Origin of the sequence: Pseudomonas sp. X4 (assembly GCF_040784925.1) — a bacterium.
Taxonomy (GTDB): Bacteria; Pseudomonadota; Gammaproteobacteria; order Pseudomonadales; family Pseudomonadaceae; genus Aquipseudomonas; species Aquipseudomonas putida_Z.
Window position 1 is genome coordinate 5,212,181 of record NZ_CP160798.1, and the last position, 113,530, is coordinate 5,325,710.

At 64.2% G+C, this 113,530-nt stretch carries 100 protein-coding genes and 1 riboswitch (2 of these 101 cut by a window edge); of the genes, 63 read left to right on the forward strand and 37 right to left on the reverse strand.

Annotated features, from left to right (window positions below; translation table 11 throughout):
* Positions 1–1,184: the 3' portion of an acyl-CoA dehydrogenase C-terminal domain-containing protein gene (locus ABX298_RS23160; RefSeq protein ID WP_286101835.1), read on the forward strand. Its footprint begins 595 nt before the window's first position; only the last 1,184 of its 1,779 coding nucleotides appear in the window; the start codon falls outside the window, past its left edge; its stop codon occupies positions 1,182–1,184.
* 11 nt (positions 1,185–1,195) lie between these two features.
* Positions 1,196–2,836, forward strand: a complete 1,641-nt coding sequence (locus ABX298_RS23165; RefSeq protein ID WP_367393701.1) for a fatty acid--CoA ligase — start codon at positions 1,196–1,198, stop codon at positions 2,834–2,836.
* 485 nt (positions 2,837–3,321) lie between these two features.
* On the opposite strand, the gene galE is transcribed toward ABX298_RS23165, so the two are convergent.
* The 3 genes from galE to ABX298_RS23180 form a co-directional block, all read right to left on the reverse strand.
* Positions 3,322–4,296 (reverse strand): UDP-glucose 4-epimerase GalE, encoded by a 975-nt coding sequence (gene galE, locus ABX298_RS23170; protein ID WP_367393702.1) that lies wholly within the window; start codon positions 4,294–4,296, stop codon positions 3,322–3,324.
* 79 nt (positions 4,297–4,375) lie between these two features.
* Positions 4,376–6,991, reverse strand: coding sequence for a glycosyl hydrolase family 5 (locus tag ABX298_RS23175; protein WP_367393703.1), 2,616 nt, complete (start codon positions 6,989–6,991; stop codon positions 4,376–4,378).
* A 5-nt stretch (positions 6,992–6,996) separates the two neighbouring features.
* Positions 6,997–8,523, reverse strand: coding sequence for an O-antigen ligase family protein (locus tag ABX298_RS23180; protein ID WP_367393704.1), 1,527 nt, complete (start codon positions 8,521–8,523; stop codon positions 6,997–6,999).
* A 373-nt stretch (positions 8,524–8,896) separates the two neighbouring features.
* On the opposite strand from ABX298_RS23180, the gene ABX298_RS23185 reads away from it, so the two are divergent.
* The 9 genes from ABX298_RS23185 (at position 8,897) to ABX298_RS23225 (ending at position 18,825) form a co-directional block, all read left to right on the forward strand.
* A complete protein-coding gene (locus tag ABX298_RS23185; protein ID WP_075045156.1) occupies positions 8,897–10,363 on the forward strand; it encodes an FAD-dependent oxidoreductase in 1,467 nt (488 codons plus the stop codon).
* A gap of 55 nt (positions 10,364–10,418) precedes the next feature.
* Positions 10,419–11,375, forward strand: coding sequence for a glycosyltransferase family 2 protein (locus ABX298_RS23190; RefSeq protein WP_075045157.1), 957 nt, complete (start codon positions 10,419–10,421; stop codon positions 11,373–11,375).
* A gap of 8 nt (positions 11,376–11,383) precedes the next feature.
* On the forward strand, positions 11,384–11,908 hold the full coding sequence (locus tag ABX298_RS23195) for a serine O-acetyltransferase (RefSeq protein ID WP_075045158.1): 525 nt from the start codon (positions 11,384–11,386) through the stop codon (positions 11,906–11,908).
* 5 nt (positions 11,909–11,913) lie between these two features.
* Positions 11,914–12,888, forward strand: a complete 975-nt coding sequence (locus ABX298_RS23200) for a glycosyltransferase (RefSeq protein WP_075045159.1) — start codon at positions 11,914–11,916, stop codon at positions 12,886–12,888.
* 154 nt (positions 12,889–13,042) lie between these two features.
* Entirely contained in the window at positions 13,043–14,047 is a 1,005-nt protein-coding gene (locus tag ABX298_RS23205; protein ID WP_367393705.1) for a VirK/YbjX family protein, read from the forward strand.
* 60 nt (positions 14,048–14,107) lie between these two features.
* Positions 14,108–15,310, forward strand: a complete 1,203-nt coding sequence (locus ABX298_RS23210) for a glycosyltransferase (RefSeq protein ID WP_317409713.1) — start codon at positions 14,108–14,110, stop codon at positions 15,308–15,310.
* Positions 15,307–16,494: a glycosyltransferase family 2 protein gene (locus ABX298_RS23215; RefSeq protein ID WP_317409712.1), complete on the forward strand. Its 1,188-nt coding sequence runs from the start codon at positions 15,307–15,309 to the stop codon at positions 16,492–16,494. The genes ABX298_RS23210 and ABX298_RS23215 overlap by 4 nt, the downstream gene beginning before the upstream one ends.
* Positions 16,494–17,246, forward strand: a complete 753-nt coding sequence (locus ABX298_RS23220) for a WecB/TagA/CpsF family glycosyltransferase (RefSeq protein ID WP_317409711.1) — start codon at positions 16,494–16,496, stop codon at positions 17,244–17,246. Before ABX298_RS23215 ends, ABX298_RS23220 begins: the two co-directional genes overlap by 1 nt.
* A gap of 157 nt (positions 17,247–17,403) precedes the next feature.
* Positions 17,404–18,825 carry an undecaprenyl-phosphate glucose phosphotransferase gene (locus tag ABX298_RS23225; RefSeq protein ID WP_367393706.1) on the forward strand — a complete coding sequence of 474 codons (1,422 nt, stop codon included), beginning with the start codon at positions 17,404–17,406 and terminating at the stop codon, positions 18,823–18,825.
* A 181-nt stretch (positions 18,826–19,006) separates the two neighbouring features.
* On the opposite strand, the gene ABX298_RS23230 is transcribed toward ABX298_RS23225, so the two are convergent.
* Positions 19,007–19,948 (reverse strand): LysR substrate-binding domain-containing protein, encoded by a 942-nt coding sequence (locus ABX298_RS23230; protein ID WP_367394486.1) that lies wholly within the window; start codon positions 19,946–19,948, stop codon positions 19,007–19,009.
* 146 nt (positions 19,949–20,094) lie between these two features.
* Between ABX298_RS23230 and ABX298_RS23235 the strand changes: the two genes are divergently transcribed.
* Positions 20,095–21,471, forward strand: coding sequence for an L-serine ammonia-lyase (locus ABX298_RS23235; RefSeq protein ID WP_075045165.1), 1,377 nt, complete (start codon positions 20,095–20,097; stop codon positions 21,469–21,471).
* A gap of 158 nt (positions 21,472–21,629) precedes the next feature.
* Here ABX298_RS23235 and ABX298_RS23240 read toward each other — a convergent pair whose 3' ends face one another.
* The gene (locus ABX298_RS23240) at positions 21,630–22,307 is read right to left on the reverse strand and encodes a DUF3313 domain-containing protein (protein WP_025339019.1); all 678 of its coding nucleotides are present in this window, start codon (positions 22,305–22,307) and stop codon (positions 21,630–21,632) included.
* A 270-nt stretch (positions 22,308–22,577) separates the two neighbouring features.
* Between ABX298_RS23240 and ABX298_RS23245 the strand changes: the two genes are divergently transcribed.
* The gene (locus ABX298_RS23245; protein ID WP_003260255.1) at positions 22,578–22,883 is read left to right on the forward strand and encodes a DNA-binding transcriptional regulator; all 306 of its coding nucleotides are present in this window, start codon (positions 22,578–22,580) and stop codon (positions 22,881–22,883) included.
* Between the two features lie 103 nt (positions 22,884–22,986).
* Here the strand turns inward: ABX298_RS23245 and ABX298_RS23250 are convergent, their stop codons facing one another.
* The 3 genes from ABX298_RS23250 to ABX298_RS23260 all read right to left on the reverse strand — a co-directional run bounded on the left by ABX298_RS23250 (position 22,987) and on the right by ABX298_RS23260 (position 26,882).
* Positions 22,987–24,282: an FAD-binding oxidoreductase gene (locus ABX298_RS23250; protein ID WP_317409709.1), complete on the reverse strand. Its 1,296-nt coding sequence runs from the start codon at positions 24,280–24,282 to the stop codon at positions 22,987–22,989.
* Positions 24,283–24,295: 13 nt separating this feature from the next.
* Complete coding sequence (locus tag ABX298_RS23255; RefSeq protein ID WP_367393707.1) at positions 24,296–25,384, reverse strand: polyamine ABC transporter substrate-binding protein; 1,089 nt, start codon at positions 25,382–25,384, stop codon at positions 24,296–24,298.
* A 139-nt stretch (positions 25,385–25,523) separates the two neighbouring features.
* On the reverse strand, positions 25,524–26,882 hold the full coding sequence (locus tag ABX298_RS23260; RefSeq protein WP_025339022.1) for a glutamine synthetase family protein: 1,359 nt from the start codon (positions 26,880–26,882) through the stop codon (positions 25,524–25,526).
* 183 nt (positions 26,883–27,065) lie between these two features.
* Between ABX298_RS23260 and ABX298_RS23265 the strand changes: the two genes are divergently transcribed.
* On the forward strand, positions 27,066–27,965 hold the full coding sequence (locus tag ABX298_RS23265; RefSeq protein ID WP_367393708.1) for a helix-turn-helix domain-containing protein: 900 nt from the start codon (positions 27,066–27,068) through the stop codon (positions 27,963–27,965).
* A 164-nt stretch (positions 27,966–28,129) separates the two neighbouring features.
* Entirely contained in the window at positions 28,130–30,040 is a 1,911-nt protein-coding gene (locus tag ABX298_RS23270; protein ID WP_367393709.1) for an AAA family ATPase, read from the forward strand.
* A 123-nt stretch (positions 30,041–30,163) separates the two neighbouring features.
* On the opposite strand, the gene ABX298_RS23275 is transcribed toward ABX298_RS23270, so the two are convergent.
* A complete protein-coding gene (locus ABX298_RS23275; RefSeq protein ID WP_039613622.1) occupies positions 30,164–31,549 on the reverse strand; it encodes an aldehyde dehydrogenase family protein in 1,386 nt (461 codons plus the stop codon).
* Between the two features lie 107 nt (positions 31,550–31,656).
* On the opposite strand from ABX298_RS23275, the gene ABX298_RS23280 reads away from it, so the two are divergent.
* The 4 genes from ABX298_RS23280 (at position 31,657) to ABX298_RS23295 (ending at position 34,612) form a co-directional block, all read left to right on the forward strand.
* Positions 31,657–32,523: a LysR substrate-binding domain-containing protein gene (locus ABX298_RS23280; RefSeq protein WP_013972688.1), complete on the forward strand. Its 867-nt coding sequence runs from the start codon at positions 31,657–31,659 to the stop codon at positions 32,521–32,523.
* A 125-nt stretch (positions 32,524–32,648) separates the two neighbouring features.
* Positions 32,649–33,092 carry a hypothetical protein gene (locus tag ABX298_RS23285; RefSeq protein WP_025339026.1) on the forward strand — a complete coding sequence of 148 codons (444 nt, stop codon included), beginning with the start codon at positions 32,649–32,651 and terminating at the stop codon, positions 33,090–33,092.
* A 54-nt stretch (positions 33,093–33,146) separates the two neighbouring features.
* Positions 33,147–33,893 carry a phytanoyl-CoA dioxygenase family protein gene (locus tag ABX298_RS23290; protein WP_025339027.1) on the forward strand — a complete coding sequence of 249 codons (747 nt, stop codon included), beginning with the start codon at positions 33,147–33,149 and terminating at the stop codon, positions 33,891–33,893.
* Between the two features lie 197 nt (positions 33,894–34,090).
* Complete coding sequence (locus tag ABX298_RS23295; protein WP_046614221.1) at positions 34,091–34,612, forward strand: acyloxyacyl hydrolase; 522 nt, start codon at positions 34,091–34,093, stop codon at positions 34,610–34,612.
* Positions 34,613–34,780: 168 nt separating this feature from the next.
* Here ABX298_RS23295 and ABX298_RS23300 read toward each other — a convergent pair whose 3' ends face one another.
* On the reverse strand, positions 34,781–36,904 hold the full coding sequence (locus tag ABX298_RS23300; RefSeq protein ID WP_367393710.1) for a TonB-dependent siderophore receptor: 2,124 nt from the start codon (positions 36,902–36,904) through the stop codon (positions 34,781–34,783).
* Positions 36,905–37,147: 243 nt separating this feature from the next.
* Entirely contained in the window at positions 37,148–38,038 is an 891-nt protein-coding gene (locus tag ABX298_RS23305; protein ID WP_025339029.1) for a universal stress protein, read from the reverse strand.
* A gap of 146 nt (positions 38,039–38,184) precedes the next feature.
* Here ABX298_RS23305 and hisN point away from each other — a divergent pair, with 146 nt between their 5' ends.
* Positions 38,185–38,976, forward strand: coding sequence for a histidinol-phosphatase (gene hisN / locus ABX298_RS23310; protein ID WP_367393711.1), 792 nt, complete (start codon positions 38,185–38,187; stop codon positions 38,974–38,976).
* 233 nt (positions 38,977–39,209) lie between these two features.
* Positions 39,210–39,941: a hypothetical protein gene (locus ABX298_RS23315; protein ID WP_025339031.1), complete on the forward strand. Its 732-nt coding sequence runs from the start codon at positions 39,210–39,212 to the stop codon at positions 39,939–39,941.
* 139 nt (positions 39,942–40,080) lie between these two features.
* Here the strand turns inward: ABX298_RS23315 and ABX298_RS23320 are convergent, their stop codons facing one another.
* On the reverse strand, positions 40,081–41,061 hold the full coding sequence (locus ABX298_RS23320) for a LysR family transcriptional regulator (RefSeq protein WP_367393712.1): 981 nt from the start codon (positions 41,059–41,061) through the stop codon (positions 40,081–40,083).
* 416 nt (positions 41,062–41,477) lie between these two features.
* Here ABX298_RS23320 and ABX298_RS23325 point away from each other — a divergent pair, with 416 nt between their 5' ends.
* The 17 genes from ABX298_RS23325 to ABX298_RS23405 all read left to right on the forward strand — a co-directional run bounded on the left by ABX298_RS23325 (position 41,478) and on the right by ABX298_RS23405 (position 60,430).
* Positions 41,478–42,638: a glycine betaine/L-proline ABC transporter ATP-binding protein gene (locus ABX298_RS23325; protein WP_286101843.1), complete on the forward strand. Its 1,161-nt coding sequence runs from the start codon at positions 41,478–41,480 to the stop codon at positions 42,636–42,638.
* 19 nt (positions 42,639–42,657) lie between these two features.
* The gene (proW, locus tag ABX298_RS23330) at positions 42,658–43,611 is read left to right on the forward strand and encodes a glycine betaine/L-proline ABC transporter permease ProW (protein ID WP_025339034.1); all 954 of its coding nucleotides are present in this window, start codon (positions 42,658–42,660) and stop codon (positions 43,609–43,611) included.
* A 70-nt stretch (positions 43,612–43,681) separates the two neighbouring features.
* Entirely contained in the window at positions 43,682–44,710 is a 1,029-nt protein-coding gene (gene proX / locus ABX298_RS23335) for a glycine betaine/L-proline ABC transporter substrate-binding protein ProX (protein ID WP_085664793.1), read from the forward strand.
* A gap of 141 nt (positions 44,711–44,851) precedes the next feature.
* Positions 44,852–45,907 carry a GlxA family transcriptional regulator gene (locus ABX298_RS23340; protein ID WP_367393713.1) on the forward strand — a complete coding sequence of 352 codons (1,056 nt, stop codon included), beginning with the start codon at positions 44,852–44,854 and terminating at the stop codon, positions 45,905–45,907.
* Between the two features lie 361 nt (positions 45,908–46,268).
* Positions 46,269–47,225 carry an AraC family transcriptional regulator gene (locus ABX298_RS23345; protein ID WP_075045177.1) on the forward strand — a complete coding sequence of 319 codons (957 nt, stop codon included), beginning with the start codon at positions 46,269–46,271 and terminating at the stop codon, positions 47,223–47,225.
* Between the two features lie 159 nt (positions 47,226–47,384).
* On the forward strand, positions 47,385–48,743 hold the full coding sequence (benA, locus tag ABX298_RS23350) for a benzoate 1,2-dioxygenase large subunit (protein WP_046614216.1): 1,359 nt from the start codon (positions 47,385–47,387) through the stop codon (positions 48,741–48,743).
* On the forward strand, positions 48,740–49,225 hold the full coding sequence (gene benB / locus ABX298_RS23355) for a benzoate 1,2-dioxygenase small subunit (protein WP_004374327.1): 486 nt from the start codon (positions 48,740–48,742) through the stop codon (positions 49,223–49,225). The genes benA and benB overlap by 4 nt, the downstream gene beginning before the upstream one ends.
* 72 nt (positions 49,226–49,297) lie before the next feature.
* Positions 49,298–50,308 carry a benzoate 1,2-dioxygenase electron transfer component BenC gene (gene benC, locus ABX298_RS23360; RefSeq protein WP_286101845.1) on the forward strand — a complete coding sequence of 337 codons (1,011 nt, stop codon included), beginning with the start codon at positions 49,298–49,300 and terminating at the stop codon, positions 50,306–50,308.
* Positions 50,309–50,453: 145 nt separating this feature from the next.
* Complete coding sequence (locus ABX298_RS23365) at positions 50,454–51,215, forward strand: 1,6-dihydroxycyclohexa-2,4-diene-1-carboxylate dehydrogenase (RefSeq protein ID WP_075045179.1); 762 nt, start codon at positions 50,454–50,456, stop codon at positions 51,213–51,215.
* 58 nt (positions 51,216–51,273) lie between these two features.
* The gene (locus ABX298_RS23370; protein ID WP_075045180.1) at positions 51,274–52,602 is read left to right on the forward strand and encodes an aromatic acid/H+ symport family MFS transporter; all 1,329 of its coding nucleotides are present in this window, start codon (positions 51,274–51,276) and stop codon (positions 52,600–52,602) included.
* A 30-nt stretch (positions 52,603–52,632) separates the two neighbouring features.
* Positions 52,633–53,547, forward strand: a complete 915-nt coding sequence (catA, locus tag ABX298_RS23375) for a catechol 1,2-dioxygenase (protein ID WP_367393714.1) — start codon at positions 52,633–52,635, stop codon at positions 53,545–53,547.
* Between the two features lie 283 nt (positions 53,548–53,830).
* Complete coding sequence (locus tag ABX298_RS23380; RefSeq protein ID WP_367393715.1) at positions 53,831–55,030, forward strand: benzoate/H(+) symporter BenE family transporter; 1,200 nt, start codon at positions 53,831–53,833, stop codon at positions 55,028–55,030.
* A gap of 54 nt (positions 55,031–55,084) precedes the next feature.
* Positions 55,085–56,335 (forward strand): OprD family porin, encoded by a 1,251-nt coding sequence (locus ABX298_RS23385; protein ID WP_075045183.1) that lies wholly within the window; start codon positions 55,085–55,087, stop codon positions 56,333–56,335.
* A 252-nt stretch (positions 56,336–56,587) separates the two neighbouring features.
* A complete protein-coding gene (locus ABX298_RS23390) occupies positions 56,588–57,664 on the forward strand; it encodes a metal-dependent hydrolase (RefSeq protein WP_367393716.1) in 1,077 nt (358 codons plus the stop codon).
* Between the two features lie 3 nt (positions 57,665–57,667).
* Positions 57,668–58,360, forward strand: a complete 693-nt coding sequence (locus ABX298_RS23395) for a TraX family protein (RefSeq protein WP_367393717.1) — start codon at positions 57,668–57,670, stop codon at positions 58,358–58,360.
* A gap of 77 nt (positions 58,361–58,437) precedes the next feature.
* Positions 58,438–59,349 (forward strand): LysR family transcriptional regulator, encoded by a 912-nt coding sequence (locus ABX298_RS23400; protein WP_075045186.1) that lies wholly within the window; start codon positions 58,438–58,440, stop codon positions 59,347–59,349.
* 100 nt (positions 59,350–59,449) lie between these two features.
* Positions 59,450–60,430 (forward strand): LLM class flavin-dependent oxidoreductase, encoded by a 981-nt coding sequence (locus ABX298_RS23405; protein ID WP_075045187.1) that lies wholly within the window; start codon positions 59,450–59,452, stop codon positions 60,428–60,430.
* Positions 60,431–60,576: 146 nt separating this feature from the next.
* Here the strand turns inward: ABX298_RS23405 and ABX298_RS23410 are convergent, their stop codons facing one another.
* The 4 genes from ABX298_RS23410 to ABX298_RS23425 all read right to left on the reverse strand — a co-directional run bounded on the left by ABX298_RS23410 (position 60,577) and on the right by ABX298_RS23425 (position 66,038).
* Positions 60,577–61,674: an alkene reductase gene (locus ABX298_RS23410; protein WP_286101850.1), complete on the reverse strand. Its 1,098-nt coding sequence runs from the start codon at positions 61,672–61,674 to the stop codon at positions 60,577–60,579.
* A gap of 235 nt (positions 61,675–61,909) precedes the next feature.
* Entirely contained in the window at positions 61,910–62,920 is a 1,011-nt protein-coding gene (locus ABX298_RS23415) for an aldo/keto reductase (RefSeq protein ID WP_025339051.1), read from the reverse strand.
* A 71-nt stretch (positions 62,921–62,991) separates the two neighbouring features.
* Positions 62,992–64,512, reverse strand: coding sequence for an FAD-dependent oxidoreductase (locus tag ABX298_RS23420; protein WP_286919265.1), 1,521 nt, complete (start codon positions 64,510–64,512; stop codon positions 62,992–62,994).
* Positions 64,513–64,709: 197 nt separating this feature from the next.
* Positions 64,710–66,038 (reverse strand): MFS transporter, encoded by a 1,329-nt coding sequence (locus ABX298_RS23425; RefSeq protein WP_367393718.1) that lies wholly within the window; start codon positions 66,036–66,038, stop codon positions 64,710–64,712.
* Between the two features lie 163 nt (positions 66,039–66,201).
* Between ABX298_RS23425 and ABX298_RS23430 the strand changes: the two genes are divergently transcribed.
* The 3 genes from ABX298_RS23430 (at position 66,202) to ABX298_RS23440 (ending at position 69,744) form a co-directional block, all read left to right on the forward strand.
* Complete coding sequence (locus ABX298_RS23430) at positions 66,202–67,299, forward strand: sugar diacid recognition domain-containing protein (RefSeq protein ID WP_085720220.1); 1,098 nt, start codon at positions 66,202–66,204, stop codon at positions 67,297–67,299.
* Between the two features lie 222 nt (positions 67,300–67,521).
* A complete protein-coding gene (locus ABX298_RS23435) occupies positions 67,522–68,661 on the forward strand; it encodes a glycerate kinase (RefSeq protein WP_367393719.1) in 1,140 nt (379 codons plus the stop codon).
* 165 nt (positions 68,662–68,826) lie between these two features.
* Positions 68,827–69,744: an SMP-30/gluconolactonase/LRE family protein gene (locus ABX298_RS23440; RefSeq protein ID WP_223998139.1), complete on the forward strand. Its 918-nt coding sequence runs from the start codon at positions 68,827–68,829 to the stop codon at positions 69,742–69,744.
* Here the strand turns inward: ABX298_RS23440 and ABX298_RS23445 are convergent.
* From ABX298_RS23445 to ABX298_RS23460, 4 genes are all read right to left on the reverse strand, one after another.
* A complete protein-coding gene (locus ABX298_RS23445) occupies positions 69,734–70,684 on the reverse strand; it encodes a site-specific integrase (protein ID WP_085720213.1) in 951 nt (316 codons plus the stop codon). The two genes, ABX298_RS23440 and ABX298_RS23445, sit on opposite strands and share 11 nt — an antisense overlap.
* A gap of 214 nt (positions 70,685–70,898) precedes the next feature.
* Positions 70,899–73,223: a putative bifunctional diguanylate cyclase/phosphodiesterase gene (locus tag ABX298_RS23450; RefSeq protein ID WP_367393720.1), complete on the reverse strand. Its 2,325-nt coding sequence runs from the start codon at positions 73,221–73,223 to the stop codon at positions 70,899–70,901.
* Positions 73,224–73,305: 82 nt separating this feature from the next.
* Positions 73,306–74,289, reverse strand: a complete 984-nt coding sequence (locus ABX298_RS23455; protein WP_286919261.1) for an SCO family protein — start codon at positions 74,287–74,289, stop codon at positions 73,306–73,308.
* A gap of 156 nt (positions 74,290–74,445) precedes the next feature.
* Positions 74,446–77,838 carry a multicopper oxidase domain-containing protein gene (locus ABX298_RS23460; RefSeq protein WP_367393721.1) on the reverse strand — a complete coding sequence of 1,131 codons (3,393 nt, stop codon included), beginning with the start codon at positions 77,836–77,838 and terminating at the stop codon, positions 74,446–74,448.
* A 241-nt stretch (positions 77,839–78,079) separates the two neighbouring features.
* Positions 78,080–78,194, forward strand: a riboswitch (TPP riboswitch).
* A gap of 78 nt (positions 78,195–78,272) precedes the next feature.
* Here ABX298_RS23460 and ABX298_RS23465 point away from each other — a divergent pair.
* The 4 genes from ABX298_RS23465 to ABX298_RS23480 all read left to right on the forward strand — a co-directional run bounded on the left by ABX298_RS23465 (position 78,273) and on the right by ABX298_RS23480 (position 82,220).
* Positions 78,273–78,920 carry a TenA family protein gene (locus ABX298_RS23465; RefSeq protein WP_286099827.1) on the forward strand — a complete coding sequence of 216 codons (648 nt, stop codon included), beginning with the start codon at positions 78,273–78,275 and terminating at the stop codon, positions 78,918–78,920.
* Complete coding sequence (tenA, locus tag ABX298_RS23470) at positions 78,917–79,579, forward strand: thiaminase II (protein WP_367394487.1); 663 nt, start codon at positions 78,917–78,919, stop codon at positions 79,577–79,579. Before ABX298_RS23465 ends, tenA begins: the two co-directional genes overlap by 4 nt.
* Positions 79,580–79,757: 178 nt before the next feature.
* A complete protein-coding gene (gene codA / locus ABX298_RS23475) occupies positions 79,758–80,999 on the forward strand; it encodes a cytosine deaminase (RefSeq protein WP_317409691.1) in 1,242 nt (413 codons plus the stop codon).
* Between the two features lie 228 nt (positions 81,000–81,227).
* Positions 81,228–82,220: a DNA-binding protein gene (locus ABX298_RS23480; RefSeq protein WP_286099830.1), complete on the forward strand. Its 993-nt coding sequence runs from the start codon at positions 81,228–81,230 to the stop codon at positions 82,218–82,220.
* Positions 82,221–82,395: 175 nt separating this feature from the next.
* Here the strand turns inward: ABX298_RS23480 and ABX298_RS23485 are convergent, their stop codons facing one another.
* Complete coding sequence (locus tag ABX298_RS23485; protein ID WP_075045200.1) at positions 82,396–82,647, reverse strand: hypothetical protein; 252 nt, start codon at positions 82,645–82,647, stop codon at positions 82,396–82,398.
* Positions 82,648–82,655: 8 nt separating this feature from the next.
* On the reverse strand, positions 82,656–83,156 hold the full coding sequence (locus ABX298_RS23490; RefSeq protein WP_367393722.1) for a DUF4142 domain-containing protein: 501 nt from the start codon (positions 83,154–83,156) through the stop codon (positions 82,656–82,658).
* 152 nt (positions 83,157–83,308) lie between these two features.
* Here ABX298_RS23490 and ABX298_RS23495 point away from each other — a divergent pair, with 152 nt between their 5' ends.
* Positions 83,309–84,877, forward strand: coding sequence for a sensor domain-containing diguanylate cyclase (locus tag ABX298_RS23495; RefSeq protein ID WP_286099831.1), 1,569 nt, complete (start codon positions 83,309–83,311; stop codon positions 84,875–84,877).
* Positions 84,878–85,009: 132 nt separating this feature from the next.
* Here the strand turns inward: ABX298_RS23495 and ABX298_RS23500 are convergent, their stop codons facing one another.
* Positions 85,010–85,519, reverse strand: a complete 510-nt coding sequence (locus ABX298_RS23500; RefSeq protein WP_367393723.1) for a GNAT family N-acetyltransferase — start codon at positions 85,517–85,519, stop codon at positions 85,010–85,012.
* Between the two features lie 17 nt (positions 85,520–85,536).
* On the reverse strand, positions 85,537–86,250 hold the full coding sequence (locus ABX298_RS23505; RefSeq protein ID WP_013972648.1) for an MgtC/SapB family protein: 714 nt from the start codon (positions 86,248–86,250) through the stop codon (positions 85,537–85,539).
* Between the two features lie 397 nt (positions 86,251–86,647).
* On the opposite strand from ABX298_RS23505, the gene ABX298_RS23510 reads away from it, so the two are divergent.
* Positions 86,648–87,115, forward strand: a complete 468-nt coding sequence (locus tag ABX298_RS23510; RefSeq protein WP_085589635.1) for a sterol desaturase family protein — start codon at positions 86,648–86,650, stop codon at positions 87,113–87,115.
* A gap of 118 nt (positions 87,116–87,233) precedes the next feature.
* On the opposite strand, the gene ABX298_RS23515 is transcribed toward ABX298_RS23510, so the two are convergent.
* The gene (locus ABX298_RS23515; protein WP_025339072.1) at positions 87,234–88,127 is read right to left on the reverse strand and encodes a bile acid:sodium symporter family protein; all 894 of its coding nucleotides are present in this window, start codon (positions 88,125–88,127) and stop codon (positions 87,234–87,236) included.
* A 184-nt stretch (positions 88,128–88,311) separates the two neighbouring features.
* Between ABX298_RS23515 and ABX298_RS23520 the strand changes: the two genes are divergently transcribed.
* From ABX298_RS23520 to ABX298_RS23575, 12 genes are all read left to right on the forward strand, one after another.
* The gene (locus ABX298_RS23520; protein WP_025339073.1) at positions 88,312–89,175 is read left to right on the forward strand and encodes a Dyp-type peroxidase; all 864 of its coding nucleotides are present in this window, start codon (positions 88,312–88,314) and stop codon (positions 89,173–89,175) included.
* An 89-nt stretch (positions 89,176–89,264) separates the two neighbouring features.
* The gene (locus tag ABX298_RS23525; RefSeq protein WP_075045207.1) at positions 89,265–90,173 is read left to right on the forward strand and encodes an aldo/keto reductase; all 909 of its coding nucleotides are present in this window, start codon (positions 89,265–89,267) and stop codon (positions 90,171–90,173) included.
* Between the two features lie 4 nt (positions 90,174–90,177).
* Positions 90,178–91,461, forward strand: coding sequence for an NTP/NDP exchange transporter (locus ABX298_RS23530; protein ID WP_075045208.1), 1,284 nt, complete (start codon positions 90,178–90,180; stop codon positions 91,459–91,461).
* Positions 91,462–91,609: 148 nt separating this feature from the next.
* On the forward strand, positions 91,610–91,786 hold the full coding sequence (locus ABX298_RS23535) for a general stress protein (protein WP_003259933.1): 177 nt from the start codon (positions 91,610–91,612) through the stop codon (positions 91,784–91,786).
* A 60-nt stretch (positions 91,787–91,846) separates the two neighbouring features.
* Positions 91,847–92,044: a hypothetical protein gene (locus ABX298_RS23540; protein WP_003259932.1), complete on the forward strand. Its 198-nt coding sequence runs from the start codon at positions 91,847–91,849 to the stop codon at positions 92,042–92,044.
* A 21-nt stretch (positions 92,045–92,065) separates the two neighbouring features.
* Positions 92,066–93,400 (forward strand): iron-containing redox enzyme family protein, encoded by a 1,335-nt coding sequence (locus ABX298_RS23545; RefSeq protein ID WP_075045209.1) that lies wholly within the window; start codon positions 92,066–92,068, stop codon positions 93,398–93,400.
* Entirely contained in the window at positions 93,400–94,353 is a 954-nt protein-coding gene (locus tag ABX298_RS23550) for a class I SAM-dependent methyltransferase (protein ID WP_084785180.1), read from the forward strand. The genes ABX298_RS23545 and ABX298_RS23550 overlap by 1 nt, the downstream gene beginning before the upstream one ends.
* Before the next feature lie 6 nt (positions 94,354–94,359).
* Entirely contained in the window at positions 94,360–95,466 is a 1,107-nt protein-coding gene (locus ABX298_RS23555) for a carboxylate-amine ligase (protein WP_075045210.1), read from the forward strand.
* A 56-nt stretch (positions 95,467–95,522) separates the two neighbouring features.
* A complete protein-coding gene (locus ABX298_RS23560) occupies positions 95,523–96,110 on the forward strand; it encodes a nucleosidase (protein WP_084785181.1) in 588 nt (195 codons plus the stop codon).
* A 489-nt stretch (positions 96,111–96,599) separates the two neighbouring features.
* The gene (locus tag ABX298_RS23565; RefSeq protein WP_367393724.1) at positions 96,600–97,103 is read left to right on the forward strand and encodes a hypothetical protein; all 504 of its coding nucleotides are present in this window, start codon (positions 96,600–96,602) and stop codon (positions 97,101–97,103) included.
* Between the two features lie 441 nt (positions 97,104–97,544).
* Complete coding sequence (locus ABX298_RS23570; protein WP_075045213.1) at positions 97,545–98,450, forward strand: SDR family oxidoreductase; 906 nt, start codon at positions 97,545–97,547, stop codon at positions 98,448–98,450.
* Between the two features lie 72 nt (positions 98,451–98,522).
* Complete coding sequence (locus ABX298_RS23575) at positions 98,523–99,344, forward strand: Ku protein (protein WP_075045214.1); 822 nt, start codon at positions 98,523–98,525, stop codon at positions 99,342–99,344.
* 158 nt (positions 99,345–99,502) lie between these two features.
* Here ABX298_RS23575 and ABX298_RS23580 read toward each other — a convergent pair.
* The 6 genes from ABX298_RS23580 to ligD form a co-directional block, all read right to left on the reverse strand.
* A protein-coding gene (locus tag ABX298_RS23580) for an IS3 family transposase (RefSeq protein WP_237140941.1) occupies positions 99,503–100,854 on the reverse strand; the annotation gives its coding sequence in 2 pieces (ribosomal slippage) (positions 99,503–100,377 and positions 100,377–100,854; 1,353 coding nt in all).
* A 121-nt stretch (positions 100,855–100,975) separates the two neighbouring features.
* Entirely contained in the window at positions 100,976–101,635 is a 660-nt protein-coding gene (locus ABX298_RS23585) for a glycosyltransferase family 2 protein (RefSeq protein WP_367393725.1), read from the reverse strand.
* Positions 101,632–102,231: a bifunctional 2-polyprenyl-6-hydroxyphenol methylase/3-demethylubiquinol 3-O-methyltransferase UbiG gene (locus ABX298_RS23590; RefSeq protein ID WP_025339086.1), complete on the reverse strand. Its 600-nt coding sequence runs from the start codon at positions 102,229–102,231 to the stop codon at positions 101,632–101,634. The genes ABX298_RS23585 and ABX298_RS23590 overlap by 4 nt, the downstream gene beginning before the upstream one ends.
* An 11-nt stretch (positions 102,232–102,242) precedes the next feature.
* The gene (locus ABX298_RS23595) at positions 102,243–102,998 is read right to left on the reverse strand and encodes a PIG-L deacetylase family protein (protein ID WP_367393726.1); all 756 of its coding nucleotides are present in this window, start codon (positions 102,996–102,998) and stop codon (positions 102,243–102,245) included.
* Positions 102,995–104,038 (reverse strand): acyl-CoA dehydrogenase family protein, encoded by a 1,044-nt coding sequence (locus ABX298_RS23600; protein WP_075045218.1) that lies wholly within the window; start codon positions 104,036–104,038, stop codon positions 102,995–102,997. The genes ABX298_RS23595 and ABX298_RS23600 overlap by 4 nt, the downstream gene beginning before the upstream one ends.
* 54 nt (positions 104,039–104,092) lie before the next feature.
* Entirely contained in the window at positions 104,093–106,585 is a 2,493-nt protein-coding gene (gene ligD, locus ABX298_RS23605; protein WP_367393727.1) for a DNA ligase D, read from the reverse strand.
* 128 nt (positions 106,586–106,713) lie between these two features.
* Between ligD and ABX298_RS23610 the strand changes: the two genes are divergently transcribed.
* A complete protein-coding gene (locus tag ABX298_RS23610) occupies positions 106,714–107,178 on the forward strand; it encodes a phosphotransferase system, HPr-related protein (RefSeq protein ID WP_084785182.1) in 465 nt (154 codons plus the stop codon).
* Positions 107,175–107,399 carry a metallothionein gene (locus tag ABX298_RS23615; RefSeq protein ID WP_025339091.1) on the forward strand — a complete coding sequence of 75 codons (225 nt, stop codon included), beginning with the start codon at positions 107,175–107,177 and terminating at the stop codon, positions 107,397–107,399. Before ABX298_RS23610 ends, ABX298_RS23615 begins: the two co-directional genes overlap by 4 nt.
* A gap of 333 nt (positions 107,400–107,732) precedes the next feature.
* Here the strand turns inward: ABX298_RS23615 and ABX298_RS23620 are convergent, their stop codons facing one another.
* Genes ABX298_RS23620 through ABX298_RS23640 form a run of 5 tightly spaced genes read right to left on the reverse strand, consistent with a single transcriptional unit; the run spans position 107,733 to position 112,041 of the window.
* Complete coding sequence (locus tag ABX298_RS23620; protein WP_137163914.1) at positions 107,733–108,161, reverse strand: hypothetical protein; 429 nt, start codon at positions 108,159–108,161, stop codon at positions 107,733–107,735.
* A gap of 34 nt (positions 108,162–108,195) precedes the next feature.
* Positions 108,196–109,143: a lysylphosphatidylglycerol synthase domain-containing protein gene (locus ABX298_RS23625; protein WP_025339093.1), complete on the reverse strand. Its 948-nt coding sequence runs from the start codon at positions 109,141–109,143 to the stop codon at positions 108,196–108,198.
* Positions 109,143–110,345, reverse strand: a complete 1,203-nt coding sequence (gene clsB / locus ABX298_RS23630) for a cardiolipin synthase ClsB (RefSeq protein WP_075045223.1) — start codon at positions 110,343–110,345, stop codon at positions 109,143–109,145. Before clsB ends, ABX298_RS23625 begins: the two co-directional genes overlap by 1 nt.
* Positions 110,342–111,127, reverse strand: coding sequence for an endonuclease/exonuclease/phosphatase family protein (locus tag ABX298_RS23635; RefSeq protein ID WP_085692591.1), 786 nt, complete (start codon positions 111,125–111,127; stop codon positions 110,342–110,344). Before ABX298_RS23635 ends, clsB begins: the two co-directional genes overlap by 4 nt.
* The gene (locus ABX298_RS23640) at positions 111,124–112,041 is read right to left on the reverse strand and encodes a DUF72 domain-containing protein (protein WP_084785183.1); all 918 of its coding nucleotides are present in this window, start codon (positions 112,039–112,041) and stop codon (positions 111,124–111,126) included. Before ABX298_RS23640 ends, ABX298_RS23635 begins: the two co-directional genes overlap by 4 nt.
* A 166-nt stretch (positions 112,042–112,207) precedes the next feature.
* Here ABX298_RS23640 and ABX298_RS23645 point away from each other — a divergent pair, with 166 nt between their 5' ends.
* Together ABX298_RS23645 and ABX298_RS23650 are read left to right on the forward strand one after the other, a co-directional pair.
* The gene (locus ABX298_RS23645) at positions 112,208–112,582 is read left to right on the forward strand and encodes a low affinity iron permease family protein (protein WP_025339097.1); all 375 of its coding nucleotides are present in this window, start codon (positions 112,208–112,210) and stop codon (positions 112,580–112,582) included.
* A 22-nt stretch (positions 112,583–112,604) separates the two neighbouring features.
* Entirely contained in the window at positions 112,605–113,156 is a 552-nt protein-coding gene (locus ABX298_RS23650) for an ATP-dependent Clp protease proteolytic subunit (RefSeq protein ID WP_084785184.1), read from the forward strand.
* A gap of 108 nt (positions 113,157–113,264) precedes the next feature.
* Here ABX298_RS23650 and ABX298_RS23655 read toward each other — a convergent pair whose 3' ends face one another.
* A protein-coding gene (locus tag ABX298_RS23655; protein WP_075045227.1) for an NUDIX hydrolase crosses the window boundary here: on the reverse strand, positions 113,265–113,530 show its 3' portion. It continues 133 nt past the right edge of the window; the window shows 266 of its 399 coding nt (coding positions 134–399); its start codon lies beyond the right edge, outside the window; its stop codon occupies positions 113,265–113,267.

Sequence of the window (113,530 nt, forward strand, 5' to 3'; positions counted from 1 at the left end):
TCACTGGCGGTGAGCAGGACCTGACCGAGAACATCATCCACCTGGTGCTGGCGCGGCTGCCGGATGCGCCCGCCGGGCCCAAGGGCATCTCGCTGTTCCTGGTGCCCAAGGTGCTGGTTGACGCCGACGGCGTGCTGGGCGAGGCCAATACGGTGAGTTGCGGGTCGATCGAGCACAAGATGGGCATCAAGGCCTCGGCCACCTGTGTGATGAACTTCGACGGTGCAATCGGCTACCTGGTCGGCGAGCCGAACAAGGGCCTCAACGCGATGTTCACCATGATGAACTACGAGCGCCTTGGCGTAGGTATCCAGGGCTTGGCCCTGGGCGAACGCTCCTACCAGGGCGCCATCGCCTACGCCCGTGATCGCCAGCAGGGCCGTGCGCCGACCGGTGCCGAAGCGCCGGGGCAAGGTGCTGACCCGATCGTCGTCCACCCGGACGTGCGGCGTATGCTGCTGACCATGAAAGCGCTGAACGAAGGCGGGCGGGCCTTCTCTACCTATGTGGCACTGCAGCTGGACCTGGCCAAATACAGCGAGGCCCCGGTCGCACGCGCCCAGGCCGAGGCCAGGGTGGCGTTGCTCACACCGGTGGCCAAGGCCTTCCTCACCGACATGGGGCTGGAAACCACCGTGCACGGGCAGCAGGTGCTGGGCGGCCATGGCTATATCCGCGAGTGGGGCCAGGAGCAGTTGATCCGCGACTGCCGTATCACCCAGATCTACGAAGGCACCAACGGCATCCAGGCCCTCGACCTGGTGGGGCGCAAACTGTTTGCCGATGGCGGCCAGGCCTATCGCAGCGTGTCCGACGAAATTACCGCCTTTGCCGAGACGCTGCCCGCGGCGTGCGCCGAGTTCGGCGCGCCGCTGCTGGCTGCCGTGCGCAACCTCGACGAGCTGACCGCCTGGGTGCTCGACCGCGCCCAGGGCAACCCGCGCGAGCTTGGCGCGGCGGCGGTGGAGTACCTGCAGGTGTTTGGCTACACCTTCTACGCCTACCTGTGGGCACGCATGGCCGTGGTATGCCAGTGTCATGCGGCCCCCGAGCCGTTCCACCTGAGCAAGCTGGGCACCGCGCGGTTCTACTTTGCCCGCCTGCTGCCACGCATTCATTCGCTGAGCGCCAGCGTCAGGGCCGGTAGCGACAGCCTGTACCTGCTCGAGGCCGGGCAACTGTGAAGGCCGCCGACATGATCACCACTCGCGTCATGCCCGCGGCCGAGCAGGCCTACGCCTATCCGCTGCTGATCAAGCGCCTGTTGCTGTCGGGCGTGCGCTACCAGCCCAACCAGGAAATCGTCTACGCCGACAAGCTGCGCTACACCTACACCACGCTGCTCGGACGCATTCAGCGGCTGGCCAATGTGCTGACCGCCGCCGGGGTCAAGCCTGGCGACACCGTGGCCTTGCTCGACTGGGACAGCCACCGGGCGCTGGAGTGCTTCTTTGCCGTGCCGATGCTGGGTGCGGTGCTGCACACGGTGAACGTACGGCTGTCCACCGAGCAGGTGCGCTACACCATGAACCATGCCGAGGACCGCCTGGTCCTGGTACATGACGATTTCCTGCCGTTGATGGCGCAATTGCGCGATGACTTGCCGACGGTGGAGGGTTTCATTCGCCTCGGCGAAGGCGACCCCGCAACGCAAGATGTGCCGCTGCTGGGTGAGTACGAAGCACTGCTGGCGGCTGCCGAGCCGCAATTCGACTTCGCCGATTTCGACGAGCACTCACTGGCCACGCTGTTCTACACCAGCGGTACCACCGGCAACCCCAAGGGCGTGTACTTCAGCCACCGGCAACTGGTGCTGCATACCCTGGTCGAGCAGGGCACCCTGGCTGCCTGCGGCGAGGTGCCGCTACTGCGCAGCGGCGACGTGTACATGCCCATCACGCCGATGTTCCACGTGCATGCCTGGGGCGTGCCCTATGTGGCCACGGCGCTGGGTATCAAGCAGGTCTACCCCGGGCGCTACGAGCCCAACCGCCTGGTGCGGCTGTACCGTGACGAGGGCGTGACGTTCTCTCATTGCGTGCCCACGGTGCTGCAGATGATGCTCGACAGCGAAGAAGGGCGCCGCGCCGACCTGACCGGTTGGAAGATGCTGCTGGGCGGCAGCGCCCTGACCCTGGGCCTGGCGCAGCGTGCCAGCGAGCGCGGCATCAGCGTGCATTGTGGCTACGGCATGTCGGAAAGCTGCCCGCTGCTCAGCATCACCCACCTGAGCGCCGAGCTGCTGGCACTGCCCATGGCGCAACAGCTGCCGCTGCGTATCGATGCCGGCGTGCCGATTGCCCTGGTGGACCTGCGCATCGTCGACGCTGAAGGCATTGATGTGCCCCGTGACGGCGAAAGCCTGGGTGAAATCGTGGTGCGTGCACCGTGGCTGACCCAGGGCTACCTGCATGAACCGGAGCAGGGTGCCGCGTTGTGGCTGGGGGGCTGGATGCATACCGGCGACCTGGCCTGCATCGACCCGGCGGGTGTGGTGCGTATTCGTGACCGGATCAAGGATGTGATCAAGACCGGAGGCGAGTGGGTCAGCTCGGTGGCGCTGGAAAACCTGATCAGCCAGCACCCGGCTGTTGCATCGGTGGCGGTGATCGGCATCCCGGACCCGCAGTGGGGTGAGCAACCGTTGGCCTTGGTAGTCTGTTGTGACGGCATGCAGTTCGACCAGGCGGGATTGGCCGGGCATCTGCAGCCGTATGTTGACAGCGGGCACCTGAACAAATGGGCGATACCACGGCAGTTGCGTTGCGTGGACGAGATCCCCAAGACCAGCGTTGGCAAGATCGACAAGAAGCGGATCCGGCAGGCAGTTCTCTGAATGCTGGCAGGACCGGCTGATGGGCACTTGTGGGAGCCGGCACCGCGGTGGATGGCACCGGCTGCGCCGGTGTTCGCGGCGCGCCCGCTCCTACAGGTACGGCGCATTCCTTCAGCTGATGGGGTCCCTGTGGGAGCGGGTTCACCCGCGAAGCAGGCGACGCGGTGGATGGCACCGGCTGTGCCGGTGTTCGCGGGCGCGCCCGCTCCTACAGGTACAGCGCATTCCTTCAGCTGATGGGGTGCTTGTGGGAGCGGGCATGCTCTCGAAGCAGGCGACGCGGTGGGTGGCACCGGCTGCGCCGGTGTTCGCGGGCGCGCCCGCTCCCACAGGTACAGCGCATTCCTTCGGCTGGTGGGGTCCTTGTGGGAGCGGGCATGCCCGCGAAGCAGGCGACGCGGTGGGTGGCACCGGCTAGGCCGGTGTTCGCGGGCATGCCCACAGGTAGGGCGCATTCCTTCAGCTGGGTAGCGAGCCCCACAATCTCAGCTTTGGCGCTGAGCCCAGGGGTACTGCAACTCCCACTGCCACGCATGCCGCACAATCGATTCCAGTGTGGCAAACTCCGGCCGCCAGCCGAGCATGCGCATGGCCTTGCCGGCATCCGCCACCAACCGGGGCGGGTCGCCCGGGCGGCGGGGGGCATCAAGGGTGCGGATCTGTCGGCCGGTCACCGCCCGGGCCGTATCGATCACCTGCTGCACCGAAAAGCCCAGCCCATTGCCCAGGTTGAACGCGGTTCGCTCGCCACCCGCCAGCAGGTAATGCACCGCCAGCGCATGGGCCGCCGCCAGGTCGGCCACATGTACATAGTCGCGTATGCAGGTACCATCCGGCGTGTCGTAGTCGCGGCCAAATACCGTTACCGCATCACGCCGGCCCGAAGCGGCCTGCAGAATCAACGGAATCAGATGGGTTTCCGGGTCATGGCGCTCTCCCAGCTGGCCTTGCGGGTCTGCGCCGGCTGCGTTGAAGTAACGCAGGCATACCGACTTCAAGCCGTAGGCCCGGTCGAAGTCCTCGAGAATCTGCTCGACCATCCATTTGCTCAACCCGTACGGGTTGATCGGCCCCTTGGCATGCGTTTCGTCGATCGGCACGTACTGCGGGTTGCCGTAAACGGCTGCGCTGGAAGAAAACACTAGGTGTCTGATACCGGCATTCACCATGGCCTGCAGGAGGGAAAGGGTGGCCGAGACATTGTTCTGGTAATACTTGCCGGGCACGCTGACTGACTCGCCCACCTGGATGAACGAGGCAAAGTGGAACACGGCGTCGAAACGGCAAACCCCGAACAGCACATCCAGGGCGGGTTCGTCGGCGATGTCCAGTTTCACCCACTGGACGCCGGGGCCGGGCGATACCAGGTCCGCCACCACCACCTCATGGCCCGCACCGAGCAAGTGCTTGACCATGTGCGAGCCAATGTAGCCTGCGCCACCGACAACCAGAAACTTCATCCATGCCTCCCGGACTCTGCTGTTGTACAGCCGCGCTTTTCAGCTACAGGTCTGTGGTGAGGGTAGATGGCCATATACCCTATTTCAAGAACAGCCAGTTGGACATGTACTTGCCGTCGAACGTGATGCTGTAGTGCCCATCCTGGTAAGCCATCGGCAACGGTTTCAACTGTGCCTGCGCGTCCCGGGCGAACAGTTTCAGGCCAGAAGGCGCCTTGATGCTCAAGGTGCCGGCAAGCGGCTCGACGTTGAACGGCGTCTTGTAATCGGCCTTGGGCACGGCACGGGTACCCAGCGACAGCAGCAGTTCGCGTGACTGGCCCAGGGGCTTGCCGTCCAGGCTTTGCACCACGACGCTGGCATACGGCGTTCGTGCTTGCACCTGGATGGCGCCCAGGCTGATCGAGCGACCTCCCAGCCAGCCGGTGGCAGCCTGGGTCAGCGGTGAGTCGATGGTATAGACGCCCTGTTGCCAGTTGCGCTTGAGCTCGCCCGTGTCGCTGAGCGCTTGCGTGGCGTCGGCTGGCAGCAAGGACTGCCCCGGGTCCCGCAGTACCTGCGCACCGGCAGGGATGGCGGCGGGCTTCAGCCAGGGCAACTCCGGCGTCTGTGGCAGGGCGATCTGCAGTCGGCCCTTTTCCATGGCCGTGCGCAGCAGCGCTGAAGTGCGCGGGGTGATCTCCTGGTTATACAGGGTGGCGGGCGTCGGCGCGAACACATAACGGGTAGTGGCCGGCTTCACGTCCGCGCGGCGATAGAGCAGGGCGGCAGCGGGCAGGGTGGCGATCATCGCCGGGTCGTTGTACGCGTGCCAGTTGTCCGCCGTGCGCCAGCCTGGGTTGAAGGCCTGCTGGCTGTAGGCGTACTGCAGCATGGCGTCCCAGCCCTGGTGGGCGGCGGTGCCGGCCACGTACAGCGGCAGCGAGTGGCGGTCGGGCAGCGGGAAGGGTTCGGCGTTCCACTCGGAGACGGTCAGCGGCTTGCCGACTACCTGGGCGGCGGCGAGCCAGTCGATCATGCCGTCGCTGGTCAACGGGTTCTTCTCCAGTTGGCCATTGGCACCGTAGGCATGGGCATCGATGACATCGCCTGCGGTCAGTGCCGGCAGCGCGCTCAGGCCATTGCCGCCCCAGGTACTGGTGGTGGCAATCGGTACTTTCACGCCGAGGCCGCGCAGGTGGCTGATCATGTCGGCGTTGAAGCGCTGTTCCAGGTCGTTGAGAAACAGCTTCGAAGGGCCATGCTCCCAGGCGCGCCAGGTGAGGTCGGTGGGCAGGTCGTATTGTTTGGCGAAGGCTTTGGCCGCTTCCATGTAGCGCTCGCTGTGGTGCGGCACATTCTTGTTCGGCATCAGGGCGTTGCCATAATGCTGGGTGAGGTCGTTCTCATTGGTGAGCAATACGGCAGCGATGGCCGGGTCGTCCTTGTAGGCCAGGCCGGTGTATTCGTTCACATGGGTCAGGTACTGCTCGGCAAAGCGTTTCATCGCTTGTTGGATACTGCGGTTCACATAGGCGTAACCCTTCAGGTCGACGTGGTTCTCGCCCTTGGCCAGTTCCTTGAAGTCATCGATGTTGTCATTGACGGTAAGCGCCCGCTGCACGTGCAGGTCCAGCCAGATGTAGATGCCCTCGTCCTTGAGCACCTTGATCCACAGGTCCAGCTTGCGCAGCGATTCGGCACTGAGCTGCTGGGTATCGCGCACCAGGGTGCCGTCGCCAAACACGTTCGGGCTGACCCAGGGCGAGTCGTGGTGGTGCAAACGCACCAGGTTGAAACCCAGTGCCGACAGGCGTTTGGCCTGTTGGCGGATTTCTTCGTCGGGGCTCTTGAATAGCGAGTAGGCGGACAGGTTGGTGCCCCAGAAGCGCACCGGGGTGTTGTTTTCGAACATCAATTGCTCGCCAACGGCCTTGACGAAGCCATGCTTGCCGGCAGGCTTTTCCGCGGCGTTGAGGAATGACAGGTCCACTGGCGAGGTGCGCCAGTCCAGTTGGTCGTCGGGCCAACCGGCGGGGTCGGCCAGGCCGAAGCGTTCGCTGGGGGTGGGTCCCAGGTCGATGTCGCCAGTGATGTCCAGCACCGCCTTGATCTGCTGCCGACCGGCGTTGATCGGGTCGCTGTAGATGAATGCACGCAGTTCGGACGGGTTGCCGCGCTCGAAATACACCTTGGTCAGCGGCGGGTCGAAGCGCATTTCGATGCGCCGGCCCTGGTCAGCCTTGCCCCACGACCAGCCACGGTTGCCGGGCAGCAGCTGCGGGGCGCCCATCTCGCCAGCAATTTGCGCAGGGTCGAACTCGAACACCATGCCGCCGCCCATCACCCCGGCCTGGCGGCTGTGGGCGTCGAGGTCGAAGGCCCAGCTCAGGGTTTGCGCCTGCTCCTTGCGGATATCCGCCGTGAGGTCGAAGTCCAGCTCCTTGTTCTTGCCCTGCAGCGTGTAATGGTAGGGGCCTTTGACCTTGAACGTGGTGGAGAAACCGGTCCAGCTCCAGTTGGCTGCCCAGAAGTCGAACTTGGCTTTCATCACCGGCCCACCGCCGCGGGTCACCATGGGCAGGCCGTTCTGTTCATCGACACTGACTTGCCACGCCGATGCCCAGCCGGTGAGCGGCAGCAAGGCCAGGCCGGCAATGGCCGAAACACGCAGCAGGGTTTGAAAACCCCGGCTGCGCAGGGGGAACAGGCTCATAAGTGTCACCTTGGTTGAAGGCCGGGGTCGGCCAGCGCGATGGCCTGGCTGTTGTGCAGCCTGCGGACCATCTGGATGTAGGCCACGCCCAGCCCGGCGACAGTCCAGTACACCACCGGGATGAAGGTGATGCTGCTGACGGTGAAGATGATCACCAGGATGCCGATCAGTGTCGCCAGCAATGCCCGGCCGAGCTGGCGTTGTTCGTCGTCCTTGTCGGGGAAACTGCGCATGGCCTTGCGGATACCGTGCAGTACGGCGGCGAAGAACGCCACGAACAGGCCAAGCCCGACCAGCCCTACCCGCAGCGCCAGGTTGATGTAGGTGTTGACGATGTCGATGATGCCTTCACCCTGGATCATCGATTGCATTTCCGGGGTGTTGCGGAAGTCGAACGAGCCGAACAGCGGGTTGCGCTGGATGACGATCCACGAGTTGTCCATCAGCCTTGCGCGGTAGGTGATGTTCTCTTTATCGAGGTTGCCAATGAACGGCAGCATGTCCAGTACCTTGTCGCCACCGGGCACGATGGTCAGCAAGGGCAGGGCCAGCACGCCGGCCGCGGCGAGCAGCGCCAGGCGCCTGACCGCACCTTTGCCCAGGGCGATGAACACCACCACGATGACCACGGCGCCGATCCACGGGCCACGGGACAGTGGCGCGAACAGCCCGGCGGCCAGCAGCAGGGCGCCCAGCGCCCGCTGCAGGGGGCGGCGCACGTAACCCTGGACGAACAGGAACAGGCCGATGGCCACGCTCATCACATAGCCCAGGGCAATCGCCTGCCCGGTGGTGACGCTGGCGCGCAGCGAACCGCCACGGCTCAGGTAGCCGGACATGCTCCACGGCACACCCATGGCGTCGACCAGGGCGCTGTACAGCAGCCAGTGGCGCACGTACTCGGCCACGCCGATCAGGGCCAGGACGAAGGAGGCAAGCACGAAGGCCAGCAGGGTGTCCTTGAAGTCGCTGATCTGGCGCAGGCCACGGCTGGCCACGTAATACGGCAGTAGCACGTCGACATACAGGTACAGCGTCTGGCGCAGGGTGTCGGTCAGGGTGGTTTCGCGCAGGTACAGCACGCTCATCAGCAGCAGGCCGGCCGCCAACAGCCTGTCGGGCCAGGTGCGGCCGAAGCGCAGGGTGTCGCCTTGCCGGCACAGGGCCAGTGCCGCCGGCAGCAGCACGCACAGGGTCAGCAGGCGGATATGGTTGAGGTCGACCAGGTAATTGACCACGCCAAACCCGGGCACCTGTACCGAAGCCGGCGGGACCAGGAACAGCAGCATGTAGAACAGCGCCATGGGGTTGTGTTCGCGGCGCCCGGCGATGTACAGGATGACGGCGCCAGCACCCAGGTACAGCCAGAAGCTGTGCGAGAAGAAGGCCAGCAGGGTAAGCAGGAACCACAGGTTGCGCCGGCGTTTGAAGTCGCTGAGCGGGATCAGGTCGGTGGCAGGCCGCCGCGCCAGCAGGAAGACCACGCTCGCCAGAAACAGGATGACGATCAACGCACGAAAATGTTCAGGCATTGGCTATGTGCACCTTTGCGTCGGTGGGCAACGGCTAGCATCGTGGCTGATTGAAACTATAGTGACCTTTTAGCCAATCGGTCAGAGATCGACGCCATGCCGTCGATTGTGACGCTGGCCCCGGGGACTGGCGGTAATGCGGCTTGTCGGGTAAATCTTTCAAAGGTGCAGGTCACTGTGTCATGGGGAAGCTTACTTTTTGTACTGCGCAAACGGGTCGTAGAGGATTTCTTCAGAGTTGCGTGTTGCTGGGGGTTGGTGGTTTGGTGTTCGCTGCTACGCCCGCCGCCGCCAGCCAACCTGCCGGCAGGCCCGGGTTCGTGGTGATCAACGGCTGGGTATTGCCGTCTCGCTACTTCCGGAACGAACACCCATGATCAAGGATTATCAGCAGCAGAAGGCCCTGCGCGACAGTTACGATGTCTGCATCATCGGTGCCGGCCCCGCGGGCATCACTCTGGGGCTGCGCCTGGCTGCAGCCGGCTGGAGCGTACTGCTTGCCGAAGGTGGCGGGCGTGAATATTCGGCGAACTCGCAAGCCTTGTACGCCTGTGCATCCACTGGCCTGGAGCTGTACGCCGGGGAAGCCCGCCTGCGTTATCTGGGCGGCACCTCCAACCATTGGGCCGGCCGTTGCCGGCCGTTCAGCCCCTCGGATTTCGCCGTTCCCCCTATTGGCGACCTGCCTGGCTGGCCCATTCCCTATTCGGAGATAGCAGGCTACCTGCCTGCTGCCATGGATATCGTCGACCTGCCGCCCGGGTCGGATTTTCACGCGTTGAATGCTGGCCTCGACGGCGGAGAATTCGAGCCAGACCGCTTTCTGCTCAGCCCGCCCACGCGTTTTGCGCAAAAGTACGGCACGGCCCTGGAACAGACCCAAGGCCTGGACGTGTTCATCAACTGCAATTGCGTGAACCTGGAGTTCGACCAGGCCTCCGGCCACCTGGCCGCAGTCGTACTGTCCGATTACGCGTGCAATCGCCAGCGCCTGGTTGCGAGAAACTTCGTGCTGGCCACCGGTGCCATCGAGAATGCCCGGCAACTGCTCAACAGCGAGTCGTTGCTGGCGGCGGGGGTCGTGAGCAAGGACGGGCTGGTCGGCCGGTGTTTCATGGAGCATCTGAATATTGACCTTGGCACTTTCATCCTCAAGTCGGGGCTGGCCCCCGAGCCGCGCGAGTACTACACCACCGATGCCTTCGTTGACGAATACAAGGCAGGTAAAGGCAATGTCAGGGCCGCCTTGCTGGCCGATGTACAAACCTATGGTCGTACTGCCGAGGTGAAGCATTTTCTGGAGAACCTGGCCTGCGACATGGGGGTCGCCAGCAAGATCGCCTTCGTGACCAAGTTCAGTTGCCCCGGTGACGGTGTCATCAGCACCATGATCGAGCAGTTCCCCAACCTGCGCAGCCGCATTTCGCTGCTGGACGAGAGGGACGCACTGGGCGTGGCCAAGGTCAATGTCAACTGGGCCCTGAGCGCTGATGACCGGCACACCATCAAGTGCATTGGCAGCGAACTGGCCAAGCAGTGGGCGGACATGAACCTGGGGTTCATCAAGCTCAATGACTTCGTTTATGACACCTCGATACCGCTGAAGCTGTCGCCACATGCCCACCACATGGGTACCACGCGCATGGCGTCGTCGGCGCAGTTCGGTGTTGTCGATACCAACTGCAGGGTGTTCGGTACCGAAAACCTTTACATCGCCGGCAGCAGCATCTTTGCCACGGGCGGTGCCTCCAACCCGACCATGCCGCTGCTGCAGTTTGCGGTACGCCTGGCCGACCACCTCGATGCCAGGATGAGCGCGGCCAGGGAAGCCGTGGTGTGACGAATGTTGTGCTGATGCTGCAAAGGCGCGGGGACTTCTTCGAGGGATGGCAACAATGGCTAGCAAACCTGTGGACGTCATGGTGGTCAACTTCAACACGGCCAGGTTGCTGCAGCCGATGTTCGATGCGCTGCGCCGGGCCGACAGCGAACGGCTGGCCAGCTACCTGGTGGTGGACAATGCCTCGGTCGATGACTCGCTGCAGCGCATGGCCGAGGTGTGCCCGCAGGCGCTGCTGCTGAGCAACAGGCAGAACGTGGGGTTCGGCCGAGCCAACAACCAGCTGCTGGCGCACCTGAAGGGCAAGTACGCCTTGCTGCTGAACACCGATGCTTTCGTCGCCGCCGACTCCCTGCAGAAAACCCTCGACTACATGGAAGCCCACCCGGAGTGCGGGGTGCTGGGGGTGCGCCTGGAGGGCCGCGACGGCGACCTGCAGCCCAGTTGCCGCTACTTCCCCACACCGCTCAACGTGTTCGTCGGGCGTACCGGGCTGGGGCGCTTGTTCCCCGGCCTGAAGATGGTCGACGAAATGAACTGGGACCACGCTTCGGTCCGCGAGTGCGACTGGCTGCCTGGCTGCTTCTACCTGGTGCGCCGCGAAGTGCTCGACCAGGTGGGCCTGTTCGACCCGCGCTACTTTCTTTATTACGAAGAGGTCGACCACTGCAAGCGGGTGAAGGCGGCCGGCTGGAAGGTGGTGTTCTACCCGCATACCACGGTGGTGCACATCGGTGGGGAAAGCTCCAGATCGGTGGCCGAACTTGAGGCGGCCAGCCGGCAGATTTCGTCATACCAGATCGAAAGCGAGCTGCTGTACTTCCGCAAGCATCACGGGCTGGCGGGCCTGGCCCTGCACATGCTGCTGGTCACCTTGGGCGACCTGGTGCTGGCACTCAAGGCGCTGTTGAAACGACGCGGCCGGGGCGCGATACAGGCCTGCTGGCGTCACTGCCGGGCGACCTGGTCTCTGTTGTTGAAGACCCGGTACGCCAGCCAACCGACAAGGTAGGTGGAGCCATGTTCGAGAATATTCGTGCCGACCTGCGTGCCCACGGTGGCGACTGGGGCGCCCAGGGCTTCTGGGTACTGCTGGTGTACCGCTTCGGCCGCTGGCGCTATGGGGTGCGCCCGGCACTGCTGCGCAAGCTGTTTTCGCTCATCTACAAGGTCCTGTTCAAGTTCGTGCAGATCATCACGGGTGTGGAGTTGCCGTGCGAGGTGGTGATCGGCCGCAACTTCGTCATCGACCATTTCGGCGGCATCGTCATCAGCGGCTATGCCCGCTTTGGCGATGACTGCCGCATCCGCAATGGGGTGGTGGTGGGCCTGAAGAACGTCGACGAGCCGATTGCACCGGTGTTCGGCAACAACGTCGATATCGGCACCGGGGCCAAGGTGCTGGGTAGCATCCGTATCGGCAACGACGTGATCATTGGCGCCAATGCCGTTGTGCTGGTGGATGTGCCGGACAATTCGCTGGCGGTTGGGGTGCCGGCCATCATCAAGGCCAGGCAACCGGCCGCCACGGCGCCCGTCGAGTGAGGCCCATGGCGAGCGGGATCGGTGTGGTGGTGATTGGCCGCAACGAAGGCCAGCGCCTGGAGCGCTGCCTGCGTTCGCTGCAGGGGACGGACAAGGTCATGTACGTCGATTCGGGCTCCACCGATGGTTCACCGCACTTGGCCCGCAGCTTGGGGGTAGAGGTACTGGCGCTGGACCTGGGCACCCCGTTTACTGCCGCGCGCGCCCGTAACGAAGGCTTTTTCGCCTTGCAGCGGCGGCTGCCGTCGATGCAACTGGTGCAGTTCGTCGATGGCGATTGCGAGGTGGATAGCGGCTGGCTGCCCGCGGCGCAGGCGTTTCTCGACGACCATCCCGACGTGGCAGTGGTGTGTGGCCGCCGTCGCGAGCGCTTCCCGCAGCGGTCGGTGTACAACCTGTTGTGCGACCTGGAGTGGGACACCCCCATCGGCGAGGCCAAGGCCTGCGGTGGCGATGCCCTGATGCGGGTAGATGCGTTCGCCGCGGTCGGCGGCTTTCGCCCCGAGCTGATCGCCGGAGAAGAACCCGAACTGTGCGTGCGCCTGCGGGCAAAGGGCTGGAAAGTCTGGCGCCTGGACGCCGAGATGACCCTGCACGACGCCGCCATGACCCGTTTCAGCCAATGGTGGCGGCGTAGCCTGCGTGCTGGCCACGCCTATGCCGAAGGGGCCTACCTGCATGGTCAGCCGCCCGAGCGGCACTGGCTACGCGAATCGCGCCGGGCCTGGCTGTGGGGCCTGGGCATTCCCGTGGTGACCGTGCTGGCCTGCCTGCTGCTGGGCGGCTGGAGCCTGCTGTTGCTGCTGGTCTACCCGCTGCAGGCCGTACGCCTGGCCCGGCGTGGTGGCAAGTCGGTGCGGGAGAACTGGCTACAGGCGGTGTTCCTGGTATTGGGCAAGTTCCCGGAAATGCTCGGGCAACTGAAGTTCTTGCGCCACCGCATCGCGGCCGGCAAATCGACGTTGATCGAGTACAAGTGACGAGGAGTCCGCTTACCCTGTGGGAGCGGCTTTAGCCGCGAAGAATCCAACGCGGTGCATGACACCGGCTGCGCCGGTGTTCGCGGCTAAAGCCGCTCCTACATGGCTCCTGCTAATTCAATAAGTTACGTGCAGCTCTATGAGAAAGAGGCCCATGATGCTCGGCACGATCGTGAAAAGCGTGTTTACCTTGCACCCCGGCTACTCGTTGCGGGCGCTGAACAACAAGCGCAAGTTGACGCTGCAGATTGCCAGGCAATGGCCTGAGCTGAATGCGTTCCTGCGGCGCATGACGGCGACGCTGGGCCCGCAAGGTTTGCAGCGGCTGGGGGTGGATTGCATCGGTGTCGTGCAGTGGCCTTACCTCAGCAAATGCTGGGAAGCCCCGCAGCGCCTGGAGGTGCTGGCTTCGCACTTCGAAGTGCTTGCCGGGCAGTTTCCGGCGCTGTTGCTGCTGGGGCGGGACGAAAGCCTGACGCTGTGCGAGCTGTCCAGCCATTCGCCGGGCTGCCGCCTGGTGCTGGACCGGCCGATCTGGTTCAAGCGCGAAGGCGAGTTGGTATTGAACCTGTTCCAGGGCGACCTGCGCGTGGCATCCCTGGCGTTCAGCCTGTGCCGCAGCCAGGGCGAGCTTTGCCTGTTCATCGGTGCCGTGCAGGGCATCCACAAGGGTGTCGACAGCGAAACCTCATTGGCCATTTACCGCGACCTGACCAAGGACTTCGAAGGGTTGCGCCCGCGCAGCCTGCTGCTCGAGGCATTGAAGTGCCTGGCCAGGACCCTGGGCGTGGCGCACCTGTATGCCGTCAGTGACGCCTGCCGCCACCATCGGCACGCGTATTTCGGCAACGACAAAGGCCAGGACATGGCGGCCAATTATGACGTGATCTGGCTGGAGCACGGCGCTACTGCGTCGAACCATGCGGATTTCTTCGCCCTCCCGCTGGCCGCGGTACAGCGGGCGGAACAGGACATCCCGGCGAAGAAGCGGGCGATGTACCGCCGCCGCCAGGCGTTGCTCGACGATGTTTTCACCCGCTTGCAGGCCAGGTTGCCAGGCAGCGGTCACAACCTTGGACTACAAGGGAAACAGGAGGATGCACCTGACGAGGTGGCATCGGCGGGGCGCCGGCCGCCGGTAATCGACAGCCTGAAGTAACGGCCGGCCCTGCCACGGCAGGCCTGAAGGTTCATTACGCGGGTCTTGATCTGGATTCCTATGCGCATTGCTTATTTCATTAACCAGTACCCGAAGGTCAGCCACAGTTTCATCCGCCGCGAGATCCTGGCGCTGGAGCGCCAGGGGGTAGAGGTGCAGCGTATTGCCCTGCGCGGGTGGGACGCCGAGTTGCAGGATGCCGAGGACTCGAGCGAACAGGCCAGGACCCGCTATGTGCTGCAACGTGGCATCAAGGGCTTGCTGGCACCGTCCTGGCAAGTGCTGCGTGCACAGCCGCGCCGGTTCTTCCAGGCGCTTTGGCTGGCCATGCGCCTTGGCCTGCGGGCCGACCGCGCCTGGCCCTACCACCTGGTCTACCTGGCCGAGGCCTGCCAGGTGCTGCAGTGGTTGCAGGCTGGCGAGGCAAAACATGTGCATGCGCATTTCGGCACCAATTCCACCGAGGTGGTGATGCTGGCCAACGTGCTGGGCGGGCCAGCCTACAGCTTTACCGTGCACGGGCCGGAAGAGTTCGACAAACCGCAGTTCCTGCACATGGGCGAGAAGGTGCGGCGTGCCGCATTTGTCGCGGCGGTCAGCTCGTACGGGCGCAGCCAGTTGTTTCGCTGGGTGGCACACGACCACTGGGCCAAGGTGAAGGTGGTGCATTGCGGCCTCGAGCGCAGCTTCCATGAGGTGGCGCCGGTCGGCGTGCCCACGGCGCCACGCCTGGTGTGCGTCGGCCGCCTGTGCGAACAGAAAGGCCAGCTGCTGTTGCTCGAGGCCGCGCGGGTACTGGCCGCCCGGTCGGTCGCCTTCGAGCTGGTGCTGGCCGGCGACGGTGAAATGCGTGGGCAGATCGAGGCGTTGATTGCCCGGCACGGCTTGCAGCAGCAGGTGCGCATCACCGGCTGGCTCAGCAGCGCACAGGTGCGCGAGGAAATCCTTGCGGCGCGTGCACTGGTGCTGCCCAGCTTTGCCGAGGGGTTGCCGGTGGTGATCATGGAAGCCATGGCCTTGCGCCGGCCAGTGCTGACCACCTATGTGGCAGGCATTCCCGAGCTGGTGCGGCCGGGCGAGAACGGCTGGTTGTTCCCTGCCGGCGCCGTGGACGAGCTGGCGGCGGCCATGGCCGACTGCCTGGCGCAACCTGCCGAAGCGCTGCAGCGCATGGGCGAGGCAGCCCGCCAGCGTGTGCTGCAACGGCATGACATCGATACCGAAGCGGCCAGGCTGGCCAGCTATTTCAAGGCATCCGCATGATGAATGTATTGGCTTGGTTACTGGGCACGCTGGCGGCCATCGCCTTGTTGCCGGTGCTGCTGCTGTTGGTGCAGGTGCTGATGGCTTGCCTGCCAGCGCGCGCGCAGCCGTTGGGCAACAACGCTCGTCCGCAGGTGGCCGTGCTGGTGCCAGCCCATGACGAGGCTTCGCTGATCGGTGCCACGCTGGCGAGCATTGCCCCGCAGTTGCGGCCTGGCGACCGCTTGCTGGTGGTGGCGGACAACTGCACTGACGACACTGCGCAACTGGCGCGCGAGGCCGGTGCCGAAGTGGTGGAGCGCCGCGATGCGCGGTTGCGCGGCAAAGGCTACGCCCTGGACTTTGGCGTGCGCCACCTGGCCAGCCAGCCGCCCGAGGTGGTGATCGTGGTGGATGCCGACTGCCAGGTGGGCGAGGGGGCGATCGAGCACCTGGCACGGCGCTACCGCGAGGTCGCTCGCCCGGTGCAGGCGCTGTACCTGATGCACGCACCGGCAGGGGCCGGGCTGGCAGTGCAGGTTGCCGAGTTCGCCTGGCGGGTCAAGAACCTGGTGCGCCCGCGTGGTTGGGCACGGTTGGGCCTGCCTTGCCAGTTGATGGGCGCCGGCATGGCGTTCGGCTGGCGTGACCTGGCCTTGATCGACCTGGCCAACGGGCATCTGGTGGAGGATGTGAAACTGGGTCTGGACCTGTGCCAGCAGGGCAAGCCGCCAGTGTTCTGCCCCGAGGCCGTGGTCAGCAGCCGGTTCCCTGCCAGCCAGCAAGGCCTGGGTAGCCAGCGCACCCGCTGGGAGCATGGGCACCTGAGCCTGATGCTGGCCGATGCGCCCAGGCGTGCGCTAGCCGCAGTCACCCAGCGTAACGGCAGCTTGCTGGCCATGACCCTGGACCTGCTGGTGCCGCCCCTGGCGTTGCTGGTGCTGAGCCTGCTCGGGCTCAACCTGGTGGCCTGGCTGGCGTACCTGCTGTTCGGCCTGGCGGCACCTGCCTGGATCGCCCTTTGCGCGTTTGCATTGCTCGGCCTTGCCGTCGCACTGGCCTGGGCGCGCTTCTGTCGCGAATTGATCCCGTTTTCCGTGCTGCTGTACGCGCCGTTTTACGCCGCAAGAAAGGCCCCGTTGTATCTGCGGTTCCTGATCAAGCGCCAGGTTGAATGGGTACGTTCAAAACGGGATGAAGGCTGATGGCTGAGTGGCAGAAACGCTGGAGCACCCTCGTCGGCAAGCTCGAAGTGGTGGCGGATGCCACTGCCGCGCAGCGCCTGCTGGACAGGCTGAGCGCCCCGGAAGCCGCGACCGTGCTGGGCTTCGTCAATGCCCATGCAATGAACCTGGTGGTTCACGATGGCGCCTGCCACCAGGCATTGTCGGTGGCCGACGTGCTGCTGCGCGACGGGTCCGGCATGGCGATCCTGTATCGCCGGCTGGGGCTTGAACCGGGGCTCAACATGAATGGTACCGACTTCATTCCTCGGCTCCTGGCTGCCTACCGTGGGCGGCGGGTCGCGTTCTGGGGCACCCGGCAACCTTACCTGGACCAGGCCGTGCAGCGCAGCGCAGCTATGTTCGGGGTGGTGCCGGTGTCGGTCCACGATGGCTTTGCCAGCGTCGATACCTACCTGCAACTGGCCAGGGAGCAACAACCGGAGCTGATCGTGCTGGGCATGGGCATGCCCAGGCAGGAGGTTGTGGCGGCAAGGCTGGCAGCAACTGGCGGGCCGCGCCTGATCGTGTGCGGCGGCGCGATCCTGGACTTTCTCGGCGGCAAGGTCAGCCGGGCGCCCGAGTGGCTGCGGCGGTTGGGCGGGGAGTGGCTGTACCGGCTGTTGCGCGAGCCGAAGCGTTTGTTCATGCGTTATGTGGTGGGCAACCCGTTGTTCCTGCTGCGTACGTTGCTGTACCGCCGCGACGGAGGGGCGGCCAGACACCCCGTATGAGCGGCACAATCCGCGCACACTGATGGCGGGTGGCTGCTACAGTGAGATCAATGGGTTGGGGCTGCAGGATTTCGCTTCACGGGCTTTGCATGAGCCGTTGTCAAGTCTTGCTGGTTTGTGGAATGCACTTGCTGCACGCAAATTGATGAGGTCTGAAATGGTTCTAGAGCCCAGAAGCAGTCGGTCCTTGTTGCAGAGAAGAAGCAGCGTAAGTAACGCCATTCAGGCCGGCCTAGATGGGATTGCAGTCACCGGTATCGCCTGGTACCTGATTTACGACAAGTTTGGCTACATCACCTCCGATTACGTGATCATGCTGCTGTTGCTGGTGGGGGCCTTGGCAGTCATCTACGATCACTATGCGATATACCGTACCAACGTTGGCCTTTCCATCAAGGCTTTCCGGCTGTTCAAGGCTTGGTCGGTAACCTTTTGCTTTCTGGTAGTCATGGCTTTCCTGGCCAAACAGAGCGAAACCTATTCGCGGCTGCTGGTCGTGCAGTTGTTCATCATTGGCTACATCGCCCAGTTGTTCCTGCACTTTGCCGTGCGCGAATTGCAAAAGCGCTTCACCGCCCATGCCCGCCTGGACAACGCCCTGATCATTGGCGCCGGTGACCTGGCCAACTTCCTGTACCAGAAAATCAGCAACAACCCCTGGTTCGGTGAGCGTGTGCTGGGTTGCGTGCTGATCGACAGCGCCGATGAGCCCGGGCGCGAAAGCGCCGACGGCAAGCAGCGCATGCCGGTACTCGGGCATGTTGCCGAGCTTGACGATATCGTGGCTCGCCACGGCATCCGCACGGTGTACCTGGTGACCCCACTGGGTGGTTCCGAGGTCATCAATGATGTGTATTTCAAGTTGCTCGACAAGTGCATTGCGGTGAACTGGGTGCCGGATATCTTCTCGTTGCGCCTGATCAACCACAGCGTGCGGGAAATTGCCGGCATTCCCGTGCTGACCTTGTCGGAAACACCGCTGACGGGCATGAGCCTGTTCCTGAAGAACCTCGAGGACAGGGTGTTGGCGGCGCTGATCCTGCTGCTGGCATCGCCGGTGTTGCTGGCCGTTGCGCTGGCCATCAAGCTCGATAGCCGCGGCCCGGTGTTCTTCCGCCAGGAACGCACCGGCTGGACCGGGGAAGCGTTCCGCATCTGGAAGTTCAGGAGCATGCATGTCCATCAGCCGGAAGATGGCGTGGTGAAGCAGGCGCAGAGGAACGACCCGAGGCTGACCCGGGTCGGCGCCTTCATCCGCCGCACCAGCCTGGATGAACTGCCGCAGTTGTTCAATGTGCTGACCGGGGAGATGTCGCTCGTAGGGCCGCGGCCGCATGCCTTGCAGCATGACACGCTGTATTCACAGGACATCGTCGACTACTTTGCCCGCCACAATATCAAGCCTGGCATGACCGGCCTGGCGCAGGTGCGTGGGTTCAGGGGCGAGACCAGGGATATCGAGCAGATGATCCAGCGGGTGGACTCGGACATCGAGTACATCAACAACTGGTCGCTGTGGCTGGATTTCGTGATTCTGGTGCGCACGTTGAATGCGTTTACCGGCAAGCAGGCCTACTGACGCACAAATCTCGCAAGCGCTCCGCGCACCCTGTGGGAGCGGGTTTACCCGCGAAGAATCCAACGCGGTGCATGGCACCGGCTGTGCCGGTGTTCGCGGCTAAAGCCGCTCCCACAGGGTCCCTGCTAATTCAATGAGTCACTCGTAATTCCATGAAAGTGTGCAAGCGCTCTTGGCCGCCCTAGTCCTTGTTCAACGGGTGCAACTCCCTGAACCCCCGCGCTTCCTCCACCAGCCAGTCATGCACCGCCCGCGCTCCCGGCTGGTTCAGCCCGCCCGGCGGGTAATGCACCACATAGCGCTTGTGGTTGGCGATCGGCACCCCGAACGGCACGATCAGCGCGCCGCGCTCCAGTTCGTCGTTGAGCAGCGTGCGCCGGGCAATCGCCACGCCAATGCCGGCAATCGCCGCCTCGATGGTCAGGTGGTTGCGGTTGAAGGTATGCCCGCGCCGCACATCCAGGCCGGCGGCGCCGATGCCCTCCAGGTAGAACTCCCATTCGGCATATTCCGAACTGCCGCGCCAGGCCGTGATGTCGTGCAGCAGCGGGTAGTGCGGAAGGTCTGCCGGCCCGTGCAGCGGCGGGCGCCCGCGTAGCAAGGCGGGGGAGCACACGGGGAAGATCTGCTCGTCCAGCAGCGGCGTCGAGAGCATGCCGGGGTAGCTGCCATCGTTCAGGTCGATGGCCAGGTCGAAATCGCCCGGGGTCAACGCCTGGGCACTGTCTTCGGCCACCAGGCGCAGTTCGATGTCCGGGTAGCGTTGTTGAAAGCGCGGCAGGCGAGGCGTGAGCCACTTGGCCAGGAACGACGGGATCGAGCGCAGGCGCAAGGTGCCGCGGATTTCCCCCGCGTCCAGGCGCAGCAGTTCGGCTTCGATGCTGCCGTAGGCCTCGGTCACGGTCTGCGCCAGGCGTTGCCCTTCGGCGCTCAGTTCCACACCGCGCGCCCGGCGCAGGAACAGCCGATAGCCCAGGCGTTCCTCCAGCTGGCGCATCTGTTGGCTGACGGCGCCCGGGGTGATGTGCAGCTCTTCGGCACAGCGGGTGAAGGACAAGTGCCGGGCCGCACAGGCGAACACGTGTAGCCAGACGAACGTCTGGCCGTTGAGTTGTCGTCGCATCATTTAGTACCACTAAAGCCTTGCTTAGGAAGTTTCGTTGGTCATCCATGAGCCAGCGCGGCAGTATCGCGCAAAATCGCAATACCGCTCAATTTCTCCAGATAACCGTGCTGCGGCTTCATACCCGGGCACGGTCAGGCATTAGCATGGCTATCAGTGTTTTCGACCTTTTCAAAATCGGCATCGGGCCGTCCAGTTCCCACACCGTCGGCCCGATGCGGGCGGCGGCTACCTTTGCCCAGGCCCTGCGCGAACAGGGGCTGCTGGCCCGGGCAAGCCGGGTCGAGGTGCGGCTGTACGGGTCGCTGTCGGCCACCGGGGTTGGTCATGCCACCGATCGCGCCTGCCTGCTCGGCCTGATGGGGCAGTGGCCGGACCGTATCGACCCGGCCACCATCGAGTCGCGCATTGGCCAGGTGATGCAGGAGCACTGCCTGATGCTCGATGGCAGCCACCCGGTGGCGTTCGAGTACAGCTGCGACATGCTGCTGCTCGACGAGAACCTGCCGTACCACCCCAATGCCATGAGGCTGGAAGCCATGGACGGGCAGGGCAGCCTGTTACGCCAGACCTACTATTCGGTGGGCGGTGGCTTTATCGTCGAGCAAGCCGAGATCGATGCGCCAGCCGTCGAAGCGAATGCGGTGGTGCTGCCGTACGAGTTCGACAGTGCCGCGCAGTTGCTGGCCTTGTGCAAGGCCCATGGCTTGAGCGTGGCGCAGTTGATGATGGCCAACGAATGTGCCTGGCGCCCGGAGGCCGAGGTACGCGAGGGCTTGCTGCGGATTTGGGGCGCCATGCGTGAATGCGTCGACAACGGCCTGCGCAACGAAGGCATCCTGCCGGGCGGGTTGCACGTCAAGCGCCGTGCGGCGCGGCTGCATCGCAGCCTGCAGGAACTGGGCAAGCCCAACGTGATCGGTTCCACCCTCAGCGCCATGGAATGGGTCAACCTGTTCGCTCTGGCGGTGAATGAAGAGAACGCCGCCGGCGGGCGCATGGTCACGGCGCCTACCAATGGTGCGGCTGGCATCATTCCGGCGGTGCTGCACTACTACATGAAGTTCAACCCGGGCGCGTGCGACGCGGACGTGGTGGACTTCCTGCTGGCGGCAGCGGCGGTCGGCATCCTGTGCAAGAAGAACGCGTCGATTTCCGGGGCTGAGGTTGGTTGCCAGGGCGAGGTGGGCTCGGCCTGTTCGATGGCCGCTGCCGGCCTGGCCCAGGTGCTGGGCGCTACGCCGCCGCAATTGGAAAATGCCGCCGAGATTGCCCTGGAACACAACCTTGGGCTGACCTGCGACCCGGTTGGCGGCTTGGTGCAGGTGCCGTGCATCGAGCGCAACGCGATTGCTGCGGTAAAAGCGATCAACGCCGTGCAGATGGCGTTGCGGGGGGATGGCGAGCACTTCATCTCGCTCGACCGGGTGATCCGCACCATGCGTGATACCGGGGCGGACATGCATGCCAACTACAAGGAGACCTCGCGCGGCGGCCTGGCCGTTGCCTTCGTCGAATGCTGAGTCACCGCAGCGGTCAGCGCGGTCTTGCGGGAGCGGCCTTGTGTCGCGAAAGGGCTGCGAAGCAGCCCCATTCATGCGCCTGAGCTGAGATCCCGGGGCCGCTCTGCGGCCCTTTCGCGACACAAGGCCGCTCCCACAGGTTCCGTGTCCGGTCGGTATCAGCGGGCTTTCTGCTTCGCTTCCAGGAAGCTCGCACGCATGTCCTTGGCCCAGCCATCCAGCACCGGCTTGACGTCATTCAGGGTCAGCTGCGTGGTCTTGTTCTCCAGATCCTGCCCCGTGCCCTTGCGCACGACCTGGGCCAGCACTTTCTGGCTGGCACCATCGAGGAACGCAGCTTCCACGCCAACATCCACCTCCTGGTCACGGCCGCCCATGGCGGTGTTCACACCGGCTGAAATCAGCGCGATAGGGATGACCTCATAGGGCTTGAGGCCCTCGTTGCTGGTGGACACCGCAGTAATGGCCGGGCGCACCACGATCACGCCCGGGCCGGGGCCCTTGGCCAGCGGTACCACGCTGCCCATTTCACGGCGCAGCGCTTCGTTGAAGTAGCGGGTGATTTCCTGCAGCGTCTGCGCCGAGATGACCGCCGTCGGCTGCGGCCTGGGGTAGAACTGGCTGGGCTCGATGAACACCTGGCTGTACTGGTTGACGTTGACCTTGGGGTCGATCCAGCGCATCACCGGGTCGCCCGACGGGCTCTTGGTTTCCTGCAGCCGGCTGTAATCCTTGAGGAAGCCGGAGTAGTCCTTTGGGTCCACGCGATTGCTGGAGCAGGCGGCCATGGTAAGCAGTGCGGCGCACAACAGGGTGATGCGGGGCAATGATTTCATGATGAAGATGCATCCATGATAGGTCGGCCAGAACAACGCTAGCAGGTGCGCGACAGTTGGCCAGTGGGCTGGTTCAATCTGTAGTGGGAATTGGCTGCGGTAATGTTCCCAGGCGCGCAAATTCCTACAGTGTCTTGGGACCTCGCTGGCTATTCAGTTTCTGCCGCCCTTGGAAAACTATGCCCGTTAAGGAGCAGGAGTGCTGCGATTCGCGGGCAAAGTCTTTCTGGGTTTGCTCTGCCGGGCGTTGCAGGCGGGTGGAGGTATGTTGTGAGCAGCAAACTGATTGAATCGTTACGCGAGGACCTTGTCGCTCTGCACGAGGCCGGAGCGATCGGCAAGGTCACGCTTCGGGATTACGAAGCGCTATGCCCTGCACCGGTGCGAGATTTCAGCGCACTGGACATACGCCGTTTGCGCGAGGCACTCAACTTCAGTCAGCCGGTCTTTGCGATGCATTTGCACACGAGTGCATCGACAGTGCGCAAATGGGAGCAGGGCGAGACACGCCCATCGGGACCGGCTTTGAAGCTGCTGAATATCATTAAAAACAAAGGGTTACAGGTTCTTCTTTGAGTCCTTTGTCTGATTTTTTGAAAGTCCTTTAAAAACAGTGAATTACGGATTTTTTTGAAAATTTTCCTTTAACTTCCGATTCGCAGGCAAGCCTGCTGCCACGTCAACCCAACACCTCCCGCAATCGATACCACAACATCCCCAGCGCCAGCAGCGGCGAGCGCAGTGCCTTGCCGCCGGGGAAGGTCAGGTGTGGCACGGCGCTGAACACGTCCAGCCCCTGGCTGTGGCCGAGGGCGATGCTTTCGGCCAGCAGTTTCGCCGTCCAGTGCGTCACGTTCAGCCCATGCCCGGAATAGCCCTGGGCGTAGTAAACGTTGGGGTGCTGGCTGAGGCGCCCGACCTGGGGGAAGCGGTTGGCGGTGATGCCGATCATGCCGCCCCACTGGTAGTCGATACGCACGTTGGCCAGCTGCGGGAACACCTTCAGCACCTTGGGCCGCATGTAGGCGGCGATGTCCTTGGGGTCGCGGCCGGAATAGTGGCAGGCGCCGCCGAACAGCAGGCGCCGGTCTGCCGTCAGGCGGTAGTAGTCCAGGCCGACTTTCTGGTCGCACAGCGCCATGTTCTGCGGGATCAGGCTGCTGGCAAGTGACTCGGGCAATGGCTCGGTAGCCACCACGTAGCTGCCGGCCGGCAGCACCTTGCCGCTCAGGCGTGGTTCCAGTTCATCGAGGTGGGCGTTGCAGCCCAGCACCAGGCTGCTTGCCCGCACCTTGCCACGGGCCGTGTGCAGGGTCACGCGGGGGCCGTGCTCGATGCGCAGCACCGGGCTCTGCTCGAAGATGCGTACGCCCAGGCCGTGGGCAGCGCGGGCTTCGCCCTGGACCAGGTCAAGCGGGTGCAGGTGGCCCGAGCCCATGTCTACCAGGCCGCCGGCGTACTGGTCGCTGGCGACGATTTCATGCAGCTGGTCGGCACTGACCAGGCGGGTTTCAGGGCGATAACCGAGTGCGGCCAGGTCGTCCTGTTCGTCCTTGAATGCGGCGAACTGCGCTGGGGTGTTGGCCAGTTCGCAGAAGCCCCAGCGCAGGTCGCAGGCAATGCCGTACCGGGCGATGCGGCTGGCCACCAGCGCTACCGAATCGATGCCGGCCTGTTTCAGGTAGTGCACGCCGTCCTGGCCGACATGCCGGGCAAAGCCGCTGACGTCATGGCCGATGCCGCGAATCAGCTGGCCGCCGTTGCGGCCGCTGGCGCCCCAGCCGATGCGCCGGGCTTCAAGCAGCACCACCGAGAGCCCGCGTTCGACCAGTTCCAGGGCTGTATTGACCCCGGTCAGCCCGCCGCCGACCACGCACACATCGGCGGTCAGTTCGCCGTCCAGGCTGGGATAGGGCGCTGCATCGCGTGCCGTGGCGGCATAGTACGAAGCGGTGTGTTGGGTAGTGAAAGACATGGGCGTTCTCGACTCAGCGGTTGGACTTGATCTTGCTCCAGGAACGGGTCATGACGCGCATGATCTTCGGGCTCGGCGTGCTGGAGATGTACAGCTTGTCCAGCACATCCTGGGGTGGGTAGATCTCGGGGTTTTTCACCAGTGACGCGTCCATGTAGGCCTGGGCATCGGGGTTGGCGTTGGCATATCCGACCGTGGCGCTGACCTTGGCGATCACTTTGGGGTCGAGCAGGTAGTTGATGAACGCCAGGGCCTGTTCGGGGTTGTTGGCGTCCTTGGGGATGGCCAGCAGGTCGAACCACAGGTTGCTGCCTTCCTTGGGAATGCTGTAGGCGACTTTCACGCCGTTTTTCGCCTCCACGGCGCGGTTGGCGGCCTGGAACACGTCGCCGGAGTAGCCGAAGGCCACGCAGACATCGCCATTGGCCAGGTCGGAAACGTACTTGGAGGAGTGGAAGTAGGTGATATAGGGGCGCAGTTCGAGCAGGCGGGCTTCCGCCTTGGCGTAGTCGGCCGGTTTTTCGCTGCGCGGGTCCATGCCCAGGTAGTTGAGCACGGCCGGGAACAGTTCGTCGGGCGAGTCCATGAACGCCACGCCGCACTGCTTGAGCTTTTTCAGGTTCTCGGGCTCGAACAGCACCGCCCATGAATCGATATGGTCGACGCCCAGGGCCGCCTTGACCTTGTCGATGTTGTAGCCGATGCCGTTGGTACCCCACAGGTAGGGTACGGCGTACTGGTTGCCCGGGTCGTTCTGTTCAAGCTGCTTGAGCAGCTTGGGGTCCAGGTGCTGCCAGTTGGGCAGCTTGCTGCGGTCCAGTGGCAGGAAGGCACCGGCCTGTGCCTGGCGTGCAAGGAAGTGGTTGGATGGCACCACCACGTCATAGCCGGTGCGCCCGGCCAGCAGCTTGCCTTCCAGGGTTTCGTTGGAGTCGAACACGTCATAGACCACCTTGATCCCGCTGCTGGCCTGGAAGTCGGCCACGGTGGTGTCGCCGATGTAGTCGGTCCAGTTGTACACGCTGACCGAGGGAGTCGCCTGGGTGGTGGTGGCGAACAGCAGGGCGAATGCGGCGGGGATCAGGGTTTGCAGATGACGCATGGGGACACCTCGTTGGTCTTGTTCTTGGAGTTCGGTGCAGGGGCTCGTGCCCTGTGGGAGCGGGTTTACCCGCGAATACGTCGTTGAATGCACCACAGCATTCGCGGGTAAACCCGCTCCCACAGGTACCGCGAAAATGTCAGACACTCAGCATCAGGAATTCACGCTCCCACGAGCTGATCACGCGCTTGTAGTTCTCATGCTCGGCACGCTTGACCGCCACGTACCCCTGGACGAACTGCTTGCCCAGGTACTGCTGCACGGTCTCGCAGTCTTCCATGTGCTGCAGGGCGTCCTCGATGGTGATCGGCAGGCGCAGGTTGCGCCGCTCGTAGGCACGGCCCTGCACCGGGGCGCTGGGCTCGATGCGCTCGACCATGCCCAGGTAGCCGCACAGCAGGCTGGCGGCGATGGCCAGGTACGGGTTGGCATCGGCGCCCGGCAGGCGGTTTTCCACGCGCATCGCCTCGGGGCTGGAGGTGGGCACGCGCAGACCGGCGGTGCGGTTTTCTTCACCCCACTCGACGTTCACCGGTGCCGAGGTGTCCGGCAGGAAGCGTCGGAACGAGTTGACGTTGGGCGCGAACATCGGCAGCAGCTTGGGGATGTACTTCTGCAAACCGCCGATGTGGTACAGGAACAGCTGGCTCATGCTGCCGTCTTCATTGGCGAAGATCGGCTTGCCGGTGGCGATGTCGACCACGCTCTGGTGCAGGTGCATGGCACTGCCGGGCTCGTCGGTGATCGGCTTGGCCATGAAGGTGGCGGCCACGTTGTGCTTGAGCGCGGCTTCACGCATGGTGCGCTTGAACACGGTGATCTGGTCGGCCAGGTCCAGGGCGTCGCCGTGGCGGAAGTTGATCTCCATCTGCGCCGGGCCGTCTTCATGGATCAGCGTGTCCAGGTCCAGGCCCTGGATCTCGCACCAGTCGTAGACGTCTTCGAACAGCGGGTCGAATTCGTTGGCGGCATCGATCGAGAACGACTGGCGGCCGCTTTCGGCACGGCCGGAACGCCCCAGCGGCACTTGCAGTGGCAGGTCCGGGTCTTCGCAGCGCTGGGTCAGGTAGAACTCCATCTCCGGTGCCACGATCGGCTGCCAGCCTTTGTCGGCATACAGCTTGAGCACTTTCTTCAGCACGTTGCGCGGCGACAGCTCGATGGGGTTGCCTTGCTTGTCGAAGGTGTCGTGGATCACGATCGCGGTCGGCTCGATCGCCCACGGGATCTGGTACACGGCGCTCGGGTCTGGGCGGCAGACCATGTCGATGTCGGCGGCATCGAGCAGGTTGTAGTAGATGTCATCGTCAACGTAGTCGCCGGTGACCGTCTGCAGCAGCACGCTCTCGGGCAGGCGCATGCCACGCTCGTGGAGAAACTTGGCGGTGGGCGCGATCTTGCCGCGGGCGATGCCGGTCAGGTCGCTGATCACGCATTCGACTTCGGTGATCCGGTGTTCTTTCAGCCAGGTGGACAGCTGATCGAAGGGGGCGTTCATACAGACCTCTTGGTTGGGTTTTAGTGTGGGAGCAGGCGTGCCAGCGTAAACCGTTCTACGGTTTCGAAGGCGTCCCGCTTCCCAGGTGACGCGCTGGAGACTATCTTGGTCGCAGCCCGCATGGCTGATCTATCCACTTTCTCCGGCAATGAATGCACCAAAAGAGTGCAACTAGGACCGAGCGTGACAACCGCCAATGCCCTGCAAGTCCAGGCTTTCCACACCACCGACGTGACCGAACAAGTACGTGCCACCCCTGGCTGGCAGCAGCAGTACCGGCAGATGTCGCCCGGGCATTTCAGTGGAGAGCTGCGTTGCCTGGGGCTGGACGGGGTGGAGGTATACGAGGAGCGGCTGAACACCCGGGTGGAGCAGTTTTTCCGCGCGCCCAGCGGTTCGCTGGCGTTCTGCTTCGACCGCAGCGAGAACAGCCTGTACCTGCTGAACGAGCAGAGCCGCAACATCTGGATCACGCCGGAGAACTACCAGGAAGTGGCGGTCGTGTTCGACCAGGCCTTCCTGGCCCGCCATGGGCTGGACCCGCAGCGCCTGGAAGGGTTGTTCATGGTGCCGCTGGGCAGCGGCCAGAACGCGCTGTTCGGCAGCTGGCTGAGCGCGACGCTGACCCGCCTGGGCCAGGCGGATTGCCCGCTGCAGGGGCAGGCCCTGGCGGAGCAGCTGCTGGAGGACTGCCTGTTCATCCTCGACAACGCCTGCCAGCGCCTGCAGGGCGTGGCGTTGGGCCGGCGTGACGAGGAACGGACGATCATGCGCCGGGTGAGCGAGCGGGCGGCCGACTGCCCGGAGGAGACGCTGAACCTGGTGGAGCTGGCGGATGTTGCCGGGGTTTCCTTGCGTCAGTTGCAGCAAGCCTTCAAGGCGTATACCGGCATGCCGCCGGCGCACTGGTTGCGCCTGCGCCGGCTGAACGGTGCGCGGCGCGATCTGCTGCATGGCGGTGAAGTGACCGTGGCCGAGGTGGCAATGCGTTGGTCGTTCTGGCATTTGGGAAGGTTTTCAGAGAGTTACCGACAGTTGTTCAAGGAGTTTCCCAGCGAGACCTTGAAGCGGGGCAGGGGCTGAATCTGGTGGTGAAGCTGCTCCCACAGGATCACCTCAGTGCTAGGCGTTGTGAGGTCCCTGTGGGAGCGGGTTCACCCGCGAAGAGGCCGGCCCAGGCAATACACAACCCAGCATTCCACAGCGAAAATTGCTATCGTGCCGCCCTGATTCCACCCGAGGTGCCGATGTTCTACCTGCCTTTGCCCAGCGACCAGGCCGACCGCCTCGCCAGCGAGCCCACCACCGACTTCTTCACCACCGCCAGCGTCCTCGACGCCGCCGCCGTGCTGTTCGTGCAGAACCTGCCGCGCCAGCCCGCCACCGCCTCGGCGGATGCGCAGGAACGCCGCTTTGCCGAAATAGTGCGCATTGCCAACGAGGTCGAAAGCGCCGCGCCGGGGCGCTTCCAGGGCCAGGTGGCGCAGCACTTCGATCGCGAAGCCTTCGCCATGGGCCTGGGCATGCTGGGCGAAAACGGTATCGCACTGCTGTCGACCGAGGTGGAATACCAGGCCGACGAGCTGCTGGACGCCGAGGGCCAGTGGAACTTCCAGTTCGCCGACAGCTACCGCCAGCGGGCTACTCCGCTGCACCCGGTGGACCTGCCGTCACTGGCCAGCGACCTGATGCTCAGCGACCAACAGAACCGCCTGCTGCGCGAATTCCTCAGTGGTATCGATGAGTCGGTGGCGGTTCAGGGCTTTGCCGGCACCGGCAAAACCTTCCTGATTCACCAGTTCGCCCGCCTGCTCGAGCCGCAGCGTACGCTGTTGCTGGCCTTGACCGAAGGCCAGCTGCGCGCCCTGCAGGCGCGGGTCAAGGACGCCGCCGCCTACACCGCGCTGACCTTCGGCCAGCTGGCCGACGAGCTGCTCAACCGCGACCTCACCAGCAACGGCTGGCGCCTGCGCGACCCGTATCGCACCAAGCTTTCGTGGCGCCCGCAGGATGCGCAGGTGGTACGTTGGCTGGCCATTCCCGACATCGGCCCGCTCGCCGCGCGCGATGTGGTTGCCTTGTGCATCCGCGCGGTACGCACGTTCTGCCACAGCGCCGACACCCAGCTGCAGTTGCACCACCTGCCCTGGGCCGGGCCGGGGACCACGCCACTGGACCAGGAAGTGTTGCTGGAAAAGGCACGGCTGTACTGGCAGGAGCTGATTCGCCCGTCGGCACGGGAAATCCAGTTGCCGGTGCGCGACTACCACCGGGTCAAACTGCTGTCGCTGACTGGTTATGTGATCGACAGCCGCTACACCCATGTCATCGTCGACGAGGCCCACGAGCTGTCGGCACCGATGCTTGCCGTGCTCGACCGCAGCCCGCAGTCGATCATTGCCCTGGGTGACGAGCTGCAGAACCTCAACGGCCTCAGCGCGCACCATGGCGGCTTTATCCGCCAGCGTTACATCGACCACTCGCTGCGGGCCGGCCCGGCGATGGACAACGTGCTCAACCCGTTGATCCAGGCCCACCCGGCGGCGATCCAGGCAGCCTTCAGCGGCAGCGCCGAGCATTACACCCGGGTCAGCTTCTTCGATGCGGTAACGGTGCCGGAACAGCCCACGGCGTTGATCGTCGACGATGAATGGGGCCTGTTTGGCTGGTTCCAGCGCCTGACCCACCAGGGTGTGCCGTTCGTGCTGCTGAAAAGCGCGCGCAAGGACTTCGAGCTGTTCGTCGAAGACTGCATCGAGCTGTACCGCCATGGCACCCGGCCGCGTCACCCGATGCTGTTCCGCTATGCCAGCTGGCAGGCGCTGGAGCAGGACAAGGGTGATGACAAGGCGTTCGTCGCCGTGGCCAACATGCTGCGCAAGGGCTACACGCCAGAGCACTTTGCCAGGGCCAAGAGCCGTTACCGCTGGGACAAGGCGCCCAAGCTGTTCCTGGGGCGGGTGCGGGATGTGAAGAACATGGAGTTCGCCCGGGTGATGGTGTCGCCGGAGCTGATGGTGGTGCCGCAGGTGGCGGGGAACCGCAATGAACGGGCGCGGATGCTGGCGGGGTTGTATACCGCCTGTTCGCGGGCGCGGCATGAACTGATCGTGCCGGGGGGGATGCTGGACTGGGTCAAGGACCAGGTTCGGGATTGAGATTATCGGGGCCGCTGTGCGGCCCTTTCGCGACACAAGGCCGCTCCCACAGGGGAAACGCAATTTCCTGTGGGAGCGGCCTTGTGTCGCGAAAGGGCTGCAAAGCAGCCCCAGGGTCATGAATCAGTTACGGTCCAGCCACACAGTCTGGGCATTGGTGAACTCACGCACCCCAAAGTGCGACAGCTCACGCCCGAAGCCGCTCTTCTTCACCCCGCCAAACGCCACGCGGGGGTCGGAAGCGCAATAGCCGTTGATGAACACGCCGCCGGTATCCAGCGCCGCGGTCATGCGCTCGGCCAGCGCGTAGTCGGCGGTGTAGATGGTCGAGGCCAGGCCGAACTCGCTGTCGTTGGCCAGCTCCACCGCATGCTCCGCATCACGTGCGCTGATGATCGCCGCCACCGGCCCGAACAGCTCCTGCTTGAACGCAGTCATCTGCGGGGTGACGTTGGCGAACACGGTCGGCGCGTAGAAGTTGGCAACGCCATCGACCTTGTGGCCGCCCAGCAGCAGGGTGGCGCCTTCGGCGATGGTCGCCTGGACCTGGCCATCCAGCTCGTCGCGCAGGTCGTAACGGGCCATCGGGCCGATGTAGGTACCTTCTTCCAGCGGGTTGCCGACCTTCAGCTCGCGAGTGGCCTCGACGAACTTGCGGGTGAATTCGTCAACGATGCTTTCCTCGACGATCAGGCGCTTGGCCGCAGCGCAGACCTGGCCGGTGTTCTGGTAACGGCCGATCACGGCTGCTTTCACGGCGGCATCCAGGTCGGCGTCGGCCAGCACGATGAACGGGTCGGAACCGCCCAGCTCCAGCACGCACTTCTTCAGCGCCGCGCCGGCTTGCGCACCAATCGCCATGCCGGCACGCACGCTGCCGGTCAGGGTCACGGCGGCGATGCGTGGGTCGTTGATGGCGCGGGTGACGCCGTCCGGGGTCACGTTCAGCACTTCGAACACGCCTTCCGGCAGGCCGGCATCCTTGAACAGCTCGCCCAGCAGGTAGGCGCTGCCCATCACGTTCGGCGCGTGCTTGAGTACGTAGGTGTTGCCGGCCAGGATCGCCGGCACGGCGCCGCGCAGTACCTGCCAGACCGGGAAGTTCCATGGCATCACGGCCAGGATCGGGCCCAGCGGGCGGTATTCGATGCGGGCTTTCTCGACCTGGGTCGGCTCGGCGGCGAGCATGGCCGGGCCATGTTCGGCGTACCAGCGGCACAGGCCGACGCACTTGCTGACTTCACCACGGGCCTGGGCGACAGGCTTGCCGATTTCGCGGCTGATCATTTGCGCGAAGGCTTCGGCCTTGGTTTCGAGGGTGCTGGCCAGGGCAAGCAGGTACTCGCTGCGCTGACCCAGCGACACCTGGCGCCACTGGCGGTAGCCAACCTTGGCGCGTTGCAGCGCCGCTTCCAGTGCGGCGTCGGTGTCGAACGGGTAGGCGCCGATCTGCTCGCCGCTATACGGGTCGAGGGAGATGGCGTGGGTCAGGCTGCTGATCGCGCTCATGGCGGGACACTCTCGTTGTTGTTGAACCGTGACGCCAGACTAGTGGGCTATGGCTTTAATGAAAACTGAATAATAATGAGCGAAACATTCACGTTTGGAGAAAGGCTGTGGACCTGGTGCAACTGGAGATCTTCAAGGCCGTGGCAGAGCAGGGCAGCATCAGTGCCGCCGCGCAGCATATCCATAGGGTGCCGTCGAACCTGACCACGCGTATCAAGCAACTGGAGGAGGACCTGGGCGTGGAGCTGTTCATCCGCGAGAAGAGCCGCCTGCGCCTGTCCCCCGCAGGCTGGAACTTCCTCGAATACACCCGGCGCATTCTCGACCTGGTGCACGAGGCGCGGTTGACCGTGGCCGGTGAAGACCCGCAGGGCACCTTCGCCCTGGGGTCGCTGGAAAGCACGGCCGCGGTGCGCATTCCGGCCTTGCTGGCGGCCTACAACCAGCGTTACCCCAAGGTCGACCTGGACCTGTCCACCGGGCCTTCCGGGACCATGCTCGAAGGCGTGTTGTCTGGCCGCCTGGTGGCAGCGTTCGTCGACGGGCCGGTGCTGCACCCGACGCTGGAAGGCATGCCGGTGTTCGAGGAAGAAATGATGGTCATCGCGCCGCTCAACCACGCCCCGGTAACCCGCGCCCAGGACGTCAACGGCGAAAGCATCTACGCCTTCCGCGCCAACTGTTCGTATCGCCACCACTTCGAGAACTGGTTCGTGCAGGACCAGGCAGTGCCGGGCAAGATCCACGAAATGGAGTCGTACCACGGCATGCTGGCCTGCGTCAGCGCCGGCGCCGGCCTGGCCATGATGCCGCGCAGCATGCTCGACAACATGCCCGGTTGCAGCACCGTCAGTGCCTGGCCGATGTCGGAGGATTTCCGTTACCTGAAAACCTGGCTGGTGTGGCGCCGGGGCACGGTATCGCGCAGTTTGAGCATGTTCGTGAAACTGCTCGAGGAAGGGCGCGCAACCTGATGTTCCAGCACAATATTCACACCATTGATGCGAATTTCATCAAGACGACCATGCATCAGCACGAACGCCGTTACGCCCGAAGGATCAGATAATAGGTAAGCCATCCTCGAAAGGAGGGTCGTACCATGCGTAACCATCACTATGCCCTCGGCGCGGCGCTGCTGATCACCCTGGCGCTGCCATGGACCCTGGCGGCCGCCGCCGACCTCAATGCCCCCATCGACATGCAGGCCGTGCAACTGCAACAGCAGGAGCAGAACGGCGTCCGCTACCTGCAAGGCGGCATCGGCCAGGATGAAGCCAACGCCCTGCGCAAGACCCCGGGCTATGACCTGCACGTGGAACTCTCCACCGGCCCGGAAGGCAAGTTCCAGAGCGGTGCCACCGTCGACATCCAGAATGCACAGGGCCAGCCCGTGCTCAGCCTTACGGATGCCGGGCCGCTGCTGTATGTGCAGTTGCCTCCCGGCAAATACAAAGTGACTGGCAACGCCCAAGGTGAGACGGTGCAGCAATTGGTGACCGTGAATGGCAAGACCCCCGCGACCGTGAACCTGAACTGGCGTTGATGGAAAAACGGGCAGGAGTACGGATGTGCTCCTGCCTGAAAGGAGCGCATCGCCATGAGCCTGGACCTTCAGCTGGAGATGTTGGACGAGCGGGGCTATGTGTTGCTCCCCGGTGTGCTCGAACCCTTGCGTATCGCCTTGTTGCGCTGCGCCATTGATGACCTGCAGCCCATCCACTGGGATTACCAAGGGCTGCTGGAACACTACAAGTGCGTGTTCAACCGCAACCCGTTGTGGTTGCCCTTTCTCGACCTGCCGCCGCTGATTGCCCTGGCCGAAGCGGCACTGGGCGCCGACTGCCATGTGATCGGCCAGACCGCCTGGCGCAGCCACCCGGGCTACCCTGGCGTGGCCCTGCACCTGGACCATCTGCCCATGCAGTTGCCCGACTGGCTCAGCGAGCGCGGCGACTTCACCCAACCCCCGCAGATCCTGACTGCGCAGCTGTACCTGAGCGATATCGACCATCACATCGGGCCTACCTGGATTGTGCCCGGCAGCCACCGCGCGGCGCGGCCACCACAGGCTGGCGAGCAACACTGGCAGGGCCGTGAGGCCCAGCCGGTGCTGTGCAAGGCAGGGGACGCGCTGGTTTTTCGCAGCGATGTCTGGCACAGCGGCGGTGCCAACTGCACCCAGTCACGCGAGCGCGACATGCTGCAAGTGCACTATGGCCGGCGCATGGTCGCGCAGAAGTTTTCGCCGTACCTGAACTGGCGTTTCAACCCGCAGGTGCTGGAGGAGGCCACCCCCAGGCAAAGGCGTCTGCTGGGCGAACACGAAGAGGCGGAATACGACTGACCGCTGCTGTTCGGCATGGCAGATGCTGGCGCAGGGTATTAGCCAATGGTGGCAATTCACTTTCAACTTTCTGTTTATCTGGTCGATAATCAGAAAAGTATTACTTCGTGTGACCGGTCTGGATGCATCCGGTCACCACATAAGATCGAGGGGCCCAAGCCCCCACTTGCCGTATAGACCATCAGGAGAAGTCATTGATGAAAACCCGTCTAGCAGCTTCGCTGGCTGCTGCAGTGCTGGCCTTTGCCGGAACGAATCTGGCTCAGGCAGCACAGGTGACCGGCGCCGTCGGCGCCACTGGCCAAGGTGACATGACCTACCGTATCGGCCTGTCGTTCGACTGGGACAAGAAATGGCTGGAAAGCAGCACCGGTCATCTGACCGGGTACTGGGATGCGGCCTACACCTATTGGGAAGGCGGTGAGGCCAGTGGCGCGCACTCGCTGTCGTTCAGCCCGGTGTTCACCTACGAGTTCAGCGGTTTCACCTATACCCCGTACATCGAGGCCGGCATTGGCCTGGCGGCGTTTTCCAAGACCGATGTGGGCGACCAGCGCCTGGGCTCGTCGGTCAACTTCGAAGACCGCATCGGCTTCGGCCTGAAACTGCCGGGGGAGCAGAAGGTGGGGATCCGCGCGATGCACTACTCCAACGCGGGGCTCAAGCAGCCTAACGACGGCATCGAGTCGTACTCGCTGTTCTACAGCAAAGGGTTCTGAGACCAGGGGCCGCTTTGCGGCCCATCGCCGGCAAGCCAGCTCCCACAGGGACCGCGCAGTTCTTTGAATCTGCGCTGGCCCCTAAAGGGACTGCGTATGGTTGGGACGATGCGGTCGAGGTGGGAGCTGGCTTGCCGGCGATGGGCTGCAAAGCAGCCCCATTAACTGTCAGAAGGTATACGAAACCCCAGCCTGCACCGTCCGCGGCGCTCCTGGGTAGGCGTAGAAGTTGAATGCTCCCTCGTCGTATTCCTTGTTGAACAGGTTCTTCAGGTCCAGGTTGAGGCGAATGTTGTCGTTGACCTTGTAAAAGGCCAGCAGGTCGACAACGGTGTACTGGTCCATGTTGTAAGTCACTGCCTCGGTTTGGCCATTGCGGTCATCGACGTACTTCACCCCAACCCCCAGACCAAGGCCTTTAGCCAATCCGTCCTGGAATTCGTAGGTGTTGAGCAGGCTGAAGCTGTTCCTTGGAATGTTCGCCAGCCGGGTGCCAGAGGGCAGGCGGTTGTCCTTGGTCACTTCAGCGTCAACGTAGGCATAACCACCGATCACACGCCACTCCGGTGTCAGGTTTCCGGCAACGTTGATATCCAGGCCACGGCTACGTACTACGCCAGCGGCAAGGTTGTAGTTGGGGTCCGCCGGGTCGCGTGTCAGCACATTTTCCTTGACGATGTGGTAGATCGCCGCGTCAACGCTCAGTTGACGGTCCGGCGCTTCCCATTTCACACCCAGCTCATACGACTTGCCTTTCTCGGGGTCGAAGCCCGAACCTTGCAGGCTGGCGCCGCTGTTGGGCTTAAATGAACGGGCGGTATTGGCATAGACGGCAACCGTATCGGTCAGGTCGTAGATCAGGCCAAAGCGCGGGGTGACGCCGTTTTCGCCCTTGCTGAAGTCGCGGTTTGCGGGCCGCTTGTCGTCGTAATCATGCTCGAAACGTTCGAAGCGCACACCGGCCAACGCCTTCAGGCGCTCGGTAAGGGCCACCTGGTCCTGGATGAAGAAAGCCCAGGTTTTCAGGTTTTCTGTATCCCAGGTTGTAGGCACTGAAGCTAATGCCGGCCTTGGCTGGCCCAGTACCGGGTTGTAGATGTCGATTGGGTAGGAGGCAGTGGATCGTCGGATGATAGAGCTGTAGTCGTAGTCTTCGTACTCGATGCCAGTCAGCAGGGTGTGGCTGAACGCTCCTGTATCGAAATGCCCGGTCAGGTTCAGTTGCCAATCGCGATCAGTCCACTCCAGCTTGCGATAGTTGAAGTTTCGCTGCAGCGTGCGGCCGTCTGCGGGTGCGCCATTGGCTTCGACAGCATTACCCTTGAGCGAGCCATCCAAAAACTGGAACCCGCCACCCAGCGTCCAGTTGTCGTTGAGCAGGTGTTCGAAACGCACCTGAGCCATGTTGTTGTCGTTGTGCAGAAGGTTGTCGCTGCCTTTTTCCCAGATATAGGTGTCGCGCGAGGCGCTGCCAGTCTGGGTGGCGTAGCGGGTCAGGCCACGGTCCAACGGATGGTTGTTGCGCATGAAATCGCCCTCGAAGACGATCTTCGTGCTGTCGTTGACCTGCCAGCTGAGCACCGGCGCCACGTCATAGCGCTCGCTTTCCACATCGTCACGGAAGCTTTCGCCGCCTTCGCCCAGCAGGTTCAGGCGGTAGGCCAGCGAGCCGTCCTGGTTCAGCGGCCCGGTGGCGTCCAGGGTCGCGCGGTGCATGCCCTGGTCATCGAACTGGCTGCCCAGGGTAACTTTCGACTCTGGCAGCGGCTGCTTGCTGACCACGTTGAAGGTGCCGCCGGGGTCGCCACGGCCGTACAGGCTGCTGGCCGGGCCACGGATCACTTCCAGGCGCTCGACGGTGTTGGCGTCGGGGGCGTTGGGGTAGCCGCGGTTGATCGGGAAACCGTTGCGGTAGAACTCCCCGGTGGTGAAGCCACGCACGGTGAAGGTGGTCAGGCCCTGGCCGCCGAAGTTGTTGGCGCGGCCGACACCGCCGGCGTAGTCCAGGCCGTCCTGCAGGCGCGTGGCGCCGGTGTCTTCCAGTACATCCTTGGGCACCACGCTGACCGATTGCGGGGTTTCGTGCAGGGCGGTGTCGGTGCGGGTGGCGCTGGCCGAGCGGGTAGCCTTGTAGCCCTCGACCGGGCCATCGGCACGTTCGCTGTCGGCGCTGCTGGTGATGTTCAGGGCCTGGAGTTCGATCTGGGCGGGTTCGCCGAGCGGTTCAGGCTCGGCAAAGGCCAGTGGGGAGACAGCATGAAGCACACAAAGCGAAACGAACGTGCGACGCATCGACGGTACGATCCTGGAGTAGGGCGCTGAGGGTAGGGTGGGCAAGCGCCGAGAAACTACTACGAATCATTATCAAATGCATTCTTTTTGTGTGGCACTGGTGTACCAGATACCAAGGCTGAAATTCGTGTTGGCCTCTTCGCGGGTAAACCCGCTCCCACAGGGGGCACCAGGCCTGAGGTCAGTGGGATACCTGTGGGAGCGGGTTCACCCGCGAAGAGGCCGGTGCAGATTTACCAGCGCTCAGCGAACCGCCTTGATCGCCAGCACATTGCACAGCGGATGCTCCAGCACATGCGCCGTGGTCCCGCCCAGGAACGTCTGCATGGCATCATGCCTGTGGCTGCCCATCACGATCACATCCGCCCGGCTGTGCCCGACGAACTGGGCAATCACCTTGATCGCGGCCCCTTCCAGGAAGTGCCTGCGCTCCAGCGGGATCTGGTGGTGGTCGCCCAGCCGGTTGAACGCCGCCCGCTGCGCGGTGCGCACGCTGACATCGAAGCCTGGCATGGTCACTGTGCCGGCGCCGAAGTCGGCAATGTGGGTCTTGGCCGCGTCGCACACATGCAGCAGGTGCAGTTCGGCATTGCACTGCAGGGCCAGGGCATGGGCGCAATGGATCACCTGCTCATCCAGGTGCTCGCCGGCGCCATGGCTGTTCAGATCCACCGCGGCGGCAATCTGCCGGGGCAGCGGCAGGCGGATATCGCTGACCAGGTGCACGGCGACCGGGCTGTCCTTGAGCAACTGCCAGTCCAGTGGCGTTACCAGCAGGCGCTTGAGCACCGGTTCGTGCTGCACGTCCTTGATCAGCAGGTCGCAACCCAGCCGTTCCACCCGCTCCAGCACGCTGCCCAGCGGATCGCGGGTCAGCAGTAGTTCGGTAGACACATCCAGGCCGGCGTTGGCCAGTTGTTCGGCTTCGTCCGCCAGCCATTGGCGGTTGTCGCTGAGCAGCCGCTCACGCTCGCGGCTATCGCTCATCAAACCGAAGGTGTCGACATCGTCGACGAACACGTTGATATCCAGCAAGGCACCGCTGGATTCCGCCAACGCCGCAGCGCGTTGCAGCGCTGGCGTGTGGCGCATCTGCGGGCCGAGCATGACGAACAGACGCTTGAACTGGCTCATCTCACACCTCCACGTGTGGCAGCCCCCCGGTGTCTGGTCTTGTTCAGTCTAGACCGCGCAGGGCCGCATGAGCAGCCGACGGAGGCTGGCGCGGCACGGTGTGTCGGGTATGATGCGGGCCCCATCATTTTCACGAGGCCCGCCCCATGTCCCTGAGTGCTGAACAGATCGGCGAATTCCGCGCCTTCGCCGAGCAGCTGGCCGATGCTGCTGCCGTGGCGATCAAGCCATACTTTCGCGCCAGCCTGGACGTCGAGGACAAGGGGGGGCGCCTGTACGATCCGGTGACCGTGGCCGACAAGGCAGCCGAGGACGCCATGCGCGAGCTGATCCAGGCACGCTATCCCGAGCACGGCATCCTCGGTGAAGAAGCCGGCGTGGCAGTCGGCAGCAGCCCGCTGACCTGGGTGCTCGACCCGATCGACGGCACCCGTGCCTTCATCACCGGCCTGCCGCTGTGGGGCACGCTGATTGCCCTGAACGACGGCACGCGCCCGGTGGTAGGGGTGATGAACCAGCCGTTCACCGGCGAACGCTTTGTCGGCACACCGGAAGGCGCCTGGCGCAGCGGTACGCCGTTGCAGACCCGCGCCTGTGCCGACCTGGCCTCGGCCACGCTGATGTGCACCACGCCGGACATGTTCGATACCGCCGCGCGCAAGGCTGCATTCGAAGCCGTTGCCGGCAAGGCGCGCCTGATGCGCTACGGTGGCGATTGCTATGCCTACTGCATGCTGGCTTCCGGGTTTGTCGACGTGATCGTCGAGGCGAGCCTGCAGCCGTATGACGTGCAGGCGCTGATGCCGATCATCGAAGGGGCGGGCGGGGTGATCACGGCGTGGGATGGCAGCAGCGCGCAGTATGGCGGGTGCGTGGTGGCCTGTGGTGACCCGGCGCTGCATGCACAGGTGGTGGAGATGTTGCGTCACGCCATGTGATCCATGTGATCCATGTGTTGCTTGTGCCGGCCTCTTCGCGGGTAAACCCGCTCCCACAGGTACTGCGCAGTTTTCAAGATATGTGGTGATCTTGTGGGAGCGGGTTTACCCGCGAAGAGGTCGGCACAGGTATCCATAACCCCGATCACCGCACTTTTTCCAATTTCCGGGCTCTATGCTTGGCCAGGCCACACTGATCCCCGGTGCGGCCGCCGAATATCGACCCGGTGCCGATGGTTGCAAGCAAGCCAAAATTCTTCCTCCGCCTGCTATTGGCAGGCACCCTCACGTGCCTGTGCGCCTGCACCCAGCAGCAGGGTCGCGACATGGTCAACCAGCTCGGCAACGGCAAGCCCAGCGAACTGTTCCAGACCAGCGTCGACCGCCTGGCCACGCTGTCCATGCGCGACAACCTGCAGAGCTTGTACCTGCTGATGAACAAGCTTTACCTGCGCAACCCCAACCAGTGGAAGCTGTCCGGCTACGTGGACGCGGCCACTGCCGAGCGGCAGATCCGTATCGCCATCGAACAACGCCAGCCCTTGCCGCAACTGGGCAACCGTCGCGACCTGGCAGCCTTGAGCTATGCCCTGAGCCCCGAGTTTCGCGGTGACCGGGTGGGCGCCTTCATCTACGCCATCGGCAGCATGCTGATCACCGCGCACGGCGGGCGTACCGAGTTCTACATGACCGATACCATCGACCCGCTGTTCGTCAACAACGCGGCGCGCAATATCGAGAAGGCCACCTGGATGTTGAGCCAGCGGCAGGATGCCAATGGCGTGCTGCTGTTGTTCTCCAACGAAATCTCGGAAGAGGGCAGCAACCTGAGTTTTGCCGTTGAGTTCGGCAAGATCGTGGCACGGCTGGATTTGCTGGCGGAGTTGCTGGATGAGCGGTACAGGCGGATTGGCTTGAATTATGCGCAGAGCCTGCTGTTGATGAACTTCCTGCCGGTGCAGTGAATTGGGCGGTTCCGGGTTGCCTGTACCGGCCTCTTCGCGGGCATGCCCGCTCCCACAGGGATATCACCAGCCTGAAGGGCGATGAAGTACCTGTGGGAGCGGGCGTGCCCGCGAAGGGGCCATCACAGGCAATCGACATTCAGCGGGTACGCAACGACTCCAGCAACGGCTGAAACTCCGCCAGCAACCAGTCCCGCAAGCGGCAGCAACTGGAGTCATGGTCCTTGTCTTCGTTGAACGCCAGGAAGTGGAAGGTATCCTTGAGTACCAGTTCCTCCTCCACCGGCCTTGCCAGCAGCCCTTGGACCACCAGCGGCTCTACCAGGTGGTGCCAGCCCAGCGCCACGCCCTGGCCACCCAGGGCCAGCTGCACCAGCAGGTTGTAATCGTTGGCATTGAAGAAGTGCGGGCCGGTGTTGGCGCGGCTTTTCAGGTCGATGTCATGGAACGCCAACCAGACGTTCCAGTCCACGTGCTCGGCCACCTGCGAGCGGCCATAAGGGCTGAGGTTCAACAATGTGCCATCACGCAGCCCCTGCAGGGTACGCACCTCTGGGTGCTGCGCCAGGTACAGCGGCGTGCACACCGGGTAGATCACGTCGTGGTTGAGCTGGTGCGAGCTGTAGCCCGCCTGCACCTTGCCCAGTTTGGTGATGTAGATGTCGGGGCGAACCCCGGGCTCCATGGCCAGGAAGTTCTGCGTGGTCACCAGGTTGATGTCGATGTCCGGGTTCTCATCGAAGAACCTCGGCATCCGCGGCCCCATCCACAAGGCGGCGAAGGCCGGCGAACAGCACAGGGTGACCACCTGCTTGCTGTTGGTGTTGCTGCGAATGCGCTCGGCAGCCTGGGAAATGTTGACGAACGACAACTGCACCGCATCGAAGAAGATCGAACCGGCCACCGTCAGCTCCACCGCACGGCCCACGCGGGTGAACAACTCGGCGCCCAGGTAGGTTTCCAGTTCGCGGATTTGCCGGCTGACCGCTGCCTGGGTCACGCACAGCGCCTCGGCGGCGCGAGTGAAGTTCTGGTACTTGGCGGCGGCGACGAAGACTTTGACCGCACGCAGCGAGGGCATCTTGATCAGCGTCTGATCGGGTTCGGAGTGTCTGACCATGTCGGTGGGGTGCAGTCCTGTGTAGGAGCAGTTTGTGCTGCGAAAGGGCCCCTGCAGGCACCCATGGCTCAAGTGTATGAGCCGGTCTCTTCGCTGCACAAGGCTGCGCCTGCATTCAAGCGCACTGCGCCAGGCTGTGGCTCGGGGCTCAGGCCCTGATTGATAACTTCAGGTAATGGTTTGCGTGAAACAAATGTCGTTGGACCCGCTCTGGCTCAAGGCCTAACGTTGAACACACGGCGCGACATTCGAGACATCGATAGTCGGACAATTTTGAAGCAGGACATTCTGCGTGCCGGTTTTGACTCACGTTCGAATTTGAACGGACTGCCAAGCGTACTCGCACTGATCTCTACCCGCCTTATTGAAAGTGCGAAGTTGAAAGATTGGTTAATAAGCATAATAAAGAGGGTCGTATGAGCCATGCCGATGAGATTCTTTCGGTAAAAAACATCTTCAAAGTGTTCGGTCCCAACCCGAACATGGCCATGGAGATGCTCCGCAAAGGGGCCGACAAGAACGAAATCTTCAGCAAGACCGGCCACGTCGTCGGCGTGTTCGATGCAAGCTTTTCCGTCAAGCGTGGCGAAATCTTCGTCATCATGGGCCTGTCCGGTTCGGGCAAGTCGACCATGGTGCGGCTGTTCAACCGCCTGATCGAGCCCACCTCCGGCAGCATTCACCTCAACGGCAAGGAAATCACCGGGCTCTCCGACAAAGCCCTGCTGGATGTGCGCCGCAAGGAAATGGGCATGGTGTTCCAGTCCTTTGCGCTGATGCCGCACATGAGCGTGCTGGAAAACACCGCGTTCGGCCTGGAAATTGCCGGCGTAGCGGAGGCCGAACGCCACAGCCGCGCCCGTGAAGCATTGAGCCAGGTTGGCCTGGCCGGCCATGAAAACAGCTACCCGCACCAGCTGTCCGGCGGCATGCAGCAGCGTGTAGGCCTGGCCCGGGCCCTGGCCAACGACCCGGCGATCCTGCTGATGGACGAGGCGTTCTCCGCGCTCGACCCGCTGATCCGCAGCGAGATGCAGGGCGAGCTGATCCGCCTGCAGGCCGAGCAGCAGCGCACCATCATCTTCATTTCCCACGACATCGAGGAAGCCATCCGCATCGGCCACCGCATCGCGATCATGGAAGGCGGCCGCGTGGTGCAGATCGGCACCCCGCAGGAGCTGATCAACCAGCCGGCCAACGACTACGTGCGCACCTTCTTCAAGAGCTTCGACAGCTCGCGGGTGCTCAAGGCCGGTGATGTGGCCAGGTTCGACCCGGCGGTGGTGTGCAAGGTCAACGGCAAGGCCCCGAGCTTCCAGGCTGGCGTGCCGTTCGGCTACCTGGTCGACGACCGCGGGCAGTTGCTGGGCGTGGTCGACACCGACGCCAACGGCGCTACCGCCAGTGAGCGTTACAGCCTGCACGAGCAGTGCCCGGTATACACCGACACGCCACTGCACGAAGTGCTCGGGGTGGCGGCCGACCTGCCGTACCCGGTACCGGTGCTCGACCGCCAGGGCGCCTTCAAGGGCACGCTGTCGAAGAACGAGCTGTTGCAGACCCTGAGCCGCCACTAATACCCAGAGGTACACCCTCATGTCCGAATTCAGCATTCTCGACCCGTTCCAGGCGGCCACCATCCCCTTGGGCGACTGGGTCACCGCCACACTGAACTTCCTGGTGCACAACTTCCGCGAGGTGTTTCGCGCCATCCGCTGGCCGATCGACCAGGTGCTCAATGGCATCGAGTTCACCCTGCAGAGCATCCCACCCACCATCGGCATCATCCTCTCGTCGCTGCTGGGCTGGCAGCTGGCCGGCAAGCGCATGGCCGTGCTGTGCTTCGTCACCCTGACCCTGCTCGGCCTGATCGGCGTTTGGGCCGAGTCGATGACCACCCTGGCGCTGGTGTTGACCTCGGTGTTCTTCTGCGCGGTCATCGGCATACCGCTGGGCATCCTGTGTGCCCGCAGCGACCGCCTGGAGCGCATCATCCGCCCGCTGCTCGACGCCATGCAGACCCTGCCGGCCTTCGTCTACCTGGTACCGGTGGTGATGCTGTTCGGCATCGGCAACGTGCCCGGTGTGCTGGTAACCATCGTGTTCGCCTTGCCGCCACTGGTGCGCCTGACCAACCTGGGCATTCGCCAGGTGCCGGAAGACAAGATCGAGGCCGCCCGTGCCTTCGGCTGCACGCCGCGGCAGATGCTGACCCGCGTGCAATTGCCGCTGGCCACCTCGACCATCATGGCCGGCCTCAACCAGACCTTGATGCTGTCGCTGTCGATGGTGGTGATCGCCTCGATGATTTCCGTCGGCGGCCTGGGCCAGATGGTCCTGCGCGGTATCGGCCGCCTCGACATGGGCCTGGCCACGGTCGGTGGCGTAGGGCTGGTGCTGCTGGCGATCTTCCTTGACCGCCTGACCCAGGCCATGGGCGCCCGCACCAGCGCCGACCCGAGCCTGCGCTGGTACCACACCGGCCCGGTAGGCGTGGTCATGCGCCTGTGTGGCGTGGCGCAACCGCAAGGGCGGCGCAAGACCGCCTGAGCACTGCAAGGCTTTTGAGACGTTCGATCTGCCGCACGTGAAGATAAAAATCAGAAGAAGGTAAGCGACGATGCACGAATCCAAGTTCTCCCGCAGCATCCTCAAATGCGCCACTGCGCTGACCCTGGTGGCAGCCGCGCTGGGCGCGCACGCCTCGGCCGAAAAACCGGGGGAGGGCGTGAAGGTTACGCCGATCTTCCCCTCCATCGCCGAAGAGCGCTTCCGTGGCGAAGTGGCCATGGAAGGCCTGCGCGAGCTGGGCTACAAGGTCCAGGAGCCGAAGGAGACCGAGTACGGCGTGATGATGGTGGCCCTGGCCAACGGTGACGCCGACTTCACCGTGCACCTGTGGGACAAACTGCACAACCAGTTTTACCAGCAGGCCGGCGGTGACGACGTGATGGTCAAGACTGGCGACATCCTGCCGGGCGTGGCCCAAGGCTACCTGATCGACAAGAAAACCGCTGACCAGTACAACATCAAGTACATCACCGACCTCAAAAAGCCAGAGATCGCCAAGCTGTTCGACACCGACGGTGATGGCAAGGCCGACATGACCGGTTGCAACCCGGGCTGGGGTTGCGAGCTGGTGATTGCCCACCACATGAAAGCCTACGACCTGGACAAGAGCATCACCGTCAACCAGGGCTCCTACTTCGCGCTGATGGCCGACACCATCACCCGTTACAAGGAAGGCAAGCCGATCTTCTACTTCACCTGGGTGCCACAGTGGATCGCCAGCGTGCTGGTCGAGGGCAGGGACGTGGTCTGGCTGGAAGTGCCGAAGACCGACCTGCCGGATGGCAAGAATGATGTCGACACGATGTACCACGGCAAAAACCTCGGCTTTGCCATCGACAAGGTGGTGGCCGTGCTGAACAAGGACTTTGCCGAAGAGAACCCGGCAGCGCTGAAGTTCCTGTCGCTGGTGCAGATCAGCACCGACGACGAGAGCAACCAGAACCTGAAGATGCAGCAGGGCGAGAAGAAGCCTGCCGACATCACCCGCCATGCCAAGGAATGGGTAGCGGCGCACCGCCAGCAGTTCGACCAGTGGCTGCAAGCCTCTCGTGACGCTGCGGCCCAGGCTGGCAAGTAACCTGATCCATTAGCATTGGCTCCTTCGCGGGTGAACCCGCTCCCACAGGTACTGCACAGGCTCTGAATACTGTGCGATACCTGTAGGAGCGGGTTCACCCGCGAAGGGGGCAACGCGATTTCCGCTGTTGAGTGAATAGCCATGAGCCACTTCGAAAGCATCCTCAAGAACACCAACCTGGCCCACCTGGACCCGGCCATCCGCACTTCGCTGTCGATGCCATGCCAGCGTGTCGCCTTCGTCCTGCGCGAGCACTTCTCGATGATGGCCTTTACCGCCGCCATGGACAGTCTGGTCACCGCCAACCTGATGAGTGCCACGCCGTTGTTCCAGGTCCAGGTGGTGGGTGAGGGTACCCAGGTGATGAGTGACCTTGGCATCGCCCTGCCGGTCAACACCCAGCTGGCCGACCTGGAGGTGCAAGGCCTGGATTGCCTGCTGGTGTGCGGCGGCTTCCGTGTGCGCCTGGAAACCGCACCGCTGCTGCGCGCCAGGCTGCGTCAGGCCGACCAGCACGGCTGCCAGCTGGGCGGTTTGTGGAACGGTGCCTACTTCCTGGCCGAAGCCGGTTTGCTCAACGACCATGATTGCGCCTTCCACCCCGATGGCCGGGCGATGATGAGCGAGCTGTTCCCCAAGGTGCGCATCAGCCGCCAGGCCCATGTGCTGGACCGCCGGCGCATGAGCTGCGCGGGCGCCAGTAGCGCGCTGGACATGATGCTGGCGCTGCTTGAACAGTGCGGTGGCGTAGCGTTGCGCCGCGCCGTGGAGCAGATGCTGGCATGCGACCGGTCGCGGGTACTGAGTGATGCACCTGCCAGCTCGCCGGAAATCGACCCCAGCCTGCCCAACGGCGTGCGCCTGGCCCTGGAGCTGATGCACGCCAATATCGAAGACCCGATCGGCATCGACGAGATCGCCGAGCATGCCGGCTTGTCCAGGCGGCATCTGGAGCGCCTGTTCCGCCGGCATGTACAGGCCACGCCGCCGCGTTACTATCTGGAGCTGCGGTTGACCCATGCGCGGCAGTTGCTGCAGCACACCAGCAAGTCATTGACCGAAGTGGCGGTGGCCAGCGGGTTTGTCAGCTTCCCGCATTTCTACCGGCGCTTCCGTGAGCTGTTCGCCATTGCCCCGCGGCAGTACCGGGCAAGGAGCCAAGGGTGGGCAGGGCGGCAGGATGTGGCTGTGCACTGAACTTTCGGTTGCCTGTGCTGGCCTCTTCGCGGGTAAACCCGCTCCCACAGGTAGTGCACAGGTCTTGCGGCAGTGGTGATCTCTGTGGGAGCGGGTTCACCCGCGAAGAGGCCGGCACAGGAAAACACCGTTCGATAAACGAACACTGGCCCTGTCATGCCTGTCCGCTATCCGCCCATCCATTCCCAAGGTCGCATTGCCCAACCCACGCCTTTTTGCTTAAGTGTGCCCATCCACCGGTTGTCGCCTGCCCCCGTGACCCGCAGCCGGCTCGATAGAATGACCGTGACGACCGCAACCACAGCCCCACCGGGCCGTAGGAAGCGGCGACCAGAACAATAACGATCCGAGTGCCTTGCCTATGGAAAGCCGCCTGCTGAGCGAGCGCAGTAGCGTGTTTCATCACGCCGACCCTTATGCTGTGTCCGATTATGTGAACCAGCATGTAGGCCAGCATTGCATCGGTCTGTCCCGCACCACTCATCCGCAAGCCAGCCTCAGCCACCGCAAGTTCGCTGAACTCGACCTGTGCCGCATCAGCTACGGCGGCAGCGTGCGCGTTACCTCGCCGGCACTGGAAACCATCTACCACCTGCAGGTGCTGCTCAACGGCAACTGCCTGTGGCGTGGGCACAAGCGTGAGCATCATCTGGTGCCGGGCGAGCTGCTGCTGATCAACCCCGACGACCCGGTTGACCTGACCTACTCGGAAGACTGCGAGAAATTCATCCTTAAGGTGCCGACCCGGCTGCTGGACTCGATCTGCGACGAACAGCGCTGGCACCGCCCTGATGGCGGGGTGCGGTTCTTGCGCAACCATTACCGGCTGGACGAACTGGACGGGTTCGTCAACCTGTTGGCCATGGTCTGCCAGGAGGCAGAGGTGAGCGATTCGCTGCCCAGGGTGCAGGGCCACTACAGCCAGATCGTCGCCAGCAAGCTGCTGACCCTGATGAGCACCAATATCCGTCGCGAAAGCCTGGGTTCGCCGGGTGCAAGCCTTGAACGGATCATCGACCACATCGACCGCAACCTGAAGCTTGAACTGACAGCTGAAGCACTGGCGGAGCAGGCGTGCATGAGCCTGCGCTCGTTGTATGCATTGTTCGACCGGCATCTGCAGACCACGCCCAAGCAGTATGTGCGCCAGCGCAAGCTGGAGCAGGTACATGCCTGCCTGGGTGATGCCAGTTGCGCTGTACGCAGCGTGACCGAACTGGCCATGGATTATGGCTTCATGCACCTGGGGCGGTTTTCCGAGGTGTATCGGCAGCAGTTTGGCGAGTTGCCCTCGGAAACCTTGCGTAATCGGCGCTGAGCCGCACCGGCCTCTTCGCGGGTAAACCCGCTCCCACAGTGCCCCGCAGAAACACCAGCCTGCACAAAACGGATAGCACCGCGCACAAACCGGATATTCCCGCCCAATACCAATCCCTAACCTGACCAGGTCTAAACAATAACAAGGGAGACCCTGGCCATGTCCCTGGGATTCGACTACCTCAATGCCTTGCTCGAGGACGACCGTGAAAAGGGCATCTATCGCTGCAAGCGCGAGATGTTCACCGACCCACGCCTGTTCGACCTGGAGATGAAACACATCTTCGAGGGCAACTGGATCTACCTGGCCCATGAAAGCCAGATCCCCGAGAAAAACGACTTCCTCACCCTGACCATGGGGCGCCAGCCGATCTTCATCGCGCGCAACAAGGACGGTGAGCTCAATGCCTTCCTCAACGCCTGCAGCCACCGCGGCGCCATGCTCTGCCGGCACAAGCGCGGCAACCGCTCCAGCTACACCTGCCCGTTCCACGGCTGGACCTTCAACAACAGCGGCAAGCTGCTCAAGGTCAAAGACCCGAGCAACGCCGGCTACCCCGACAGCTTCAACTGCGACGGCTCCCACGACCTGACCAAGGTGGCGCGCTTCGAGTCGTACCGTGGCTTCCTGTTCGGCAGCCTGAATGCCGACGTCAAGCCGCTGGTCGAGCACCTGGGCGAGTCGGCCAAGATCATCGACATGATCGTCGACCAGTCGCCGGAAGGCCTGGAAGTGCTGCGCGGTGCCAGCTCGTACATCTACGAAGGCAACTGGAAGCTCACTGCCGAGAACGGCGCCGACGGCTACCACGTCAGTTCCGTGCACTGGAACTACGCCGCCACGCAGAATCAGCGCAAGCAGCGCGAGGCGGGTGAAGAGATCAAGACCATGAGTGCCGGCGCCTGGGCCAAGCAGGGCGGTGGCTTCTACTCCTTCGACCACGGCCACCTGCTGTTGTGGACCCGCTGGGCCAACCCCGAGGACCGCCCGGCCTACGAGCGCCGTGACCAGCTGGCCGCCGACTTCGGCCAGGCCCGTGCCGACTGGATGATCGAGAACTCGCGCAACCTGTGCCTGTACCCGAACGTGTACCTGATGGACCAGTTCAGCTCGCAGATCCGCATCGCCCGGCCTATTTCGGTGAACAAGACCGAAATCACCATCTACTGCATCGCGCCGAAAGGCGAGAGCGCCGATGCCCGCGCCAAGCGCATTCGCCAGTACGAAGACTTCTTCAACGTCAGCGGCATGGCCACCCCGGATGACCTGGAAGAGTTCCGCTCGTGCCAGACCGGCTACGGCGGCGGCACCGGCTGGAACGACATGTCCCGCGGCGCGGCGCACTGGGTGGAAGGCGCCGACGAAGCGGCCAGGGAGATCGAACTCAAGCCGCTGCTGTCGGGCGTACGCACCGAGGACGAGGGCCTGTTCGTGCTGCAGCACAAGTACTGGCAGGACACCATGATCCAGGCCCTGAAGGACGAACAGCAACTGATCCCCGTGGAGGCCGTGCAATGAGCCTTTATGAAACCGTGCGCGACTTTCTCTACCGCGAAGCGCGCTACCTGGACGATGCCCAGTGGGACCAGTGGCTGGAGCTGTACGCCAGCGATGCCAGCTTCTGGATGCCGAGCTGGGACGATGACGACACCCTTACCGAAGACCCGCAAAGCGAAATCTCGCTGATCTGGTACGGCAACCGTGGCGGCCTGGAAGACCGGGTGTTCCGCATCAAGACCGAGCGCTCCAGTGCGACCGTGCCCGACACCCGCACCTCGCACAACATCAGCAACATCGAGATCGTCGAGCAGGGCGAGGGTAGCTGCCAGGTGCGCTTCAACTGGCACACCCTGAGCTTCCGCTACAAGACCACCGACAGTTACTTCGGCACCAGCTTCTACACCCTCGACCTGCGCGGCGAGCAGCCGCTGATCAAGGCCAAGAAAGTGGTGCTGAAGAACGACTACGTGCGCCAGGTCATCGACATCTACCACATCTGATCCAGGGTTTTGCGAGTGCTGCCCGGTGCGTCCTGCGATGTGCCGTGGCCCGGCTCGCCCGCGAGGTGCAACATGAGCTACCAGATCGCACTGAATTTCGAAGACGGGGTGACCCGCTTCATCGAGGCCACCGGCCATGAAACCGTGGCCGATGCCGCCTATCGCCAGGGCATCAACATCCCGCTGGACTGCCGCGACGGCGCCTGCGGTACCTGCAAGTGCAAGGCCGAGTCCGGGCGCTACGACCTGGGCGACAACTTCATCGAAGACGCCCTGAGCGAAGACGAAGTCGCCGAAGGCTACGTACTGACCTGCCAGATGCGCGCCGAAAGCGACTGCGTCATCCGCATCCCGGCCTCGTCGCAGCTGTGCAAGACCGAGCAGGCCAGCTTCGAGGCCGCCATCAGCGATGTCCGCCAGCTGTCGGCCAGTACCATTGCCCTGTCGATCAAGGGCGAGGCCCTCAGCCGCCTGGCCTTCCTGCCGGGGCAGTATGTCAACCTCAAGGTGCCGGGCAGCGAGCAGAGCCGTGCCTATTCGTTCAGCTCGCTGCAGAAGGACGGCGAGGTCAGCTTCCTGATCCGCAACGTGCCGGGCGGGCTGATGAGCAGCTTCCTGACCAACCTGGCCAAGGCCGGCGACAGCATGACCCTGGCCGGGCCGCTGGGCAGCTTCTACCTGCGGCCGATCCAGCGTCCGCTGCTGCTGCTGGCCGGTGGCACCGGCCTGGCCCCGTTCACGGCGATGCTGGAGAAGATCGCCGAGCAAGGCAGCGAGCACCCGCTGCACCTGATCTACGGCGTGACCAACGACTTCGACCTGGTCGAGCTCGACCGCCTGCAGGCGCTGGCAGCGCGCATCCCCAACTTCACCTTCAGCGCCTGCGTGGCCAACCCGGACAGCCAGTACCCGCAGAAGGGCTACGTGACCCAGCACATCGAGCCGCGCCACCTCAACGAAGGCGATGTGGATGTGTACCTGTGCGGCCCGCCACCGATGGTCGAGGCGGTCAGCCAGTACGTGCGCGAGCAGGGCATTACCCCGGCGAACTTCTACTACGAGAAGTTCGCGGCGGCGGCCTGACAGATCGCCGGGGCCGCTGTGCGGCCCTTTCGCGACACAAGGCCGCTCCCACATGCACCACGTTCCCCTGTGGGAGCGGCCTTGCGTCGCGATGGAGGGCGCAGCCCTCCCAATTGCCCTTACACGGATCAAGCAGGAGACACACATGAACAACCGATTCCAAGGCAAGGTCGCCCTGGTCACCGGTGCCGCCCAGGGCATCGGCCGTGGCGTGTGCTGGCGGCTCAAGGCCGAAGGTGCGCAAGTGGTCGCTGTAGACCGCTCCGAACTGGTTCACGAACTGGCCGGCGAGGGCATGCTCACCCTCACTGCCGACCTGGAACAACACGCCGACTGCGCCCGGGTCATGGCCAGCGCGGTTGAAGCGTTCGGCCGCCTCGACATCCTGGTCAACAACGTCGGCGGCACCATCTGGGCCAAGCCCTTCGAACACTACGAAGTGGACCAGATCGAAGCCGAAGTACGCCGTTCGTTGTTCCCCACCCTGTGGTGCTGCCATGCCGCACTGCCGTACATGCTCGAACGCGGCAGCGGCGCCATCGTCAACGTCTCGTCCATTGCCACCCGTGGCGTCAACCGCGTGCCCTATGGCGCGGCCAAGGGCGGCGTCAACGCGCTGACTGCGTGCCTGGCCTTCGAAACCGCCGGCCGGGGCATCCGGGTCAACGCCACCGCTCCCGGCGGCACCGAGGCGCCACCCCGGCGCGTGCCGCGCAACAGTGCCGAGCAGACCGAACAGGAAAGGCACTGGTACCAGCAGATCGTCGACCAGACCCTCGACAGCAGCCTGATGCACCGCTACGGCAGCATCGACGAGCAGGTCGGCGCGATCCTGTTCCTCGCTTCCGACGAAGCCTCGTACATCACCGGCGTGACCTTGCCGGTAGGGGGCGGCGACCTCGGCTGAGCGACACCCACAAGGCAAAGAGCTTTCTTTCACAACAAAAACAAGAGCGACAGATGCCATGCGAACCCTTGACGTACACCCGATCATCGATAACGCGCGCTTTACCCCGTTCCACTGGATGGTCATGGCCTGGTGCGGCCTGCTGCTGATCTTCGACGGCTATGACCTGTTCATCTACGGCGTGGTACTGCCGGTCATCATGAAAGAGTGGGGCCTGACCCCGTTGCAGGCCGGTGCACTGGGCAGCTATGCGCTGTTCGGCATGATGTTCGGCGCCCTGGCCTTCGGCAGCCTGGCCGACCGCATCGGGCGCAAGAAGGGCATCGCCATCTGTTTCGCCTTGTTCTCCGGGGCGACCATCCTCAACGGCTTTGCCAGCAGCCCGAGCGAGTTCGGCATCTACCGCTTCATTGCCGGCCTGGGCTGTGGCGGCCTGATGCCCAACGCCGTGGCACTGATGAACGAGTACGCGCCCAAGCGCCTGCGCAGCACGCTGGTGGCGATCATGTTCAGTGGCTACTCGCTCGGCGGCATGCTCTCGGCGGGTGTCGGCATCTTCATGCTGCCGCGTTTCGGTTGGGAATCGATGTTCTTCGCCGCAGCGGTGCCACTGCTGCTGTTGCCGGTGATCCTCTACCACCTCCCGGAATCGATCGGCTTCCTGGTACGCCAGGGCCGTACCGACGAGGCCCGCAAGCTGCTCAAGCGGCTGGACCCGGATTGCGACGTGCAGGCGGATGATGTGCTGCAGGCGGCCGACCGCAAAGGCGGCGGGGCGTCGGTGCTGGAACTGTTCCGCAACGGCCTGGCCATTCGCACCCTGGCGCTGTGGCTGGCGTTCTTCTGCTGCCTGCTGATGGTCTACGCGCTCAGTTCCTGGCTGCCGAAGCTGATGGCCAACGCCGGCTACAGCCTGGGCTCGAGCCTGTCGTTCCTGCTGGCGCTGAACTTCGGCGGCATGGCCGGGGCGATCCTCGGCGGCTGGCTGGGCGACCGCTACAACCTGGTCAAGGTCAAGGTGGCGTTCTTCATTGCCGCCGCGCTGTCGATCAGCCTGCTGGGCGTCAACAGCCCCATGCCGGTGCTGTACCTGCTGATCTTCATTGCCGGCGCCACCACCATCGGCACGCAGATCCTGCTGTATGCCGGCGCCGCCCAGCTGTACGGGCTATCAGTGCGTTCCACCGGGCTGGGCTGGGCCTCGGGCATCGGCCGTAACGGCGCCATCGTCGGCCCGCTGCTGGGTGGAGCGCTGATGGGCATCAACCTGCCCCTGCAACTCAATTTCATCGCCTTCGCCATCCCCGGCGCAATTGCCGCGCTGGCCATGGCCGTGCACCTGGCCAGCGGCCGTCGGCATGCCCAGGCCATTGCGGCGCAGGCGTAACTCCAGAACAACAACATGAGGTAACCCACCATGACCGTGAAAATTTCCCACACTGCCGAGGTACAGCAGTTCTTCGAAGAGGCCGCAGGCTTTGGCAACGATGCCGGCAGCCCACGCCTGAAGCGCATTGTGCAGCGCCTGCTGCAAGACACCGCGCGGCTGATCGAAGACCTGAAAATCAGCGAGGACGAGTTCTGGCATGCCGTCGACTACCTCAACCGCCTGGGCGGCCGCGGCGAGGCGGGGCTGCTGGTGGCGGGGCTGGGCATCGAGCACTTCCTCGACTTGTTGCAGGATGCCAAGGACCAGCAGGCAGGCCTGGTCGGCGGCACCCCACGCACCATCGAAGGCCCGCTGTACGTGGCCGGTGCGCCCATCGCCGAAGGTGAAGTGCGCATGGACGACGGCAGCGAGGAGGGCGTTGCCACGCTGATGTACCTGGAGGGCCAGGTGCTCGACCCGCAAGGCCGGCCGCTGCCGGGGGCCACGGTCGACCTGTGGCATGCCAATACCCGGGGCACTTATTCGTTCTTCGACCAGAGCCAGTCCGAGTACAACCTGCGCCGGCGCATCGTCACCGATGCCCAAGGGCGCTACCGCGCGCGCTCCATCGTGCCGTCAGGCTACGGCTGCGACCCGCAGGGGCCGACCCAGGAGTGCCTGGACCTGCTGGGCCGCCATGGCCAGCGCCCGGCGCATGTGCACTTCTTCATCTCGGCGCCTGGGCACCGGCACCTGACCACGCAGATCAACCTGGCCGGGGACAAGTACCTGTGGGATGACTTTGCCTATGCCACGCGCGATGGGCTGGTGGGCGAGGTGGTGTTCGTCGAGGGCAAGGCGGGGCGGCATGCCGAGCTGAAGTTCGACTTCCAGTTGCAGCGGGCCCACGGCGGTGCCGATGAGCAGCGCAGTGGGCGGCCGCGGGCTTTGCAAGAGGCCTGAGCCACCGGGCTGGCTTCTTCGCGGGCTCGCCCGCTCCCACAGGATCACCACAGGGCTGAAACCTGTGTGATCCCTGTGGGAGCCCACGGCGGTGCCGATGAGCAGCGCAGTGGGCGGCCGCGGGCTTTGCAAGAGGCCTGAGCCACCGGGTTGGCTTCTTCGCGGGCTTGCCCGCTCCCACAGGATCACCACAGGGCTGAAACCTGTGTGATCCCTGTGGGAGCTGGCTTGCCGGCGATCAAGGGCGCAGCCCTTGCCATACATCACCGATGCGAGAGGTGCCATGAAAACCCTGATCAAGGACAGTTCACTGTCCGCCATCGTCGCCGGTTGCATCGCCACGATGATCTCCTACGCAGGCCCCCTGGTGATCATCTTCCACGCCGCAGAAGCCGCCGGCCTGTCCCATCGGCAACTGTCCTCCTGGGTCTGGGCAGTGTCCATGGGCAGCGCCGTGCTTGGCGCGCTGCTCAGCCTGCGCTACCGGGTGCCGGTGGTGATCGCCTGGTCGATCCCCGGCTCGGCGCTGCTGGTCACCGCCTTGCCGCAACTGGGTCTGGAACAGGCCGTAGGCGCCTACCTGGTGGCCAACCTGGTTTTGCTGCTGATCGGCATCAGCGGGGCCTTCGACCGCATCATCGCGCGCCTGCCGGGCTCCATAGCCGCCGGCATGCAGGCCGGCATCCTGTTCAGCTTCGGCATCGAGGTGTTCCGCGCCTTGCCGGTGCAACCGCTGCTGGTACTGGCAATGTTCGTCACCTACGTGCTGATGCGCCGGGTGCAGCCGCGCTACGCGGTGGCGGCGGTGCTGTGCGTGGGCACGGTGGTGACCGTGGCCAGCGGGGCGTTTCGCAGCGAGGCGCTGGTGCTGGAGCTGGCGTCGCCGCAGTGGGTCACCCCGCAGTTCAGCCTGGCAGCGGTATTCAGCCTGGCACTGCCGCTGGTGCTGGTGGCCCTGACCGGGCAGTTCATGCCGGGCATGGCAGTGCTGCGCAACGCCGGCTACCCCACGCCGGCCAGCCCGATCATCAGTGCCAGCGCCCTGGCCGGCGCCGCGCTGGCGCCGTTCGGTTGCCACGGGCTGAACCTGGCGGCGGTCACCGCCAGCCTGTGCACTGGCCATGAAGCCCATGAAAACCCACGGCGGCGCTATGTCGCGGCGGTGGCCGGCAGTGCGCTGTACCTGCTGCTGGGGATCGCCGGGGCCACGCTGATGTCGCTGTTCGCAGCATTCCCCGCCGCCCTGATCGCCGCCCTGGCCGGGCTGGCCCTGTATGGCGCCATCAGCGACGCCCTGGCCCGCAGCCTGGCAGAACCGACCGAGCGCGATGCCGGGCTGTTCACCTTCCTGGTCACCGCTTCGGGGGTGGCCTTCCTGGGCCTGTCGGCAGCGTTCTGGGGCCTGCTGTTCGGCCTGCTGAGCCATGGTTTGCTCAGGCTGCGCCAGCCACGTGCCCGGGAGGTGCTGCGCCGTACCCCATGAACCGCCGTGCTTCCAACGCTTTACCCATAAAAACAAGATCAAGAGAGCTTCGGAATGAACAACACCCCTTGCGTCGCCCTGGGCCTGACTTTGCTCAGCCAACCGTTGCTGGCCGCCGAAGGCGGCTTCTTCGAAGATTCGAAGGCCACCCTGAGTGCCCGTAACTACTACTTCAGCCGCGACTTCTCCGACATCGTCGGGGCCAACCGGCAATCCAAGGCCGAGGAGTGGGCCCAGGGCTTCATCCTCGACTTCAAGTCGGGCTACACCCCGGGCACGGTCGGCTTTGGCGTGGACGCCCTGGGCCTGCTGGGCATCAAGCTCGACAGCAGCCCCGACCGCACCAACACCGGGTTGCTGCCGGTGCACGGCGATGGCCGCGCTGCCGACGAATACAGCCGCCTGGCGCCCACCTTCAAGGCCCGGTTGTCCAGGACCGAATTGCGCGTCGGCGAACTGCAACCCAACCTGCCGGTGCTGACCTTCAGCGACATCCGCCTGTTGCCTCCCACCTACCAGGGCGCAAGCCTGAGTTCGGCGGAAATCGACGGCCTGACCGTGCAGGCCGGGCACCTGAAAAGCACCCACCTGCGCAACGAAGGCGGCGACGGCAAGATGAACGCCATGCTCGGCCATGTGCCGATGCGCCAGGCAGAAAGCGATGCCTTCAACTACCTGGGCGGGGATTATGCGTTCAATGCCAACCAGAGCAGCGTCAGCCTGTGGTACGGGCAACTGGAGGACATCTACGAACAGGGCTTTGTCGGCCTCAAGCACAGCAAGCCCGTAGGCAACTGGGTGCTCAGCGCCAACCTGGGGTATTTCACTGCACGCGAGGATGGCGATGCGTTGCTCGGCAACATCGACAACCAGGCGTTTTTCTCGATGTTCACGGCCCGGCATGGCGGGCACAGCTTCCATGCCGGCTACCAGGGCATTTATGGCGACAGCCCGTTCCCACGGGTATTCGCCAACATCTCGCCGCTGGGTAACGAAGTGCCGACCTATGAGTTCGCCTACACCGACGAACGCTCGTACCAGGTGCGCTACGACTACAACTTCGCGGCCATGGGCGTGCCGGGGCTGACGGCGACCGTGCGCTACATCACCGGCAACAATGTCGACACTGGGCTGGGTTATGAAGGACGCGACCGCGAGCGCGACCTGGACATCGGTTACGCCGTGCAGGGCGGGGTGCTGAAGGGGCTGGGGATTCGGGTGCGCAATGCCATGGCCCGGTCCAACTACCGCAGCGACATCGACGAGAACCGCTTGACGCTGGTGTACACCTGGCAGTTGTTCTGAATCATCCATAGAGGCATGTGCAAACCCGGTGGGAGCAGCTGTCTTATGTTGCCTGCACTGACCTCATCGCCGGCAAGCCAGCTCCCACAGGGATAGCGCATACCTTGAGGTCAACGCGGTCGGGGTGGGAGCTGGCTTGCCGGCGATGAGGCCAGTGCAGGCAGCCCGTTACAGATGCACCTTCAAGAGGAATTGCGCATTGGGCCCGGATGAAGTTAGCTTCCGGAAACCTCCCTTTCAGGAATGCCACCCTTGGACTCCATCACCCAGGCCGTACTCGGCGCGGCCCTGCAAGGTACCGTACTCGGCCGCATCCAGGGCCGCCGCTCACTGCTGTATGGTGCGGCGCTGGGCACGCTTCCCGACCTGGACGTGATCATCCGCTACGCCGACCCGGTGTCGCAGATGACCTACCACCGCGGCTTTTCTCATTCCCTGTTCGTGCTCACCGGGCTGGCCTTGCTGCTGGCCTGGCTGGTCAACAAGTGCTGGCCAGGCAAAGGCTATACCTTGCCCAGGCTGTTCCTGGCGTTCTGGCTGGTACTGGTCACCCATCCCTTGCTCGACGCCTTCACGGTCTACGGCACGCAGTTGTTCTGGCCCTTGCAGGCCACCCCGGAAAGCTGGGCCGCGGTGTTCATCATCGACCCGGTCTACACCGTGCCGCTGCTGGCCGCGGTGATCTACGCAATCATCAAGGGGCTGACCAGCAAGGCTACGCAGCTACTCACCTTGGCCCTGGTATTCAGCGCGGCCTACCTGGGTTTCGGCCTGGCCGGACGCATGGCGGCCGAGCAACGTTTCCAGGCTGCCCTCGATCGCCAGGGTATCGCCGTCAGCCAGGTACGTGCCGTGCCGATAGCCTTCAACAGCCTGGTCTGGCGGGTGCTGGCCAAGACCCCGGATGGTGATTACTACGAAGGCATCAGCAGCGGGTTCGACCAGCAAGCACCAGAAATGCAGCGTTTGCCGCGTAATCTGCAGCTGGCGCAAGCGCTGGCCGGGCACCCGTTGCACCAGCGTTTGCGCTGGTTCACCGATGACTGGCTGCGCTACGACCAGGTCGGCGATGCGCTGGTGGTCAGCGACCTGCGCATGGGCATCCCGGGGAACTACACGTTCCGCTTCAACATGGCCCATCGTGACAGCCAGGGGCACTGGATTGCCGATGTGCCGTCGATGTGGAAGGGCGCTGGCCCCGGGGCGGCGTTCAACGGCGACGACCTGATGCTGATCTGGCGACGGATCGTCGAGCAGCAGCCACCTTTGCCGCTGGCTGCCTGGACCGACCGTTACCTGGGGCCTGCCACAGTCGAGCCCGGGCGCTGAGGCATGCGCTCAGCCGGGCTGGACCTGGTCAAGTGGACGGCGATGCTGACCATGGTCGCCGACCACCTGCGTTTCCTGTGGCCTGCTGCCGATGGCCTGTTCGTACTTGGCCGGTTGGCGTTTCCGCTGTTCTGCCTGGCCATTGCAGTGAATGTGGGGCGTGCCAGAGGCGGGGCGCTGTATACCCGCGGCAGCCTGCGTTATCTGGGGTTGATGCTGGTGTTCGCGGTGCTGTCGGAGCCTGTATACCGTTGGCTGGACAGTGGTTCGCCAACGTTCAGCGTGATGCCGACCCTGGTGTTGGGGTTGCTGGTTGCCTGGGGCGTGCATCATCCGTCGAGGTCGGCGCGCGTGCTTGGCGTTGCCGGTCTGCTTGCAGGGTGGTTGTTCAGCGAACAGCTGATGTACGGGTTGTCGGGGGTGATGCTGCCGGGCGCCTGGTTGATGGCCCGCCGCAAGGGAGGGGCGGCCTGGGTGTTGCCTTGCCTGTTGGCCATGGGTGGGAACCTGACCAACAGTTGGTTGCGGGAACATCTGTTGGCGCCCATTACCGTGCTGACGCTGATTGCTGCAGCCTTGGCCATTCCGGTCGGGTTGCTGTTGCTGCGTCATGATGATTGGCGGGTGCCAGCAGTGGGGCGTTGGGGCTACCTGTTCTATCCCGTGCATTTATTGGTGATCAAGGTTTTCGCTTGATCGCTCTCGACGGTCCTGCTTGCATTTCACAAATCCATACCCATCTAAACCGGCCGCACCAGACTCAGGAACCCCCCATGGAACCCAACCGCTTCGGCGACATCGCCGCCTTCGTCAGCGCCGCGAAGGCCGGCAGTTTTACCGCCGCCGCCGCCACCTTGGGCCTGACGCGCTCGGCGGTGGGCAAGAGCATCGCTCGCCTGGAGGCGCGCATGGCCGTGCGCCTGCTCAACCGTACCACGCGCAAGCTGAGCCTGACCGACGAGGGCCTGGTGGCCTACGAGCGCTGGCGGCAGATTCTGGATGACCTGGACGAGGTGGAAAGCACCATGGCCCAGCGCCGGGGCAAGCCCACCGGCACCCTGCGCCTGACAGCACCCCTGTCGTTCGGCCAGCGCCATGTGCTGCCGATTCTCGACCGCTACCTGAAGCAGTGGCCCGAGCTGCGCGCGGATATCCGCTTCACCGACCGTTTCGTCGACCTGGTCGAGGAGGGTATCGACGTTGCGGTGCGTATCGGCGCACCGAAGGAAGACTCGCAACTGTTGACGCGCACGGTGGCCTGGCAGCAGTTCGTCACCTGCGCCTCGCCCGCATACCTGGACGCACGCGGCGTACCGCAGGTGCCCGGCGACCTCTACGGCCACGACAAGATCGCCTTCCTGGCCGGTGAAAAGGCCATGCCGTGGCGCTTCCATACCGAAGCGGGGCTGCACCTGTGCGAAGACCCCGGGCGGCTGAACATCGACAGCTCCGAGGCGATGCTCGAAGGCGCGCGGGCGGGTTTCGGGCTGATTCACCTGCCCACCTACATTACCGGCGACGACCTGCGTGCCGGCACCCTGGTGGAGGTGCTGCAAGCCTATCGGCCGCCAGCAGACCCGATTCGCATCGTCTACCCAAGCAAGCGCCACCTGTCGCCACGGGTACGCGGCTTCATCGACCTGCTGGTAGCCAGCTGGGAACCGGGCGTGCCCTGGGAATACTGATTGGGGAATGGCAGGCCCCTATGCCGGGCCTGAAGCCGGGTTTATCACTGGCTGCGCAGCAGGGAAACTGGCAGTCACTGATAATCCCTGTGGAGACCCCATGACTGCACTGTCCGTACTGGACCTGGTCATGATCGGCGAAGGCAAGACCTTCGCCGACGCGATCGAAGAGTCCCGCCAACTGGCGCGCCATGTCGAGCAACAGCACTACAGCCGCTACTGGATCGCCGAACACCACGACATGCCGGGCATCGGCTCGGCCGCCACGTCACTGGTCATCAACGAAATCGCCAACGCCACCCGGCATATCCGCGTCGGCGCCGGTGGCATCATGCTGCCCAATCACGCGCCGCTGGTGATAGCCGAGCAGTTCGGCACGCTCGACACCCTGCACCCGGGCCGCATCGACCTGGGCCTCGGCCGTGCGCCGGGCAGCTCCGGGCCGACCGTGCGCGCCTTGCGTGGTGCTGCGCCAGAGCGCGACTTCAGCCAGGACATCGCCGAGCTGCGCGACTACCTGGCCGACAACGGCCAGCGCCGCGTGCGCGGCGTGCCGGGCAAGCATGACATCCCGGTGTGGATCCTCGGCTCCAGCCTGTTCGGCGCCGACCTGGCAGCGAAACTGGGCTTGCCCTATGCCTTCGCCTCGCACTTTGCCCCGCGCTACCTGCTGCAGGCCATTGCCCACTACCGGGCCAACTTCCAGCCTTCGGCACAACTGGCCAAGCCGTATGTGATGGTGGGCATGAACCTGTTCGCCGCCGACAGCGACGCCGAGGCAGATTACCTGGCCAGCTCCCATCGCAAGTGGATGCTGGACCTGCATGTCGGGCGCTTCGGCCTGCTGCCCAAGCCGCAGGAGGGTTATGTCGAAAGCCTGCCGGACCATGAACGCGCGGTACTCGAGCAGGTGATGGCCTGCACCGTGGCCGGCGGGCCGGAGCGGGTAAGGGAAGGGTTGCGCACGCTGATCGAGCAGACCGGGGCGGATGAACTGATGATCGACTGCCGCATCCACGACCCGCTGGCGCGGCAGCGTTCGCATGCCTATGCCGCGCAGGCCCTGGCGCAGCTGGGTTAAAGCTACCGGCCTCTTCGCGGGTGACCCCGCTCCCACAGGATCACCACAGACTTGAACTTTGTGGGATCCCTGTGGGAGCGGGTTCACCCGCGAAGAGGCCGGCACAGGCAACAAAAAAGGGAGCCCATGAGCTCCCTCTTTCAGCATCAAGCCTGCTTGAGGAACGGATAATCCGTATACCCCTCAGCCCCATTGGCATAGTCGAACTGCGCCCGGTGCGCATTCAACGGCGCCTGCACCCGCAGCCGCTCTACCAGGTCCGGGTTGGCAATGAAGCTGCGCCCGAACGCTACGGCATCGATCAAGCCACGCCCGATCAGGTCTTCACCTTTCTCGGCGGTGTAGGCACCGGCAGCAATGATCACCCCCGGGTAGGCCGCACGAATCGCCTGGCGGAACTCGTCACGCAGCGGCTTGCCGCCAGCCCAGTCCGGTTCGGACAGGTGCAGGTAGGCAAGGTTGCGCTTGGCCAGTTCGCGGATCAGGTACAGGCCTGCGGCTTCCTGGTCCTCGCCATTGTCCACGCCATTGAAACCACCCAGCGGGAACACACGGATGCCCACGCGCTCGGCGCTCCAGCTCGCAATCGCCGCGTCCACTGCTTCAAGCACGATACGCGCCCGGTTCTCGACGCTGCCGCCGTAGCGGTCTTCGCGTTGGTTGGCGCTCGGGGTGAGGAACTGGTGCAGCAGGTAGCCGTGGGCGGCGTGCAGCTCGATGAAGTCGAACCCGGCTTCACGGGCGTTGGCCGCCGCCTGGCCGAAGTCGGCAACGATGCCGGCGATTTCCGCCTCGCTCAGCGCCCGCGGCGCAGAGGTTTCCACACGCATCAGGTTGCCGTGCTCGTCACGCAGGGTAGTGCGGGCAGCGGCCGGCAGCGCCGAAGGTGCCACCGGTGCTTCGCCGCCGGGTTGCAGGGAAGTGTGCGATACCCGCCCGGTGTGCCACACCTGCACGGCGCTATGGCCGCCATCGGCGTGGATGCCTTCGTTGACACGTTTCCAGGCGGCGATCTGCTCGGCGCTGTGGATGCCTGGCGAGCCGGAATAGCCTTTGGCCTGGAAGGAAATCTGCGTGGCTTCGGTGATGATCAGCCCGGCGCTGGCGCGTTGGCGGTAGTACTCGGCCATCAGCGAGGTAGGTACGTCACCCGGCTCGAGGCTGCGCAGGCGGGTGAGGGGGGCCATGAACACGCGGTTGGGCAGGGTGAGCGGGCCGACTTTCAGGGGTTGCAAGAGTTTCATTGCTGCTCCAGAGGTGGAAAACCAATGGTGCGCACGATACCGAGGTGATTGGGGAAAGGGGGGACCGGGAGCCCGGCATTGGGCTCCCCAATGATTTGTTCCAGCAGCTTGGATGTCGCCTGTTCCGGCCTCTTCGCGGGTAAACCCGCTCCCACAGGGGTTGCACAGGCCCTGAAGGCATAGGTGATCCTGTGGGAGCGGGTTTACCCGCGAAGAGGCCAGAACAGGAGTACGATCAGCTACGGGCCAACCGTCCACTCACATAGTGCGCCACATCATTGAACCCCGGCGTCGACGCATGCCCCGGCGTGACCAGCGAATCAATGAACGCTTCATCCTCCGCCGTAATCTTCACCGCCAGCGCGCCGCCATAGGTATCCCACTGTTCTTCCGTCCGCGGCCCGACAATCGCCGAACTGACCAGCCGGTTGTTCAGCACCCAGGCAATCGCGAACTCGACGATACCCACGCCCTTGGCCTCCACATAGGCCTGGATCTGCCGGGCAATGGCCAGCGACTCCTGGCGCCATTCCACCTCCATGATGCGCTTGTCCTGGCGCCCGGCACGGCTACCGGCATCCGGCACCGCCCCCGGCGCATACTTGCCGCTGAGCACGCCCCGCGCGAGCGGGCTGAACGGCACCACGCCCAGGCCATGGGCGCCGGCTGCGGTGAGTTGCTCCGGCTCGGCCTGGCGGTTGACGATGTTGTACAGCGGCTGGCTCACCACTGGCCTGGGCACGCCCAGGCGCTCGGCAATGTGGCAGGCCTCGGCGATGCGCCAGCCGCGGAAGTTGGACACGCCCCAGTAGCGGATCTTGCCTTGGCGCAGCAGGTCGCCGATGGCCTGCACGGTTTCTTCCAGCGGCACCTTGTGGTCTTCGCGGTGCAGGTAGTAGATGTCCAGGTAGTCCATGTCCATGCGCGTCAGCGTGGCCTCCAGGGCATTGAAGATGTGCTTGCGCGACAGCCCGCTGCGGTTGGGCAGGCCATCGGCCGGGCCGAAGCCCACCTTGCTGGCCACGATCCAGTCCTGGCGATGGCGGGCCACCGCTTCGCCGACGATTTCCTCCGCGCGCCCGGCGTTGTACACGTCTGCGGTGTCGATGAAGTTGATGCCCTGGTCCCAGGCCTTGTCGATGATGCGCAGGGCGTCCTCGGTGCTGGTCTGCTCGCCGAACATCATGCTGCCCAGGGTAAGGGCGGAAACCTGCAGGCCACTGTGGCCGAGGGGGCGGTAGATCATGCGCTTGGGTCCTTGTGCAGTCGGCTGATCTACCCGTTTTACACACAACCGGGGCGCAATGAAAGGCAGCCTCAACCGATCAGCGCCAAGGCCTCCTGCAAGGTCAACGGGCGCTTCAGGCGTTGCGACAACGTCGCCATGGCATCGGAATAGCCCTTGGCGATGACCGCCTCGACCCGCTCATCCACGCATTGCAAGGCGATGAAGTCGCCTTTTTCCGGCTCGCCGACGAACTCGATGCGGTTCCAGTCCCGCGCGTGGCCCAGTACTTCGTAGGTGCGGCCGTGCTGGTAGGTCCAGAAGAACGGCACATCGGCATAGCGGCGCTGCTCGCCGAGCATGTTGGCGGCGGCGATCACCCCATGTTGCTGGGCCAGGCGCCAGTGTTCGATACGCACCGGGCGCCCGCTGAGCGGGAAGGTGGCGATATCCCCTGCGGCCCACAGGCCATCTGCAGCGCGCATTTCAGCGTCGACTTGCACCGACTTGTCTTCGGTCAGCAGCACCCCCTGGATGAAAGCGGTCGCCGGTCTGACCCCGGTGCCCAGCAGCACCAATGGCGTCTGTAGCCGTTCACCGTTGGCCAGCAGCACGGCCTCGACCTTGCCCTGGCCCTCGATCCGCTCGACCTCGGTGGGGCCGTGGAAGGTGACCCCCTTGCGTTCGTGCAACTCGCGGATGCTACGGCCGATGCGCTCGCCCAGTTGCCGGGCCAGGGGGACCTCATGGCGGGTGACCAGGTGCACCTGCACACCGTACTTGCGCAAGGCCGAGGCGGCCTCAAGGCCGATGAAACCGTCGCCGACTATCACTGCCGGCTGGCCGGGCTCGGCAGCGTCCAGCAGGTGCGCGGCATCCTCCCGTGAGCGCAGGGTAAATACCCCGGGCAGGTCGACGCCCGGGATGTCGGGCCGCAGCGCCTTCCCGCCGGTGGCCAGCAGGCAGGCGTCATAGTCGATCTGCTGGCCGTCGGCCAGGGTGATCTGGCGCTTCTGCGTGTTCAGGGTGCGCACCTTGCCATGCTTGCGCTCCAGCTGGCCCTTGCGCAGGGCGTCTGCGTCGAGCAGGGCCGGCACCTCATCGGGCGGCATCTGCCCGGCGATCACGAATTTGCTGAGGGAAGTACGATCGTAGGCTGGCTGGCGCTCCTGATCGACCCAGACCAGGCGGCCGGCAAAGCCATGGGCCAGCAGGGTGGCGACTGCGGCGCTGCCCGCGGCACCGGCGCCGACCACCACGAAACAGCGGGCGTCGCTGTGGCGGGGCGGCTCGGTTCTGGGCAGGGGTTGGTCGTCGACCCAGACCTCGTCGCCCTTGACCCAGGTTTTGTAGCGGCGCAGGTCGGCCAGGGCCGGCGGCTCGCAGACCGCGCCCTCGTCCACGGCGAACGCGGCCTTGTGCCAGGGGCACACCAGCAGGCCGCCGCACACCACGCCTTCATTGAGTGGCGCGCCTTCGTGGGGGCAGTTGCCCTGGTAGGCGTGCACCTGGTCGCCCTGGCGGATGAGGATGATCTCCTCGTTGCCGGCCTGGACGCGCAGGGGGCGGTGTTCGTCGAGTTGGGCCAGGCGGGCCACGGCGTGCTGGGTCATGGGGGTTCTCCAAAGGGACCTTTGGAACCATTTGACGCCTGGGCTGGGGAGGGGATGCGTTGAGCTGACGATCGGTGGAGGGTGGGGATTGTGTGTGGTCTGGGCGGGCCTCTTCGCGGGTGAACCCGCTCCCACATGGATCCCACAATCTTCAAGTTGGTGGTGATCCTGTGGGAGCGGGTTTACCCGCGAATGCCTCAACTGGCCCTTGCAGTACTCAGCGCACCAGCCCGGGTAACCCGCAAGGCCACCAGGCTACCCAGCACGATCAACGCCGCCAGCGAATACAGCGCGGCATCGGTCGAGCCGGTCTGGTCCTTGATGAAACCGACCAGGTACGGGCTGAGGAAACCGGCCATCTGGCCCACCGAGTTGATGATCGCCAGGCCGGCGACAGCCGCGCCGGCGCTGAGCAGCGCGGTGGGCATCGGCCAGAACATCGGCAGGCCGGTGAGCGCGCCCATGGTGGCGATCGACAGGCCGAGGATGGCGATGGCCGGGGTGCCGGCGAAGTTCACCGCAATCAGCAGGCCGATGGCGCCCATCAGCATCGGCACCACAAGATGCCAGCGGCGCTCGTTGCGCAGGTCGGCCGAACGCCCGCACAGGATCATGAACACGCCGGCCAGCAGGTACGGGATGGCGCTGAGCCAGCCGATCAGCAGCGGGTTGTCGAAGCCCATGTTCTTGATGATCGACGGCAGCCAGAAGTTGATCGCGTACACACCGCTCTGGATGCAGAAGTAGACAAAGCCGAAGGTCCAGATCAGCGGGTTGGTCAGCACGGCGAGCACGCCGTCGCCGGTGGTGCTCGGCTTGCTGGCGGCATCGGCCTCGAGGTCGGCGGCGATCAGCTGGCGTTCGGCCGGGCTCAGCCAGGCGGCTTTCTGGTAGCCGTCACTGAGCAGGAACACCGCCAGTACACCCAGGGCAACGGTCGGCAGGCCCTGGATCAGGAACATCCATTGCCAGCCGGCCAGGCCGTGCTGGCCGGCGGCGAAGTGTTGGAGGATCCAGCCGGAGAACGGCCCGCCGAGCAGGCCCGAAACCGGGATCGCCGACATGAACAGGGCCATGATGCGACCGCGGCGTGCCGCCGGGAACCAGCGCGAAAGGTACAGCACCACGCCTGGGAAGAAGCCGGCTTCGGCGGCGCCGGTCAGCAGGCGCAGGGCGTAGAACTCGGTGGGCGTGGTGACGAACAGCAGGCAGGTGGAGAGGCTGCCCCAGGCGATCATCATCAGCGCGATCCAGCGCCGCGGGCCGAAGCGGTTGAGCGCCAGGTTGCTCGGCAGGCCGCAGAGCACATAGCCGATGAAGAAGATGCCGGCGCCAAGGCCGTACACCGTTTCGCTGAACTTCAGGGCGTCGAGCATCTGCAGCTTGGCAAAGCCGACGTTGACGCGGTCCAGGTAGTTGAACAGGTAGCAGATGAAAATGAACGGAATCAGCCGCAGGGTGATGCGCCGGTACAGCGCGTTGCGGGTGGTGTCCGTGCCTTGGTCAGGGGCGGGGCTGTATGCCATGATCGGGTTCTCTGTTGTTATGGTTGTCGCCGCGTCGCCTGTTCCGGCGCTCGCCCTGACGAGTCTCGGGGACTGCGGCGTGCCTGTCTTTGTGCTTTTGCACAGCACTTGCACCGGGCTGCTGTGCCCGAGCCCAAATCCCTGACACCCAAAGGACCGCTCAATGTTCGAACTCGACCATGACCTGGCGCAGGATATCGTTGACCGCGCGATGGCCATTCTGCCATGCAACGTCAATGTCATGGACAGCCAGGGGTTGATCCTCGGCAGTGGCGAACCTGAGCGTATCAACACCCGCCACGAGGGTGCGCAACTGGTGCTGGCCAACGGCCGCATCGTCGAACTGGATACGGACGCTGCCAAGTGCCTGAAGGGCGTGCAGCCCGGGGTGAACCTGCCGCTGATGCTGGATGGCCGATTGATGGGCGTACTCGGCCTTACCGGTGATCCGCAGCAAGTGCGCACTTATGGCGAGCTGGTGCGCATGACCGCCGAAATGCTGCTGGCCCAGCGCCATTTGCAGGCCGACCAGCAATGGCGACGGCAGCGCTGTGACGATTTGCTGGCCCTGCTGCTGGGCGGCAGCGGCGATTCCCCCCGGTTGCTCGACGAGGCCCGGCAACTGGGCCTCAAGCCCCAGCTGCCGCGGGTACCGTGCCTGTTCGAGCTGGCCTCGGGGCCAGCCGCCGAAACCCTGGCGGCATGGTTGATGAGCCGCTACCCGGACAGTTGGTGCGTAAGCCCGGCCCGCCAGTCGTTGTTGTGGTGTCGCCCGGCAGGTGTGGCGCTGGACGAACCTCGCCTGCTGGAACGCCTACAGCGCCATGGCTGGGACGTGGAGCGGCTGGCCCTGGGCAGTGTCGCGCAAAGCCTGGAGCAACTGCGCCGGGGTTATCGCCGGGTGCGCGACCTGTTGGCCTATGGGCGCGAGGTACTGCCCGGCGAGCGCTTGCTCAGCCTGCAGCGCTACCGGTTGCCGGCATTGTTGTGGCGGCATCGCAACGATGATGCGCTGGATGAATTGCTGGAGCCGTTGCAACGTATTCGCAGCAAGGACAACAGCGGGCAATTGCTCACCACCCTGCGCGCCTGGTGTGCCCATGACGGCCAGAGCCAGGCCTGTGCCGATGCCCTGGGCATCCACCGCAACAGCTTGCGCTACCGCCTGGAGCGGATTGCCGAGCTGGGCGAGGTCGACCCGCTGCGCATGGAAGGGATGCTTAGCCTGTACCTGGGGTTGCAGCTGCTGCCTGCCGACTGAAGGGCCGCCTGCCCCGGCCCTATCGCCGGCAAGCCAGCTCCCACAGGATGCATGCTGCTCTCAGGCCTGTGTTGAACCTGTGGGCGCTGGCTTGCCGGCGATAGGGCCAGTGCAGGTGAAAGGCATCTGCCCAAACAACCCGCCCGGCGTTTTGTGCATTTGACCGAGGCCACCTTTGCGGCCACCTGTCAGCATGCCGCTCATCAGGACAGGAGAAACCCCATGAAGATCGTCATTGCCCCCGACTCGTTCAAGGACAGCCTCGACGCCGCCGGTGTCGCCCGTGCCATCGCGGCGGGCCTGGCCGAGGCCTGGCCGGAGGCCGAGCTGGTCGAGTGCCCGATGGCCGACGGTGGCGAAGGCACCATGGATGCGATTCTTGCCGCCAGCCACGGCGAGCTGCGTCGTCAGACAGTGCGCGGGCCGTTGGGGCAAAGCGTGGAGGCGGGCTGGGGCTGGCTGCCGCAAAGCCGCACGGCGATCATCGAAATGGCCCAGGCCAGTGGCCTGCAACTGGTGCCCACTGGCCGCCGCGATGCCTGCCGCAGCAGCACCTGGGGTACCGGCGAGCTGATTGCCGCCGCCCTGGCCGCGGGCGCGCAAAGGGTAGTGCTGGCTATCGGTGGCAGTGCCACCAACGACGCGGGTAGCGGCATGTTGCGGGCGCTGGGCCTGCGCCTGCTGGACGCCGACGGGCAAGCGCTGGAAGAGGGCGGCCTGGCCTTGGCCAAGCTGGCCCGCATCGATGCCAGCGACCTTGACCCGCGCCTGGCCGAGGTGCAGTTCGAAGTCGCGGCAGACGTCGACAACCCGCTGTGTGGCGCCAACGGCGCATCGGCGATCTTCGGCCCGCAGAAGGGCGCCAACCCACAGCAGGTGCAGGCGCTGGACCAGGCCCTGGGGCATTTTGCCGACCATTGTGCGCAACTGCTGGGTGAGGATGTGCGGGACTACCCAGGCTGTGGCGCTGCTGGTGGCATGGGGTTCGCAGCCCGGGCCTTCATGGGCGCGCAATTCCGCCCTGGGGTGGAAGTGGTGGCCGAACTGGCCGGCCTGGATGCCATGGTGCAAGGTGCAGACCTGGTAGTGACCGGCGAAGGGCGCTTCGACGCCCAGACCTTGCGTGGCAAGACGCCGATGGGGGTGGCTCGGGTTGCCAAGCGCCATGGGGTGCCGGTGGTGGTGCTGGCCGGCACCTTGGGTGAAGGCTACCAGCAGCTGTATGCCCATGGCGTCGACGCTGCCTTTGCCTTGGCCAGCGGGCCGATGAGCCTGGAGCAGGCTTGTGCCAATGCTGCTGAGCTGCTGCGGGCGCGGGCTTGTGATATCGGGCGGCTGTGGCGCTGCGCAACGCGAACTTGATCGACCACTGCAGTCTGCCGCACCCCGCGCTTGGTCATTGATTTTTTTGTTGTTATCGTAGAAAGGAGAATCGAAGGTAGCCAGCAAATGCCCGTCACAGAGCCTTTCCACGATAACGTTGCGGTCTTTACCGATGCCGCACAGGGCCTGGGACTGGCCTGTTCCATGACGCTGGCGGAGGTGGGCGAGTTGCGCAACCGCCTCAAGGCATGCCGCTACGTGCCAGTCAACGTCGCCAGCACCCGCGCCGACCTGGGCGAAAGCCTGGTCTGGGATGAAGGCAGCGGCGCGTTGTACTTTGTCGATATCTCCGGCGGGCGAATCAACCGCCTGACGCCTGATGGCCAGGCCGAGTGCCTGTACGAATCCGCGGCACGCATTGGTGCGCTGGCGCTGACCGACCAGGGCAACCTGATTTTCACCGAAGACGCCAGCGTGGCCATCTTCGACGTGTCGCTGCGCAAGGTGCGCCGGCATTCGGTGTCGGTTCACCCGCGGTCGACCTACCGTTTCAACGACGGCGCCTGCGACCCGCAGGGCCGATTCGTGACCGGGCTGATGGACGATGCCCTGACCGGCAACACCGGGGCACTGTTCCGCTTTGACGGGCAGTTGAATGATCAGGTGATCCACGACGACATGGCGTTGCCCACCGGCCTGGCCTGGTCGCAGGACGGCCACACGGTGTACTTCGTGGACTCGGCGGCGCGCTCGATCTACCGCGCCAGTTACCTGGCCGAAGGCCGGCTTGGCGCGGTCACTCTGTTTGCCGAAACCCCTGCCGAACTGGGGCGGCCGGACGGCCTTGCGCTGGACCGTGACGGCGGCCTGTGGGTGTGCCAGTACCATGGCAGTTGCCTGTTACGCTATGACCGCCATGGCCACCTCACCGACCAGGTACTGATGCCAGTGCCGTGCCCCACCAGTTGCTGCTTCGGTGGGGAGGGGATGAATACCTTGTTCATCAGCACCGCGCGCTTGGGCATGAGTGCCGAAGACTTGCAGCATTACCCCGACGCTGGCGACCTCTATGCCATCAACCCGGAAATTGGCGGCATCGCCCGTCACACCTTCAAGGAATAAGCTTTTGCGCCTGGCTGGCCGGTAGCACGGCCAGTTCGCCAAAGCGCTGCGCCGCGTCGATGTAGCGCAACGCCGACTTCGCGTCTTTCCAGCCCACATAGCTCATCAGCGCCTTCAGCTCCCAACCGTTGGCCGTGGCCCAGGTGGCAAAACCTCGGCGCAGCGAGTGCCCGGTATACAGCGCCGCCGGTACCCCGGCGCGCTCCAGCATGCGCCGCAGCAGGCCGACCAGGCTGTTGCTGTTGAGCGCGGTGTCGCCGAGGTTGCCCCAGCGGTCGAGCTTGCGGAACACCGGCCCATGGGCGATGCCGGCGACTTCCAGCCATTGCAGGTAGGCCGTGACCGGGCACAAGGCCTTGAGGGCCGGGGTGCGATGCTGTACGCCCAGGGCTTCGCGGTCGCCCTTGCTGCGTGGCAGGAACAGGGTGATGCCGACGCCGGCCTCGGCCTGGATGTGCTCCACGCGCAGGCGAGCCAGTTCATCACCCCGAAAACCGCGCCAGAAGCCCAGCAATAGCAGCGCAGCGTCGCGACGCGCCCGGCGCAGGGAGGCCAGGTCATGCTGTTCCCGGGCCTGGCGGGCTTCTTCTTCGAAGCATTGCACTGCGCTTTGCAGGTGCTGCAGCAACAGCGGCGCCGCCTGCCTGGGCGGTGTCGGGTGCAAGGTGCGGATGCCGCGCAGCACCTGGCGCACCAGCGGCGCCTTGGTCGGGTCGGGGAAACCTTGGGCGACGTGCCATTGGCTGAGCGCCGCCAGGCGCTGGCGCAGGGTGCTGACGGCATGTTGGTCGGCGTGGTCGGCCAGGTAGCGGGTGATGCTCTCGGCCGTGGCCGGGAGAAAACCGCCCCAGTGGGTTTCGAAATGCTCGATGGCGGCCTGGTAGCTGCGCCGGGTGTTGTCACGGGTGGCGGCGCGGAGGTAGCGCTCGATGTCGGTCATGGTGCGGGTGCAAGTGGATGATGGGCACACGATAAACCGAAATGGATTGCCTGTCCTGGCTGCGATGCTGGCGGGATTGTCGGGGGCGCTTTGCGCCCCTTTCGCGACACAAGGCCGCTCCCACAGGGTTGCGCTGCCTGCAGGTCCAGCGCTGTACCTGTGGGAGCGGCCTTGTGTCGCGATGGGCTGCGAAGCAGCCCCGATCTGGCTTGCGTTACACGCAGGCCTTGTCCTCGACACCGTTGAAGAGCGGGTAGTCACGCAACTGCGCCGGCGACAGTGGCCGGCTGAAGTGGTAGCCCTGGGCGATATCGCAGCCGGCAAGCTTCAGGCACACCACTTGTTCGCGGGTTTCCACGCCTTCGGCCACCACTTCCAGGCCCAGGCGTTTGGCAAGGATGATGGTGGACGACACGATCGGGCTGTCGTCGTGGCTGTTGGAAAGCGGCGCAATCAGCGAGCGGTCGATCTTCAGTTTGCTCAGCGGCAGCGAGTGCAGGTGGGCGAATCCGGCGTAGCCGCGGCCGAAATCGTCCAGGCTGATGCCCAGGCCAGCGTCGCGCAGGGTGTGCAGGTGCGCCACCGCCGTGCCTTCGGGGTCGAGGATGGTGGTTTCGGTGATTTCCAGCTCCAGCTGCTGCGGGGCGATGGCGTACTGCTGCAGTTTGCTCAATAGCCGTGCAGCGAAGTCCGCCTGGCGTAGCTGCAGGGCGGATACATTGACCGCCAGCCGTGTCTCCCGGCCCTGGGCGTGCCAACTCGACAAGGCCTCGCAGGCCAGGCGCAGCACCTCCCAGCCCAGTTCGACAATGAAGCCGCTGCGTTCGGCAAGGTCAATGAACCGGTCCGGGTACAGCAGGCCGAACTCGGGGTGGTCCCAGCGCACCAGCGCTTCGTAGCCCAGCACCTGCTGGGTGTCGAGGCGGATCTGTGGCTGGTAGTGCAGCACGAACTGGCGCTCGGCCAGGGCGCTGCCGAAGGCCTGTTCGAGGGTGAAGGCGTGGATGTCGGCCAGGTTCAGCGACGGGTCGAAGAAACGGTACTGGGCGCGCCCGGCCTGCTTGGCCGAGTACATCGCGGCATCAGCACTGCGGATCAGGCTGTCGATGTCCTGGCCATCGCGCGGGCAGATGCTCACGCCCACGCTGGGGCTGGTGTTGACCTCCTGGCCGTCCAGCGCGTAGGTGGCCGACAGCTTCTGCACCAGTACGCGGACCCAGGCATTGATCTGTTCCTCGCTGCGCTCGCCGGCCAGCAGCACCACGAACTCGTCGCCACCAAAGCGCGAAGCCTCGTCGCCTGGCTCCAGCAGACGCTGGATACGCCCGGCCACGGCCTGCAGCAGCAGGTCGCCGATCTTGTGCCCGAGCGAGTCGTTGATCGACTTGAAGCGGTCCATGTCGATGAACAGGATCGCCATCAGCCGGCGCTTGCCGCGTTGCCGGGTCAGCGCCTGGCCGGCCACCTCGACGAACTGGCGCCGGTTGTGCAGGCCGCTGAGGTGGTCGGTGGCCGCGGCATGGCTGCTGCGCCGGTGTTCGTCCTCGAGGCGGCCGATCAACTGCTGGTTGACCTGCTGCGCCTGTTCCAGCGCGTTGAAGGCCTCCTGGCGCTTGCGCAACAGGCGCAAGGTCCACAGCAGGCTGGCGAGGATCATCAGGGTCATGCTCAGGTTCAGCCAGAACTGCCGGGAATAGGCCAGCGTCGAAGGCGCGAGGATTTCGTCCTGGCGCTGGCTGACCACCACGCTGAAACCCCGCTCGGGCAGGCGCCGGTACAGGCTTTGGTACGGGTCGCCGGCCGCGTACTGGGTCAGCATGCCTGCTTCACTGCCGCTGTCCGGCAGCCCGGGCAGCAGGGCGTCGCCGGCCACCACCACGCCGCTGCTATCGATGCGCAACCGCTCCAGGCCGTCATCCTGCAACAGGCGCACCAGCCCGCTGCTGCCCAGGTCGATGTGCTGTAGCAGCACCGCCAGGTAGCCGATGTCCAGCTGCACCACCAGGATATTGTCGATTTCGCGGCCGGGCAGGTTGGTCAGCGGCAGCAGGAAGGGCAGGTGCCAGTTGGGCAGGGTGGCCGGTTGGCCGGGGGGCTGCACGCTGGGCAGGAACGGTTTGAAACCGTAGCGGGCAACGTGCCGTTGCAGCTGGCGCAGCCAGTCTTCGGGCAGTTCGGCGGCTTCTTCGGCATGGCTGGCCGACAACAGCCGGCCTTGCCGGTCATACAGGCTCATGCGCTTGAATACCGGGTCTTCGGCAAGCATCCGCGCCAGGCTGACGCTGCCCTGGCGCAGCACCTTCATGTCGTCCTGGGTGACCCGGCCCACGGCTTGGGCGCGATCCACCAGCTGGCGCAGGCTCTCGCCGACGATACTGGCCAGGTTCAGGTGCTCGGCGGCCTTGGCCGACAGCGCGTCCTGGCGGGCGGCGGCCTTCTGCGAAACGTGCAGCCCCCAGAGAAAGGCCAGGGTGGCTGCACAGAGCATCAGGATCAGCAGCCGCAGAAGGCTGGCGGATGAAAGCGAACGGCGAATCACTGCTGATAGTTCCCGACCCTGGGTGATGGTCGAAAAAATACGACAGTAAGATGACAGCCTAATGACTGATGGCTAATTGCCTTTAAGGATTGCCCTTATCGGCCAGGGGCGTCTGCAGGCGCGCGGTTTCTTCCTCCATGTAACTCATCAGCGCGCTGACTTCGGTATCGCCCAGGCGCATGTTGGGCATGGCCACGCGGTTGTACTGTTCGTACAGCAGCATGGCCAAGGGGTCTTTCTGGGCCAGCATCAGGTCGGGCTCCTTCAGCCAGCGGGTCAGCCAGCTGGCATCACGCTGGCGGGTCACGCCCAGCAGGTCGGGGCCGATGCCGGGCTGCCCTGGTTCGGCGTTGCCCAGGGTGTGGCAGGACGAGCAACGGGTACGGAACAGCTGCTCGCCACTGCTGGGGGCGCGCACCTCGGGAGCCTGGGCGTAGTCGTTGGCCATGGCGCTGGCCTGTTTCCAGTTGTGCAGGCTGTTGCCCAGGCGGTCGGCGAGGATGTACGGGCTTTCGAAGGGCGAGGCTTTCATCCAGCGGCCGGTGGCCTGGTTGCCGATGATCAGGCTCAGGTTGTGGTCTTTGGAGCGGCCGTTTTCCAGGCCATCGATGTACAGGCCCAGGCTGCGGCGCAATTGTTCGATATCGGCTGGCTCGCCGGTGAGCAGCGTCCAGCCGGGGCCGATACCGAACTTTTCGGCGTAGCGCTTGAGGGTGGCGGGGGTGTCGTTGTAGGGGTCGATGCTGATGGAGTAGAGGAAGATGTCCTTGCCGACCCGGTCACCGAGGATTTTTTGTACCTGGCGCAGGCGGGCGGTTTCCACCGGGCAGGAATCGGAGCAGCCGGTGAAGATGAAGTTGATGGCGACCACCTTGTTTTTGATCAGGTCGTCGAAGAAATGCACTTTTTCACCTTCCTGGGTGAGCAGCGGGATGTTGGGGAAGTAGTCGGCACCCCAGGGCGTTGCAGCTTCCTCGGCCACGGGTTGCTGCGGTTGCAGCGGCCAGAACGGGATGCTGGCGGCGAACAGTGAGAGCACCAGCAGGAAACGCCATGAGCCGGACATGATGCGGTCCTCGTCGATAACGGTATTGGGGGCTGCCCTGCAGCCCTATCGCCGGCAAGCCAGCTCCCACAGGTACTGCACAAGGCTTGGAGCCGATGCGGTCGAGGTGGGAGCCGGCTTGCCAGCGATGGGCCGCATGGCGGCCCCCGCTTTCGGTTACCTGATGCTGACCGGCGCCGTCACGCTCTGCCCCAGTGCCGATTTCACGGTCACGGTCGCTGGTGTGGCCGGGCCGCTGCCGGTGGTGGTGGTCGACAACCGCCAACGGGCACCGCTGGTAGTGGCACTGAGCGTGGCCGTGCCCAGCAGCAGCGGGCCACTGGTGGTAGCCGCCGTCACGGTAATGCTGTTGCCGGTGGCCACCGTGGTGGTGCCCGAAATGTCCCAGGTGAAGCGGTTGCCGCTGCGCACCTGCACCGTGGCACTGGTGACCTGGATCTGGTCGACCGCCGCTGCCGGGCTCACCGCAATGCTGACCGTGGCCGGGGCCACCGATTCGGCGCCCTTGGCATCACGAGCCGAGTAGTTGAAGCTGGCGGTGAACGCTGTGGTTACCGTGGCCGGTGGGACGTAGGTGACCGTTGTGCCGTCGGTACTGGTAGCGCCCTGGCCGGAGCTCGGCTGGCTGAGGCCGACGACGGTCAACGGCAGGTTGTTTTCCGGATCGGTGTCGTTGGCGAGCACGTTCAGGGTGATCTGCTTGCCTGCCGTAGTAGCCGCGCTGTCGTTGGCCGCGACCGGCGGTTTGTTGGCCGGGTCGTCGTCATCATGGTCTTTGGTGCGGAAGGTCGGCAGGCCAACCGAAGCCACGTACTCCACGCCATCCCAACCCGGCAGCGGGGTCGGCATCACCTGGAACTGGCCTGGGTGTTCCAGGTCCCAGCGCAGCAGCATCGACGAGTCCTCATGCTGGGTGTTGTGGCAGTGTTCCATGTAGGTCCCGGCAAACTCGCGGAAGCGCAGGGCCACTTCCACTTCTTCCGAAGAATCGATATCCGGCCCGATGCGATACACATCCTTGCGCGCCCATTTTTCCCATTCTGGTGGGGCCTTGCCATCGCGGCTGAGGATCACACCTTCCTCGAAGTGCACATGCACCGGGTGGCTCCAGCCATTGCCGCCGTTGATGATCTTCCACACTTCCAGGGTGCCGTCGCCGCTGAAGCCACCGTCGGTGGACTGCTGGGCCAACTGTGGCGCCGCGTTGATGCGCCGTGGGTCCATGGAATAGCCAAAGCCGCCATCGGTCTTGATCGTCCAGGGCTGGGTGTCGGTACCGTCCGAGCGACCAAAGATGAACTCGCGATGGCGGGCATCCTTGAGCTTGGCCTGGTCGGTGGCCGAATTACGGTCAATCGGCAGCGGCAGCATTTTCAGGCCTTCGGCCTTGCCCGGTTTGGCCGGCTCATAGGCAACCGGGTCCATGCTCAGGTCCTGGCCGCTGTAGGGCTGAACCACGAACTGCATGAACTTGCCGATCGCCGGGTCGCCGTTGTCCCACTCCGGCCCGTTGCTGGTCTGCTTGATCACCGCCTTGTATTTTTCCGACAGCACATCGGCCAGGGCAATGGCGCCTTCCGGGCCCTTGCCGCTCTGATGCTCCTCCAGGTTGACGAGGTACAGCTTGTCGCCGACCTTGATGCCGTGCTTGGCGAAGTTGATGATGATGTCGTAGCGCTCGGCGATGCCCTGCAGCGGCAGGACGCCGTTGTTGTCCTGCAGGTTGCCGTCACCGTTGAGGTCCATGGTGCCGTCGAACGGCACGGTGTGTTCCATGATGTTGCCGTCGTTGGCGATCATGTGGAACGGTACCCGCGCATACGACAGGTTGGAGCCGGTGGGGCCTTTGAACTCGCCGCTGTTGCCGGCGATCTCCCGCACGACGGCAAGCTTCAGGTAGCGCGACACCGAGCCATTGAGGATACGGAAGCGGTAGCTGCGTGCGCGTACCTTGAGCGTGGGCCGGTACTGCCAGTTGACCAGGATTTGGTCGCCGAGGAAGCCGTCGGTGTTGAACGGGTTGAACCACAACTGGCCGTTGGCATCCCAGGCCTTGTCGGCGATCACCAGATTGACATCGTAGTCCCGGTTGCCCCACGGCATGCCCGAGCCACTGGGGAAACGCAGGTTGACGCCATCCTGCAGCGCCTCGTTGCCGCGGTCCAGGGCACTGTAGTAGTTCATCATCACGGCGTTGCCTTTGTAGACGTTCTGTGCCGTGAAATCCATCATGTGGTCGTGGAACCAATGGGTGCTCATGGTTTCGCGCCAGTCACCACGAATCTTGATGCTGCCGTTCTGGCAGGTTTTCAGGCCTGGCGAGGCGTCATTGACGAACAGGGTTTCACCCGGAGAGCAGGGGAACGCCGCACGCGGGTCCTGGGCGCGGGTGTTGATGGTGTCGTAGCCGGCCAGCTGCAACGGCCAACGGTAATCGTAATACTGGCCGGGAAAGAAGTAGGCATTGGCATAGCCATCGCTCTCGGCCGGCGAATGGCCGTTGTGCTCGTGGGTGGAAAGGGTGTGCAGGCCAAAGCCGTTGTTGGCCGAAGGGTCGATCGGCAGGGCGTTGTAGTGGCGCATCAGGATCGGCTGGCCATAGCGCGCCATCAGCAGCTTGGGCGGGAAGGTGCCGTCGAAGGTCCACAGTGACTTGTGGTTCTGCAGCGGCATTTTTGGGTGGAAGCGGGTGTCGATGCCCTTGGTGGTGCCCAATGTGTTCGGGATGTCGGAAGTCTGGTAGTACAGACCTCCCGGGGCAAATTCACCGACTGCATAGTTGTGCAGTTGCTTGCGGTCACGCAGGCCGAGGTTGATGCGCGCACCGGCCTGGGCGGTCTTGAACCCTGCCTGCGGGTAGAACTCGTTCCAGCGCTGGTGCGACCAGCCTTTTCCTGGTGGTCGACCTTCCGCCGGCGAGCCGACCGGCTGGCGGTTGAGGAACATTTCGATCTGCGCCTTCCACGGGTTGCGGTCGAGCACGTTGGAATACTGGGTCGGGAACGGGTACAGGCCCGGCTGTTTGAGGAAGGCTTCCAGGGCCGTGCCGCTAGGGCCGCTGCGGGCCACCACATTAGGGTCCTGCGCCGGTGCTGCGCCCAAGGTGGGCACCGGGAAGGTCAGGGCCGGCGGCGGCAACGTGGGGTCGAGTTTTTCCGTGCCGAATTCCTCGAACAGCAGTAACTGCTGGGTAAACGGCAGCGCCCCGAACAAAGGGCTGGGCTTGCCGTTGGTGGGGTATTTTTCTCCAGTTTGCAGGGCCGGCGGCAGCACGTTGTTGGCGCGTACTGTGTCGCGGTCACCGTACACGCCATCGGTCAACTCGAGTGCGCCTCGATTGGCCTCTGGCATGCTGTAAAGGTCCAGCAAGGCCTGGGTTGGATCTTCCGGCTGGTCGGTATAGGCCGAAGGGTCGGTCGGCGGTGGCATGCTGTTGTCGTCGAGGGGAGCGGCGATAGCCGTGACCAGCCCGAGGCCGAGCATCAGCGTGGTGAGGGTGGACAGCTGGAATGCATGCCTGGCAGGGTGGATCACGGCAGGTGTTTTCATTGCCTTGTGCCTCGCTCTCGACATAATGGCCTGCGGCCATCAATGGCTTTTTGCCCGTTTCTGGGGCTAGAGCAACGGGTGTGCCAACCAAATACGAGGAATGTGTTTCTAAACAAATCCTTGTGGCGCCTGATGTGCGCTAAATGCCATTGCGTCAAAAATGGGTGAGGGGCCCCACTAGTGGGTCACCCATTGCCCACAGATTGGGTGGTGACAGCAGCAGCGCCCTGGGGTATACCTGAGCGCCACCAAGGGGAGCCCGGCATCGGGCTGAGAAACCGCTAGATGCTGCAGCGCGGTGACCCTTCGAACCTGATCCGGATCATGCCGGCGAAGGGATGGGACTTGAAACCTGCCTTTTTGCCGGCCTCACTGCGAGGCCCGTCCATGCCAACCATCGCGGTCTCGCTGTCACCCCCATCAAGGACAGCAACATGACCGAACGCTTCAGCCAGTCCCTGCGCCGCCGCAGCGAGCCGACCTGGTCGGCGGCCGTTGGCCACCGCTTCGTCACCCAATTGTGCGACGGCAGCCTGCCGGACCCGATCATGGTCGACTACCTGGTGCAGGACCACCGCTTCCTCGACAGCTTCCTGACCCTGCTGGGCGCGGCCATCGCCACTGCCGACACCTTCGAGGCGCGCCTGCGCTTCGGGCGCTTTGCGGGGATGATCTCCAGTGACGAGAACACCTACTTCCTGCGCGCCTTCGAGGCCCTGGGGGTAAGCCCCGCGCAACGCAGCGAACCGGCCGACACTGTGCCAACCGCAGGCTTCAAGGCGATCATGCGCGAAGCGGCGGCCACCCGGTCCTATGTGGCCGCGCTGGCGGTGCTCAACGTCGCCGAAGGCCTGTATCTGGACTGGGCGCTGAAGGCGCCAAAGCCGATGCCGGACAACTTCGTCCACGCCGAATGGATCACCCTGCACGACAACCCGGCATTCCAGGACTTCGTTGCCTTCCTGCAAGCCGAACTCGACCGCGTCGGCCCGCAGGAAGCCGCGCTGGCGGCTGACTTTTACCAGCGCACCGTGGCGCTGGAGCTGGCCTTCTTCGATGCCGTCTACCCGGAGGACAAATAAGCTTGGATATCTTCGACCGCCTCAAGGCTGCTGCCACGCCGCAATGGAACAGCTACGTCGACCACGAGTTCGTGCGCCAGATGGGCGAGGGTACGTTGAGCGAAGCCGCCTTCCGCACCTATCTGGTACAGGATTACCTGTTCCTCATCCAGTTCGCCCGCGCCTGGGCGCTGGCCGCCTACAAGAGCCGACGCCCGGCCGACATCCGCGTCGCGCAGGCCGGGCTGGCGGCGATTCTGGATGAAACCGAGCTGCACTTGCGCCTGTGCGCACGCTGGGGCCTGACCCAGGCGGATATCGAGGCCGCGCCAGAGCACCAGGCCACGGTTGCTTATACCCGCTATGTGCTGGACTGCGGTGCCGCGGGTGACCTGCTGGAGTTGCATGTGGCCTTGGCGCCTTGCGTGATCGGCTACGCCGAGATTGGCCGGGCGCTGTCCGAGCGCATTGGCGATCTGAGCAATCACCCGTACCGCGAGTGGATCGCCGAGTATGCCGGTGAAGGCTACCAGGGTGTCGCCACCGCGGCGCGCAAGCATCTGGACGAGCTGGCAGCGCGGAGCATGACCGAGCAACGGTTTGCCGAGCTGGTGGGGATTTTCGGCCAGGCGTCCAGCCTGGAGGCGGACTTCTGGCAGATGGGCTTGGACGGAGCCTGATTTGCTGCCTGCGCCGGCCCTATCGCCGGCAAGCCAGCTCCCACAGGTACTGCACAGACTTCAGGGCTGTGGTTTACCTGTGGGAGCTGGCTTGCCGGCGATAGGGCCAGTAGCAAATACCACAAGGCTTGGGCCACTATGCGGGTAGAGCCACCCGCAAAGCCCAGGGAGAAGCATCATGAACATCATCAACGCACGCCTGCGCGGCAAGCCCGGCCTGTTCCGCATCGAGCTCAGCGGCGAACGCATCGCCGCCATCGTGCCCCAGGCCGAAGGGGTGGCGACGCGCGCTGCCGATGACCTGGATGCCGGGCAGAACCTGGTGGTGGCGCCCTTCATAGAACCGCACATCCACCTGGACGCCACGCTGACCGCCGGCGAGCCGCGCTGGAACATGAGCGGCACCCTGTTCGAAGGCATCGAGCGCTGGGCCGAGCGCAAGGCGATCACCACCCACGACGACATCAAGAACCGCGCGAAAAAGACCATCGGCATGCTGGTGGAGCATGGCATCCAGCATGTGCGTACCCATGTCGATGTCACCGACCCCACCTTGACTGCGCTCAAGGCCATGGTCGAAGTGCGTGACGAAGTGCGCCACCTGCTCGACCTGCAGATCGTCGCCTTCCCCCAGGAGGGTATCGAGTCTTATGCCAATGGCCGGGCGCTGATGGCTGAAGCGGTGGTCATCGGCGCCGACGTGGTTGGCGGCATCCCGCATTTCGAGAACACCCGAGACCAGGGCGTGTCGTCGGTCAAGTTCCTGATGGACCTGGCCGAGCGTACCGGCTGCCTGGTGGATGTACATTGCGACGAGACCGACGACCCGCAGTCGCGCTTTCTCGAAGTGCTGGCCGAAGAGGCACGGGTGCGCGGCATGGGCGCCCGGGTGACAGCCAGCCATACCGTGGCCATGGGCTCGTACGACAATGCCTACTGCTACAAGCTGTTCCGCCTGCTAAAGCAGTCGGGTATCAATTTCGTGTCCTGTCCGACCGAGAGCATTCACCTGCAAGGGCGTTTCGACAACTACCCGAAACGCCGCGGCGTCACCCGCGTGGCCGAGCTCGACCGGGCCGGGATGAACGTGTGCTTTGGCCAGGATTCCATCGTCGACCCTTGGTACCCGCTGGGCAATGGCAACATCCTGCGTATTCTCGAGGCCGGCCTGCACATCTGCCACATGCTTGGCTACGAAGACCTGCAGCGCTGCCTGGACCTGATCACCGACAACAGCGCCCGCACCCTGAACCTGGGCGAGCGCTACGGCATCGAAGTGGGGCGGCCGGCCAACCTGTTGCTGCTGTCGGCGCCGGACGATTACGAAATGGTGCGCAGCCAGGGGCATGCGCTGGTGTCGGTACGCAACGGCAAGGTGCTGATGCGTAGAACGCCTGCCAGGGTTGAACACTACACCTGACGCTCCCTGCGTCAGCATTCTGCAGCGCCCCGCCGGCTTGAAGCCGAGCGGGGCGTTTTGCTGTCTGGCGTACTGCTTTATTCCCTTGCACGGCCTTCATGAACCACTCACATGCGATAAGCCGTGATTATTCCACCATAGGAAATGTTTGCACGGGCGAAGGCTTGTCTCCATAATTGGTATGTAATTACATGGTACATAACACGTTACAAAATCGTAGGAGCAAGCATGGCCCGGGGCGGTATCAACAAGGTTGTAGTGCAGCAGGCGCGTCAGGCGCTGATTGCCCGTGGCGAGAACCCCAGCATCGATGCCATACGTATCGAGCTGGGCAACACCGGCTCCAAGACCACGATTCACCGCTACCTGAAAGAGTTGAATGGCCAGCAGCCTGTGGCCTCCGAGGGCGGCATTGCGCTGAGCGACGTGCTGAGCCGAATGGTCGGGCAACTGGCAACCCAGTTGCAGGACGAGGCCGACCTGAAGATCGAGCAGGCCGAAAGCGCCTTTACTCGACAGCGCGAACAACTGGAGGCGCAGCTGGCGATTGCCCAGCAGGCACTGGCTGCGGCGCATCAGCAGCATCAGATCGACGCGGCCGCGCTGGCGGCCGAATCGGAGAAACTGCTCTCCACCCAAAGCACCCTTCAAGCCGAACAGCTGCGCAGTGCCAGCCTCAACCAGTCGCTGGGCGAGCTGCAGGTGCGCCTCGCCGACAAGGACGAGCAGGTCAAATCACTGGAAGACAAGCACCGTCATGCCCGCGATGCGCTGGAGCACTACCGCAACGCCAGCCGCGAACAGCGTGAACAGGAACAGCGTCGCCACGAAGCGCAACTGCAACAGTTGCAGGTGGAAGTGCGCCAACTGCAGCAGGGCATGATCGTCAAGCAGGACGAGCTGACCCGCCTGCACCGCGACAACGAGCGTTTGCTGGGTGAGCATCGCCAGGCTGCCAGCGCCTGCAGGGCGCAGGATGAATTGCTGGAACAGCGTGATGCACAGATCCAGGGCTTGCGCACGATCCTGGCCCAGGCGCAGGGTGCCAGCGAGGAAATGCGTCGGCAGCTGGATGTACAGGCACAGAGCCTGGAGGCCAGGCGCGACTTGTGCACGGAACAGGCTCGTCAGTTGCAGCAGCTTGAAGAGCAGCTCAAGGCGCGAGACGAGGCGTTGCACCAGTGTCAGTCGCTGTTGTCTGCCGCCACCGCGGCGCAGTAGCTGCGAAGAGGCCCTGTGGGAGCGGGCGTGTCGAGGCGTCGAACCGCCGCGAACACCGGCGGAGCCGGTGCCATACACCGCGCTGGGCCCTTCGCGGGCACGCCCGCTCCCACAGGGAATGTGACACGCTCTCGAACCCTGTTCCTGTGCGACAAGGTTGGGCGGGAGGGCGCGTTCAGTCTTCGGCTTGCCTGGCTGCCTCCACGCCCGCAGCCGAGAGTTTGATGGGGTAGTTCACGCTGATCTGATGGTCGCTGCTCACCGCCACGCTGCCATCCTGGATCAAACCGGCCTCCTGCAGCGTCTTGAGCATGCCGGCCACGGCTTTCTCGCCCCGGTAGTTGTCCAGCACTTCCTTGCCCAGCCCCTGGGGGTGAGCGTGCAGCAGGCGAGTCAGCACTTCGGCTTTCAATGCATCGTTACTCATGGCGGGCCTCACTTGGCGTGTTTGGCCTGAAGCGCCTTGGCATGCTCCAGATGCTGTTCGAGTTTGGGCAGGGTTTCGCTGGCAAAGGCCTTCAGTTCAGCCTTGTCAGAAGATGCCGCTTCCTTCTTGAACAGCTCCACCGCCTTTTCGTGAGCGTCGACCTGGTTGTTGACGTAAGACTTGTCGAACGACTCCTCCCGCCATTCCAGGATCATTTTCTTGACCTTGTCGGTTATTGCCGCCTCATCGGGTACGGATATATCGAGCTTGTGAGCGATGTCGCCGAGTTTCTGATTGGCCTGGGTGTGGTCGGTGACCATCTGCTGGGCGAAGGTCTTGATTTCGGCATTCTGAGTTTTTTCCAGAGCCAGCTTGCCGGTGACCACTTCGGCAATACCGGCCTCGGTGGCCGCTTCGACGAAGTCATCGGAACTCGCCGCCATCGCGTGTACCGATGCCAGGCCCAACACCATCGAAAAACCGACGCGCTTGATGAAGAGACTGCTCATGCTTCACTCCTTAAACCGTGGCGCGACCTCAGTGTCGCGTACGGTTGAGGGTGAATGGGCGGCAAAGGTTTAATCTTTTTCCTGGCCGGCTGCGCCCAGGTGGTGCTGAACTATAGTGAAGGGCGGCGAACTCGGTGTGGCTAGGGATTTCAATGTGTGCAGCCAGGAAACAGGATGAAGACGGGTTCTTCGCGATAACAGGCGAGGGCCGCGCCGTGGCGCTGTTCCGCCTGGTACTGGCGTTCATGCTGGTGGTGATGCTGGCCTTCGTCGTGGTGGAAGGCTGGCGTATCTGGCGCGACTACCGGCACGCCTTCACCAACGCCGAAAACATGGTGACCAACCTGGCCCGGGCCACGGCGCAGCATGCCGAAGACGCCATCCGCCAGGTCGACGCAATTACCGCGGCGCTGGCCGAGCGCCTGGAAGGCGACGGCTTCGAGCACATCGACCGGCCGCGTCTGCATACCTTGCTGGTGCAGCAGAAAAGCATCATGCCGCAGTTGCACGGGTTGTTCGTGTATGGCCCGGATGGCAGCTGGATCGTGACCGACCAGGCGGTAGTCCCGCCCAATGCCAACAATGCCGACCGCGACTACTTCATCTACCACCGCGACCATACCGACCGTGGGGTACACATCGGTTCGGTGGTGCGCAGCCGTTCCACTGGCGACCTGATCATCCCCATTTCACGGCGCCTGCAATATGCCGATGGCAGCTTCGCCGGGGTGTTGCTGGGCACCATCAAGGTGGAGTGGTTCGTGCGCTACTACGGCGATTTCAAGATCGACGAACGTGGCGCGCTGGTGCTGGCTAAGCGCGACGGCACCATCCTGGTACGGCGGCCGTTCGTCGAACAGGTGGTGGGCCGCAGCCTGAGCAGCAGCGAGATCTTCCGCAAGCACCTGCCGTATGCAAGCGAAGGGGTGGCCGAGGCGGTCGCCGTGGTGGACGGCACGCCACGGCTGTATGGCTTTCGCGCGCTGGGCAGCTACCCGTTGGTAGTGGAGGCGGGCTTGTCGCGGGAGTCGATCGTTGCGCCCTGGCGACACGATGCGATCAAGTCGGTGGCGGTCTTGCTGCTGTTGCTGGTGGGGCTGGCGGCCTTTGGTGGCGTGGTGTTGCGCCAGTTGCGCGAGCGTATCGTGATCGAGCGGGCGCTGCACCAGGCACACCAGACCCTGAAGGCCCTGGCATTGACCGACAGCCTGACCGGCCTGGGTAACCGTCGGCGGCTGGATGCAGTGTTCGAGCCGGAGCTACGCCGGGCGCGACGCCAGGGCTATCCGCTGGCGCTGGTGATGCTCGACCTGGATTACTTCAAGGCCTACAACGACCGTTACGGGCACCCCGCGGGTGACCAGTGCCTGCGGCGCTTTGCCGAGGTGCTGCAGCAGGCGCTGAAGCGGCCGGCCGACCTGGCTGTGCGCTATGGGGGCGAGGAGTTCACATTGCTGCTGCCTGATACCGATGTTCGCGGGGCGGAACTGCTGGTGCAGGAAGTGCAACAGCTGTTGCGTCGGCAGCCGCTGGAGCATGCGGGCAGCCCACTGGGGCGGGTGTCGTTCAGTGCGGGGATTGCCGTGGGTGACCTGGCGCGGGAGGGAGTGACGGCCGAGCGCCTGATGGCGGCAGCGGATGCGGCGCTGTACCAGGCCAAGCGCCAGGGGCGGGATGGGTATCGTGTGGCAGAAAGTTCGGTGGTGAGTGTAGATGAATGAAGGCTTTGGGTTGCCTGTACCGGCCCCATCGCCGGCAAGCCAGCTCCCACAGGTAATGTGCATCTCTTTGGCACGGCGCGGTCCCTGTGGGAGCTGGCTTGCCGGCGATGGGCTGCAAAGCAGCCCCGGGGTCTAAATATCTAAGCCAAGGCGCATCGCACAACGTCCCTCAAGCCCATGGGCACGCTCCTCGGCCAGAATCTGCTGCAAGCGTGCATCCAGCAGCCCCTCATCAATCACCTCGAACCCCAACCGCGCATAGAACGGCGCATTCCACGGCACATCGGCAAAGGTGGTCAAGGTCAGCTCCCGCATCCCCGCCTGGCGCGCCGCATCGGCCACCTGCTGCAGCAGCTTGCGCCCGACACCTTGCCCCTGGGCCTCCCGGCGCACCGAAATTTCATGAAGATGCAGCGCCTGATCCTCGAACCGGGCACAGGCAAACCCCAGAATGCGCCCATCCGGCCCCTCGGCCACCCAGCTCCCGCCAGCTTCGACAAATGCCTGATGGGTGCCGCAGTCCATCACATCTCCTTGCGCCAGCCATGCCAGCGCCGGCCGGGCGGCAAAGGCCTGGGCAGCCGAGCGTTCGACGCCCGGCAGCCATTGAATGTCTTGCTCGAGGGTAGGGCGAATGCGCATGAAGAAGTCCTTTCGTTCTAGTCTGCCGCCAGCACCTGCGGCTGCAATTGCCAGCGCACCGAGCTTACACCTTTTTCCAGGCTGACCCGGCTGACCAACCGTTCCAGTTGCGCTGGTGCCTGCGCGGTGCCGAGCAGTTCGGCGCGCACTTCCAGGCGTGCGGGGTTCGCCAGGTCTTCGCTGTGCAGTGACTGCAGGCGCAGCTGCGGGTCACCCAGGCTGTGCAACATCAGGCTGCGGACCTGGATCTCGTCCTCGGCGCGGCAGACGATGCGCACCTCGAAGTGCTGTTCCACCTCGCTGGCCGGCACCACTTCCTGGCGGTCCAGGCGCTGGGCAATGTCACGCAACAGGATATTGGCACACAGCACCACCAGGCTACCCAGCGTCGCTTCCAGCAGCAGCCCGAGGCTGCACAGCACGCCGACCGCGGCCGTGCACCACAGCGTGGCGGCGGTGTTCAGGCCGCGTACGTTGAACCCGTCGCGCATGATCACGCCGCCACCAAGAAAACCGATGCCCGATACCACGTACGCGGCGATACGCGACGCATCGGTGGGCGCCATGCCCGGCACCGCCTGGGTCATCAGCACGAACAGGCAGGCACCGGTGCTGACCAGTGCATTGGTGCGCAGCCCGGTCAGGCGCTGGCGCAGTTGACGTTCGGCGCCGATCAGCGCCCCCAGCAGCAGGGCGATGCTGACACGCAGCAGAAATACTTTCCAATCCATAGCAAACCTCTTCCACGGGCACACGCCCGCAAGAACGCCATCAGCTGGCGCGGTTGAAAAACCAGAAAATGCGCAGGACCACGAAGGGGGAGGAAGAAGAGGGGGATTACAAGAAACCACCGTCTTGCCAGGCCGGCCAGACAGTGCAGGACACTGCCGGACTAGCGCGCCACGTGGGCCTGTCGCATGCGACTGGGGCTACTGTCCAATGCAGGTCTCCTGTTCAGGGATGCAAAATTGCGCCGCGGACCTTACGCCCCGTGGCAGGCCAGGTCAAGGGCAAAAACATGACAATGGCTTCATCCGCAATGGGCCTGCTACCGGTCACGCCTGCATGGAAAAAAATGCGGGCAATCGGTACCCTTGCGCCTTCCCTTGCCATCCCCCGGACCGTTCCATGCTGTTCAATCTCGCCGTGCTGTTCGGCACCCTGGTGGCCATGGAGGGCGTTGGCACGCTGGCTCACAAGTACATCATGCATGGCTGGGGCTGGTGGCTTCACCGCTCGCACCATGAGCCGCAACTGGGCATGCTCGAAACCAATGACCTGTACCTGGTGGCCCTGGGGCTTATCGCCACGCTGCTGGTGGCCCTGGGCAAGGGTGGTTATGCGCCCTTGCAGTGGGTGGGTGGCGGGGTGGCGGGGTACGGCGTGCTGTATGTCGTGGCCCACGACGGGTTCTTTCACCGGCACTGGCCACGCAAGCCACGGCCGGTCAACCGCTATCTCAAGCGTTTGCATCGCGCGCACCGGTTGCATCACGCGGTGAAGGGGCGCACGGGGAGTGTGTCGTTCGGGTTTTTCTATGCACCGCCGTTGAAGGTGCTGAAACAGCAGTTGCGGCGTAAGCGCAGCCAGTTGTAAAAACCTGTACCGGCCCTATCGCCGGCAAGCCGGCTCCCACAAGGACAGCGCCAGCCTTCAGCCCTGCACCGTACCTGTGGGAGCTGGCTTGCCGGCGATAGGGCCACAGGCGGCACCTTCAATTGACGGTTTCACCCTTGGGCTGCGCCGCCACATGCCCGCGGCTCACCCACCAGCCAAACGCCGCCGCGGTGAAGAACATGATCAGGCTGTACAGCGCCGCCGGCACCGCCATGGTGGCGTTGTTCAGCAGCGAAGGGCTCAATGCCAGGGCAATCGCCAAGGTGCCGTTGTGGATGCCGATCTCCATGCCGATGGCAATCGCCTGGCGCTTGGGAATGTTCAGCAGGCGCGGCACCCAGTAGCCCACGCTCAGGCTCAGCAGGTTGAACAGCAGCGCGGCCAGGCCCACCACCGGCGCGTACGCAACCACGGTCTGCCAGTCCTTGGCCAGCGCCAGGACGATGGTGAACGCCAGGAACAACGCGGCCACCAGCTTCATCGGCTTCTCCATGCGCGCGGCGAAAGCGGGTGCGAAGCGGCGAACCAGCATGCCCAGCGCCACCGGTAGCAGGACGATGGCGAACACCTGCATCACCTTGGCAAATTGCAGCGGTATGGCCTGGTCCGATGCCATGAACCAGCTCAGCGACAGGTTCACCAGCAGTGGCATGGTCAGGATCGCGATCAGCGAGTTGACCGCCGTCAGGGTGATATTCAACGCCACATCGCCATGGGCCAGGTGGCTGAACAGGTTGGCCGTGGTGCCTCCAGGCGAGGCGGCCAGCAGCATCAACCCCACCGCCAGGGCCGACTCCAGGCCAAAGCCGTTGGCAATCAGGAAGCACACCAGCGGCAGCAGCAGGATCTGGCAAACCAGGCCTACCACCACCGGCTTGGGGTACTTCACCACGCGGGCGAAGTCGGCCAGGGTCAGCGATAAACCGAGGCCGAGCATGATGATGCCCAGGGCCAGCGGCAGAAAGGCGGTGAGCAAAGGTGAGGCGGTCATGGGCGGTCTCTCGGGCGAAGGATCCCGAGCAGTGTAGGTCGGCCCTGATTGATAGCTAATTGCAAAGCGCCAGCCCTTGGTAACCGTTTGTTACCAAGCGCAGCGGCCAGCGAGGCTGTATGCCGCGTTGCAGTAGGCCTGCAGGCGCAGTAGCATTCCGGTTTTTACCGAGGATTAGCCTGTCATGCCGTTCCAGCAAGGTCTGCTTGCCACCCCGGTGCCGGCCCACGCCCGTCACCTGTTCTTCACCCTGCAGTCGCCAGAGGCCCTGCCTGCTGCCCTGGATGCCTTGCTGCCGCAGGTCGATGGCGAACAGCTGATCCTGGGTGTCGGCGCCCCGCTGGCCAAGGCCCTGGGCCGTGAAGTACCTGGCTTGCGCGCCTTCCCGCAGCTGGATGCTGCAGTGGAGAACCCCAGCACCCAACACGCCCTGTGGCTGTGGCTGCGCGGCAACGAGCGCGGCGACCTGCTGCTGCGGGCCCAGGCTCTGGAGCTGGCATTGGCACCGGCCCTGCGCCTGGCCGACAGCGTCGACGGCTTCCTGCACCGTGGCGGCCATGACCTGACCGGCTATGAGGACGGCACCGAAAACCCGGTGGACGAAGAGGCCGTGCAAGCGGCCATTGGCGCCGATGGCTCCAGCTTTGCCGCGTTCCAGTTGTGGAAGCACGACCTGGAGTACTTCAAGTCGCTGCCCCAGGCCGACCAGGACAACATCATCGGCCGTCGCCTCAGCGACAACGAAGAGCTCGAGGACGCCCCCGAGTCCGCCCACGTCAAGCGCACGGCCCAGGAAAGCTTCGAACCAGAAGCGTTCATCGTCCGTCGTTCGGTGGCCTGGGCAGACCAACGTGGCGCTGGCCTGGCCTTCGTGGCCCTGGGCCACAGCTTCGATGCGTTCGAGGTGCAGCTGCGGCGCATGAGCGGCCTGGAGGACGGCATCATCGACGGCCTGTACCGCTTCAGCCGGCCACTGACCGGTGGTTACTACTGGTGCCCGCCCATGAGCGAGACGGGTGTCGACCTGAGCCTGCTGCTGCAAGCCTGATCGCTAAACATCCAGATACAGAAACACCGGACGCAGCGGGGTACAGCGGCTAGCCTTGAAAGTTTCCGCTTCGTGACGGGAGCTTTTCCATGTACGCACGTCGTGATGTCCTACGTGCGGGTGCTACCTTGGGCTTGCTGGCCGCCAGCCCCTGGTTGCACGCCGCTGCCCCGGCGGGCTTGCTGACCCGCAACGTGCCGAGCACCGGTGAAGCGCTGCCGGTGATCGGTGCCGGTACCTCCGGCAGTTTCGAAGTGCAAGCCGGTTCGGCCCAGTACCAGCAGCTGAAAGTTGTACTGAAGGCGTTCTTCGAAGGCGGTGGCCGGGTCATCGACACCTCGCCCAACTACGGCGGCGCCGACAGCATTCTCGGCCAGCTGCTGGAAGAGGGCGGCTGGCACCGGCAGTGCTTCATCGCCACCAAGATCGCCGCCGACAGCCGGGCAGACGCCGAAGCGCAATGGGCCGGCAGCCTCGAGAGCCTGCGCACCGACAAGGTCGACTTGCTGCAGATCCACAACCTGCGCGACTGGCAGACCCAACTGCCCTATGCCCGCGAGTTGAAGCAGCAGGGCAAGACCCGCTATGTCGGCATCACCCATTACCTGAACAGTGGCCAGGACGAGGTCGCCCGCATCGTGCGCAGCGAACCGCTGGACTTCATCCAGATCAACTACTCGGTCAATGCCCCCGACGCCGCCCGCGCACTGCTGCCGCTGTGCCAGGACAAGGGCGTCGCCGTGCTGATCAACCGGGCATTCGACGATGGCCGCCTGTTCGCCCGGGTGAAGGACCAGGCCTTGCCCGGCTGGGCCGCAGAGGCAGGTATCGGCAGCTGGGCGCAGTTGTTTCTGAAGTTCGCCATCAGTCACCCGGCGGTGACCACGGTCATCCCCGCGACCAGCCGACCCGAGCGCCAACTTGACCAGCTCAAGGCCGGGCACGGGCCGTTGCTGACCCAGGCGCAGCAACAGGCGCTGATCAAGCAGTTTGCCTGACACCATGGCAGCCTGGCGGCGGCGCCTGGACCAGGGGCTGAATATCCAGCCCGGCGAAGGGCCGGCGGTGATCGCCGGTTTGCTGCTGTTCTACCTGTTGTTCACTGGCTATTTCATGCTGCGCCCGGTGCGCGAAACCATGGGCGTTGCCGGTGGCGTGGACAACCTGCAATGGCTGTTCACCGGCACCTTCATCGCCACCCTGGCGTGCCTGCCGTTGTTTGGCTGGCTGGCCTCCAAGGTGCAGCGCCGGTACATCCTGCCCTGGACCTACGGCTTCTTCGCCAGCAACCTGCTGCTGTTCGCCGTGCTGTTTGCCCGCAATCCGGAAGCTTCGTGGACGGCTCGGGCCTTCTACATCTGGTTGTCGGTGTTCAACCTGCTGAGCATCTCGCTGGCCTGGAGCGTTCTCGCCGACCTGTTTTCCACCGCGCAAGGCAAGCGCCTGTTCGGCCTGCTGGCGGCCGGGGCCAGCCTGGGTGGGCTCAGTGGCCCCATCCTGGGCACGCTGCTGGTGGCGCCGCTGGGCCATGCCGGGTTGCTGGTGCTGGCCGCGGCGTTGCTGCTGGGAAGCATTGGCGCCACGTTGTACCTGCAACGCTGGCGAACGCGGCATCCACTGCCGGCGCAAGCCGAGCGGGCAGGTTCCCGGCCACTGGGCGGCAATCCGTTTGCCGGTGCCACTGCCGTACTGCGCTCGCCCTACCTGCTGGGCATTGCCCTGTTCGTGGTGTTGCTCGCCAGTGTCAGCACCTTCCTGTATTTCGAACAGGCACGCATCGTCAGTGAAACCTTCACCGACCGTACCCGGCAAACCCAAGTGTTCGGCCTGATCGACACCGTGGTACAGGCCTTGGCCATCCTCACCCAGGTGTTCCTTACCGGTCGCCTGGCCCGCCGCCTGGGGGTGGGCGTGCTGCTGGTGGCGGTGCCGCTGGTGATGGCTGCGGGCTTCCTGTGGCTGGCACTGGCCCCGGTGTTCGCCGTGTTCGTGGTGGTGATGGTGGTGCGCCGGGCCGGTGAGTACGCGCTGGTGCGGCCGGGGCGGGAGATGCTGTTCACCGTGCTGCCCGCCGAGGACAAGTACAAGGCCAAGAACTTCATCGACACCGTGGTCTACCGGGGCGGTGATGCGCTCAGCGGGTGGGTCAAGCGGGGGCTGGATGTGATAGGCGAGTACCCGCAACTGGCGATGTTGATCGGTACGCTGATTGCCCTGGGCTGGGCGATGACCGGAGGTTTGCTGGGAAGGCGACAGGCACGCCTGGAAACCACATCGCGCGACTGACAGGCGCGCCAAATATGCTGATGCCGCTTATTTAATGCCGTTGGTCCGAACGCTTCGCATTAAACCGAATCCGCCGAAATGACCGAACTCCCAACTGGTGTACGGCAGGTAATGCCGTGCATTCCGAAGTCATACGAGGTTTAAGACCATGGCCAACAAAGAGAACAGCCGCACCGGCAACCAGCAAGGCAGCCAGGGTGGCAACAAGAACCCGGGCAACTTTGCCAATGACCGCGAAAAAGCCTCCGAAGCTGGGCGCAAGGGCGGCCAGCAATCCGGTGGTGGCCGTACCAGCGAATCGGGCCGCAAGGGCGGCCGTTCGTAAGTGAGGCTACGCAGTGCCCGGGTGATCGGGCACTGCGATTCTGCACATGAGGAGAACCCCATGCGATTGATCCCTCTCATAGCGCTGGTGGGCACGCTTGGCTTGCTGGGTGGCTGTTTCGACCGGGACAACGACCACCCGGCAAAGGATGCCGACCAGAGCAAACCTTCGCTGCAGATGCAGCAACCCGGCGACAAACCTGCTCCCCAACCTGCGCCGGACCCTGAGCCGATGCCTGGCCAGAAACCCAGCCAATAAAACGCGGACAAGGACTACGGCATGACGGTAATGACCCGCAAGACCGCCGCGGTGATACCAGCTTCGGCAAATGGGCCAAGCCTGAAGGAGCGTTACAACAAGTTGCTCGTGGCCCACGACACCACGAGCGCGGCGTGGCTGAGCGAACAATTGGTACGCGCGCAGCGTTTGCCGGATGACTTGCCTGCCGATCCTGCTCAGCTGGAAGCCTGGAGCGCTAGCCATGCAAACCAGGTGGCCGAGGCCTATGCCAGTTACCTCGAGCAACGCCGCCAAGGCGCGCCGCGGCGCTATTTTGCCAACCGCGCCCAGGCGTTGTGGTTCCTGCAACAAGTGGCGCCCACCAAGGCAGTGGACGGGGCATGGCTGCACAGTACCTTGCGACAGTGGGGCGATCCGCGCTATCACGGCCTGATTCGCACCTACCTGGAAGAACTGGGCGGCGGTGATCCGCGCTGCAACCATGTGCTGATCTACCAACGGCTGTTGAGCCGGCTGGGTTGCCTGGGTTTGCCTGAACTGGACGACCAGCGTTATCTGCAAGGCGCCTTGCAGTTGGCATTGGGGCGCCACGGCGATGATTTTCTTCCCGAGGTTATCGGCTACAACCTGGGCTATGAACAACCACCGTTGCATCTGCTGATCACCACCTACGAACTGGCGGAACTGGGCATCGATGGCCATTATTTCCAGCTTCACGTGACCATCGACAACGCGGCCAGCGGGCATGCGCATCTGTCCATCCAGGCGCTACGCCAACTCTGCCCGGCCGACGAAGCTGGCCAGTTCTACCAGCGGGTGCGCAGTGGCTACCGCTTGAACGACCTGGGGCTTGATACACCCAGCCTGATCAGCAGCTTCGATCTTGAATCCGAATTGCTGTCGGCACTGGAGCACAAGCGCAATTTTGGCCAGTTCATGCATTCCGACCATTGCCGCCTGCAAAAGCGTACCGTCAACCAATGGCTGGCCGAACCCGGCGCCATGCCCGCGTTTCTGCAGGCCTTGCAGGCGCAGGGCTGGATCCGCCGTGGTGAAGCACCCGCCAACAGCCGCTGGTGGGGGCTCATCGACGGCCCCTCGGCACCGATGTGTGGCGTGTTCACGGCGTATGAAAAACAACTATGGCACGACTGGATCGCGGCAGGTTGGCAAGCCCGGGGGCGCCGCGTGCTGCCTGGCAGCTGGGAGGTGCAAGTGCAATCGGATGATGCGCTTTCGACTCCTGCCGCGGACGCCGATATCGAGACGTTGATCGACACGATGTCCGGTAACCGCCATGCAACACCGGAAGGCTTGCTTGCCACTCGGCGCTATATGCGTGCTACCGGCCTTGTTCAGGAGATCACCCGCTGATGCTGCTCGATCCGCAACAGACCCAGGCTGACCAGGCAATGCTGCAACTGGGCAGGCGCTTGCGCGCCGACGGCTACCGCTTCACCTGCGTCACCCCGGCAACCCATGCTCGCGTGAATGCGCGCCCGGAAGCCGGGCAGGCCAGGACAGTGCGCGATGTGTTCGGCTGGAACCGTCCGTTCCGATCGTCACTGGTTTCTGCCGATGAGCTGGACCAGATGCGGCAGGCCCAGGTACTCGAGGAGCACGGTGATTTGCTGATCAGCCGCGTGCGCTGGTCCACCCTCGACGACCTGCTGCTGGTGCACTCCGCGTACCCCACCCAACAATCCGACGCGGTGTTTTTCGGCCCCGACAGTTATCGTTTCGCCCAGGTCATCCATGATCACCTGCAACGCACGCCGAAGCGTGTCGAGCATGCCGTGGATATCGGTTGCGGCACGGGTGTCGGCGCCTTGCTGATTGCCCGAGCGGCTCCCCATGCCCAGGTCAGCGCCGTGGATATCAACCCGCTCGCGCTGCGTTACACCGCGATCAACGCGGCATTGGCGGGCCTGAGCAATGTGTCCGTGGAGCCAAGTGACCTGCTCGGCGGCATTACCGGGCTGTTCGACCTTATCGTTGCCAACCCTCCGTACATGCTCGATGCCAGCGAACGTACCTATCGGCATGGCGGCGGTTCGCTCGGCGCGCAGCTTTCGCTGCGGATCGTCGAACAAGCCTGCGAGCGGCTCGGCTCGGGGGGCTCGCTACTGTTGTATACCGGCGTGGCGATCGTCGAAGGCCGGGATGCCTTGCTCGAAGCCATTCGCCTGCGCCTGGCGGGCCCGGAATGGTCCTGGGTGTATCGGGAAATCGACCCGGACGTGTTCGGCGAGCAACTGAACGAACCCGGTTACGAGCAGGTCGAGCGCATCGCTGCGGTGGTGCTCACAGTTACCCGCAACAGTTGAGGCAGCATGGCCCGACCCTGCACGTTCGGCATCGAGGAAGAATACCTGCTGGTGAACCTGGACACAGGGCAGGTGCCAGCCACACCTTCGCCAGCCGTGGTCGGGCGTTGTCGCAAGGCGCTGGGCCAGCATTTTGCCCAGGAAATGTTCCGCAGCCAGATCGAGGTGGCCTCGCCGGTGTTCGCCAACCTGTTCGAGGCACGCGAGTTCTTCCAGCAAAGCCGCCAGCGGCTGAATACAGCGCTGGCCGAAGAGGGCATGGGCCTGTACGGTGCGGCGAGCCACCCCAATGCCGCCTGGCTGCGGCAGAAACCTGCTACCCCCGCGCACTACCAGCAACTGTTCGCTGACTACCGGCATGTGGCGCGGCGCAGCCTGCTCAACGGCCTGCATGTACACGTGGGCGTACCGCCAGGTTGCGACCGCATGCAATTGATCAACCGCGTACTGGGCTGGTTGCCCTTGTTGCTGGTGCTGAGTGCGTCATCCCCGCTGTGGGCAGGCCAGTGCACCGGCTACATGAGCTATCGGCGGGTCATTTGCGGGGAGTGGCCGCACATGGGCTTGCCCGAGCCTTTGCCGGACTGGGCCGCCTACGAGCGCTACCGCGCATTGCTGCAACGCACAGGATCGCTGGCCGCGGATGGCGACTTCTGGTGGGCGATCCGGCCTTCGCGGCGCTTCCCGACAGTCGAGCTGCGCATCTGCGATGGCTGCCCGCGGCTTGAGGACGCGCTGTGCATCGCTGCGCTGTTTCGTCACCTGGTGGAGCACAGCATCGTGTACCGGCATGACCCGGCGGCCTGCAACCGCGAACAGCGCTGGATCACCCAGGAAAACTACTGGCGCGCCATGCGTCATGGGCGCCAGGGCAAGTTCATTGGCCTGCATGAGCAACAGCCGGTCACGGCCGAAGGTTGGTTGGCCCAATTGCAGGAGCAGTTGCCGATCGACACCGCAGACGCCGAGCGTGCCTTTCACCATGCACAACGCCTGCTGCGCGACGGCACCCATGCCGATCAGCAACTGCAATGCCTGGCTCAGGCCAGCGCTGCCGGCCTGGGCAGGGCGCAGGCGTTACGGGCCGTGGTAGCCGCCGGGGCTTGCAATTAACCGGGGTTTGCCGAAAATGGCCGCGCCTTTCGCAGCCACTCGGAACCACCTGCGCCATGATGCTGATCAAGCAATTCCCCGACATTACCCTGGACGACACGTTGTTTGTCTTCGCCCTCGAAGCCGAGGCCGGCGATGTATTCGCTGACGTCAACACCGTGTTCACCGGCATCGGCAAGGTCAATGCTGCCATCGCTCTGACCAAGGCCATTGCCGCGCGCCGGCCCAGGCTGATCGTCAACCTCGGCTCGGCCGGCAGCCAGCGCCATGGCAAGGGCGAGGTGGTGTGCTGTACCCGCTTCGTGCAGCGCGACATGGATGTGACCCCGCTGGGCTTCGCCCGCTACCAGACACCTCTGTCGGACATCCCGGTGGTGCTGGAGCATGGGGCGCAAATCCCCGGCCTGGCCCTGGAGACTTGCGGCAGTGGTGACAGCTTCGAGATCAACCATGGCGATGCACCTTATGACGTGGTCGACATGGAAGCCTACGTGCTGGCGCTGATCGCACGCGGCGAAGGCATCCCGTTCGTGTGCCTGAAATACATTTCCGATGATGCTGGCAGTGACGCGGCGCAGGACTGGGCGGTGCAGGTTCACCTGGCGGCCGAGGCTTTCAGGCAGGTGCTGTTCAGCCAGGCGTGACGGCTAGCTTGACTGGGGCTGCTTTGCAGCCCTTCGCGGGCTTGCCCGCTCCTACAGGTTTGGTGCCATGCTCAGGATATGCGCGGTTCCTGTGGGAGCGGGCAAGCCCGCGAAGGGGCGCAAAGCGGCCCCAAGAGTCTTGAAACGTACCTTGGCCTGATATTCGGTCCTTTGAACTCAGGCAGACAGTACTAGTCTTAATATGTGGGAATATTTCCCACGCAAAGATGCTGACTGGCTCTGAAGGATCGTGCGAAACCGAAGCTGCTCGCTGACACTGCAGATCTATGGCCGCGCCGGTTGGCTGTCCGCTTCATGGGCGGTTGCGAACTCATTGGTCATTGCGTTCGATACGGAGATGACGACGCAACTCCAAGCGGAGGTGCATCATGTTGCTCAAGAAATGTTTGTTGGCATTGGCAATAGGTGGCGTCCTGTCGGCCTCGACCGTCCTGGTGCCCGACTACATCGGTAGTTTCTCCAGCGTGTATGCCAAAGACGGTGGCAGCGGCGGTGGCGGCGGTCACGGTGGTGGCAGCGGTGGTTCTGGAGGCGGCGGTGGTCACGGTGGTGGCAGCGGCTCTGGAGGCGGTGGCGGTCACGGTGGTGGCAGCGGTGGCTCTGGAGGCGGTGGCGGTCACGGTGGTGGCAGCGGTGGCGGAGGCAGTGGTCACGGCGGTGACGGCGGTGGCGGTCATGGCGGCCATGGTGGCCCGGGGGCCGGCGATGGTGACCATGGTGGCATGGCCGGCAGAGGCCCAGGCGATGCGCACGACAACGACAACGACAACGACAACGACAACGACAACGACAACGATGCGGCAGATGCCGCCCGGGACGCAGCGCGAGACGATGCTGATGCAGCCAGAGACGCTGCAAGGGCTGAAGCAGATGCCGCCCGGGATGCGGCAAAAGCTACTGCAGATGCCGCCAGAGACGCTGCCAGAGCCGAGGCGGATGCAGCCCGTGACGCCGCAAAAGCTGCTGGCGTAGCCGGCGCAGATGAAGCCAGAGACGCTGCCAGGGCCGCGGCAGATGCTGCCCGCGACGCAGCCAGAGACGAAGCTGATGCCGCCAGAGATGCTGCCAGGGCTACGGCAGATGCCGCCAGGGACGAAGCCAAAGTCGCTGCCAATGCAGCCAGAGACGCTGCAAGGGCGGATGTGGACGACGCGCCAGATGCTCCAGACGCGCCAGATGCACCGGATGTCGACGCAGCTGAGGTACGGAACTAGTCACTTTGAGTGACGTATCGACCGCTGGTCAGTGTTTGGGCCAGTCGGAAAAAACCATCGATGGCGGTTTACCTCGAAATCGGTAGAACGGCCTTCGCGGGCTTGCCGCTCCCACAGGACTACCACCAGTTTCAATACCTGTGGGAGCGGGCAAGACCGCGAATGGGCCAACACCGGTTTCACCAGAGGAGTGGCCCCCATGCCCAGCAAACCCCACGACCAGTTCAGCATGCAGAACCCGCTGACCCAGTACCCGCACCCTCCGTTCCCGGCCCAAGGCCAGCCAGCACCAGGGCTGGACGCCAACATGCAGCCCGAACCAGACCACGGCGAAACCACCTACAAGGGCTTTGGCCGCCTGGCGGGGCGCAAGGCGCTGATCACCGGCGCAGACTCGGGCATCGGCCGGGCAGTGGCCATTGCCTTCGCCCGCGAGGGTGCCGACATTGCCCTCAATTACCTGCCCATCGAACAACCCGATGCCCGCGAAGTCATCAAGCTGATCGAAGCCGAAGGCCGCAAGGTGGTGGCCCTTGCCGGTGACCTGAAGGACGAGCAGTTTTGCAAGGAACTGGTCGACCAGGCCCACGAGCAGCTCGGCGGCCTGGACATCCTGGTCAACGTCGCCGGCAAGCAGGAGGCGCGCAAGGACATCAGCCAGGTCAGCCACGAGCAGTTCGACCACACCCTGAAAACCAACGTCTACGCGCTGTTCTGGCTGTGCCAGGCGGCCGTTCCGCTGATGCCGGCGGGGGCGACCATCATCAACACCGCCTCGATCCAGTCCTACCAGCCTTCGGCCACCTTGCTCGACTATGCCACCACCAAGGCCGCGATCGTTGCCTTCACCAAGGCCTTGGCCAAGCAGGTGATCGAGCGCGGTATCCGGGTCAACGCCGTTGCCCCTGGCCCCATCTGGACCGTGCTGCAGCCCAGCGGCGGCCAGCCACCGGAGAAAATCCCCGACTTCGGCGCGCATACACCGATGAAGCGACCGGGGCAGCCCGCCGAATGTGCGCCGGTGTATGTGTTGCTGGCCAGCCAGGAGTCCAGCTACATCACCGGCGAGGTGTTCGGCGTGACCGGCGGCAACCCGCTGCCGTAGGGCGGGGCGGCTAAACCTTCGCCGCCCGTTGCAGTCGATTCAGGTATTGGCAGGCAACCTGGGAGCACCTCCATGGCTAGGGCAATCTGGAAAGGCGCCATCAGTTTTGGCCTCGTGCACATCCCCGTGGCCCTCAACACCGCGGTGCGCACCGAGCGGGTCGATTTCGACTGGCTCGACAAGCGCAGCATGGAACCGGTCGGCTACAAGCGGGTGAACAAGGTCACCGGCAAGGAAATCGACAAGGACAACATCGTCAAGGGCGTCGAGTTCGAAAAGGGCCGCTACGTGGTGATCAGCGAGGAGGAAATCCGCAAGGCCCGGCCGGAGGCGACCCAGACGATCGATATCTTTTCCTTCGTGGAGGCGGGCGAGATCCCGCTGCAGCACTTCGACACGCCGTACTACCTTACCCCCGACCGCCGTGGCGGCAAGGTGTACGCCTTGCTGCGCGAAACCCTGGCAAAAACCGGCAAGGTGGCGCTGGCAACGGTGGTGCTGCACACCCGCCAGCACCTGGCGCTGTTGCGGCCACTGGATGATGCGCTGGTGATGATCACCCTGCGCTGGCCCGAAGAAGTGCGCGGGCTGGAAACGCTGGAACTGGACAGCAGCGTCACCGAGGCCAAGGTGGACAAGCGCGAACTGGACATGGCCAAGCGGTTGGTGGAAGACATGAGCGGGCCCTGGAAACCCGCGGAGTACCACGATGCCTTCCGCCAGACCATCATGGACCTGGTGGAAGAGAAGGCCAGCAAGGGCAAGATCGAGACTGTGGAGAAGGGCGAGGCGACGGAAGCGGGGAAAAGCGCGGACATCCTCGACCTCACCGAACTGCTCAAGCGCAGCCTCGGTGGCAAGAAGCCGGCGAAGAAGACACGCAAGGCGTCGTGAAAGGAATCGTCACCGCAAGCCAGCTCGCATGGAACTGTACCCTGTGGGAGCGGCTTTAGCCGCGAACACCGGCGCAGCCGGTGCCATGCACCGCGTTGAGTTCTTCGCGGCTAAAGCCGCTCCCACAGGGTGGACTGCCCCCGAAAAGTTGGACAGTTTTAGCCAGTGGCCTGAGTCCTGTAGCTGACAGGGCTCAGACCATTGAGTTTCAGCCTGATGCGGTCATGGTTGTAGTAATGGATGTACTCCTCCAGGCCCGCCTTCAGCTGTTCGACGCTTTCAAAGCGCTTCAGGTAGAAGAACTCTGACTTCAGTGTGCCGAAGAAGCTTTCCATCGCTGCATTATCCAGACAATTGCCCTTGCGAGACATGCTCTGCTTCACACCGCGCGCTGCGAGCTTATGGCGGTATTGGGGCTGCTGGTAATGCCATCCCTGATCTGAGTGGATCACTAGCTTGGGCTTTTCACCCAACCCATCGAGCGCCTTTTCCAGCATGTTCCCAACCAAGCCATAGGTAGGCCGGCAAGCTGTTTCATAGGCGATGATCTCACCGTTGTACAAGTCCATCACGGGCGACAGGTAGAGCTTTTGTTGGGCCACTTTGAACTCAGTGACATCGGTCACCCACTTCTGGTTGGGGCGTTGCGCGACGAAATTACGCTCAAGCAAATTCATGGCCACCTTGCCGACAATGCCGCGATAGGATCGATACTTCTTCGGGCGTACAACGGACTGCAAACCAAGCTCAGCCATCAACCGTTCAATGACCTTCTTGTTGACCAAGGTCCCCTGATTCCTGATGGCAAGGGCAATGCGGCGGTAGCCATACAGCCCTTTCTCCTCGTGATAGACACGCTGCACCAATTCCTTGAGCGAGGCGTGCCTGTCCGGCTTTTGCTGGCACTTGACCTGGTAATAAAAGGTACTGCGTGCCAACCCCACCATCTGCAAGAGGTCAGGCAGCGGATATTTATGTCTGAATTTGCAGACGATCAGGGCTTTTTCGTCCGTGTTCGCTCCTTCTCCTCTCGCAGAGCCTTTAACTCCTTTAGGACATCATTCTCCATGCGCAGATACTCGAGCTCGCTCAACAACTGCTCACGAGATTTCTCTGCGTCATTGGTGTCTGTCGGCTTGATGGGCTTAATTTTCTTCGGCACGGCTGATTTTCTTTGTTTGGCGAGAGTGGCTACAGGACTGCCACTGTAGTGCTGCCGCAGCCAAATGCCTATCTGTGAGGACTGTCCAAGGTCAAAGTGCGCCGCTGTTTGGCGCAGGGACAGGCGATGCTCAAGCATGTACTTGAGCACCCGCCGCTTGAATTCCTCGGTGTAGCGGCGACCATGCGAGCGAGGGCTGAGGCTGGCATCGGCTTGGTAGCCAGCAACCCAGCGCCGAAGCAGGCTGAAATCGATGCCAAAGTGTTGTGCCACCTTGCGAAAGCCCCGGCTGCCCTCTAGGTAAGCGGTGATAGCCGTGAGCTTGAACTGCTCTGTGTATTTACCCATAGATCCCCCAAGGGTTGGATTGGTGTCCAACTTCTTGGGGGCAGTCCAGGGATCGCGCCAACTTTTAGAATTTGAGCAAGACTGTTGCTCCCACAGGGTACGCGCCGCTTGCGAACCAGGATCAGACCTGTGTCTGCAACCCCGCCAGATAATCACCAAACCCTTCGCGCGCGCGGCTGTCGCGCCGGCTGCTGGTGGCCACGCTGTGCCTGGCGGTCCATACGATCTGCGCACCACTGGCCTGCAAGTCGCTGACCAGTTGCACATCCTCATGTGCCGCCAGGGGCTGGAAGCCGCCCACTCGATCATAGGCGTCGGCACACACACCCAGATTGGCCCCATGCACATGCCGATGCCCCTCACGTGCCTGGTAACGGCTGTGGTACAGCTTGCGCAAGGCCGCTGTCTGCCAGGGTTGCCAGTACTCGACATGCACCGTGCCGCACACCACCTCGGCACCGCAGGCCAGTTGCGACAGCAGCCAGTGCTCTGGCACCCGGCTGTCGGCATCGGTGCAGGCCAGCCACTGCGCGCCGCGCTCGACCATGTATGCCGCGCCCACCCGGCGGGCCATACCGACGTTGCCAGCATCCACCGTCAGCACCTGTACACCGAAACGCCTTGCCACGGCGGCGCTGCCATCGCTGCAGCGGTCCAGCACCACCAGCACCTCCACCTGGTGCCCCGCCTGCTGCGCCTGCAGGGCGGCAGCCAGTACTGCCCGCAGGCAGCGCCCAAGGCGCCGAGCCTCGTTGTGGGCCGGGATCACCACGGCAATCATGGGCAGGTCTCGTCGAGGTCGACCACGCTGGGCTGAGAGGCCCAGTACTCCAGCACGAAGTCCGCCTCGTCATGCTGGAACTGCAGATACAGCGGCAGGTGCCGGGCCAGCATGCGGTGCACTTCACGCCCGTCCTGCGGGCAGCCGGCGATGGGATGCTTCCAGTGGCAGGCCAGCAGCCCACCATCGTAGGTCAGGCTGGCCACCGACTGTTCGATCACCTGCAACCAGTCGGTCGGGTCGAGGTAGTAACCCACCTCGCTCAGCACGATCAGGTCGAAATGCCCATGCGGCCAGTCCGAGGGCAGCCGCGCCAGTTCCACAGAGACATTGCTCAGTCCAGCCAAGCGTTCACCGGCCAGCGCTACCGCAGTAGGGTCCAGGTCCTGGCACAACAGGTTGGCACAACGCTCGGCCAGCAAGGCGCTCAGCTCGCCATTGGCGCAAGCCGGCTCGAACACGCGCTGGTAGCACTGGCGCGGCAGGCTGGCCATGACCAGCTCGCGCTTGCGCTTTTCGTACCAGCGGGTGCGAAAGGCCCAAGGGTCTTCACTGGTGGCGTACAGGTCGGCGAAATACTGTGGGTCGAGGCTCATGACAACTCCATTTACAGGAACACCAGTTCGAAAGGTTGCAGCAGACAATCCAGCAAGTTCGGCGGCAGTACGGGCGGGCGCTGGCCATCCGGCTCCAGCTGGCTGACATGGGCGGCCAGGGCCTTGCGCTTGCGGGCCAGGCTGGCCTCGTCCAGCTGGATGCGGTGGGCCCGCGGCCAAGGCAGGCGCGGGTCATCCGGTTGCGCCCAGTGCCACGCCCACACGGGTACCTCCAGGCATTGCACCTTGCGCACCCGGGCCGCCTGCGCCGCAGCCCGGCCCACTGCCTCGTGGTCACAGTGGCCATCGCCGCTCCAGGTGGTCATCAGCAGGTCGTCAGGCCTGAGCAACTGGCTCAGGTGGTTGAGCAGAAACGCCTCGTCACGTGGCAACGCGCCGTCCTTGAGGTGGAGCCGCCGCCAGTCCAGGCGGCCGAGGTCGAGGTCGAGCTGTTGCAGCGCATGGCGGCTTTCCAGCGGCCTTTGCCGGCGCAGGCGGTGTTCGCTCCAGCGGGTAGAGCCGGGATGGCTGGCTTCACCATCGGTGGCGGAGATCAGCACCAGGTCGTCTTCCCGGCCATGAAAGCCCGCCAGCAGCCCGCCGGCCATGAGAATTTCATCATCGGGGTGCGGAGCCAGCAGTACCAGGCGGCGGCCTGGCGGGCACAGCTGCTGCGGGGTGATCCAGGTGGCCCTGGCCAGGTGCGCGGCCTGCTGCCAGGCCGCCCACGGCGTACCGCTGTTCGCCTGGATCAGGTTTTGCCTCATAGCTGCCAGACTCCCGCCGGCCGTTGTGCCAACTGCTCGCCGAGCGCCGCCAGGTCGCGCTCGGCATGGCTCTGGCGCAGGAACACCGGCAAGTCGGCGCTCAGCCGGGCAAAGTGGTTGTCGCGACAGAAAGGCGTGGCGCCCAGCGCCCGGCCAACGTGGTGGATCACTTGCTCCACGGCCTGTTCCACCTGGGCGCGGGTGCGGCGTACTTCGAAGCTGGCGTCCGCGCCTGGCTGGCGGTCGATCCACGCCGCGCATTCGCGCAGTGCCGCCCTGGCGCCGTACAGGGCGGCGTCGACCGCGCCCAGGTGAGCATCGGCATGTGGGTCGGGGCGGGGGTTGCGGCAGTGTTCGCGCAGGTAGTCTGCCAGGGCTTCGGCGGCGCCGTACCAGCAGGCCGCAATGCCAGCGCCGCCATGCCAGAACCCGGGGCGTGACAGGTATTGCCCGGGGCGGCCGATGGCGATGCCAGGGGTATGGTGGAATTCGACTTCGACACTGGCGGTGGTGGCCATGCCGATGGCCTGCCAGCGGTCTATGGCAAGGCCCTGGCTGGGATGGGACAGTTCGATGGCCACCAACTGGGGCTGGTCGTGCTGGTCCCAGGCCGTGACCAGCGCCCGGTCGATCTGCAGTGCGCCCGAACACCAGGCCTTGCGACCCTCCAGGCGGACCTGGTCGCCATCTCGGGCGACGATGCAGGCGCGGGCATCCGGCGGTTCGGCGGCCCACACGCCCCATATACCCTCGGCAGCGTGGTGCGCCGCAGCGCATTCGGCAAGGATCGCCAACGCGTCGGTGTGGCCCTCGTACAGCTTGGCCAAGGCGAGGTCACAGCCTGCCACCCGGGCCAGGGTTTGCCAGCGCCGTAGCGTATTGCCCTGGCCGGGCAGGGGCAGCAGGTCGAGGTGGTCGGCTTGCAGCGCCTGGATCAGCTGCGGCAACTGGGTATCCAGGTTGAGCGGTTGCTGCCGCTCGCTGAAGGCTCGCAGCAGGCGATCGAGGTTGGTCAGGTCAAAATCCTGGACGATGCTCATGGGCTCGGCTCCTTGGTGAGGCACTGCGGGCGTAGTGCTGCAGGCAAGCCGTCATCAGGCCAGCCCTAACTGCTTGCGCATGCCCACGGTGATCGATTGCCTTGTCTTGCCATACTCCGCCCAGGGGTCGTCCGCCTCGCCCAGGCGTTCAAGCACGTTGCCGATGTTCCACTGGTTGGCGCCCTTGAGTTGCGGCAGTTCCTCGCGCCAGATCGGCACGGATACTGGCAGGCCTTCGCGGGCGCGCAGGGTATAGGCGCAGGCGGTGGTCGCGCCCTTGCCGTTGCGCAGGTAGTCGATGAAGATGCGCCCGATGCGATTCTTGGGCCCGGACACGGCACTGAGCCTGTCGGGGAACAGCCTGGCCAGGTAATCGACGATGCCGTGGCTGAACGCCTTGACTTCATCCCAGCTGGCCCGCCGGGTCAGGGGCACGACCAGGTGCATGCCTTTGCCGCCACTGGTCTTTAGAAACACCTTCAAGCCCAGTTCATCCAGCAGCGTCAGGGCCAGTTGGGTCGCTTCGAGCATGGCCTTCCACGGCAGCGCCGGGTCCGGGTCGAGGTCGAGGACGAAGCGGTCGGGCTTGTCGAAGTCCTTGTCGGTGGCGTTCCAGGTGTGCAGCTCGATCATGTTCATCTGCACGGCACCCAGCAAGGTGTCGGCGCGGTTGACGACCATTGCCGCCTGGCCGGCCTCGGCCTTGTCGTAGCTGAGCACGTTGGGCAGATGCAGTTGGCCGGCGTTCTTCTGGAAGAACAGCTCCCCGGCCAGGCCATCCGGCGCGCGCACCAGCGCCACCGGGCGGTGCTCGAGCTGGGGCAGTATCCACTGGCTGACGGCGGCGTAGTACTCGGCGACCTCACGCTTGGTAACGCCGCTGGTGGCGTCGACCACCCGCTCGGGGTGGGTCAGGCGCAGCTCGCCCAAGGCCTCGGGGGCCTTGGCCTGCTTGCGCTTGGGCAGGGTCTTGGCGGGCATGCTGCGCTCCAGGTCGATGGCGGTAGCCGGTTTGTCATCGCGCAGGCCGTGAAACACCGAGTGGCGCACGATGCCGTCACGGGTCATCTGGGCATAGGCGACTTCGGCCAGCAGTTGCGGTTTCAGCCAGTGCACGCCCCGGGCTTCGGCCCCGGTAGGCGGGTTGGGCAGGGCCGGCCTGGCGATTTCCAACGGTTTCAGCCGGGCATGGATGCTGGCCAGCGTGGTTGCACTGAAGCCGGTGCCGACCTTGCCGGCATAGCGCAACTCGCCGCTGTCGTTGTCGTGCAAGGCCAGCAGCAGGGCGCCGAAACCGCTGCGGCTGCCTTTGGGGTCGGTGTAGCCGACGATCACGAACTCCTGGCGCTGCTTGCACTTGAGCTTGATCCAGTCGGGGCTGCGGCGGCCGCTGTAGGGGCTGTCGACGCGCTTTCCGATCAGGCCTTCGAGTTGCAGCCGGCAGGCGCTGTCGAGCAGGGATTCGACGGGCTGGTCAAAGTCGGCGGAGTACTTGAGCACGTCCGATTCGTTGTGTTCCAGCAACTGCTGCAAAGTGTTTCGCCGGTCCTGCAGCGGTAACTGACGCAGGTCCTGGCCACCCAGGAAGGGCAAATCGAACAGGTAATAGGTGATGTGCTCGTCATGCTCGGTGTCGAAAGCGTTCTGCAGCGCCTGGAAGTCCGCCGTGCCGTCTTCGCCAGCCACCACCACCTCGCCATCGAGCCAGGCCGAATCGAGGCCCAGCGCACGCAAGGCGGCAACCTGCCTGGGCATCTTGCCGCTCCAGTCATGGCCATTGCGGGTGAACAGGCGCACGTCATCACCGTCGATGCGGGCAAGGATGCGGTAACCGTCGAACTTCACCTCGTAACGCCAGTCGCCACTGGGCGGGGAGTCGACCAAGGTCGCCAGTTGTGGCTGCAGCTGTGCCGGCAACGGCACCTTCCGGCCTTTGCTGGCGGTTTTGCGACGTGGCGCGGCGGCCTTTTTTGCTGCCGGCTTGCGCGGTACCAGCGTGCGGTCGCTGAGCACGCTGTCGGGCTGGGCGTCGACGATGCTGTAGTCGGCTTCGCTGCGCGCCTGGCTGTCGTGCGACTTGACCAGCATCCACTGCTCCTTCTTGCCGGCCAGGTGGGTGCGGAACAGGTTCCATACACCGCCGAGCTTTTCGCCTTGCAGGCGAAAACGCAGTTTGCCCTTGGCATAGGCCTCACGCGCATCGCCTTCGGGCTCCCAGATGCCCCGGTCCCAGACGATCACGTCGCCCGCGCCGTAATGGCCTTCGGGGATATGGCCTTCGAAGTCGGCGTAGTCCAGCGGGTGGTCCTCCACGTGCACGGCCAGGCGGCGCACCTTGGGGTCCAGCGACGGCCCTTTGGGGATGGCCCAGCTTTTCAGCGTGCCATCGAGCTCCAGGCGGAAGTCGTAGTGCAGGTGGCTGGCATCGTGCTTCTGGATGCAGAACTGCAGCGCGTGGGCCCGCTTGCCACGGCTGCGCTTGCCGCTGGGCTCGGGCGTGGCATTGAAGTCGCGCTTGCGCGCATATTCCTGCAGGGGCTTGGCCATGGCGGGCTCCGGGCGGTTCGCAGTCTCTAATCTCGGAGGCAGCGGCCCGGGCGGTAGTTCAAAAAAACTCTGAATCTTCCAGCAGCAGCTGCAGTCGACCGAATGAAGCCACCTGACGGAGAACGCACATGGCCCGAGCAGATGAACCGAAGCCGTATACCCCCACTGAAATCGACGACACCGAAGACCGCATGGGCAGCGTGCATGAACTGGACTTCGACGAGCGCCTGGATGAACGCGAGGGGCGTGTGGGTGACGAGCGACCGGCCGCGGACGTGGCCCGCGAGTTCCCACCGCGGCGCGTGGCCGAAAGCGGCATGACCGGCGGCGAGGCGTTGAGCGACAGCCTGCACGAGGACAATGTCACCTACGACGACCTGAGCCCGGACACCTTGCTGGACGAAACCGGCGCCCGCGACCCGCATGAACCCGGTGGCAGCGGCGGCCCTGCAGACAAGACCCTGAGGCGGGTAGAGGCCAACGAGATTGGCGGCGGCATAGGCCTGGACGAAGCCGAACTGGCCCGCTCCGCGCCGCTGGATGGAGAGCCGTGGAGCGATGATGTGATCGATGACGAGGAGAGCAAGCCATGAACGAGGTACGTTGTGCCTGTGCGCATTGTTCCTGCACCGTGGATGCCAATGCCTTGCAGCTCGAAGGCAAGGTGTATTGCTGCGAGGCCTGTGCCAGCGGGCATCGCAATGGCGAGCCGTGCCGGATGCCTGATTGCCACTGTGGCGAAAAGACCGGGGAAAGCGCGGTGGACAATGCGCTGGACGAGACCTTCCCGGCGAGTGACCCGATTTCGCCCTGAAGCCTGAAGGGCCTCGCGGCCAGGACATCATTATTTGATGCAACTGCCGTGGATGCCTGTTCTGGCCCTATCGCCGGCAAGCCAGCTCCCACACCGACCGCATTGACTTCAAGGGCTGTGCTGTCGCACAGATAACTGAATTCGAAAGCGATCCTCGTACTCTGTGGGAGCGGCTTTAGCCGCGAAGAATCCAACGCGGTGCATGGCACCGGCTGCGCCGGTGTTCGCGGCTAAAGCCGCTCCCACAGGGTCCCTGCTAATTCAATGAGTTATATGCAGTTCTATGAGAGCTGGCTTGCCGGCGATAGGGCCAGAGCAGGCAATACAGTTGGCTCAGTGAGTCTGCCAGATGCCGTTGCTACGCTCGCAATCGGTGCGGGCCTGGCCCAGGCTGGGGGTGTCGTAGTAGTAGGTGATCACCCGCGCATCCTTGGGCAACGCCGGCTTGTCACCGCCAGCTGCCTTGGGGTTGGCCAATGCCTCCTGGGTCAACGGCGCGATGCAACTGCCAACGCTGCCATCCGCACAACGCGCAACCTTGTGCTTTTCGCTGTTGAGCATGTCCTTGCTCTCGTTGCTGCATGACCAGTTGATCGCTTCGGCGGGCAGGTTGCTGTAGCTGTAGCAGCTGTGCCGCTCCACCGGCGTTACCGCCTCGCTGGAGGAGCGGGTGAGCACATTGCAGGCTTCGGCCAGGACCTGGCCGCTGACCAGGCTCGCCACCATCAGTATCAACATCGGCTTCAAGACAGCGCCACGCATTTGCCACCTCCCGGGCCAATGGCCCTCGATAGGTCTAGGCAGGCTTGTCGCGCCGGCGCATGGCCTTGGCGCGTTTCTCCAGGATCAGGTAGGTAAGCACCGCCAGCAACAGCGGCACCAGGTAGTACAGCGTGCGGTAACCCAGCAGGGCCGCCACCAGTGTGCCTTGGGCAAGCTGCCCATGCAGCAGGGCCAGGAACACCGTTTCCAGCACACCCAGGCCGGCCGGGATATGCGCGACCACACCAGCCACGCAACTGATCAGCAGGATGCCAAGTATCGACGGGTAGAAGGCTTCGCCAGGCAGCAACCAGAAGATAAGCAGTGCCATCAGCGCCCAGTTGCTGGCACCCAGTACTACCTGGCACAGCGCCAGGCGCAGCGACGGCAGCGTTACCTCATGGTCACGCCAGCGCCAGGTGCGCTTTTTGGCGAAACCACAGGCCAGCAGGTAGCCTGCGGCAATCGCCAGCAATACTACGCCGATCAGTTGCAGACCGCTGGCGCCGACCGCCCAGTTGGCAGGCAGCTCGACCAGGCGCAAGGCGAACACCGTGCCAGCCAGCAGCATGTAACCCATCCAGTTGGTCAGCAGGCCCAGGGTGAGGATGCGCGTGATGGTCGCCGTGTCCAGGCCCAGGCGGCTGTACAGCCGGTAGCGCAAGGCAACGCCACCCACCCAGGTGGTGAAATTGAGGTTGAAGGCGTAGCACACGAAGGCAACCGGCAAAACCTGGCGGGCCGGCAGGTGGTGGCCGGTGTAGGCCCGGGCCAGCAGGTCGTAGCTGGCGAACGTCAGGTAGCTGCACCCGGCCAGCACCAGGCCGATGGCCAGGGTGCCAGGCTTGTAGGCCAGCAACGATTGGCGCACTTCGTTCCAGTCCAGGTTGCGCGCCAGCAGGTACAGCAGCGCAGGGATCAGGATCAGGAATGCCAGGGTGAACAGCCGCTTGCCCCAGATTTGCCAGTGTTTTCGCGCCATCAGGTCTTGCCCTCGTGATAGTCAACCTGTGCCTCGGCCTCCGGCTGCACCGAGCGCAGGTGCTGACGGTGCGCCGGGAACCAACCGGCAATCCGCGGGAAATGGCGGATCACGTGGAAACACACGAAAATCAGCGGTGCCCGCCACCAGTAGCCGCGAACCATGCGTTCCAGGGTGACCGGCTTGCATTGTTCGCGGGCCAGCGCCTGCAGGTGCTGGTTGAGCTGCTGGTTGAAGGCGCGGTCACGGATGAACAGGTTGGCTTCAAGGTTGAACGACAGGCTGAGCGGGTCCAGGTTGCTGGAGCCGACCGTGGCCCACTCATCATCCACCAGCGCCACCTTGCCGTGCAGCGGCCGTTGGCAATACTCGTGAATGGCCACACCGTCGCGCAGCAGGTAGTTGTACAGCAGTCGCGACAGCGCCCGTACCCAGCGCATGTCTGGCTGGCCCTGCAGGATCAGCCGGACCTCCACGCCGCGCCGGGACGCATTGCGCAATTCACGCATCAGCCGGTAGCCCGGGAAGAAATACGCATTGGCCACCACGATGCGCCGCCGGGCACTGCGAAACGCCTGCAGGTAGTGGGCTTCGATATCGGTGCTGCGCACCTTGTTGTCGCGCTCGACCAGCACGGCGGTGCAGGTACCGGCAGGCTCGGTCAATGGCCTTACCGCGCTGGGCGGCTGCAGCACCGGTGACATCAGGCGCTTGCTGGAGGCATGAACCTGTGCCACCACAGGGCCGACGACCTCCACGGCATAGTCCTGCTTGGCCATGGGACCAAAGTCGCCCAAATGGTCGGCGCTGTAGTTGATGCCGCCAATGAAGGCCCGCTCGCCATCGACCACCACGATCTTGCGGTGCAGGCGCCGGAACAGGTTGGTACGCATGCCCACCAGCCGCGGCTGCGGGTCGAAGGCGTGGAAACTGACCCCGGCATCGGTCATGGCCGCAATGAAGGAGTCGGGCAGGTCGGCCGTGCCGTACCCATCCACGGCCACTTCGACACGCACGCCGCGGCGGGCGGCATCGATCAACACCTGCTGCAATTGCTGGCCAACCTTGTCATCGAAGATGATGAAGGTCTCCAGCAGGATTTCCTCCCGTGCCTGGCTCATGGCCTCGAACACGCGGGGGTAGTATTGCTCGCCATTGATCAGCAACTGCACGCTGTTGCCGTCTACCCAGGGTCGGTTCACAGTTTGATCTCCGAAGCCAGAGGGGCGTGGTCGGAAAGGTGCGACCACGGGTACTTGGACAGCACCTGGGCCGTGCCGGGCATGGCGTTGCGCAGGTAGATGCGGTCCAGGCGCAACAGCGGCAGGCGCGCCGGGAAACTGCGTGCCGGGGTGCCGAAATGCTCGCCGAACGCTTCCACCAGGTGTTCGCACAGCACCGCGTCGGCCTTCAGCCGCCAATCGTTGAAATCGCCGGCAACGATCACCGGGGCCTTGGGCGGCAGGCTGCCTAGCAGGTCCAGCAGCAGCTTCACCTGGCGTTGCCGGTGGGCCTCGCGCAAGCCCAGGTGCACGCACACCGCATGCACCTGGTCATGGCCAGGCACTTCCAGCTGGCAATGCAACAGGCCGCGCTGCTCGTTGCCCTGCACCGAGACGTCCAGGTTGTCGAAGCGGCTGATGGGGAATTTCGACAGCAGCGCGTTGCCGTGGTCGCCATGGGGGTATACGGCATTGCGGCCGTAGGCGAACTGCGGCCACATGCTGTCGGCCAGGAACTCGTACTGTGGCGTATCCGGCCAGGCCGGGTGGCGCAGGGCATGCTGCTGGTGGCTGCCGTGCACTTCCTGCAGGAACACCAGGTCGGCGCCGGTGGCGCGCACGGCTTCGCGCAACTCGGGCAGGATGAAGCGCCGGTTGAAGAAGGTAAAGCCCTTGTGCACGTTCAACGTCAGTACATTCAGCCGACGCACGGCGGTGATCTTGTCGATGATGCAGTGCGGGGCAGGCAAGGTCCTGTTCACAGGGTCACCTCCGGCACCACGCCAGGCTCGGTCATCAGCTCATGGTCCAGCGACAGCTTCTGCAACAGGCGCCGGGCGTCATAAGGCGCATGGACTTTCTGGTCGTTGTCGAAATAGCAGTAGACGTCACGGGCGGCGCGCCGCGGTGGCGGCCCTGGCACCACCAGCTGGGCATCGTCGGCCTGGCGGCCCTGGCTCCAGTGCTGGATGCGCTGCTTCCAGCGCCGCAGCGCCTGGGCGGTATAGCCACTGCTGTACAGCTCGACATCGCCATGCAGGCGCATGTACACGAAGTCGGCGGTAAGGTCCTCGACATAGGGCCATTTACCGGCACTGTCGGCCACTACCAGCGCTACCCGGTGCTTGCGCAGCAGCTTGATGAAGGCTTCGCACAAAAAGCTTTCGTTGCGGATTTCCACCGCGTGACGCAGCCGTGCGTTGCCCTTGATATCGGTGCTGCCGTTGTCCTTCAGGCGTTGCGCACACCCCTGCGCGCATTCACGGGCATCCTTGCGGCTGTGCGGCAGCAGTTCGAGAAAGCGGGCGAAGCGGGCCTCGTCGAACTTCATGTTCGGCGGAAACTGCCACAGGAACGGGCCCAGCTTCTTGCCGAGCAGCAGCGGCCCGGAGGCGAAGAAATTGGCCACGGCCTCTTCGATATCCTTCAGCCGCCGTACATGGGTGATGTAGCGCGGGGCTTTTACCGCGAACACGAACCCAGGCGGCGTTTCGTCATGCCAGCCCTGGTAGCGTTCGGGTGTTTGCAGGCTGTAGAACGAGCCGTTGATTTCAATGCTGTTGACCGCTCGCGAAGCGAACGCCAGTTCGTCGTCCTGGGGTAGGCCCTTCGGGTAGAAATCCTTGCGCCACGGGCCGTAGCGCCAACCGGAGATGCCGATGCGGATATCGCTCACGCTGCCTTCCTCATTGCCGGGTCCTTGTTCGGTCACTCTGAAAGTGCGACCGATCAACAACGGCCAGGGTTCAGCACGGTTGACCAACGGAAAAGGCTGATGCTGCGTGGAACTTTGCGGGCCGCGGCGTTTCCACCGCATACCTGCTACGAGGAAGGGCGCCAGGATGAAATTCGACCGTTTCGCCCAATGGCTGGCCAATTGGGCCGGCCGCCCGCTGACCTTCGGCATCGCCTGCCTGCTGATCCTGATCTGGGCAGTGACCGGGCCGCTGTTCGGCTTCAACGACACCTGGCAACTGGTGATCAACACTTCGACCACCATCATCACCTTCCTCATGGTGTTCCTGATCCAGAACACCCAGAACCGCGACAACGACGAACTGCACATCAAGATCGATGAGCTGTTGCGCACCACCCAACAGGCGCACAAGGCGCTGCTGGACCTGGAAGACATGGACCCGGCCGAGCTGCATGCCCTGCGCAAGCAGTACCGGCAGATGGCCGGGCAGGGTGACGATGCGCAGAAACCCAAGGAATGACCTGCCAACCCTGGAGGCAAGCATGGCCAGACATATCGTCCACTTCACCGGGCCTATCAATTCATCCACCTGCGGCAACCTGATCAACACCTGTTCGCGGGCGTTGCAGCAGGGGGCCGAAGTCCTGCAACTGAACATCGCCACCATGGGCGGCGAGTGCAGCTACGGGTTTACCTTGTACAACTTCCTGCGGGCGTTACCGGTCGAGGTGCATACCCACAACCTCGGCACGGTGGAATCCATGGGCAACATCCTGTTCCTGGCCGGGGATCGGCGCACTGCATGCAGTTACAGCAAGTTCCTGTTTCATCCGTTCCACTGGACCTTGCATGGCTCGGTCGACCACTCCCGCATGGCCGAGTATGCGATGAGCCTGGACTATGACCTGCGGCTGTATGCACAGATCGTCGCCGAGCGGACCGAAGGCGCGGACGAGGTGCTGGATGTGCCGCGGTATCTGATGGCCTACCCGCGGATACTCGGGCCACGGGAGGCATTGGCGAACGGGATGATCCATGCCATTGACGAGATGCCGATCGAGGTGGAGGCGTGTCAGTGGAGCGTGCATGCCTAGCGGATTCCTGTGCCGGCCTCTTCGCGGGTGAACCCGCTCCCACAGGTTCGGTGGAATGCCTGTGGGAGCGGGTTCACCCGCGAAAGGGCCGGCACAGGTGAAGAAGGTCTACCTCACTGACGCTGCCGTAGCCCGGTCACAGGCCAGCAACGAGCGGATCAGCAGCTTGATCTCGTCCTTGAGCATGGGCACCTGGTCCGGGTGAGCGAACCGGCAATCGACAATTTCATGCTGCGCCTTGGGATGCGGGGCGTCGGCGAACTCCGCCTCGAACACATAGTGCATGCGCTCTGCCGCTTCATGACGCATCAACAGGGTCAGCGATTCTGCCTGCAACCCGGTTTCCTCAAGCAATTCACGCTCCGCTGCTTGCA

What these genes read in the sequence shown, in the direction of transcription:
- ABX298_RS23165 (WP_367393701.1), top strand. Translation starts at nt 1,196, where the DNA reads ATGATCACCACTCGCGTCATGCCCGCGGCCGAGCAGGCCTACGCCTAT.
- galE (WP_367393702.1), bottom strand. Translation starts at nt 4,296, where the DNA reads ATGAAGTTTCTGGTTGTCGGTGGCGCAGGCTACATTGGCTCGCACATG.
- ABX298_RS23175 (WP_367393703.1), bottom strand. Translation starts at nt 6,991, where the DNA reads ATGAGCCTGTTCCCCCTGCGCAGCCGGGGTTTTCAAACCCTGCTGCGT.
- ABX298_RS23180 (WP_367393704.1), bottom strand. Translation starts at nt 8,523, where the DNA reads ATGCCTGAACATTTTCGTGCGTTGATCGTCATCCTGTTTCTGGCGAGC.
- ABX298_RS23185 (WP_075045156.1), top strand. Translation starts at nt 8,897, where the DNA reads ATGATCAAGGATTATCAGCAGCAGAAGGCCCTGCGCGACAGTTACGAT.
- ABX298_RS23190 (WP_075045157.1), top strand. Translation starts at nt 10,419, where the DNA reads ATGGCTAGCAAACCTGTGGACGTCATGGTGGTCAACTTCAACACGGCC.
- ABX298_RS23195 (WP_075045158.1), top strand. Translation starts at nt 11,384, where the DNA reads ATGTTCGAGAATATTCGTGCCGACCTGCGTGCCCACGGTGGCGACTGG.
- ABX298_RS23200 (WP_075045159.1), top strand. Translation starts at nt 11,914, where the DNA reads ATGGCGAGCGGGATCGGTGTGGTGGTGATTGGCCGCAACGAAGGCCAG.
- ABX298_RS23205 (WP_367393705.1), top strand. Translation starts at nt 13,043, where the DNA reads ATGATGCTCGGCACGATCGTGAAAAGCGTGTTTACCTTGCACCCCGGC.
- ABX298_RS23210 (WP_317409713.1), top strand. Translation starts at nt 14,108, where the DNA reads ATGCGCATTGCTTATTTCATTAACCAGTACCCGAAGGTCAGCCACAGT.
- ABX298_RS23215 (WP_317409712.1), top strand. Translation starts at nt 15,307, where the DNA reads ATGATGAATGTATTGGCTTGGTTACTGGGCACGCTGGCGGCCATCGCC.
- ABX298_RS23220 (WP_317409711.1), top strand. Translation starts at nt 16,494, where the DNA reads ATGGCTGAGTGGCAGAAACGCTGGAGCACCCTCGTCGGCAAGCTCGAA.
- ABX298_RS23225 (WP_367393706.1), top strand. Translation starts at nt 17,404, where the DNA reads ATGGTTCTAGAGCCCAGAAGCAGTCGGTCCTTGTTGCAGAGAAGAAGC.
- ABX298_RS23230 (WP_367394486.1), bottom strand. Translation starts at nt 19,948, where the DNA reads ATGCGACGACAACTCAACGGCCAGACGTTCGTCTGGCTACACGTGTTC.
- ABX298_RS23235 (WP_075045165.1), top strand. Translation starts at nt 20,095, where the DNA reads ATGGCTATCAGTGTTTTCGACCTTTTCAAAATCGGCATCGGGCCGTCC.
- ABX298_RS23240 (WP_025339019.1), bottom strand. Translation starts at nt 22,307, where the DNA reads ATGAAATCATTGCCCCGCATCACCCTGTTGTGCGCCGCACTGCTTACC.
- ABX298_RS23250 (WP_317409709.1), bottom strand. Translation starts at nt 24,282, where the DNA reads ATGTCTTTCACTACCCAACACACCGCTTCGTACTATGCCGCCACGGCA.
- ABX298_RS23255 (WP_367393707.1), bottom strand. Translation starts at nt 25,384, where the DNA reads ATGCGTCATCTGCAAACCCTGATCCCCGCCGCATTCGCCCTGCTGTTC.
- ABX298_RS23260 (WP_025339022.1), bottom strand. Translation starts at nt 26,882, where the DNA reads ATGAACGCCCCCTTCGATCAGCTGTCCACCTGGCTGAAAGAACACCGG.
- ABX298_RS23270 (WP_367393709.1), top strand. Translation starts at nt 28,130, where the DNA reads ATGTTCTACCTGCCTTTGCCCAGCGACCAGGCCGACCGCCTCGCCAGC.
- ABX298_RS23275 (WP_039613622.1), bottom strand. Translation starts at nt 31,549, where the DNA reads ATGAGCGCGATCAGCAGCCTGACCCACGCCATCTCCCTCGACCCGTAT.
- ABX298_RS23285 (WP_025339026.1), top strand. Translation starts at nt 32,649, where the DNA reads ATGCGTAACCATCACTATGCCCTCGGCGCGGCGCTGCTGATCACCCTG.
- ABX298_RS23290 (WP_025339027.1), top strand. Translation starts at nt 33,147, where the DNA reads ATGAGCCTGGACCTTCAGCTGGAGATGTTGGACGAGCGGGGCTATGTG.
- ABX298_RS23295 (WP_046614221.1), top strand. Translation starts at nt 34,091, where the DNA reads ATGAAAACCCGTCTAGCAGCTTCGCTGGCTGCTGCAGTGCTGGCCTTT.
- ABX298_RS23300 (WP_367393710.1), bottom strand. Translation starts at nt 36,904, where the DNA reads ATGCGTCGCACGTTCGTTTCGCTTTGTGTGCTTCATGCTGTCTCCCCA.
- ABX298_RS23305 (WP_025339029.1), bottom strand. Translation starts at nt 38,038, where the DNA reads ATGAGCCAGTTCAAGCGTCTGTTCGTCATGCTCGGCCCGCAGATGCGC.
- hisN (WP_367393711.1), top strand. Translation starts at nt 38,185, where the DNA reads ATGTCCCTGAGTGCTGAACAGATCGGCGAATTCCGCGCCTTCGCCGAG.
- ABX298_RS23315 (WP_025339031.1), top strand. Translation starts at nt 39,210, where the DNA reads ATGGTTGCAAGCAAGCCAAAATTCTTCCTCCGCCTGCTATTGGCAGGC.
- ABX298_RS23320 (WP_367393712.1), bottom strand. Translation starts at nt 41,061, where the DNA reads ATGGTCAGACACTCCGAACCCGATCAGACGCTGATCAAGATGCCCTCG.
- ABX298_RS23325 (WP_286101843.1), top strand. Translation starts at nt 41,478, where the DNA reads ATGAGCCATGCCGATGAGATTCTTTCGGTAAAAAACATCTTCAAAGTG.
- proW (WP_025339034.1), top strand. Translation starts at nt 42,658, where the DNA reads ATGTCCGAATTCAGCATTCTCGACCCGTTCCAGGCGGCCACCATCCCC.
- proX (WP_085664793.1), top strand. Translation starts at nt 43,682, where the DNA reads ATGCACGAATCCAAGTTCTCCCGCAGCATCCTCAAATGCGCCACTGCG.
- ABX298_RS23340 (WP_367393713.1), top strand. Translation starts at nt 44,852, where the DNA reads ATGAGCCACTTCGAAAGCATCCTCAAGAACACCAACCTGGCCCACCTG.
- ABX298_RS23345 (WP_075045177.1), top strand. Translation starts at nt 46,269, where the DNA reads ATGGAAAGCCGCCTGCTGAGCGAGCGCAGTAGCGTGTTTCATCACGCC.
- benA (WP_046614216.1), top strand. Translation starts at nt 47,385, where the DNA reads ATGTCCCTGGGATTCGACTACCTCAATGCCTTGCTCGAGGACGACCGT.
- benB (WP_004374327.1), top strand. Translation starts at nt 48,740, where the DNA reads ATGAGCCTTTATGAAACCGTGCGCGACTTTCTCTACCGCGAAGCGCGC.
- benC (WP_286101845.1), top strand. Translation starts at nt 49,298, where the DNA reads ATGAGCTACCAGATCGCACTGAATTTCGAAGACGGGGTGACCCGCTTC.
- ABX298_RS23365 (WP_075045179.1), top strand. Translation starts at nt 50,454, where the DNA reads ATGAACAACCGATTCCAAGGCAAGGTCGCCCTGGTCACCGGTGCCGCC.
- ABX298_RS23370 (WP_075045180.1), top strand. Translation starts at nt 51,274, where the DNA reads ATGCGAACCCTTGACGTACACCCGATCATCGATAACGCGCGCTTTACC.
- catA (WP_367393714.1), top strand. Translation starts at nt 52,633, where the DNA reads ATGACCGTGAAAATTTCCCACACTGCCGAGGTACAGCAGTTCTTCGAA.
- ABX298_RS23380 (WP_367393715.1), top strand. Translation starts at nt 53,831, where the DNA reads ATGAAAACCCTGATCAAGGACAGTTCACTGTCCGCCATCGTCGCCGGT.
- ABX298_RS23385 (WP_075045183.1), top strand. Translation starts at nt 55,085, where the DNA reads ATGAACAACACCCCTTGCGTCGCCCTGGGCCTGACTTTGCTCAGCCAA.
- ABX298_RS23395 (WP_367393717.1), top strand. Translation starts at nt 57,668, where the DNA reads ATGCGCTCAGCCGGGCTGGACCTGGTCAAGTGGACGGCGATGCTGACC.
- ABX298_RS23400 (WP_075045186.1), top strand. Translation starts at nt 58,438, where the DNA reads ATGGAACCCAACCGCTTCGGCGACATCGCCGCCTTCGTCAGCGCCGCG.
- ABX298_RS23405 (WP_075045187.1), top strand. Translation starts at nt 59,450, where the DNA reads ATGACTGCACTGTCCGTACTGGACCTGGTCATGATCGGCGAAGGCAAG.
- ABX298_RS23410 (WP_286101850.1), bottom strand. Translation starts at nt 61,674, where the DNA reads ATGAAACTCTTGCAACCCCTGAAAGTCGGCCCGCTCACCCTGCCCAAC.
- ABX298_RS23415 (WP_025339051.1), bottom strand. Translation starts at nt 62,920, where the DNA reads ATGATCTACCGCCCCCTCGGCCACAGTGGCCTGCAGGTTTCCGCCCTT.
- ABX298_RS23420 (WP_286919265.1), bottom strand. Translation starts at nt 64,512, where the DNA reads ATGACCCAGCACGCCGTGGCCCGCCTGGCCCAACTCGACGAACACCGC.
- ABX298_RS23425 (WP_367393718.1), bottom strand. Translation starts at nt 66,038, where the DNA reads ATGGCATACAGCCCCGCCCCTGACCAAGGCACGGACACCACCCGCAAC.
- ABX298_RS23430 (WP_085720220.1), top strand. Translation starts at nt 66,202, where the DNA reads ATGTTCGAACTCGACCATGACCTGGCGCAGGATATCGTTGACCGCGCG.
- ABX298_RS23435 (WP_367393719.1), top strand. Translation starts at nt 67,522, where the DNA reads ATGAAGATCGTCATTGCCCCCGACTCGTTCAAGGACAGCCTCGACGCC.
- ABX298_RS23440 (WP_223998139.1), top strand. Translation starts at nt 68,827, where the DNA reads ATGACGCTGGCGGAGGTGGGCGAGTTGCGCAACCGCCTCAAGGCATGC.
- ABX298_RS23445 (WP_085720213.1), bottom strand. Translation starts at nt 70,684, where the DNA reads ATGACCGACATCGAGCGCTACCTCCGCGCCGCCACCCGTGACAACACC.
- ABX298_RS23455 (WP_286919261.1), bottom strand. Translation starts at nt 74,289, where the DNA reads ATGTCCGGCTCATGGCGTTTCCTGCTGGTGCTCTCACTGTTCGCCGCC.
- ABX298_RS23460 (WP_367393721.1), bottom strand. Translation starts at nt 77,838, where the DNA reads ATGAAAACACCTGCCGTGATCCACCCTGCCAGGCATGCATTCCAGCTG.
- ABX298_RS23465 (WP_286099827.1), top strand. Translation starts at nt 78,273, where the DNA reads ATGACCGAACGCTTCAGCCAGTCCCTGCGCCGCCGCAGCGAGCCGACC.
- codA (WP_317409691.1), top strand. Translation starts at nt 79,758, where the DNA reads ATGAACATCATCAACGCACGCCTGCGCGGCAAGCCCGGCCTGTTCCGC.
- ABX298_RS23480 (WP_286099830.1), top strand. Translation starts at nt 81,228, where the DNA reads ATGGCCCGGGGCGGTATCAACAAGGTTGTAGTGCAGCAGGCGCGTCAG.
- ABX298_RS23485 (WP_075045200.1), bottom strand. Translation starts at nt 82,647, where the DNA reads ATGAGTAACGATGCATTGAAAGCCGAAGTGCTGACTCGCCTGCTGCAC.
- ABX298_RS23490 (WP_367393722.1), bottom strand. Translation starts at nt 83,156, where the DNA reads ATGAGCAGTCTCTTCATCAAGCGCGTCGGTTTTTCGATGGTGTTGGGC.
- ABX298_RS23495 (WP_286099831.1), top strand. Translation starts at nt 83,309, where the DNA reads ATGTGTGCAGCCAGGAAACAGGATGAAGACGGGTTCTTCGCGATAACA.
- ABX298_RS23500 (WP_367393723.1), bottom strand. Translation starts at nt 85,519, where the DNA reads ATGCGCATTCGCCCTACCCTCGAGCAAGACATTCAATGGCTGCCGGGC.
- ABX298_RS23505 (WP_013972648.1), bottom strand. Translation starts at nt 86,250, where the DNA reads ATGGATTGGAAAGTATTTCTGCTGCGTGTCAGCATCGCCCTGCTGCTG.
- ABX298_RS23510 (WP_085589635.1), top strand. Translation starts at nt 86,648, where the DNA reads ATGCTGTTCAATCTCGCCGTGCTGTTCGGCACCCTGGTGGCCATGGAG.
- ABX298_RS23515 (WP_025339072.1), bottom strand. Translation starts at nt 88,127, where the DNA reads ATGACCGCCTCACCTTTGCTCACCGCCTTTCTGCCGCTGGCCCTGGGC.
- ABX298_RS23520 (WP_025339073.1), top strand. Translation starts at nt 88,312, where the DNA reads ATGCCGTTCCAGCAAGGTCTGCTTGCCACCCCGGTGCCGGCCCACGCC.
- ABX298_RS23525 (WP_075045207.1), top strand. Translation starts at nt 89,265, where the DNA reads ATGTACGCACGTCGTGATGTCCTACGTGCGGGTGCTACCTTGGGCTTG.
- ABX298_RS23530 (WP_075045208.1), top strand. Translation starts at nt 90,178, where the DNA reads ATGGCAGCCTGGCGGCGGCGCCTGGACCAGGGGCTGAATATCCAGCCC.
- ABX298_RS23535 (WP_003259933.1), top strand. Translation starts at nt 91,610, where the DNA reads ATGGCCAACAAAGAGAACAGCCGCACCGGCAACCAGCAAGGCAGCCAG.
- ABX298_RS23540 (WP_003259932.1), top strand. Translation starts at nt 91,847, where the DNA reads ATGCGATTGATCCCTCTCATAGCGCTGGTGGGCACGCTTGGCTTGCTG.
- ABX298_RS23545 (WP_075045209.1), top strand. Translation starts at nt 92,066, where the DNA reads ATGACGGTAATGACCCGCAAGACCGCCGCGGTGATACCAGCTTCGGCA.
- ABX298_RS23550 (WP_084785180.1), top strand. Translation starts at nt 93,400, where the DNA reads ATGCTGCTCGATCCGCAACAGACCCAGGCTGACCAGGCAATGCTGCAA.
- ABX298_RS23555 (WP_075045210.1), top strand. Translation starts at nt 94,360, where the DNA reads ATGGCCCGACCCTGCACGTTCGGCATCGAGGAAGAATACCTGCTGGTG.
- ABX298_RS23560 (WP_084785181.1), top strand. Translation starts at nt 95,523, where the DNA reads ATGATGCTGATCAAGCAATTCCCCGACATTACCCTGGACGACACGTTG.
- ABX298_RS23565 (WP_367393724.1), top strand. Translation starts at nt 96,600, where the DNA reads ATGCCAAAGACGGTGGCAGCGGCGGTGGCGGCGGTCACGGTGGTGGCA.
- ABX298_RS23570 (WP_075045213.1), top strand. Translation starts at nt 97,545, where the DNA reads ATGCCCAGCAAACCCCACGACCAGTTCAGCATGCAGAACCCGCTGACC.
- ABX298_RS23575 (WP_075045214.1), top strand. Translation starts at nt 98,523, where the DNA reads ATGGCTAGGGCAATCTGGAAAGGCGCCATCAGTTTTGGCCTCGTGCAC.
- ABX298_RS23585 (WP_367393725.1), bottom strand. Translation starts at nt 101,635, where the DNA reads ATGATTGCCGTGGTGATCCCGGCCCACAACGAGGCTCGGCGCCTTGGG.
- ABX298_RS23590 (WP_025339086.1), bottom strand. Translation starts at nt 102,231, where the DNA reads ATGAGCCTCGACCCACAGTATTTCGCCGACCTGTACGCCACCAGTGAA.
- ABX298_RS23595 (WP_367393726.1), bottom strand. Translation starts at nt 102,998, where the DNA reads ATGAGGCAAAACCTGATCCAGGCGAACAGCGGTACGCCGTGGGCGGCC.
- ABX298_RS23600 (WP_075045218.1), bottom strand. Translation starts at nt 104,038, where the DNA reads ATGAGCATCGTCCAGGATTTTGACCTGACCAACCTCGATCGCCTGCTG.
- ligD (WP_367393727.1), bottom strand. Translation starts at nt 106,585, where the DNA reads ATGGCCAAGCCCCTGCAGGAATATGCGCGCAAGCGCGACTTCAATGCC.
- ABX298_RS23610 (WP_084785182.1), top strand. Translation starts at nt 106,714, where the DNA reads ATGGCCCGAGCAGATGAACCGAAGCCGTATACCCCCACTGAAATCGAC.
- ABX298_RS23615 (WP_025339091.1), top strand. Translation starts at nt 107,175, where the DNA reads ATGAACGAGGTACGTTGTGCCTGTGCGCATTGTTCCTGCACCGTGGAT.
- ABX298_RS23620 (WP_137163914.1), bottom strand. Translation starts at nt 108,161, where the DNA reads ATGCGTGGCGCTGTCTTGAAGCCGATGTTGATACTGATGGTGGCGAGC.
- ABX298_RS23625 (WP_025339093.1), bottom strand. Translation starts at nt 109,143, where the DNA reads ATGGCGCGAAAACACTGGCAAATCTGGGGCAAGCGGCTGTTCACCCTG.
- ABX298_RS23645 (WP_025339097.1), top strand. Translation starts at nt 112,208, where the DNA reads ATGAAATTCGACCGTTTCGCCCAATGGCTGGCCAATTGGGCCGGCCGC.
- ABX298_RS23650 (WP_084785184.1), top strand. Translation starts at nt 112,605, where the DNA reads ATGGCCAGACATATCGTCCACTTCACCGGGCCTATCAATTCATCCACC.